The following is a 108516-nucleotide window of genomic DNA, read 5'->3' on the forward strand; positions in this document are numbered from 1 at the left end:
GGCAACGAAGGCCGCTCGGGTGGGCAGGGCCGGGGCCAGAGCCACGAAGGACAAGGCGGTCAGGGTCAGGGGACTGACGAACAGGGCAGCGGCAGCCAGCAAGGCCAGGGGTCACTTGCAGATCGCCAACAGGCCTTACGCGATGAGCTGAACCGCCAGCAGCAAGGATTGCCCGGTACCGGAACCCCCGAAGGTGACGCCGCGCGCGATGCGCTGGACCGTGCCGGGCGCGCGATGGAGGGTGCTGAAGAAGCCCTGCGCGGCGATGATCTGGCCGAAGCAATCGACCAACAGTCCGAAGCGATGGAAGCCCTGCGCGAGGGCATGCGATCCCTGGGCGAAGCGCTGGCACAAAACCAGCAGAACCAGCCGGGCCAAGGGTCGCAGGAAGGCGACATGCAAGCTGACAACCGTGATCCGCTGGGCCGTAGCCCGGGGGCCAATGGCACAATCTCAACCGATGAAAACCTGCTGCAGGGTGAAGATGTCTATCGCCGCGCCCGCGAATTGCTGGACGAAATCCGCCGCCGGACTGGGGAATCGGATCGCCCCCAGATCGAACTGGAATACCTCAAACGCCTGTTAGAGAGGTTCTGATCTAAGTCAGTTCTGAGAGGTGCCAGACCCGGTCTGTGCCTCAAGCCACAAACGCGCCTGGTCCACCAGAGAGACATAGCTGTTGAGAACCGGATCAGCCTGCGGCACCGCTTCGGAAATCTTCTGAGAATTGCTGTAGATCAGCAACAGGATCACGCCGACAATCAGAATCAGCAGGAACCCGCGCCGGAACCCGCCAGACTTGCGGGGTGGGGGCATGTCTTCGTCCAGCTTTGGCAGGGGGTCGTCGCTGCGCAGGCTGGAATTGATTGCTTCAACATCCGGCAGCGCGTCTTTCTGACCGAAATCCTTTGCGGTTTCTGTCGCGATCAGGTCCTTGGCGGCTTTTTCCACTTCGGGCGGCGCGTCGAGTGCCAAATCGGTCTGCGTCTCGAGGCTGCCGCCTTCGTGGGCGCGCAGGTCTGCTTCGCGGGCCGCTTCTTCCTTGAGGATGTTGGCAACCACAGGGTCGACATTGCCGGTCGGGGAAGCTGCGGCAGGTTCGGGTTCTGATTTGGGCTCCTCGACAGGTTTCGCGACAATCTCAGGCGTTTCCGCCTTTGCCGCGGGTTCGTCCGCGGGCGTTTCCGGCTTTACCGGTTCAGATGCAGTTTCGGGGTATTTGGCCTGAAACCAAGTCTTTTCGCAGTTGGAACACTGCACATCGCGGCCTTCCTCGGGAATGACCTCGTCTGGCACTTCGTACTGAGCACCACAATTCGGACAAGTAAGACGCATGCTGCCTCCCGGTCGGGGGCCCGACCTGATAATAGTTTTTTCAGGGATGTTATTCCGTTAAGACCTGACCGCAAAGGGTGTTTTCGGTTTCACACGGCAAGTGTCACCAATTCGACCCGGTGCAGGCATTGAAACCACAACCGCGCTCGGGCAAGAAGGGCGGCAACAATAATTGGGGGCCCTTGTGATCGAGCTGGAAAACGTCAGCTACACCTATGGTGATGGTGAGTTGCTGAGCGACGTATCGCTTCAGTTGCAGCCGGGGTCGTTCCATTTTCTGACCGGTCCGTCGGGTGCGGGCAAGACGACCTTGCTCAAGCTATGTTATGGCGCGTTGCTGGCCACATCAGGACGGATGACCGCATTTGAGCAGGACATTGCACGCCTGGACCGAGATCAGATGGCGCTGCTGCGTCGCCGGATCGGGGTCGTGCATCAGGATTGCCGATTTCTGGACCATATGACCTTGGCTGAAAACGTCGCTTTACCGTTGATGGTGTCCGGCAAAGGCGAGAATGCGCAGAAAGAAGACCTGCTGGAATTGCTGAACTGGGTCGGGCTGGGCACACGGCTCGATGCGCTTCCGCCGGAGCTTTCCGGGGGTGAGCGTCAGCGCGCAGCTTTGGCGCGGGCGGTTATCTTGTCGCCGGACGTTGTGCTGGCCGATGAGCCGACCGGCAATGTGGATTGGGAAATGTCCCAGCGATTGCTGCGCCTGCTGGTCGAGTTGAACAAGATGGGCAAGACCGTGCTGATCGCGACCCATGACCTGAGCCTGATCCGCGCGGCCAAAAGCCAGGTTCAGGCCCGTGTCCTTCGGATATCGCAGCGCCAGATTCAATTGGCGGGGGCGGATCTATGAACAAGGGCACCATCCGCAGCATGCTGGTGCGCGACAAACGCGCAGATCGGGTTGTTCCACCATCCGGCTACACGGCGCAGCTGACACTGTTCGTTTCTGGCGCGATGGCCTTTCTGGCCGTTTTCGCGCTTGCCTTGTCGCTGGCATCAGGCCGGCTGGCCGACCGTTGGGCATCGGAACTAGCAGGGGCTGCCACTTTGCGTATAAACGCGCCCGCCGAACAGCTTTCCGCCCAGACCGAGGCCGCGCTGACCGTGCTGGCCCAAACCCCAGGCGTTGCGTCGGCACGCGCCCTGACCGCAGAGGAACAGGTCGCGCTTTTGTCCCCATGGTTCGGCCCCGACCTGCCACTGGACACGCTCCCGGTGCCACAACTGATCGAAATCATTGAGGGCGAACCGGGTCTAGATACCGCTGGTTTGCGCTTGCGACTTGGTGCCGAAGTGCCCGGCGCCGTGCTGGACGACCATTCACGCTGGCGCGAGCCGCTGGTCGAGGCGGCAAACTCGCTTCGGCGATTGGGCTGGGTGTCTATTCTGCTGATCGGCGGCGCAACGGCGGCGATGATCACGCTTGCGGCCAATGCGTCACTGGCGGCCAATGCGCAGATCATCGAAGTCCTGCGTCTGGTCGGTGCCCGTGATCGTTTTATCGCCAGCGCATTTGTACGGCGGTTCACATATCGCGCTTTCTTCGGGGCCCTCGTCGGGGTGCTGTTCGGCATGACCGGTGTTCTGCTGTTGCCCGAAGCCTCGGTTGAGGGCGGGTTTCTGACCGGATTGGGTTTTCAGGGGGTTGGCTGGCTGTTGCCTGCGCTGATACCTCTGCTGGGGGCTGCGGTGGCGTTCTTGGCCACCTGGACAGCGGCCGTGCGCAAATTGAAGGAGCTTTCGTGATGGCTACAGCGATCCAATGGGTGCGCTCTTTGATCTTCATGATCGTGATTTACGCGTGGATGCTGATCCTTGGTATCGTTTTCGCGCCCTACGCGCTGTTTACCAAACGCGGGGCTTTGCAGGCATGTAAAACCTACGCGCGATCGACGATCTGGTTGGCCAGCTGGATGGTTGGCATCCGTTGTGAGGTTCGCGGAAACGTTCCAGTGGACGAGGTCGTGATCGGAGCCAAACACCAGTCCTTTCTAGACATCATCATGATCTTCAGCGCCATTCCGCACGGCAAGTTCATTATGAAAAGGGAACTGCTGTATACCCCGGTTATCGGTCTCTATGCCCGTCGCCTTGGGTGTATACCGGTTGATCGCGGCAGAAAGGGTGCTGCTGTCGCCAAGATGGTCAAAGACGTGGCTAAAGAGTTCTCTGAGCCCGGGCAGCTTGTGATTTACCCGCAGGGCACGCGCGTCGCACCGGGGGCGAAGAAACCCTACAAGGTCGGGACAGCCGTTCTCTATGAAGGACTGGGCTTTCCTTGTGTGCCGGTTGCGACGAATGCCGGTGTTTTCTGGCCGCGTACCGGGCTTATGCGCAAACCTGGTCTTGCAATTGTCGACTTTCTTGACCCGATCGAACCGGGTGTTGGACGGGATCAATTTCTTGGGCGTCTGGAAGACGTGATCGAAACACGATCCAATGCATTGATGCGAGAAGTGGGGTTTGAACCGGATGGAGCTCATTAAGGACATTAAAATGCTCGAGGCGCTCTACGGCACACCGGGCGCGCCTGCATTGCGCAAAGTGGCCAGACAGCTCACACCGCTTTATCGCAAATGGATCATGGCGTCGCGCCTGTGCATCCTCAGCACCGTTGGGCCCGAGGGTGTCGATGGCAGCCCGAGAGGTGACGACGGCCCGGTTGTACTGGAACTTGATCCGCACACACTGGCGATGCCTGACTGGCGTGGGAATAACCGGCTGGACAGCTTGCGTAATATCGTGCGCGACCCGCGAGTGTCGTTGATGTTCATGGTGCCGGGGTCCAACAGTGTCGTGCGATTGAATGGCACGGCGCATGTGACAGCTGATGAAAATTTGCGTGCGCAGTTCGAAAAGCAGGGCAAAAAACCAGCGACAGTAATCGTTATAGAAATCACTGAGATTTACACCCAATGCGCCCGTGCCTTGATGCGGGCCCGTACCTGGGTCAGTGGCGACGAGACCGCGCATGTGCCGACCGTCGGTGAAATCCTCGCCGAGGCGTCGGACGGCGAGGAAGGCGGCACGCAATATGATCAGGAATGGGGTGCGCGCGCCGCGAAGACGATGTGGTAGGCGCGGGATCATGCTGCCGCGGCACCGATCCGGGCTACCTTTGATATCCAGCGGTCCACGCTGCCGGGTTTAGGATAGCTGGCGCCCGCAAAATAAGTGAACCGGGTCGGTTTGAAACCGACAAATCCCAGAATCTGATCGCGGATCTGGCGGATCAGTGCTTGCCTGTAGATGAAACGCATGAACCAACCCGGCGTGTCAGAGGTAAGGATGACCCGCGCCGTGCGCCCTGTCAGCATAGGTGCTGGAAAGCCGATCCTTGTAGTATTTCGCGTGTCGAAGGTGCGTCCGGGGATGAATGCCCGGTCAATCAAACCTTTCAGCTTGGCCGGCAAGCCGCCCCACCACATCGGTGCCGTCAGGACAAGGTGTTCGCTCCACTCAAAATCCTGCAGCACTTGTTCCAATGCGGGTTCCAACGGTTTGAAGTCCTCATAGTTTCCCTGACCAAAGTCATGGTCGAACTGCAAATCGCTCAGATGAATTATGCGAACCTCGTGCCCCTGTCGTTGGGCCGCGTCGGCATAGGTTTCGGCAAATGTCCGGGACAGGCTGGTTTCGCCTGGGTGTCCATCGAGGATTAGGATTTTCTTAGGTTGCATCGCGAATCTCCAAAAATGACCGTGGTCAGTTTGTAGTGGTAAAAAATGACCACGGTCAATTACTAAATTTGACCAAGGTCAAAAAACATGCGAACAGGGCATATGCAAAAGACAGTTCAAAAGAGAACCCTTAAAACGCGCGCCCGATTAATCGAGGCCGCAGAGGACGTTATTGAAAGAAACGGCTATCAGGCTTTGCGGGTGGAAGACGTGGTTCAGGCAGCCGGGGTCGCAAAGGGAACCTTTTTTGCGCATTTCCGGGACAAAGACGCGCTAATGGAAATGCTGATTGGTGAGAGGTTGGTTGCCTGTTTCGATCAGGTCGAACAAGGTCCTGTCCCTCGCGCTGCCCCCGAAATCGCCGATGCCCTACAACCGATTCACGCCTTCATGACGTCCGAGCGTTATGTGTTCGATCTGATCATCCGATACTCAGGCGCTACAGCGATCACCGAGATCGGGCCCATAGCGCGCTGTTTCGAACGCTATGTCAGACTGGTTGCTGGCTGGTTGGAAACCGCGAAGGTCCGCAAAGACATATCCCCCGACCTGCTGGCCGAGGGGGTTCAGGCTTTTGCCATTCAGTCAATGTCGCTGAAGTTCTGCGCGCTGCATGAGGCAGAGAGCTTTTCAGATAGGTTAGAAATCTATCTGGACGCGTGGTTAACCCCGCCAAACTGACGGGTGCCGGGGTTGTTTTATCAGCTGTGGATTGGTCCGTCGCCACAGGCCAACGCAGCCTCACGCACGGCTTCCGAATAAGTTGGGTGGGCGTGGCAGGTCAGGGCCAGATCCTCGGCCGAGGCGCCGAACTCCATCGCCACACAGACTTCATGAATCAGATCGCCGGCACCGGGGCCGATGATGTGGCAGCCCAGAATGCGATCAGTTTCCTTGTCGGCCAGAATTTTGACAAACCCATCGGTCATCAAGTTCGCCTTGGCGCGTCCGTTGCCCATGAACATGAACTTGCCGACTTTATAGGCGCGGCCCTGTTCTTTCAGGGTCTCTTCGGTTTCGCCCACATTTGCGACCTCGGGCCATGTGTAGATCACACCCGGGATGACGCCGTAGTTCACGTGCCCATGCTTGCCCGCAACCTGCTCGGCTGCGGCCATACCTTCATCTTCTGCCTTATGCGCCAGCATGGGGCCTTCGGTCACGTCACCAATGGCGTAAATGCCCGGCACGTTGGTCTGCCAATCGGCCCCCACCTTGATCTGACCACGCGGTGTCATTTCAACGCCCAAAGCTTCCAGACCCAAACCATCCGAGTACGGTTTTCGTCCGGTGGCGACCAGAACTGTATCAGCCTCGATCACATGTTCGCTGTCATCCTTGCGCAGCTTGTAGGTCACCTTTGCCTTGGTCTTGGTGGCTTCGGTCTTTTGGACCGCCGCACCCATGACAAATTTAAGGCCCTGTTTCTTGAGGATGCGCTGGAAGGTTTTCTGAACTTCGGGGTCCATGCCGGGGGTGATCGCGTCGAGGAACTCGACCACAGTCACCTCCGCGCCCAGACGCTGATAGACCGAGCCCAGTTCCAGCCCGATCACGCCCGCGCCGATCACCACCAACTTCTTTGGCACCTTGTTCAGCGACAGAGCGCCGGTCGAAGTCACCACAACTTTTTCGTCAACGTCGACACCGGGCAGCGAGGACGGTTCGGACCCGGATGCGATAATTATGTTCTTGGCGGTGTGAACCTCGTCGCCCACTTTGACCTGACCCGCGGCAGGGATCGAGCCCCAGCCTTTCAACCAGTCGATCTTGTTTTTCTTGAACAGGAACTCGATACCCTTGGTATTGCCGTCGATCGTTTCCTGCTTGTAGCCCTGCATCTGTTTCCAATCGACCGAGGGGCTTTTGCCCTTCAGGCCCATCTTGGCAAAGTTATGCTCGGCCTCATGCAGTTGATGGCTGGCATGCAGCAGCGCCTTCGAGGGGATACAGCCGACGTTCAGGCAGGTTCCACCCAGAGTTTCACGCCCTTCGACGCAGGCAGTCTTCAGACCCAGCTGAGCGCAACGGATGGCGCAAACATAGCCGCCGGGGCCTGATCCGATTACGATAACGTCATAATTTGCCATGTGTCAGGTCCTTATCGTTTACGGGGATGGCGGCAATTTTCTGCACGCCGGGGCGTTTCCCCATTACATTATCCATGTCAGCGACTGAATCAAAAGACAGCCGCCAGCAACATTACAGTGTTGGCCGCCAAGCCAACGATCCAGATCACGGTTCGCCAAGGCGTCCAACCCAATGCGTAGGCGGGGACGTAGAGGATGCGGACGATCAAATAGATCCAGCTACAGGCCGCAGTGAGCCCGTTCGACTGGCCCGAAACCGTCACGACAAGCGCCGCAATTGCGAACAGAACCAACCCTTCAGTGTGATTGCTGAGCGCACGGTGTAGACGCCCCGAAACCCCCGGTTTGTCAAAGGGCATATCCCGCGGGCCAATCGCAAGGCCAAGGTCAATCTTTCCGTGTCCTGCAGCCAGATAGACCACGAATTGCGCGACCCAAAGTAATGCGGCAAGGGTCAGGACGGTTAGTTCCGTGGTCATCCAGTGGTTCCCTTTGAGCTGTCGAAAGTCATCGCGTTACCCGTTCGTGCCGCGCCCCCAATGGGGAGGCGCAGCTTCATGCTTTCAAACAGGGTCCAGAACCTTGGTCTGGATATGTGCCACGCCACCACGTTCGTGGTGCATGGCCAACTCTTCGGATTCAATGAAGCTCTGGGCCCGGTCGAGATCGGTGATCTCGAACAAGGCGACCGCGTGGTCCTTTCGATCAGGGTCTTTCCAGATATGGAGGTCGCGGATGCCCGCGGCCTCTCTCATTGGTTTGTCTTCTTCAAACACTTTCAGCCAGACATCAAAATCTGCCACGTCAGCTTGCCAGAGTACATGTGTTGCCATGATTACAGATCCATCAGCAGACGGCGCGGGTCTTCCAGCGCCTCTTTCACACGTACAAGGAACGTCACCGCGCCCTTGCCGTCAACAATCCGGTGGTCATAGGACAGTGCCAGATACATCATCGGGCGGATCTTGATCTCTCCATTGATGACCATTGGACGGTCCTGGATCTTGTGCATGCCAAGGATACCCGACTGCGGCGGGTTCAGGATCGGCGAGGACATCAGCGAGCCATAGACGCCACCGTTTGAGATGGTGAAGGTGCCGCCCTGCATCTCTGCCATGGACAACTTGCCGTCACGGGCGCGCTTGCCCTTTTCGGCGATGGCCTTCTCGATATCCGCGAAGGACATACTGTCAGCGTCGCGGATGACAGGAACAACCAGACCTTGCGGCGTACCGGCGGCGACGCCCATGTGAACGAAGTTCTTGTAGACAATGTCCGTGCCGTCAATCTCGGCGTTGACTTCGGGAACCTCTTTCAACGCGTGGCAGCACGCCTTGGTGAAGAACGACATAAAGCCCAGTTTCACGCCGTGTTTTTTCAGGAACAGCTCTTTGTATTCATTGCGCAGGCCCATCACCTCGGTCATGTCCACCTCGTTGAAGGTGGTCAGGATTGCCGCAGTGTTCTGCGCATCCTTCAAACGCTTGGCGATGGTCTGGCGCAGGCGGGTCATGCGCACGCGCTCTTCACGGGCGGCATCCTGCGCAGCAACCGGTGCCCGTGGCGCTTGTGCCGGTGCCGGAGCAGCCGCCGCAGGTGCCGGGGCTGCAGCCGTTGTCGCTGCGCGGGCAACATCTTCTTTCATGATCCGACCATCACGACCGGTGCCGGTGACCTGATCCGCGGACAAACCGGCCTCTGCCATAGCTTTTTCGGCGGATGGCGCGTTGGCGATGTCCTTGCCGGTGCTTGCTGCTGCAGCCGGAGCTGCTGCCGCAGCTGCCGGAGCAACGACGGACCCTGCCGCTGCGCCCGAAATCACCGCCAGTTTGGCCGACGCCTCAACTGTTGCGCCTTCGGGGGCAACGATTTCTGCCAAAACACCTGCAGCCGGGGCCGGAACCTCGACCGAGACCTTGTCGGTTTCCAGCTCACAAAGCATTTCGTCCTGCGCGACGCTGTCGCCGACCTGTTTGAACCATGTCGAAACGGTCGCTTCGGTCACGGATTCACCCAAGGTCGGCACCATGACGTCAACACTGCCGCCAGACGCCGCCGGAGTTGCCACAGCCGGGGCTGGCGCGGCTGCCGGGGCAGGGGCTGCGCCTTCACCTGCAACGATGGTGGCCAGCAACGCATCAACGCCAACGGTTTCACCTTCGGCGGCGACGATTTCGCCCATCACGCCAGCGGCAGGAGAGGGCACTTCGACGGTGACCTTGTCAGTCTCCAACTCACACAACATTTCATCAACCGCGACGGCGTCGCCGGGTTTCTTGAACCATGTCGCAACCGTGGCTTCGGTAACCGACTCGCCAAGCGTGGGAACTCGAACTTCAATGGACATCGATTATTTTCCTTCAATGCTCAGCGCTTCGTCGACCAGCGCTGCTTGTTGGGCTTTGTGTTGGCTGGCCAGACCCGTCGCGGGAGAAGCCGATGTGGAGCGGCCGACATAACGCGGCCGAGTGTGCTTGGCGCCGATGCGGGTCAGAACCCATTCGATATTCGGTTCGATAAAGGTCCAGGCACCCTGGTTCTTGGGTTCTTCCTGACACCAGATCATTTCGGCACCTTTAAAGCGCTCAAGCTCATTGATCAGCGAATGCGCCGGGAAGGGATAGAACTGCTCAATCCGCATCAGGTAGACGTCGTCGATGCCGCGCTCGTCGCGTTCTTCGAGCAGATCGTAGTAGACCTTGCCGGAACACATCACCACGCGTTTGACCTTGTCGTCCTTGACCAATTTGGTTTCCGAGTTTCCGTGTTGTGCATCGTCCCACAACACGCGGTGGAAGCTTGAACCGGTGGTGAACTCTTCTGCTGTGCTGACCGCCAGCTTGTGGCGCAGTAACGATTTGGGCGTCACCAGGATCAGCGGCTTGCGGAAGGTCCGGTGCAGCTGACGGCGCAGGATGTGGAAATAGTTCGCAGGGGTCGTGCAGTTGGCCACGATCCAGTTGTCCTGACCACACATCTGCAGGAACCGTTCCAGACGTGCTGACGAGTGTTCAGGCCCCTGACCTTCGAAGCCGTGTGGCAACAGGCAAACCAGACCGGACATACGTAGCCATTTGCTTTCGCCCGAGCTGATGAACTGGTCGAACATGATTTGTGCGCCGTTGGCAAAATCACCGAACTGCGCTTCCCACAGGGTTAGTGCATTTGGTTCCGCCAGTGAGAATCCATATTCAAAGCCCAGCACCGCATATTCGCTGAGCATCGAGTCGATCACATCGTATTTCGACTGGCCCTCACGAATGTTGTTCAGTGGGTAGTACCGTTCTTCAGTTTCCTGATGTATGAAACCCGAGTGACGCTGACTGAACGTCCCGCGCGTCGCATCCTGCCCTGACAGTCGCACCGGATAGCCTTCGGTCAGCAGAGAGCCAAAGGCCAGGGCCTCACCAGTCGCCCAGTCAAACCCTTTGCCGCTTTCGAACATCTGTTTCTTTTGATCCAAAAGACGTGAGACGGTACGGTGCACTGCGATATCTGCTGGTGTGTGGCTCAGCGCGTTGCCAATCTGCGCCAGCGTTTCCGGTTTAATTGCCGTGTCGCCGCGGACATATTCATCTTTGTTCTTGTCCAGATGCGACCAGCGCCCGTCCAGCCAGTCAGCCTTGTTGGGCTTATAGTCTTTGCCCGCCTCGAACTCATCATTCAGATGCGCCTGGAAGGCGGCCTTCATATCCTCGATTTCGCCTTCTGGGATCAGGCCGTCTTTGACCAGGCGCTCGGTATACAGCGACAGCGTGGTCTTATGCGTCTTGATCTTCTTGTACATGATCGGGTTGGTGAACATGGGCTCATCGCCCTCGTTATGTCCGAACCGGCGATAGCAGAAGATGTCGATAACCACGTCCTTGTGGAACTTCTGCCGGAATTCGGTCGCAACCTTGGCGGCATGCGTTACAGCCTCGGGATCGTCGCCATTCACGTGGAAGATCGGTGCTTCAACCATCAGGGCGATATCGGTGGGGTAGGGGCTGGAGCGGCTGAAATGCGGCGCGGTGGTAAAGCCAATCTGGTTGTTCACCACGATATGCATCGTGCCGCCGGTCTTATGACCCTTAAGGCCGGACAGGCCAAAGCCTTCGGCGACAACACCTTGACCCGCAAAGGCCGCATCGCCGTGCAGCAGGATGCCCATCACCTTGGTCCGGTCTTCGTCACCCAACTGATCCTGCTTGGCGCGAACCTTGCCCAGAACAACCGGGTTCACAGCCTCAAGGTGGGAGGGGTTTGCAGTCAGCGACAGATGGACACTGTTGCCATTGAATTCACGGTCGCTGGACGCGCCGAGGTGGTACTTCACATCGCCTGAACCATCCACATCTTCGGGTTTGAAGCTGCCGCCCTGGAACTCGTTGAAGATGGCGCGATAAGGCTTGCGCATCACGTTGGCCAGAATGTTCAGGCGGCCACGGTGGGGCATACCGATGACAATGTCGCTGACACCCAGCGCACCGCCGCGCTTGATGATCTGCTCCATCGCGGGGATCAAGGCTTCGCCGCCGTCCAAACCGAAACGCTTGGTGCCCATGTATTTTACATGCAGGAACTTCTCGAAGCCTTCGGCCTCAACCATCTTGTTCAGGATCGCCTTGCGGCCTTCCTTGGTGAACTGGATTTCCTTGCCGTACCCTTCAATCCGTTCCTTCAGCCACGCGGCTTCTTCCGGATTTGAGATATGCATGTACTGCAGCGCGAACGTGCCGCAATAGGTCCGTTTTACGATCTCGACAATCTGGCGCATGCTGGCCATCTGCAAACCCAGCACGTTGTCGATAAAGATCGGGCGATCCATGTCGGCTTCGGTGAAGCCATACGTCCTGGGGTCCAATTCCGGGTGGTTGCTGGCGGCGCGCATGCCCAACGGGTCCAGATCGGCGGCCAGATGACCCCGGATACGATAAGCCCGGATCAACATCAGCGCCCGCAGACTGTCCAGCACCGCGCGTTTGATCTGGTCCTCGCTGACCTGAACGCCCTTGGCCTCGGCCTTGTCCTTGATCTTGTCGCCTGCCGCCTTGGCATCGATTTCGGCCCATTCGCCCGTCAACGCTCCGGTCAGATCATCCGTCGGCATCGGAGGCCAGTCGGTCCGAGCCCAGGATGGCCCTTCGGCCTCGCGCTGGACGTCCGGCGTGGCGTCGCCCATCGCCCGGAAAAACTCGACCCAGGCCGCATCTACTGCGTTCGGGTCCTTGGCGTACTGGGCATAAAGCTGCTCCAGATATTCAGCATTATGCCCCTGCATAAAGCTTGAGGCATGAAAGGCAGAATTGGGCGTGTGTTCGGTCATTGGGCTACCTCTGTTGGGTTGGGACCGTATTGGTTGGTGCCTGGCTGGCTGGGGCGGGTCAGCCACCACAGAACCAGGAGGGGCGACACAAACAAAACAAGCAGTGTCGGAATGATGATTAGCAGAGTGGCGCGGGTGAACAGGATGTCCAGATTGCCGCCATGCTGGAAATGGGATGCGAGCCCGATGCCAAAGATCAGCACCGCAAACGCGCCGACAATCAACAGGATCGGAAGCAAGGCGAAAAGCCCGCTGCGCCCGGTGTCATGCATCCGTCGCCACGCGACGGCCAGATGCGGGATGAACACGATCAAGGCTACGATGCTTTGCACCGGCTGGTTGGATGTCGCGGTGACTTGTTTGACTTCATCGGTCTGCGTCGTGGCGACCTGTGTAAAGAACTGCCAGTCGATGATGCCGGCGATAAAACTCCAGATCACGATGAACAGGAAAAAGAACCAGTATTCGGGCCGCGAGGCACGACCCGAGAAAGTGAAGAACTTGGAGAAACAAGTGCGGATGGCGTCGGAGAAGGTCATGGTTTGCCTAACCCCGTTTTCCGTTTGATCTCCAGTGCAAATGCGGCCTTGGGTTTTCTCCCATAGTCGGCGCTAAACTGTACCTCATCATATCGATGAAACTGAGTTATCGCATCGCCAGCGGCAAGTTGAGGTTCCAGTACAGGCCGATCAACCAAAAAGCCGAGTTTCACAAGCAGGGCCATTGTGCCTTTAAACGGTTTATGTGGTGGATCATCGAAAGTGGATACAGTCACAACCCGAGAAGGACCAAATTCGGATTCGTGTGTTTCATCATCGAAATCCCAAATCGCGCCCTTGATCTTGGTTGCGTCGTCTTGCGAAGAACTAAAGTACCTACAACCTAGTACTTCTCCGGGGCTTCTACTTTGGTCGTAGATCATCAAAAAAGCTTGAGGTTCTTCCTTCCACAACAGCGCATCATAAACACCACGGTTTGAAACCTCAAAGATGGCGTCCATATGCTCGTGCATGTCGGGCAAAACGCCGGACCCCGTGTCTAAGCCCATCGTATTGTACCTTTGATCGAGCAGAGCGTGAAAAAGGTAACCGTCTGCAACAAGCTCTGGTATCAAATCAGGATAAGGCGCTCTGAACGCCGTCCATCCACGCTTGTGGAATTCTTCTGCAACGGATGCTCGATCACTTGATGCCCAAGTGCACAGATCAAAAACATCCCGAGTCGGTTTTGTAAATGCGGGATCAGATTTCGCAGTGCTTGAGGTTACCAAAAACAAGGCAAACATGGTAGACACCAAGAAAAGATCCAAGCGAGAGAATTTCTCCTCTCGCTGGATCCTACAGTATTCTTGGTGCGGCAGCATTGTTACCCAATCGCTTCCAGCACAGCCTCACCCAGCTGCGCAGGGCTTTCCGCCACGACGATACCGGCTGAGCGCATGGCCTCGATCTTGTCCTCGGCACCGCCTTTGCCACCGGCGACGATCGCGCCTGCGTGGCCCATGCGGCGGCCCGGAGGAGCCGTGCGGCCAGCGATGAAACCAGCAGTCGGTTTAGAACGGCCCTTCTTGGCCTCATCCGCCAGGAACTGCGCGGCTTCTTCCTCGGCCGAGCCACCGATCTCACCGATCATGATGATCGAGTGGGTTTCGTCATCGGCCAGGAACCATTCCAACACGTCGATATGCTCGGTGCCTTTGATCGGGTCGCCGCCGATGCCCACACAGGTGGACTGACCCAAGCCTACGTCTGTTGTCTGTTTCACAGCTTCATAAGTAAGCGTACCCGAGCGGGAAACGACACCCACGCTCCCGCGTTTGTGAATGTGGCCGGGCATGATGCCGATCTTGCAGGCGTCGGGCGTGATCACACCGGGGCAGTTCGGCCCGATCAGGCGTGATTTGCTGCCTTCCAGCGCGCGCTTCACCTTCATCATGTCCAGAACCGGGATGCCTTCGGTGATGCAGACGATCACTTCCATCTCGGCGTCAATCGCTTCCAGGATCGAGTCCGCTGCAAACGGCGGCGGTACATAGATCACGCTGGCATTGGCTTCGGTCACATGCTTGGCCTCGTGGACCGAGTTGAACACGGGCAGGTCAAGATGCGTCATCCCGCCTTTGCCGGGGGTCACGCCACCCACCATCTTGGTGCCATAAGCAATGGCCTGTTCGCTGTGGAATGTGCCCTGAGAGCCGGTAAAGCCCTGACAGATCACTTTGGTATTTTCGTCGATGAGGACTGCCATTCTAGGCCTCCATTTTGATTTGTGTAAGCGCGCCGGCGAGTGAATTCACCGGTGTCGCAATTCGCGTTGTCTTTGTTTCATGAGCCATTCTTCCGCCGATCCAATGCGTCAATAACCTGATCTCTGGACCAAATCCCCAACGAGCGTTGATCTCTGCCTTCGGTCGATTGAAGAAATTCAGGATCGAGGTTGATCTCACCAGTCTCTTCAATCGTTTCGATCGGATCGGAGAAATTGAATGGCGCGACGCAGGGGTTGAACCTTTTGAACCCAGCGTTGTTCTTCAGCCGTTCATTGATCGGGACGTAGTGCATGGTGGTCAGCAGGTATGGTGTCTCGCTTCTGACGAAGTTCTCAAAGAACACCCACCGCAGCCACCATTTCAGGTGAAAAAGGCAATCCCGGCACATCATCAGGTCAACCTGGGGCAGCGTGTCGGAAGTTACATCCAGATGGACAAACTCGCGACCCGGCGCTGCATGTTTTTCTTGAACGGACTGAACCACCTCGAGAGATATATCTCCGCCAATGTAACTCAGACCAGTCAAGTCAACTTCCTGCATCCACGTCCAGTCACCACAGGGCGCGTCAAGAAATGTCTTCACCTTGTACCGCTCAAAGATATCCGGAAGAGCCCGGCGAAGCGGCGCGGTTGCCTCAAGCGTTGAGCCATTGCCCGAGCGCGGGACATTCCGCCCCGCCCAACTCTTGCTCTCGAACGCATTTCTAACACCGCTACGCATCACACACTTTCTTCGGATCCCGAGAAATGAACCGGCTTATCTAACTCAGCCTTTAACCGCCTTCACGATCTTCTCGGCACCGTCTTTCAGGTTGTCCGCTGCGATCACGTCCAGGCCAGAGGTGTTGATGATCTCTTTGCCCTTCTCAACGTTCGTGCCTTCCAGACGCACGACCAGCGGAACCTTCAGGCCGACCTCTTTCACCGCGGCGACAACACCCTCGGCGATGACGTCACAGCGCATGATGCCGCCGAAGATGTTGACCAGAATGCCTTTGACCTGCGGGTCAGAGGTGATGATCTTGAACGCTTCGGTCACTTTCTCTTTGGTCGCGCCGCCGCCCACGTCGAGGAAGTTGGCAGGCTCAGCCCCATACAGCTTGATGATGTCCATGGTCGCCATCGCCAGGCCGGCACCGTTGACCATGCAGCCGATCTCACCGTCCAGTGCGATGTAGTTCAGGTCGTACTTAGAGGCTTCCAATTCCTTGGGGTCTTCCTCGGTCGTGTCGCGCAGCTCGGCAATATCCGGATGGCGGTAGACCGCGTTACCGTCAAAGCCGACTTTGGCGTCCAGCACTTTCAGGTCACCCTTGTCGGACACGATCAGCGGGTTGATTTCCAGCATCTCCATGTCCTTCTCGACGAAGGCGGCGTATAGCTGGCTCATCAGTTTGACGCACTGTTTGACCTGCGCGCCCTCCAGGCCCAGCGAGAAGGCGATGCGGCGGCCATGATAGGGCTGATAGCCTGTTGCCGGATCGACCGAGAAGGACAGGATTTTCTCGGGCGTTGCCGCGGCAACCTCTTCGATGTCCATGCCACCTTCGGTCGAACACACAAATGAGATGCGGCTGGTCTGGCGATCCACCAGCAGGGCCAGGTACAGTTCACGCTCGATGCCGGAACCGGCTTCGATGTAGATGCGGTTGACTTGCTTGCCGGCGGGGCCGGTTTGATGTGTGACCAGCGTACGGCCCAGCATCTTCTTGGCTTCCTCGGATGCTTCTTCCACCGACTTGGTCAGACGGACACCGCCTTTTTCACCGGCGTCAGCCTCTTTGAAGGAGCCCTTGCCGCGGCCACCCGCGTGGATCTGTGCTTTGACAACCCAGAGCGGGCCATCCAGTTCACCGGCTGCGGTTTTGGCTTCCTCAGCGCGCAGTACCGCGCGACCTTCGGAGACCGGAGCGCCATAGCTGCGAAGAAGCGCTTTGGCCTGATATTCGTGAATGTTCATCGAAACTGTCCTGTCTGACTGCGTTACACCGTTATAGGGGTGTCTAGGGGGTAAGTTTAAAGGGTTTTTTGACAGGGAAGCAGTTTTTCACGAAGATTTTCATTATTTGTGATCACGGTTTTTTTGGGTGTGATCACAAAAGGCAATGAAGGTCACCCCTTTGATTCGTCGTCGATGACGGCCTTTAGAATAAAGAGAGAATTCAGCTAGCGCTAAACCTAGCCAGTCCGCCGAGACGGCGGATTCAAACGTTTACATGGCAGCTGTGTCGGGGACATGTGGATTCAATGGCGCCGTAATCGTCCAAAGAAAGACCCGGCTCACCAAAGGTAAACCGGGTTCTGAATTACCGCTGAAGAGGGATCAGGCCAGCGAGCTGTCGATGCCCTTGCAAGCTTCGATCAGGCCTTTGACGGCGTTGACCGAATTGTCGAACCCGGCCTGTTCGTCTTCGTTCAGCTTGATGTCGACGATCCGTTCGACGCCACCGGCACCGATCACGGTAGGTACGCCTACATAGAGACCGTCAACTCCCAGCTCGCCGCTGCAGTATGCGGCGCAAGGCAGTACGCGCTTCTGGTCTTTCAGATAGGCTTCGGCCATTTCGATCGCCGAAGTGGCAGGTGCGTAGTAGGCCGAACCGGTTTTCAGCAGGCCAACGATCTCGGCGCCGCCGTCACGGGTACGCTGAACGATGGCGTCCAGCTTGTCCTGTGTGGTCCAGCCCATCTCGACCAGATCGGGTAGGGGGATGCCTGCTACGGTCGAATAACGCACCGACGGCACCATTGTGTCGCCGTGGCCGCCCAGAACAAACGCGGTGACGTCGCGCATCGAGACGTTGAACTCTTCCGACAGGAAGTGCGCGAAGCGGGCTGAGTCCAGAACGCCAGCCATGCCACAGACCTTGTTGTGCGGCAGGCCCGAGAACTCACGCAGAGCCCAGACCATCGCGTCCAGCGGGTTGGTGATGCAGATCACGAACGCGTCGGGTGCGTGGGCTGCAATGCCTTCACCGACCGACTTCATGACTTTCAGGTTGATGCCCAGCAGGTCATCGCGGCTCATGCCGGGTTTGCGGGCGACGCCAGCGGTGACGATGCAGACGTCTGCGCCTGCGATATCGGCATAGTCGCTGGTGCCAGACATGGCTGCGTCGAACCCTTCCGAAGGGCCGGATTCGGCGATGTCGAGCGCTTTGCCCTGCGGCAGCCCGTCTGCGATGTCGAACAGGACAACGTCACCCAGTTCTTTGACAGCTGCGAGGTGCGCAAGCGTGCCGCCGATGTTCCCAGCGCCGATAAGCGCAATCTTGGGTCTGGCCATTTGGAAAATCTCCGGTCGGAATTGAAATCGCGGCTGTGCTAGTCGCTAAATGGCTTTCGCGCAAGTGTTCAGCGGCGCGGCATGCAACCGCATACCGTTTGCACTGCCTGGGCTGATTGCGCTAAACGGCCAAGGATACAGGCCGAAACCGGGGCGCTGCATGTTCGAATTGAACCTGATGTTTTTTGTTGTAGCGATCCCGGCTGTGATCTTTGCGGGTATTTCGAAGGGTGGCTTTGGCTCGGGCGTGGCCTTTGCGTCCTCATCGATTCTGGCGTTGATATTGGAGCCGGGGCAGGCACTGGCCCTGATGTTGCCGATCCTTATGGTGATCGATGTTGCGACTCTTGGACCCTACTGGAAACGCTGGAGCTGGCCGGATTCGCGCCTGTTGATCCTTGGGGCGGTGCCCGGCGTGGCGTTGGGCGCATGGCTTTATCGCGCCACCGATGATGATCTGCTGCGCCTACTGATCGGGGGGATTTCCATTGGTTTTGTCGTTTGGCACGTCAGTCAATCCAAAGGCTGGGTGCGCGGCTTTACAAACAGACTGCCTGCCCCCGCCGGGCTGTTCGCTGGGCTGGTTGCTGGCTTCACCAGCTTTGTCAGCCATGCGGGCGGTCCGCCAGCCGCCGTTTATCTGCTGTCGCAACGCCTGTCGAAGACCGAGTTTCAGGCCAGTACTGTATTGGCCTTCTGGGTCATCAACATCACGAAATTTGTGCCTTACGCCTATCTCGGCCTTTTCACATGGCACACCGCTTGGGCCGACCTGTTGCTGACCCCGTTTGCGATTCTTGGGGCGTGGCTGGGGGTGCGGGCGCATTTCATGCTGTCCGAGCGCCTGTTTTTTGGCATTGCTTACGTTTTGCTGACGCTCACAGGCAGTAAGTTGATCTGGGACGCTTTGACCTGATCAGACGTTGGGCGGCAGGGCTTCGGCGGTCATTTCATAAGCCTGACCCGAGGCAACAAGGCAGGTCATGCCATCCGGCAGTGTCACGGTGATCGTCCAGCTGCCGCTTTGGTCCGACGCATAAAGCTCCATCACCGCGCCTTGACGCGCGATGCCGATCCCCTGGCGCGTTTCACCGTAAGTTTCGGTCAGCTGTTTGATCACCTCGTCACGTGGGGCGCAGTTGCGGGCGTGGGCCTGTTGTGCAGCCAGAACCATGATTCCGAGGCCCATCGTCATCTTCAGCAGTGTCTTGTGCATCTTCGACCCTTTTCGATTTCATTTGCCGGTCAGGATGCCGCCCTTGGACCGAAATCCGGTTAAAGAAACGCACGTTGCGTCGCGAATGCTGCGATGCGGCGATTTTGCGCTTGAACTTTCCGACAAAAAATGCCCCATTCCGCGCAACTTTATTTCCTCGGGAGAAGCCAATGGACCCGCGCCAGCGCCCCTATCGCTCTGTTCTTTACATCCCCGGTTCGAAAGACCGGGCGCTGGACAAGGCACGCACTTTGCCTGTGGACGCGATCATTTTTGATCTTGAAGACGCGGTTTCTGCCGATGAGAAGGGCAATGCACGCGAAACGCTTAAGGCGGCTCTGGCCGCGGGCGGCTATGGGGAACGGGTCAAGATCGTGCGCATCAACGGTCTGGATACCGAATGGGGCCGTGCTGACGCCGAGGCCGTGCGCGAGATGGATGCCGATGTGGTCCTGCTGCCCAAGGTGAATTCAGCTGCGGACGTGGACGCGCTGGCCGCGATTACCGGTGACCTGCCAATCTGGGCAATGATGGAAACCCCTCGCGGGATGCTCAACGCGGCCGAGATTGCCGCCCATCCGCTAATGGCGGGGTTTGTCATGGGTACAAATGATCTGGCCAAGGAGTTGCAAAGCCGCTTCCGCCCGGATCGCCTGCCCTTGATGACTTCTCTGGGCCTGTGTCTGCTAGCCGCCAGGGCCGAGGGGCTGATCGTTGTCGATGGTGTCTACAACGCATTCAAGGACGCCGAAGGTCTAGCCGCCGAATGTGCGCAAGGCCGCGACATGGGTTTTGACGGCAAAACCCTGATCCATCCCGCACAGGTCGATGTCACCAACGCAGCCTATGCCCCATCGGAGACCGAGATCGATCTGGCCCGTCGCCAAATTGCCGCTTTTGAAGAAGTTGAGGGGCAAGGGCAGGGCGTTGCCGTGGTCGACGGCAAGATCGTTGAAAATCTGCACGTTGTAACTGCCCGCGAAATTCTGGCAAAAGCGGAGGCGATTACAGCTTTGCAAGCGGGGTAAGCCAGCATGGGCTTTGTTCTTCTCATTCTCGGTGTGGCACTTTGGTGGGCCGCGCATTTGTTCAAACGTGTGATGCCAGAGCGTCGCGCTGCGATGGGCGACGCCGGCAAGGGCGCGGTCGCTTTGGCCTTGGTGGCGTCGATCTTGCTGATGATCTTCGGCTATCGCATGACCGACTTCATCTATGTCTGGGCCCCGCCTGCCTTCATGATTCACATCAACAACCTGCTGGTGTTGATCGCGATCTTCATGTTGAGCCCCGCCGGAACCAAGGGCCGTATTCTGAACAAGCTCCGCCATCCGATGCTGGGCGGGTTTAAATTGTGGGCTTTCGCCCATTTGCTGGTGAATGGAGATCTGGCCTCGATCATCCTGTTTGGCGGATTGTTGGCCTGGGCTGTGGTTGAGGTGATCGTAATCAACAAGTCTGAACCTGACTGGACGCCCGGTGAACCCGGCACCTATGGCAAAGACGCGATGTTCTTTGTGGCCTCGATCGTGCTGCTGGGTGTCATCGGTTACGTTCACGGGCTAGTCGGCCCGTCGCCGTTCCCCTCGTAAGGATCTGACATCATGGCAAAACTCTACCGTTTATTGACCGAAGAAGACACCTCGGCCTTCTGCCACAAAGTAACAGACGCATTGGCAAAAGGGTGGGAGCTATATGGCGACCCGTCCTATGCCTATGACGAAAACAGCCGCATGATGCGTTGCGCGCAAGCCGTGACCAAAGAGGTCGAGGCCAACTATTCACCTGACATGAAACTGGGACAGCAATAATGGCAAAAACCAATCCGGGCCGCTTTTTTGAGGACTATTCCATTGGTCAGGTGTTGCACCATGCCGTGCCGCGCACGGTGACCAATGGCGAGCGGGCGCTGTACCACGCGCTCTATCCGGCGCGGCATGCGCTGTATTCCTCGGACGAGTTCGCCCGGAATTGTGGTCTGCCGCAAAGCCCGATTGATGATCTTGCTGCATTCCACGTCGTGTTTGGCAAGACTGTCCCTGATGTGTCGCTGAATGCGGTCGCCAATCTGGGGTATGCTGAAGGGCGCTGGCTTAAGCCGGTCTATCCCGACGATACCTTGCGTTCGGAATCCGAGGTTATTGGTCTCAAACAGAACTCGAACGGCAAGACCGGTGTTGTCTGGGTGCGCACGCGCGGTCTGAACCAGCGCGATGAGGTTGTCATCGAATACGTGCGTTGGGTCATGGTGCGGAAATCGGATCTGGATGCGCCCGCGCCCGAGACTTTGGTGCCTGAACTGAAAAAGGCGCTGGACGCGAAGGATCTGATCGCGCCCGAGGGCCTTGATTTCTCTCAGTACGATTTTGCTCAGGCTGGTGAGGCGCATCGCTGGGGCGACTATGAGATTGGCGAGACCATTGATCACGTCGATGGCGTCACGGTCGAAGAGGCCGAGCATATGCTGGCCACCCGCCTGTGGCAGAACACCGCCAAGGTGCATTTCGATCTGACCTTCCGCCCTGAAGGGCGGCTGATCTATGGCGGTCACGTGATTTCCATGGCGCGGACCCTGTCGTTCAACGGGTTGGCTAACGCACAGATGATCGTTGGCCTGAACGGTGGCGCGCACGCGAACCCCTGCTTTGCAGGCGATACGATCAAAGCCTGGTCCGAAGTTCTGGATAAGGTGGAAACTGCCATTCCGGGTGTTGGTGCGGTTCGCCTGCGGTTGGTCGCCACAAAGGGCGGCGTGCCGTTTGAATTGAAAAACGAAGACGGTCGGTATCTGCCCAATGTCCTGCTTGATCTGGATTACTGGGCCCTGATGCCGATCTGACACTAGTGGTGACATTCATTTGATCGCAGCCAGCGCCAATCGTGTTAGGCTGTGGTCATGACCTTGCTTCGCACGATAGCTGCCTGCGCCTGTCTGACGCCACCCGCTTATGCCTGCGATCTGGCATTGGCCCTGGCCGTAGATGTCTCGGGTTCGGTGGATTCGACCGAGTATCGAATTCAGATGGATGGCCTTGCTGCGGGGTTGCGCGATCCAATTGTGTCCGAGGCGCTGGTGCGCGGGAAAGCCCGCGTGATGCTGGTGCAATGGACAGGGTCCTCTCGTCAGATGGTCACCGTCCCGTGGACACATATCGACAGTTTCGAGGCAATTGATCAGTTTGCTGCAAAAGTGGCCAACGATCCAAGGGTCTGGCGCAACTTTTCCACCGCAATTGGCGAGGCGCTGGAATCGACCATGTCTTATTTCGATACGGTGTCAGATTGCAAACGCCACCTGATCGATATCTCTGGCGATGGGGTGTCGAACGAGGGGGTTGAACCATCGGACGTCCACAGAATTCTGCGGACACGCGGTGTGACGGTGAACGCGATTGCAATCGAAGAAAGCGAACCGGATCTGACCGCATATTTCTTTGAAAATGTGATCGTAGGCGAGGGGGCGTTTGTCGTCTCAGCCTCAGGGTTTGCTGATTATCCCGAGCGGATTCGTAAGAAACTGCTGCGCGAGGTGACCCAGCAAACCGCTGATTTGAAATAGCCGCACAACAGAATCGAATCTGAAGGCGCTAACATCGTGATGGATGGAAAACATTTTGTGATCACGAGTTTATTTTGTGTGATCACATAATGCAAATATCCGTCATTTTGCGTCAATTGTGAACTTTTTTGCATCTGCAGCACGTGACAGAACCGCAAAAAACAGTAAAACCTTCGGAAGCCAACCGTAAAGGAGCCAACATGGCCGATGTAAATCGGGGCAACCGCCCTCTTTCACCTCACCTCACGATCTACCGCCCCCAACTGACTTCGATGACATCGATCCTTGTGCGCATCACGGGTATTGCGTCGCTAGCGATCGCATTCTTTGTCGTCTGGTGGTTTCTGGCGGCGGCAACGTCCGAAACGGCATTCAACTTCATCGATGGGCTGATGAGAAGCTGGCTGGGTGATCTGGTGATGTTCGCTGCGACTTGGGCGATCTTCTATCACATGCTGGGTCGTCTGCGTCACGTGATCTGGGATCTGGGCTATTGCGTGGACGTCGGTATCTCCGAAAAGATGGGGATCGGCATGCTGGTGCTGGCCACGATCCTCGCTTTCATCACAGCAATTGCGGTTTAAGGAGACTGGCCATGAATTACCTCACTGACCGCAAACGCGCGCAGGGTGCCGGTGCTGGCGGCGCGGGCACACATCATCACTGGCAGATGATGGTCAGCTCAACCGCTCTGGTCCTTTTGGTGCCCCTTTTTGTTTTCGTCTTCGCAAACGGCTTGGGCAGATCATACGAAGAGGTTCTGGCCTATTACAGCCGCCCATTCCCGGCGATTGTGACTGGCCTGACGATGGTCGTCGTCATCCTGCATCTGGTGCGTGAGACCCAAGTTGCGATCGAAGACTATGTCCACGGTGTTGCAGAAAAACTGAGCCTCATGGCCGTCGCGGCGTTTGGCTACACATTGATGGCTGCAGGGCTGCTTGCCCTGATCAAGCTGGCTCTGTGAAACGCGCGGTAAGGAAATAATCAAATGACAGCTGCATACGAATACGAAACACACGAATATGACGTGGTTGTTGTCGGCGCTGGCGGCGCTGGTCTGCGCGCCACACTGGGCATGGCAGAACAAGGTCTGCGCACGGCATGTGTCACGAAGGTGTTCCCGACACGCTCACACACAGTTGCCGCGCAGGGCGGTATCGCCGCATCTCTGTCCAACATGGGCCCGGACCACTGGCAGTGGCACATGTACGACACCGTCAAAGGCTCGGACTGGCTGGGTGACACCGACGCGATGGAATACCTTGCGCGTGAAGCGCCTAAGGCTGTGTACGAGCTGGAACACTATGGCGTGCCGTTCAGCCGGACTGAGGAAGGCAAGATCTATCAGCGTCCCTTCGGCGGTCACACGACCGAATTTGGTGAAGGCCCCGCCGTGCAGCGGACCTGTGCGGCTGCTGACCGGACCGGCCACGCGATCCTGCACACGCTGTACGGTCAGTCGCTGAAGAACAACGCCGAGTTTTATATCGAATACTTCGCCATCGACCTGATCATGTCCGACGACGGGCAGTGTCAGGGTGTCGTCTGCTGGAAGCTGGACGACGGCACGATGCATGTCTTCAACGCCAAAATGGTGGTGCTGGCAACCGGCGGTTACGGCCGCGCCTATTTCAGCGCAACATCGGCCCATACCTGCACCGGCGATGGTGGCGGCATGGTGGCCCGCGCGGGTCTGGCCCTGCAGGATATGGAATTCGTTCAATTCCACCCGACCGGCATTTACGGCTCTGGCTGTCTGATCACCGAAGGCGCGCGCGGTGAAGGCGGTTACCTGACCAACGCCGAAGGCGAACGGTTCATGGAGCGCTATGCGCCCCAGTACAAGGACCTCGCACCCCGCGATTATGTCTCGCGTTCGATGACAATGGAGATCCGCGAAGGCCGCGGCCATGGTGACGGTGGCGACCACATTCACCTGAACCTCAGCCACCTGCCGGCCGAGGCGCTGGCAGAGCGCCTGCCGGGGATTTCGGAATCGGCGCGGGTTTTTGCGGGCGTAGACGTCACCAAGGAACCGATCCCGGTTCTGCCGACCGTGCACTACAACATGGGCGGCATTCCGACCAACTACTGGGGTGAGGTTCTGAACCCGACCGCTGACAACCCGACGGGCGTTGTCCCCGGCCTGATGGCTGTCGGTGAAGCAGGCTGTGCTTCGGTCCACGGGGCGAACCGTCTGGGTTCGAACTCACTGATCGACCTCGTGGTGTTTGGCCGCGCTGCTGCAATCAAAGCGGGCAAGGTTGTGGATGCCGAGGCACCGAACCCGGTGCTGAACCAGGCGTCCGTCGATAAGGCGTTCGACCGCTTTGACGCGGTACGCAATGCCAGCGGTGCAATCGCGACCGCCGATCTGCGTCTTGAGATGCAGAAGACCATGCAGGAAGACGCAGCGGTCTTCCGGACAGCCAAAACCATGGCTGAGGGCGTCGACAAGATGAGGGCGATTGCCGCCAAGATGGACGACCTGAAAGTCAGCGACCGCTCGCTGGTCTGGAACAGTGATCTGATGGAAACGCTGGAGTTGACCAACCTGATGCCAAGTGCGTTGGCGACCATCGTCGGCGCTGAGGCGCGTAAGGAATCTCGCGGCGCGCACGCGCATGAGGACTTTATTGAGCGTGATGACGAAAACTGGCGCGTTCATACGGTTTCGCGTGTTGATGGCAAAAAGGTTGATCTCAGCTATCGTCCGGTCATTGCCGATCCGCTGACAACCGAAGACGAAGGCGGCATCAGCCTGAAGAAAATCGCCCCCAAAGCGCGGACGTTCTGACGCCACATAGCCTGAAGACGCGACAGAAACTGAGAGGCCGCGCAGTGAATAGTATAGTTGAGGGAAAAAGACTATACACACTCAAAGACCGTGGAACCTGTGTCTGCGACCCTGCCAGTGTTGATGTGCAAGCATGAGTGGTTTTTCCTCAAACGAATACTGGGTCAACCGTTACGTGCAGGGCAAAAACTCTGGCGCTGGCTCTTATGGCCGGTTGGCGGTTTACAAGGCCAATTTCGTCAACACCCTTGTCGAAGTTGAAGCCGTACAATCGGTTGTCGAATTGGGCAGTGGCGACGGCAACCAGGCAAGCCTTTTTGATATCCCTCAATTCACAGGCTTGGATATCTCGGAAGACTGCGTGCGCAAGTGCAATGCCCAATTCAGCGAGCGGTCAGGCTGGACGTTTCTTCCGGCAGATGCGGAGGTCGAGCCGCACGACGCTGCACTGTCCCTGGACGTCATTTATCATCTGGTCGAAGACGACGTCTTTGAGGCCTATATGAACCGGCTATTTTCTTTGGCAAAACGGTTTGTGGTGATTTATTCGTCTGATTTCGACTTTGACACAACAGACCAACATGTGCGCCATCGGGAGTATTCGACCTGGGTTGCGGACCAGTTCCCAAATTGGAAGATGTATTGCGGCGAGACAAACCCGTTCAATCGGGACGGCCACGGTAATTCCCGCAGATACAGTTTCGCTTCGTTCATAGTTTTCGAAAGGGTGCAGGATAGTGATTAGAGCGCATATGGCATCGTACCCAATACGTGAGAAAATGCTGCTGCAAGCGGTGCGCTCGATCCTTGATCAGGTCGACATGCTACACTTGTGCATGAACGAATGGAAAGAGGTTCCGCCGGAATATCGGAATCATCCCAAAGTGTCTGCATTTGTTCCCGAGGAAGATCAAAAAGATGTCGGCAAGTTTGTAACGACTCCGGATCCTGATGATATCGTATTTTTGGTCGACGACGATTTAAACTACAGTGATGAATATGTTCAGCGCATGGTCAAATGCTTGGAAAGCCACGACGCGGAAAAATTGGTCATTGGCACACATGGGTCCACTTATTCCTGTACGGCTCCGGAAAACGTTCATCAAAGAACGGCAATTAAGTTCGGCCAGCCATTGGAAAAAATGCAACGTGTGGACCAATTGGGAACAGGGGCATTGGTTGCCCTTGGCCGCAACGTTGCACCTTATGAATACATGAAAACTAGCCAGAAATTCGTGGATGTACGTTATGCGCGCTGGTTGTATGAAAACGGCATTGAAAGCTGGGTCATTGATCGTGAGGAATGGGGATTTGTCCGGCGTGTACCCACCGAAGGTGAGCACGAGACAATCTTCAAGACTTTTACTAAAAGGACGCCCCAAGCAGTTTTGGATGAAATCGCGGTTTTTGCCGGGCGTACGACGGGCGCAGTATGACGGGTGGCGCCATCTAAGCCAGTTCAGACAGCGCGCGTTTCAGTTCGCTGGATATCCGGTGTGGGCTGCGTTCAACCGCAAAGTCGAGACAGGCCTGCCGTTTTTCGGCCAGTTCTTTATCAGTCATGCTGAGCATGCGCATCATCATGCGGATCAAGCCCCTTGGGCTTTGCGCGGGATAAAGCAGATCATGACAGGCCTCTGGTGTTGTATGCTTGTGTGCATCAATGTCGGGGCCGACAATCGGCAGGCCAAAAGTCTGCGCCAGCATCGCTGTTCCCGAAGTAAAAGTGGTCGTCGACGGCAGCATATAGGCATGCGCATTTGAGAACACTTGGGCTATTTCGGAGTCGGGAATTCGTTCAGGTACAACCGTAGTATTGCGGTTTGACCGCAGGCGGCGCATCAGGCGGCGGCCGGACGGATACACCCGCCCGACGACTGATATCTGAAAGTCGTGCCCGCGATTGGTCAATTTTTTTGCGGCATCTTCCAAACGTTCCAATTCGCGGCTGCCTCGCATTGTCCCAAAGCTTAAAAAATGGGTGCGCTCGCGCAGCGGAAGGGGGCGTTTCAACGTTTGCTCTGCAGCCTCGTAAATGCCGAGATAGCTGGGGTGTGGAATGACGCGTAGTTTGTCAGGGTCAGTGTCATATTCATCGATCATATGTTGCCGGGCATGGGGCGTGTGAACGTGGATCAGATCGACAATATTCGCCAATTCCCGGCGGATATTGCGGAAATAGTCTGTCTCGCCACCTTCGGAATGCGCGAACTGATTGTGAATGGTCCAGATCACGCGCCCGCCATTGGCCTGGTATTGTCTTAGGCCGTCACAGCTGGAACGAAACTCAGATCCCTGCTCTTCCGTTTCTGGATTGGGGAATAGGCGATCGTCCCAATGGATATGAATGATGCTTTGATCGGGTTGAAAATCAGCCGTTGCAAAGGTGGACAAAGGAGCATTTTTCGAGGCGGCCAGGCAAAACTCTGGCTTGCAGGCCGAGTACATCAGGTTCTGGTACGGGTTTTTATTGCCGTAGGGGATGTTGACGACATTTATCGGCATTCGCTGTCCTGCACTCAACTGGTTTCTTCAGCGGCACGATCCTTGAACGCCGCGGGATTATTGTGGTGAACTTGCCCAATTTTCTTGGGTGTTTTCAAGGTGAAAAAGGTTGGCTTTCCGGTCTGCCGAGTATATCTATACGCAGGATTTTAGCGAGGTCGGAAATGGTACAACTCACCCTGCCAAAGAACTCTCGGATTACCACAGGAAAAACTTGGCCGAAGCCTGAAGGCGCGACCAATATTCGTAAGTTTCAGATCTATCGTTGGAACCCGGATGATGGGCAAAATCCACGCGTAGACACCTATTTTGTCGATATGGACAGCTGTGGTCCGATGGTTCTGGACGCGCTGATCAAGATCAAGAACGAAATCGACCCGACCCTGACCTTCCGCCGGTCCTGCCGCGAAGGTATCTGCGGTTCCTGCGCGATGAATATCGACGGGATCAACACGCTGGCCTGTATCTACGGCATGGATGAAATCAAGGGTGACGTTAAGATTTATCCGCTGCCGCATATGCCGGTTGTCAAGGACTTGATCCCCGATTTGACCCATTTCTACGCGCAACATGCCAGCATCATGCCGTGGCTGGAAACCAAGACCAACCGCCCGGCGAAAGAGTGGAAGCAATCCATTGAGGATCGCAAGAAACTGGATGGGCTGTATGAATGCGTGATGTGCGCCAGCTGCTCAACCTCATGCCCCAGCTATTGGTGGAACGGGGATCGCTACCTAGGCCCCGCTGCGCTTTTGCATGCGTATCGCTGGATCATCGATAGCCGTGACGAAGCCACTGGTGAACGTTTGGATGAGCTGGAAGACCCGTTCAAGCTGTATCGCTGCCACACGATCATGAATTGCGCCAAGACCTGTCCGAAGGGTCTGAACCCGGCCAAGGCGATTGCCGAAATCAAAAAGATGATGGTTGATCGCGCAGTTTAAAGCGTATGAAAATCATGCACTTGCCGCCTTGCGGTAAGTGCATGTCGCAGTTGCAGATTTGTGTAATGCGATGGCCCCTGATCCAGACTATCTTGGTGATCAGGGAGGAGTGATGAAACCGAAAACGGGACCGCTCCGATGCAAAATCAAAGACTACAATCCAAATCGAGCGCTGCTGAAGCTCTGGAGCTTCTAAATCAAGCGTGGGCCTACTACACGCCCGAGCGTGTAGAGGTGGAAGAAAAGCACGAACCTGAGCTTTTCGAATACGCAAACGCAGCCTAAGTCGACGTCAGACTTGCAGCCGGCACTCAAAATGGGTCATGCATTGGCATGCCCATTTTGCTTCTTATCTTGGCAGGCGGAGTGTTTGCCTATTTCCTGTGGCGCTCGCGCACCTCGTCTTTGAGCCGGGACTGCCGCTGGCGGCAGCACCGTAAGGAAGGCGTTTGGGTGTGTGCATTCTGTGGCGCGCAGCAGCAGGGCAGCAACGCGCCAACTCAATGTCTGAAGGGCCAATAGCGGCAAAAGCAGGGCGGCTTCCCACCCTGCATGTTTGCATTTACGCCGCCGGGAATGCCGCCTGAAGTGCGATTTCAACCATATCTCCAAAGCTGCTTTCGCGATCAGCTGAGGGCAAAGCTTCGCCGGTCAGCAAGTGGTCGGAAACAGTTAGAACAGACAATGCGCGGCATTTGTGACGCGCGGCCAGGATGTACAGCTCTGCAGCCTCCATCTCGACACCGAGAATACCGTGCCGCACCATCTGTTCGTTCAGATCTGGGCGTTCGTCATAGAAAACGTCCGACGAGTAGATGCCACCAACATGGGTTGGCGTGCCTTTGGCCGCTGCCGCCTGAGCCGCCGCCTGAAGCAGCCCCCAATCGGCGCAGGGTGCAAAGTTCAGCTCTTTCATGATGCCGCGCGACGGTGAGCTAAGCGTGGTTGAGGTCATCGCAAGGATCACATCGCGGACATTCACGCTGTCCTGCATTCCCCCGCAAGAGCCGATGCGGATCAGCGTTTTGGCCCCATAGTCCCGGATCAATTCGTTGACGTAAATCGACAAGGACGGCATTCCCATACCGCTGCCCTGAATGGTGACAGAGTTGCCTTTCCAGCTTCCGGTAAAGCCCAGCATGCCACGCACGTCATTGACTTGTTTCACATCGTCCAAAAACGTTTTGGCTGCCCATTTTGCACGATAAGGATCGCCGGGCAAAAGAACCGTTTCCGCGATGTCGCCTTTTTGGGCTCCAATATGAATTGTCATTTTGGGATAAGTTCCAATCAGATATTAGATTTCCAGATCCGAGATATTTGCACCGGATTTCAATGCGTCATGAATCCATTGCGGCTTTCGGCCGCGACCCGACCATGTTTGATTTGGATCTGCAGGGTTTTTGTATTTTGCTTTTGTAGTTTTTCCGGAAGTCGGATTACCTTTTGCCAATTCTGACAAAGAAAATCCAAATTCAGCAGCAGCTTTTTCAGCAGCTTTTAACGCCTCTTTTCGTTCGCGTTTTTCAGCGTCGATTAGCGCCTTTTCGACTTGATCGCGTAATTCAAGTAGTTCTTTACGCGACATTTTTTCAAGATTCGTCCCCGACATTCACCCTCTCCCTGGAATTAGTCATTACCGGCGTCCCCGATGGCACACCGTAATTCCAAAGAAATGAATTATCTATCCCCTTTCATTCCGGGGATAGAATAACGGTTGTCGAAAATGATCGGTATTACTCAGCAGCGAGGTTCTGCGGATCTACCAGGGTGACGATATCGCCCATGATTGCGTTCAGCTCAAAATTCTTGGGCGTATAGATCTTTGCAACACCCATTGCAGTGAGCTTTGCGGCATCGTCATCAGGGATGATGCCGCCGACAATCACCGGAATATGATCCAGTCCGGCCTCTCGCAGCCGGTTCATGACGTCCTGCACAAGCGGAATGTGGCTGCCGGACAGAATAGACAGACCGATCACATGCGCGTCGTCATCCGCAGCGGCGGTTACGATTTCCTCAGGCGTGAGGCGAATACCTTCGTAACTGATATCCATACCGCAATCCCGTGCGCGGAATGCGATCTGTTCCGCCCCGTTCGAATGACCGTCCAGGCCTGGTTTGCCGACCAGGAATTTCATACGGCGGCCAAGCTTGTCGCTGACCGCATCCACTGCGGCCCGCAGATCTTCCAAGCCTTCTGTCTTGTTCGAGACCGAGCCCGAAACGCCCGTGGGACCGCGATACGTACCGTAAACTTTGCGCATCTCTTCGGCCCACTCACCCGTTGTTACGCCAGCCTTGGCGGCTGCGATTGAGGGCTCCATAACGTTGGTTCCGTTTTGCGCCGCTTCGCGCAGCGCCGCCAGAGCCGCCGCGACAGCTGTTTCATCGCGATCTTGCCGCCATTCATTCAGGCGCGCGATTTGTTCTTGTTCGACCGCGGGGTCAACGACCATGATGCTGCCATCTTCGGTTTGCAGAGGCGAGGGTTCACCTTCGATCCACTTGTTCACACCGACAACGACAGTTTCGTTCCGTTCGATGCGGTTCAGGCGTTCAGCGTTTGAATCAACAAGCCGTGACTTCATGTATTCGATTGACGCTACTGCTCCGCCCATCGAATCCAGATTGGCCAGTTCGGCGCGTGCACCCTCTTTCAATTCTTCAACCTTCGCGTCCACGGCGGGGTTGCCGTCGAACAGGTCACCATATTCCAGAAGGTCGGTCTCATAGGCCAGAATCTGTTGCATCCGCATGGACCACTGCTGATCCCACGGGCGGGGCAGGCCCAGTGCCTCGTTCCATGCAGGCAGCTGAACTGCGCGGGCGCGGGCTTTTTTCGAAAGAGTCACGGCCAGCATCTCGATCAGGATGCGGTAGACGTTGTTTTCAGGCTGCTGCTCGGTCAAACCGAGCGAGTTGACCTGAACGCCATACCGGAATCGGCGGAATTTCGGGTTCTCTACGCCGTAGCGGTCGCGCAGGATTTCGTCCCAAAGATCGACGAAAGCGCGCATTTTGCACATTTCAGTGACAAAGCGGATACCTGCGTTAACAAAGAACGAAATCCGTCCGCAAAGTGCCGGGAAATCCTCGGCGGGAACACGAGGGCGCAGTTCGTCCAGTACGGCGATGGCGGTGGCCAGCGCATAAGACAGCTCTTGCTCCGGTGTCGCGCCGGCTTCTTGCAGGTGATAGGAACACACGTTCATCGGGTTCCATTTCGGCACGTTGGTATAACAGTACTCGGCCACGTCAGCGATCATCTTGAGCGACGGTTTGGGCGGGCAGACATAGGTGCCGCGGCTCAGGTATTCCTTGATCAGATCGTTCTGAACTGTGCCCTGAAGTTTGGAGATATCTGCGCCTTGTTCCTCGGCCACAGCGATGTAAAGCGCAAGCAGCCAAGGCGCTGTTGCGTTGATCGTCATCGAGGTGTTCATCTGTTCCAATGGAATCTGGTCGAACAGAACCCGCATATCGCCCAGGTGGCCGACGGGTACGCCAACCTTGCCCACTTCGCCGCGCGCGAGCGTATGATCGCTGTCATATCCGGTCTGCGTGGGCAGGTCAAAGGCCACTGAAAGCCCCGTCTGGCCTTTTGCCAGGTTCCCGCGATACAAGGCATTCGACGCTTTGGCGGTGGAATGACCGGCATAGGTTCGGATGAGCCAGGGGCGATCTTTCTGCGTCTGCGTCATAGCTGGACCTCGTGTTTCGGCTGGGCAAGAAAATTACGTTCTTGGCTTCTAAAGCGCAATTTTTGGGATATGTCAATTCGCTGCGTCGCGGCATATCAGGTTCTTCAGATTGTAGGCCGCCGCGTTTGGTGGCAGGGTGCGCGCATGACTCAGACCGTGGAACTTCCGCTTTGGCTTTTTTTGCTGATCCTGGTGTTTGCCGTGGTCACTTTGGCATCGCATTTTCTGTTCCCATCGGTGCGGTGGTTTTTTAGGCGTCGCCTCGAACGAGCGGTGAAGCGATTGAACATGCGCCTGAAGCGACCGATCCAGCCGTTCAAACTGGCACACCGTCACGATATGATTCAGCGCCTGATCTATGACCCGCAGGTTGGTCAGGCCGTTCAGGATCACGCACGCGAAACGGGTGTTCCCGACGCCGTGGCGTTCGAGCAAGCGCAGCGATACGCGCGTGAGATCGTTCCCTCGTTTTCAGCCGTTGCCTATTTCAGCATTGCGATCCGACTGGCTCGTCTGCTGAGCAATGCGTTTTATCACGTGCAGCTTAGCTATCAGGACGAAGACGCTGTCGAAAACATCGACCCCGACGCCACGGTGGTTTTCGTCATGAATCATCGCAGCAATATGGACTATGTGCTCGTTACCTACCTCGCAGCGCAACATTCGGCCCTTTCTTATGCGGTGGGCGAATGGGCCCGTGTCTGGCCCCTTAGCCGTCTGATCCGTGCGATGGGGGCTTATTTTATCCGGCGAAAGTCCGGCAATGATCTCTATCGTCAGGTGCTGTCCTGTTACGTGCGCCACGCGACCGAGGCAGGGGTGACGCAGGCCATGTTCCCCGAAGGTGGACTAAGTCTGACCGGTGCTCTGGGTCGTCCAAAGCTGGGTTTGCTCAAGTATATTATTGACGGGACCTCGCAAGAGGGGCGCGACGTTGTATTTGTCCCCGTAGCGCTGAACTATGATCGTGTGCTCGAAGACACTGTTCTGACGCGTGCCGCATTAGGCAATGAACGACGGTTTCGCGCGCGAATCGGTGTAATCACCAGATGGATCCTCAAACAGCTCTGGCGGCGGGTGATCGGGCGCTACAAACGATTTGGCCTAGCCTCGGTCCGGTATGGTCAGCCCGTTTCCTTGCGGGCGTTTCGGGCAGATCATCAGCGCGATCTGATGACCGATTTGGCGCGTGACCTGATGACGCGACTCCGCGCAGCCATCCCGCTGGTCCCTGTACCCGCCGCGTGTTGGCTCATGAAAAAGCATAAAGAGATGTCTGAGGCCGATGCCGTTCAGGTGATTGTCGAGCTCATGCGTCGTAATGGAATGACAGACCAAGAGAACCGGACCTCGGTTGAAGCCGCGATTGATCAGTTGGTTGAGCGGCGGATTCTCATCCGAAGTGGTGCGAAAATATGTCTGTCCGGTCAAAGGGTTGATCTTCTGGAGTATTATGCGGCCTCGGTTCCGATGGGGCCGATCGGAGATAATGCTGCGTTTGCGAAAGAAATTTCTGCACCCGCTGGGTCATAAAGTTACAAAACAGCGCCGATTTCGGTTGCATTATTTCCTAAAGGCCAATATTCCATCGGTTAATGTGCGCGATTCTGCATCGCGGCAAAGGTTTAGAACTGAAGGAGGCCAACATGGCTCTGGACACCGACAGCGGCATCGCGTCGTACGAGGCACCGGAAAAAGACCTCTATGAGATGGGTGAAATCCCTCCGATGGGTTTTGTGCCCAAGAAAATGTATGCATGGGCGATCCGCAAGGAGCGCCACGGCGACCCGGACACCGCGATGATTCAGGAAGTTGTAGACGTTCCCGTGCTGGACAGTCACGAAGTGCTGGTTCTGGTCATGGCTGCAGGCGTCAACTATAACGGCGTCTGGGCCTCGCTGGGCAAGCCGATCTCGCCTTTTGACGGCCATAAGGCACCTTACCACATTGCCGGTTCGGATGCGTCTGGCATCGTTTGGGCAGTTGGTTCAAAAGTCACCCGTTGGAAAGTTGGTGATGAGGTTGTCATTCACTGCAACCAGGATGACGGCGACGACGAACATTGTAATGGTGGCGACCCGATGTATTCGGACAGCCAACGGATTTGGGGCTATGAAACCCCCGATGGTTCGTTCGCACAGTTCACCAATGTTCAGGCTCAACAGCTGATGCCGCGTCCCAAGCACCTGACTTGGGAAGAAAGCGCCTGCTACACGCTGACACTGGCAACTGCTTACCGGATGCTGTTCGGCCACGAGCCGCATGACCTGAAACCGGGCCAGAACGTTCTGGTCTGGGGCGCATCGGGCGGTCTGGGCTCTTACGCGATCCAGCTGATCAACACCGCAGGTGCAAACGCGATCGGTGTGATCTCGGACGAAAGCAAGCGCGACTTTGTGATGGGTCTGGGTGCCAAGGGCGTTCTGAACCGCAAGGACTTCAATTGCTGGGGTCAGCTGCCCACAGTGAACACACCCGAATATGCCGAGTGGTTCAAAGAGGCCCGCAAGTTCGGCAAGGCCATTTGGGACATCACCGGTAAAGGCAACAACGTCGACATGGTGTTCGAACACCCGGGCGAAAGCACCTTCCCGGTTTCGACTTTCGTCGTGAAAAAAGGCGGTATGGTTGTAATCTGTGCCGGTACAACCGGCTATAACCTGACCTTCGACGTGCGCTACATGTGGATGCACCAGAAGCGTCTGCAGGGCTCGCACTTTGCCCATCTCAAGCAAGCAGCTGCGGCAAACCAGCTGATGGTTGAACGTCGTCTGGATCCTTGCATGTCCGAAGTGTTCACCTGGAATGATCTGCCCGAGGCGCACATGAAGATGCTGCGGAACGAGCATAAGCCGGGCAACATGTCGGTGCTGGTTCAGGCTCCTCAGACCGGAATGCGCACCTTGGAAGAGGTTCTGGCCGCGCGCGACTAAGTTCGTCTCAGACAAAATCCAAAACACCCGCGAATCGGTTTTCCGGCTCGCGGGTGTTTCTTTTTGGGCGGTGATGTGATGCTTTCCAAAGCCTTAATCGAAGTTACCCCGCTGTTTTTGGGGAGTAGAAATCAGTGAATAGGCTAAAAAAACTTCCTCATGCTATGGTTGTGTTAACCCTTCGTTAACCGTTTCGGAGAGACGCTGATGGCGCAAAATGAGTGGATACTGGACGTACTGTCGGACCTCAGCGCCTTTGCTGTTGAAAACGGTTTGACCGAGCTTGCCGAGCAGTTGGATGACACCAAGCTGATCGCCGCAGCCGAAATCTCGTCCAGAAAGAATGAGGTTCGGGCACCAGCGGATGGCAACAAAACTCGATATGAGCCAGGTTCTGGAGGACTTGGAAAACACCAGCTCGCTTGACGAACTGAGCGATGTCGCCATTCGCCTGCGGGACAGGCTGCAGATTGAAAACCTGATTTACCATTGGGTCGACGGGGCCGGCGATCAATACGGCTATACCACCTATCCCGACGTCTGGGCCGAACGATACCGCGAGCGTAACTATCACAGAATAGATCCGGTCATACTGGGCTGTTTCCAACGGTTTCATCCGGTGGATTGGAAGACGCTGGATTGGTCGGGCAAGGTTGCCAAGACGTTTTTGAAGGATGCATTAGAGCACGGCGTCGGCAATCAAGGTTATTCCATTCCGATCCGCGGACCGAATGGGCAATTCGCTTTGTTTACCGTTAATCATACCTGTGACGATGACACCTGGCAGAGGTTTATCAAAACGCATGGGCGTGAACTGATCCTGATCGCGCATTACTTCAACCGAAAGGCGCTGGAGTTTGAAAGTGACCGTCAGCCCGAATCCTCACGCGGATTGTCGCCGCGTGAAGTGGACGCCATGACCTTGCTCGCCTTGGGTTATAGCAGGGCACAGGTCGCTCATTCCTTGTCGATCTCGGAACACACGCTGAGGGTCTATATCGAAAGCGCACGCGCCAAGTTGGGTGCGCAAAACACAACTCATGCTATCGCAACGGCCTTGAGCCGAGGGTTAATAGTGGTTTAAGGCGCGCGCGCTCTCAAAACCGGAAATTAACCACGACTTTGTACCCCCTTCGTTCTTGCACAGGACGACAAGGGGAAAAGAGTCATGTTGCGCTATGTCTATGCTGACGAATTGCACAAATATCCAAAACTGGCAGAGGGGATGTTTCGGGACCGCGCCGATCAATTCAAAACCCGGCTGGGCTGGGATGTTCATGTCAACGACAAGGGGGAAGAGCGGGATCAGTACGACGATCTGAACCCGATCTATGTCATTTGGGAAGAGCCGGATGGCAGCCATGGTGGGTCCATGCGTGTTTTGCCGACGACCGGTTCGGTCATGGTGAACGAGGTGTTTGGGCACCTGACGGGCGGCAAACCAATCAGCAGCCCCCTGATCTGGGAGGTAACGCGCTTTTGCCTGTCACGCACGGCAAGCCCGCATACGGCCGGGGCCATCATGCTTAGCGGGGGCGAAATGATGGAAGGGTTTGGTTTGACCCATATCGCGGGCGTTTTCGATGCGCGCATGATTCGCATCTATCGCCTGATCGGATCATCCCCGATCGTGCTGGGCACGGAAGGTAAGGGGCGTGATCAAATCTCGGTCGGGATTTGGCCGTATTCGGCCGATGACTGCAACCGCGTGGCCAAGCGCGCAGGCATCCCGCGTGAATTGTCGCGGCTGTGGTTCAAGACGGCTTGCGGCGTTGGCAGGCAACACCGGTTTGCATTGTCAGCATGACAAGATGAAAACCGAATTCCACATCTGGTGATAGCTGGCGCGGGCTTGTAGGGTCGCGCCATGTCTTTGCCCTCTGTGACTTACTCTGACGACCAGGCCGCCGCGTATGACAGCATCTCTGAGATGCTGAAATCGGCAGGTGTTGACCTTGACGATGACGCGCTGCTGAAGCTTCCGGGATCGGGTAAGTCCGGTGTGATGGCCGTGATTGGCAAGGCGGGGTCCGGAAAAACTCTGCTGCTGGCTGAGCTTTACAAAGCCATTGCGGACACCGGCGTTCAGATTGTGTCCGGCGATTTCGAGAGCCGCAAAGCCCGTGAAAAACGCAGTCTTGCGATCCTGGCCCCGACGAACAAAGCGGCCAGCGTATTGCGTCTGCGCGGGGTGCCAGCCACCACGATCCACCGCATCCTCTATACGCCTGTCTACGACCCGGAATACGAGCGCATCGCCGAATGGCTGGCAGGCAATGACGAACGTCCCGAAATCGAGGGTCTGACCGACGAGGCTCTGGATCGTGCAGCGGCGTTTTACCAGAACAACAAGTCCATCCCGGGTGCTCTGGCCGCGGCAGGGTTACGGGGCTCCGATTTTATCACCGGCTGGAAACGCCGGGACGAGCCGTTGGACATCGGGTTTGTGGACGAAGCCTCGATGCTGGACGACCGGCAGTTCGAAGACCTGCAGGAAATCTTCCCAACACTTCTGCTGTTTGGTGACCCGGCACAGTTGGCTCCGGTCAACCAGTCGGGCAGCATGGTGTTCGAAGCATTGCCGGAGCCGCGCAAACAGATCCTTCACCGGGTTCACCGGCAGGATGCGGACAACCCGATATTGGACCTTGCCCACGCGCTGTCGGACCCTCAGATGGGGTTCGAAGATTTTGAGCGCATGGTCGAACAGACCGCCCGTCAGGACGACCGTGTGGTTTGGGGGCAGCGGGTCGAGGTCGATCTGATGGCCCGCAGTCCCGTTCTGGTCTGGCGCAATGCAACCCGCATTCGACTGATTCAGGCCTTTCGAAACGTTCATGGCGCGCCGGATACCGAATTGTTGGAAGGCGAACCGCTTATCTGCGACGGTATCGAATTACCTTTGAAACATCGCAAGAAACGGCTGGATCTTGAGGCGCGCGGCTTGATCAAGGGCGCTCAGGTCATCTATCTGGGTCCTGGCCGCAAACCGGGCTTTTCCAGGTTGCACGTGATGGGGGCCGAAGACCCTCAGGTCAGCGCCGCATCTATCGTCAAGATCGAAAAGCCGGACGAGGAAGAGCCGTTTATTCCCTTTGCCGCGCGCATGGGTGCCACTTTTCTTCATGGCGCAGCGGTCACCATTCACAAGGCGCAAGGGTCGCAGTGGAACACTGTTCAAGTGTTTGCTCCGGATATCTATGCCGCTGCCCGTATGGGCCGTACTGAAGCTGGACAGCCGCTGTGGAAACGTCTGGCCTATGTGGCTATCACACGCGCGCAGGAAAGGCTGATCTGGGTCGTGCGCAACCGGCTTGCCAAGCCGACCTATCCGCTGCGTGTGGACGACCTGCGCGCTGTCCCTGCGGCCTCGCTGACATTGGAGGCAGAAGAGACATGACATCCATTATTGTGACCGGCGCAAGTTCTGGCATAGGGCGCGCCACGGCTGAATTGTTTCTGGCCCAAGGATGGACGGTTGGTCTATTGGCGCGCAGTGCTGACAGGCTGAACCAAATGGCTGCAGAGCACGCAAACGCAATTCCACTGGTCGCGGATGTCACCGATGCACAAGCGGTCGAGGCCGCCTTTGGAGAGTTTCAGGGTAAGGCGGGCCATTTGGATGTTCTGTTCAACAACGCGGGAATTTTCGCGCCGGGGGGAACGATTGACGAGATCGCGTTGGACGATTGGTACCAAAGCGTCGCCGTCAACCTGAACGGCATGTTCCTGTGTGCCCGCGAAGCTTTTCGGATCATGCGCCACCAACCGCCGCAAGGCGGGCGCATCATCAATAACGGCTCAATTGCCGCCCATGTGCCGCGCCCCAACTCGGTGCATTACTCGGCGACAAAACACGCCATAACGGGCCTGACCCGCAGCCTGTCTTTGGATGGGCGGGGCTTCAATATCGCTTGTGGGCAGATCGATATCGGCAATGCGCGAACACAGATGGTGCAGGGCCTGGTCGAGGCGGCCATTGCCGACGGGCAGCAGCCCGACCCAACAATGGCCGTCGAAGATGCAGCGCGGTCCGTCTTGCACATGGCAAACCTGCCGCTTGAGGCAAACGTGCAGTTCATGACCGTGATGGCCACGACGATGCCCTACATCGGACGCGGGTAACGGTCAGTTACTCGCGCAATAGGCGGAACGCGGTTGACGCACCCCAACCCGCCGCTATGGCAATGACCAAAGACATCAAGCCGTACCAGACCGGTTGCTGACGGGACATGTTGTACAAAAACCGCTCCAACCCCACTTTGCGCACGTCGATGGTGGTTTCAAATTGTGAAACAACCTGGCCGCCGCGGGTTAGGAAGATGCGCGCAACATAGTCGCCTTCCGTCAAGTCCGCTGGCATTTCGATTGAGGTACGGAACAGGGTTTGTTCATCAACGGCCACTGTGTCTTCGCGAATGGAATACAGACTTTCGTGCTCGCGGATACGAATAACAGCGTCCGCGAATTCCTGCGCGCCGCGGATGTTCATCGCAGCACCAACAGACCGGATGGCACGTTCGATTGATACGCTGTACCGCAGGTCTTCGGTATCCGACAGAATCTCATTCAAGGGCGCGCTGGTCGCAACCGCATAAAAGCTGGGGGCTTCGTCTACGAGGACACTGTCAGTATTGACCCAGATTCCAAGCTTGCGCTCTTTACGCCGAACTGTGACAGGACTGGATGGGCCGGACACTGCGACAATCACTTCCAGCGGTGGTCCTGACGGAATGGGAGCCTCGCGTTTGACCGCGCCAAAGACCAGGATCTCAGACCCGTCGAAATTGGCGGTGATGGCCACGCGATCCTGGCTGAGGCCCAGAACGACCTCCTCATCAACAGCCAAGGCGGGGCTGGCGCAAAGAGCCAGCGCAACAAGCAAGCGTTTCAGCATGATCAGTGCCCTCCGCCGGTGCCAAGTGAATAGAGCTCGGATGGTTCAAGCAGCAGATCCAGCGCCAGTTTTCCACAAACCACAAGAACAAGGGCTGCGAGCAACACGCGCAACTGCTCGGCAGGCATGCGGGCGCCGATCACCGTGCCGATCTGTGCGCCGATGACGCCGCCAACCAGAAGCAATACGGCGAGAACGACATCAACTGTAAAGTTGGTGGTAGCATGCAGCATGGTCGTAAAGGCGGTGACAAAGATGATCTGGAACAGGGATGTTCCGACCACGACCTTGGTGGGCATTCCCAATAGGTAGATCATCGCAGGTACCATGATGAACCCGCCGCCGACGCCCATAATGGCCGACAGAACGCCAACGAACAGGCCAACCAGCGCAGGCGGAATGACCGAGATATACAGGCCCGAAGTCCGGAACCGCATTTTAAACGGCATCGCATGCACCCAGCCGCGTTGGCGACGCTTGGGGGGTGCGGACACGCCTTTCTTGGATTTACGGAGGGCGTTCAAGCTTTCGATGAACATCAAACCGCCCACGACGCCAAGGAACACGACGTAGCACAACGTCACAAGCAGATCGACCTGCCCGAGGCTTTTGAGGTAGTTGAATATCACCACCCCAAGTGCGGCACCCGTTAAGCCGCCCATCAATAGGACGGTCCCCATTCTTAGGTCGACTGTTTTTCGTCGAAAATGCGCCAGAACCCCAGAGAATGAAGAGGCAACAATCTGGTTGGCCTCGGTTGCAACTGCAACGGCGGGCGGAATGCCGATGAAGAACAGCAGGGGCGTCATGAGGAAGCCGCCGCCGACACCGAACATGCCCGAAAGAATGCCGACCATCCCCCCAAGCCCCAATAGAAGGAAGGCGTTGACAGAAACTTCGGCGATAGGAAGGTAAATTTGCATATCGAGCTACTGGATGAGGGTCGGCGGATCACAGAGGGTGATCAGGGTCGCCTCAAGGCAAAGTGGTGTAGGTTTAATGCGACGCGCGGCGGCAGTGCCCCGTGGCCACATGGCGGAAGTCGGATCGCTGGGCGTCATGCCAGCAGCCTGATACGGCTAAATGTCTGGTTTTCCTCAGTGCTGAGGCGTTCATGCGTTCCCAAATTCACGGTCCGGGTGGATTCCGAGTCGTGGGGTATGATTGGCGACACATGCATACCCCTTTAGAACGGTTGCGGCATGCAAAATCAACTCCGCATGCCGCTCTGCAGCGAACAGGACTGAACTGAGTCCGAAACTGGACTTATCAGCGCTCTTTCACGTAAGGCTCACCACCGGCACGCGGCGGAACCGCCTTGCCGACAAACCCGGCCAGAATGACCACGGTAAGGACGTAAGGCAGGGCGTCCATCGCTTGCACAGGGATGACCACGCCACCCAGATCGATGTTCTGGAACCGCAGCGCGATGGCCTGCAACAAACCGAATAACAGGCAGGCGCCCATTGCATGCCACGGCCGCCATTTCGCAAAGATCAGTGCAGCCAGCGCGATGAACCCACGGCCTGCAGTCATGTCCTTAACGAACCCGGCCTGCAACGCAGTGGCCAGATAAGCCCCGGCGATGCCACACAGAACGCCACAGATGGCAACAGCGGCATAGCGCAAGCCAACGACCGAGACACCGGCAGTGTCCACGGCAGCAGGGTTTTCCCCCACAGCGCGGAGGCGCAAGCCGAACCGTGTGCGATACAGAATCCACCATGTTGCCGGCACCATCAGGAACGCGACGTAAACCAGGATCGAATGGCCCGAGAGCAGCTCGGAGTAAATCGGCCCGATGATCGGCGCCCCGCTCAGTGATTCGGCAAAGGGGAAATTGATGGGTGTGAATCGACCGCCACCAAACAGCGAGGGCGTGCGCCCGCCCTGTTCGAACCAGCTTTGCGCGACAAGGACCGTCATACCTGCCGCAAGAAAGTTGATTGCGACCCCGGATATCAACTGGTTGCCCCGGAAGGTGATCGAGGCCAAACCGTGAAGCCCGGAAAGAACAAGAGAAGAGGCGATCCCCGCCAGCAGCCCCAACCAGACCGACCCGGTCACAGCCGCGACGGCTGCCGAGAAGAAGGCGGCCATCAGCATCTTGCCTTCAAGACCGATGTCGAAAATCCCTGCACGCTCGGAATAGAGGCCGGCCAGACAGGCCAGCAATAGCGGTGTGGCCAGGCGGATGGTCGAGTCCAGGACCTGGATGAAGGTAATGAAGAACTCCATCACTGCGCTCCCTTCCGCAGGCTCAGGAACAGCTTTTCAAGCGGCATCCGGACCATGTTGTCCAATGCTCCGGTGAACAGGATCACCAGGGCCTGAATGACAACGATCAGTTCGCGTGGGATCGATGTCCAGAAAGCCAATTCTGCACCGCCCTGATAGAGAAACCCGAACAGGATCGCCGCAAGGAATACACCAAACGGGTGCGACCGGCCCATCAGGGCAACAGCGATGCCGATGAATCCCGCGCCCTCAGTTGCGTTTAAAACCAGGCGTTCGGCCTCGCCCATCACGTTGTTGATGGCCATCAGCCCCGCCAACGCGCCCGAAATCAGCATCGCAATGATCGTGATCCGCACCGGCGAAATGCCTGCATAGACAGCGCCGGTTTCGGTCTTGCCGTAAGACCGGATTTCATAGCCCAACCGTGTCCGCCAGATCAGCGCCCAGACGACAAAACAGGCCAATACCGCGATGAAGAAGGTGATATTAACAGGGGTTCCTTTGAACACCACGTTTTCGGCGGTTGAGAACATCGACTGAAAAGTGGGTAGGTGAACGGCCTCGGGGAAACGCGCAGACGAGGGGTCTTGCGCGCCCGGTGGTCGCATAAGATTGACCAACACGTAGTTCAGGAATGCTGCCGCAATAAAGTTGAACATGATCGTAGTGATCACGATGTGACTGCCGCGCTTGGCCTGTAGATAGGCCGGAATGGCGGCCCAAGCCGCGCCAAACAGCATCGAACCTGCGCAGGCCGCCAAAAGCGCGATGCTCCAATGCGGCCAAGGGATGTAAAGGCATACCATGGCAACACCAAGCCCGCCCAGCATGGCCTGACCTTCACCCCCGATGTTAAACAGCCGGGCGTGGAAGGCGACAGCCACAGCCAACCCGGTGAACATGAAGTTGGTGGCGTAATACAGCGTATACCCCCAACCGTAGGTCGACCCGAGCGCGCCGGTCACCATCAGTTTCACCGCTTCGATCGGGTTTTCACCGATGGCCAGAATGACCAAGGCGGACAAGATTGCGGCCAATATCAGACTGATCAGCGGGATCAGCACCACATCGGCCCATTTGGGCATCTTTTCCATGTTACGCGGCCTCTCCCGCAACACCGGCCATCAACAGGCCAAGTTCTTTTTCATCTGTTTCATGGGGCAGTCGTTCGCCCATGACATGTCCGTCAAACATCACAGCGATGCGATCCGATAGCGAGAATATTTCTTCCAACTCAACCGAGACCAGCAAGATTGCTTTACCCTGATCGCGCAGCGCGACGATCTGCTTGTGAATGAACTCGATCGCGCCGATGTCGACGCCGCGCGTTGGTTGTCCGACCAATAGAAGATCAGGGTTCCGTTCAATTTCGCGCGCGACAACGATCTTTTGTTGGTTCCCGCCCGAGAAGCTTTTGGCCGGAAGCCACGCATCAGGTGGCCGGACGTCGAATTTCTCGATCTTGCGCTCGGTATCGGCGCGCAGGGCGGCGTTGTTCATGAAAATCCCGCTCTGATAGGCAGGATCACGGTGATAGCCAAAGGCCACGTTTTCCCAAGCGTGGAAGTCCATCACAAGACCTTCGCGCTGACGGTCTTCGGGAACATGCGCAATATGCTGGGCGCGACGGGCCTGACCGTCCGATCCCGGGCCGCTAAGCGCCAGCGGGGCACCGTTCAGTTTGATCGACCCCTGACCCGGACGCATGCCGCCCAGAACTTCCAGAAGCTCCGATTGGCCATTTCCGGCCACGCCAGCGATACCGACGATTTCTCCGGCCCGAACAGTCAGGTCGATACCCTTGACCCGTTCGACCCCGGCCGAATCGAAAACGCTGAGTTTTTCAATTTCCAGAACGGGCTTACCGGGTTGCGCAGGCACTTTGTCGACCTGCAGCAGCACCTTGCGGCCCACCATCAGCTCGGCCAGTTCCTCGGGGCTGGTGTCGGCTGTTTTCACCGTCGCCGTCATCTGACCGCGCCGCATGACCGAAACCGTATCGGTGTTTTCCATGATTTCGCGCAGCTTGTGCGTGATCACGATGATCGTCTTCCCTTCGGCCCGCAGGCGGTCAAGGATGCGGAACAGCTGGTCAGCCTCGGACGGGGTCAGAACCCCGGTGGGTTCGTCCAGAATCAGAATCTCGGCCTTGCGATACAGGGCTTTCAGGATCTCGACCCTTTGCTGCATTCCGACGCCAATCTCGTCGATGCGCTTGTCGGGATCGACGAACAGCTCGTATTCCTCTTCCAGCGCTTTCAGTTCTTTGCGCGCTTTGGACAAGGACGGGGCCAGCAGCCCGCCATCCTCGGCACCGAGAACGATGTTTTCCAGAACGGTGAAATTCTCAACCAGTTTGAAATGCTGGAACACCATCCCGATCCCGGCAGCAATGGCCGCCTGGCTGTCAGGGATGTCAGTCTTGTTGCCGTTAATCCAGATTTCACCTTTATCGGCTTTGTAAAAGCCGTAGAGGATGCTCATCAGCGTGGATTTGCCCGCACCGTTTTCACCGATGATCCCATGGATCGTGCCGGGGGCGACGCTGATGGAAATGTCTTTATTGGCCTGAACCGGCCCAAAGGCTTTGGATATCCTTTTGAGCTCAATGGCGGGGACGGTCATGTCTTGTCCTCAATTGCCGAAAGGGCCGCGGTGTCATACGCGGCAGAGTCGGGGGCAAGGCGGAGGTTGTACCCCCGCCTTGCGCGATATCAGAACTGCAGTGCCGGGCAGCTGTCGTTCTCATAATAGCTGACAACAGAGACGTTACCGTCGATGATGTCCTGACGCGCTTTGTCGACTGCGCCTTTCATCTCGTCCGAGACCAGAGGTGCGTTGTTGTCATCCATGGCGACGCCAACACCTTCTTCGGCCAGACCCATCTGGAACACGCCGGTTTCCAGGCCTTCGCCTGCAGACATCGCGTCATAAACGGCGACGTCAACACGCTTCAGCATCGAGGTCAGAACCTTACCCGGGTGCAGGTGGTTCTGGTTGCTGTCCACACCGATCGACAGGATGCCTTCGTCGGCCGCGGTCTGCAGAACGCCAACACCGGTGCCGCCAGCGGCCGCATAGATCACATCAGCGCCCTGGCTGATTTGTGCTTTGGTCAGTTCCGAACCCTTCACCGGATCGTTCCATGCTGCCGGGGTGGTGCCGGTCATGTTGGCAACAACATTGATGTCAGGGTTTACAGCCTTGGCACCCTGCGCATAACCGCAGCCAAAGTGTCGGATCAGCGGGATATCCATGCCACCGATAAAGCCGACGGTGCCGGATTCCGATGCCATCGCGGCCATCATGCCAACCAGATATGACCCTTCATGTTCGGCAAAACCGATTTGACGAATGTTGGGGATGTCCAGCCAGTTGACGTCAACCGCAACAAATTTGGTGTCCGGATAATCGGCAGCCACGGCCGACAGCGGATCGGCCATGCCGAAGCCCATCGTGATGATCGGGTTCGAACCGGACTCAGCGAAACGGCGCAGAGCTTGCTCGCGCTGTGCTTCGGACTGGATCTCGATCTCGTTATAGCTGCCGCCTGTTTCTTCGGCCCAACGCGAGGCGCCATTATGGGCGGCTTCGTTGAAGGATTTGTCAAACTTGCCACCAAGATCAAAGATCAGGGCAGGATCTGCCAGCGCAGCGCCAGCCGTAAGTGCGACTGCGGCGGTGGCACCCATCAAGGATTTCATCAGGGTCATTTTATACTCCCGTTTGTTATTATCGGTCGGGGCGAAGATAGCCCCGTTCACCCACTGTGAGCGAGCATAACTGTTGTGATGGCGGGAATTAAGGACGTTTGCAACCGCCGTGGTCAACAGATTTTTGACCATTTGGTCGAAAAAAAATATCTTAGGCGGTCAATCCAGCGCGGATTCCATCACGATAGCGTCGATTTTCTGATTGTTTTCGCGCAGGTAATACCCCTTGCGCACTCCACAGGCGCGATAACCACTGTGTTCATACAGCGCGATGGCCGGCAAGTTATCTGCAGCGACGTCCAGAACAGCGCGCGTTGCCCCCAAAGCCTTTGCTTTCGTGTGCCATTCATGCATGCAATTTCGGGCTAAGCCCTGTCGCTGAACGTCCGGATGCGTGGCGATCGTCAGCAATTCCGCTTCATCGCCGATAACCTGGAACAGCGCGAAAGATTGAGTATTTCCAACGGCATGGATGAATCGATTGTTCAGAAGATTCGAGAATTCGACCGCAGCCCACGACCGTGACCGGGTAAATGCCGCCGCGTGTGTTCTGGCAAAATCCTCGGGAGTCATCAGTCCAGCAAAACCGGGGGGGTGTCTTTGGAAGGGGCCGCATCCGCAGGCCGAACATAGAGTGGAGCCGGCTGCGCAGTTTCGGTCTGCCACCTTTGCCCGGCGATCCGGGCAATAGCGCGAACCTGTGCATCAGCGTCGTCATTCAGGATCAGGGGGCCAAGTGATTCTGCCTCAGTTTGAGGCATTAGCATCGGACTTTGGTCCGGCAACGCCACGTAAACCTGATCACGCGGGGCGCGGATCGCGGGCAGGGCGTCCGTGGACATTTCGGCCAAAGCGTCGAACCCGGATACGCCTACCGCTGGAACGCCAAGCCCCAAGGCTAGGCCCCGCGCCGCAGAAACCGAGATTCGGATGCCGGTAAAGTTTCCGGGCCCAACACCGACACCGATGGCAGACAGGTCTTTCCACCCATATCCAGCATCGGCCAGAACCTCTTCCAGCAACGGCATCAAACGTTCGGCCTGACCGCGCGACATGGCTTCGATGCGCGAAGTCACAATCCGGTCGCCGCACAACAAAGCGGCCGCGCAATGCGCGGCCGATGTATCAAACGCCAAAATAATGGGGTCAGACGGCAACAGGGCGAACCTCAGTCACTTCGGGGATGTAGTGGCGCAGCAGGTTTTCGATACCCATCTTCAACGTCAGGGTCGAAGACGGGCAGCCCGCGCAAGCACCCTGCATGTGCAGGTAGACAACGCCCCGGTCAAACCCGTGGAACGTGATGTCGCCACCATCCTGCGCAACCGCCGGACGGACACGGCTGTCCAGCAAGTCTTTGATTTGGTTAACAACTTCGGCATCTTCGCCAGTGTGCTCAGCATGGCCCGATGCGGCTGTTTCACCAGCTCCGATGACCGGTTGACCGGATTGATAATGCTCCATCACCGCACCCAGAATCGCTGGTTTGATGTGATCCCATTGGACGTCATCGGACTTGGTGACGGTCACGAAGTCATTGCCGAGGAATACACCCGTTACTCCGCTAACCGCAAAAATCCGTTTTGCCAAAGGTGATTTTTCACCGGCTTCAGCCGATGGGAAATCCGCAGTGCCCGCTTCCAGCACGGTCTGGCCGGGCAGAAACTTCAAGGTTGCAGGGTTCGGCGTGGATTCGGTCTGGATGAACATGTCACGGCTCCGTTTCAGTTGCTTCTGATATGCGGGTCCGAGCCGGATAAGTCAAGATTTGGAACGATTCTAAATGTTGGTTGCCAACCGGATCGCTTCATCCAACCGATCATCACCCCAGTATAGTTCGTCACCGACCAAAAAACTGGGCGCGCCAAACAGCCCCTTGGCCTGAGCGGTTTTGGTCTGCTCGATCAAAGCAGACTTGATTTGGGGGTCTTGGGTTCTGTCTAAAAGGTCTTCAGGCAGACCAGCGGATTTCAAGCAATCAATCAGAACCGCATCGTCCGACACGTTCTGACCTTGTGCGAATTCGGCTGTATAGACCGCCCGAACGAAACGCGCCCTGTGGGTCTGATCTTCAATAGCCAGCGTGAGACGCGCAGCCTTCAGGCCGTTCTGCGGAAACGGGTCCGGTTGCCGGAAGGGCAGGCCGCGCTGCGCTGTCAGACGCTCCATATCGCGCCACATATAACGCCCTTTGGCCGGGTAGATGTTGAACGGGGAATTGTCCCAGCCCTGCGCCGCGAAAACGGGTCCCAGAAGAAAGGGGCGCCATTCTATGACGACGTCATGCTGTGCCGCAGCCTGTTCGATTCGCATGGCGCTGAGGTAGGAGTAGGTCGATGCGAATTCGAACCAGAACTGGATGCGGCTTTGCATAGGGTGGCCTCAGGTGATGGCTTCCAGCTTTTCCTTGCTTAGGTCGCCGGGCACAATTGTGATCGGAATCGGCAAGCTGCCCGAGTTTTTGGTCAGCTGCGTCACCAGGGGGCCAGGCCCTTTCTTTTCGATGCCAGCACCCAGAACCAGAACGCCGATGTCCGGGTCTGACTGGACATGTTCGATGATCTGAGGGACAGGTTCGCCTTCGCGAATGGACAGCTCGGGATCGATCCCTTGTTTGTCGCGCATCCATTTGGCGAAAACTTCGTAATGCGCATGGATGCGTTCGCGTGCCTCTTCGCGCATGGTTTCGGCGACACCGATCCAGTGATTGAACTCATCGGGTGGGATGACGGACAGGATCGTTACCCCTCCACCGGTATGGGCTGCACGCATTGCAGCGAAACGCATCGCGTTAAGGCATTCGCGGCTGTCATCCAGAATGACTAGAAACTTACGCATGGGTGTCCTCGTGTATTTAGGGGGATCATGCCCGACCAGATGCGGGCTGGCAACACGGCGTGTGACTACCGAGTGCTTGCCGCCCAGTCCCAATAAAGCGCGCGCGCGCGGCGTGCAATCGGTCCGACCTGATATTGCGTGTCTTCCAATGTGGTGACCGGCGTTATCTTGTTCATGTTACCGGTCATAAACACCTCGTCCGCCTTGTGAAAATCTTCAAAGCTGAGGACAGATTCGTGGACCGTCACGCCATCGGCGCGCAGGTTTTTGATATGCCGCGCTCGGGTGATACCAGCCAGGAAAGTTCCATTGGGCGTAGGGGTGAATACCTCGCCGTCCCGGACCATGAAGATGTTTGCGGTGGCGGTTTCAGCCACATGACCCAAGGCATCCGCTACCAGCGCGTTCGAGAACCCTTTGGACTTGGCCTCTTTCAGCATGCGGGCGTTGTTGGGATACAGGCATCCGGCTTTGGCATTCACAACGGCTGATTCCAGAACCGGTCGGCGGAACCGCGTGGTGGTCAGCGTGACCGAAGCTGTTTCCGGTGCCATTGGGATTTCTTCCAGACAGATGGCAAATCCGGTGCTGTCCTGCTGAGGAACGATGGCTGTCGCATCGCCGTCGATGCCCCAATACATCGGCCGAATATAGACGGCGGAACCTTTGGCATAGCCATCCAGCCCTTCGCGGACGATCTCGACCATCTGTTCGGTCGTCACGGTCGGCGTCAGTAAAAGCGCCTCGGCCGAGCGGTTGACCCGTTCGCAATGGGCCACCAGATCCGGGGTCAGCCCGTCGAAGAATCGCGCGCCGTCAAAGACCGAAGACCCCAGCCAAGCGCCATGATCTGCCGCCCGCATGATCGGGGCGTCCCCGTTGTGCCACTGACCATCAAAATAGGTGCGGATATTTTTGCCGACTGCCATGACGCCCTCCTTTGCCCTTGGGGCAACCTAGGAAGGCGTCACAGGAAGGTCCAGCGCAATCAGCCTTGTTTTGCGCCAACCATACCCACGATGTCGTAGGTCTGTTGCAGGATCGGGGCCGCTATCGCCCGTGCCTTTTCCGCGCCGCGTGCGAGAATCCGGTCAATCTCGGCCTCTTCACCCATCAGACGGGCCATCTCGGTTGAGATCGGTGACAGTTCGGCGACCGCCAGCTCGGCCAGCATCGGTTTGAATTCACCAAATTGCTTGCCGCCGACTTCGGCCAAAACCTGTTCCGCCGTTTGATCGCTGAGCGCGGCGAAGATGTTCACCAGGTTGCGCGCCTCGGGGCGTTCGGACAGACCGTCGGTTTCTGAAGGCAGGGCATCCGGGTCGGTCTTGGCCTTGCGGATCTTTTTGGCGATCTCGTCGGCATCGTCCGTCATGTTGATCCGGGTCATATCGGACGGGTCCGAAGATGACATCTTCCGCGAGCCATCACGCAGGTTCATCACGCGCGGCGCGGGTCCACCGATTACCGGCTCGGTCACCGGAAAGAAATCCACGCCATAATCATGGTTGAACTTGATCGCGATGTCGCGTGTCAGCTCCAGATGCTGTTTCTGATCCTCGCCCACCGGCACATGTGTCGCGTGGTAGGTCAGGATGTCCGCTGCCATCAGCGCAGGATAGGCAAACAAACCCAGCGAGGCGTTCTGAGCATTCTTGCCCGCCTTATCCTTGAACTGCGTCATTCGCTGCATCCAACCCATGCGGGCGATACAATTGAAGATCCACGCCAGCTGCGTGTGCTCGGCCACCTGGCTTTGGTTGAACAGGATGGACTTTTCAGGGTCCAGACCGGCGGCGATGAAACCGGCGCAAACCTCGCGGGTCTTTTCGCGCAGACGGGCAGGGTCTTGCCAGACGGTGATCGCGTGCAGGTCGACCATGCAATAAATGGTCTCGAAATCTTCGCCCTGCATATCCACAAAACGCTTGAGCGCACCCAGGTAGTTGCCAAGGTGCAGGTTTCCCGAAGGCTGGATGCCGGAAAACACGCGCGGCGTGAACTTGGTTTCGGTCATCGAAGGGAACTCCCGTCTGGAAAAATCAGCCCCCGTCGCTTACCCATGAGGTCAAGGGACGTCAACAGCCGCGAAAGGCCAGCCCAATGAGCAGTGAGCATTATACACCCGCCGTAAACCCTCTGCCGCCCGTTGTGGTGGCGTTGGTCCTGTTCATCATGGGGATCGAATTGGCGTTTACACTGGGTGCACGCGGTCTTGTGGGTGGGCCATCAGCGGTAGGTTGGCGGTTGGATGCCCTGCAGAGTTACACCTTTTCCCCGGATATCTTTCACTGGATGATCGAGAATGGCCGTTGGCCGTTTGAACATGTGATCCGTTTCGTGACCTATCCGTTCGTATCGGGCAGTTTTACCCAGGCGGTTTTTGTCAGCGTCTTCGTTCTGGCCATGGGTAAAATGGTAGCCGAAGTGTTCGGCGGTTTTCAAATGCTGATCATTTTCGTTTTGTCCGGTATCGGTGGCGCGTTGGTCTATGGGTTGTTGCTAAATCCCGCCTATCCGCTGGTCGGAGGGTTCCCGCCGGTTTACGGTCTGATCGGCGCGTTCACATGGCTGCTGTGGCGCAAGTTGTCACTGGTCGGCGAAAACCAGTCCCGGGCCTTCAGCCTGATCGCGGTTTTGATGGGCATCCAGCTGGTGTTCGGACTTTTGTTTGGCGGCACGTCCGATTGGGTTGCCGATCTGGGCGGATTTGCCACCGGATTTGGTCTATCGTTTTTCCTGGTACCGGGCGGATGGGCGCGGATCGTGGGACGTATTCGCCGCGACTGATCAGGACCGACGCAGCGCTTTTCTGAATTCGGACAGCTCGAACGCTTTGAAGAGGTGACCGAGTAAGAAATAGGCGGCAGCTGCAACTATGATTAGGACAAGCAGCGCCAGATAACGCCATCCGGGTACCTGGAAGGTCCAGCCAAAAACATGAAGGGCGGCGAAAAGCACAACGCCCATACCCAGCGATGCCGCGACGACGCGCCAGGCACGTCGTTTGAACCGGTCGTCAAACCGTGCTTCATCGCCGAAACGGCGCGCTCCAATCGCCAACAAGGCAACCATCGCCCAACCGGCAGCCGAAGCCGCGATCGCCGGTGCGATCCACCCCACCAATGGGTAAAGACCAAAGGCCAGCCCGGCATTGATCACCATCGCAACTACGGCATAGCGAAACGGAGAGCGGGTGTCTTCGCGCGCGAAGAACAAGGGCTGCAGCAGCTTTTGCAGCATGAAAGCGGGCAGGCCGACGCCATAGATAGCTACGGCCAAGGCAGTGGCTGCCGTGTCCTCGGGGCTGAATTGGCCGCGTTCGAACAGGACCGACACCAGAGGTATTGGAATGATCAGAAAGGCAACGGTGGACGGCAGGGTCAGCAGCAGCGTGAACTCTCCGGCGCGGGAATAGGCATTGCGCGCCCCGTCCTTGTCCCCGGCCCGTAAGCGGCGCGACAGATCGGGCAGCAGGACGATCCCCACCGCAATACCGACCACGCCCAATGGCAATTGATACAGCCGATCCGCTGCGAACAGCCAACTGACCGCCTTTTCGGTTTTGGACGCGACCAGCTGGCCAACCACCAGATTGACCTGCGTGACGCCCATCGCCAAAGCGGCGGGCACTGCAATGCGAACCATGTGCCGCATTTCCGGGCTGAGTTTGGGCACGCCGGGACGGATGCGAATACCGGCGCGTTCTGTCGCCACCCAAACCAGCGCTAGTTGCGCGACCCCTGCCAGCGGAATGACCGTGATCAGCCACCAGATTACGTCGCCGCCAGAAAGCGCGCCTGCGATCAAAGCAGTACAGGCAAAAATATTGAGTAAGACAGGCGCGGCAGCGGCAGCGGCGAACCGACCGGTGGCGTTCAGAACGCCGGAAAACAGCGCGGCCAGCGACATGAACAGGATATAGGGAAAAACGACGTAACCGTAGTCGACGGCCATGTCGAAGCGTTCATCGCCATAGAACCCTTCGGCGGTCAGCCAGACAAGTCCAGGCATGAAAACCATCGCCAATCCAACCAGCGCCAATACTGCCGCCGCCAACAGATTGAAGGCATCCTGTGCAAATCCTTCGGCGTCTTCTTCGCCCTCCAGTCGTTTCGAGAACATTGGCACAAAGGCGGCGTTGAAGGCACCTTCGGCAAAAAACCGTCGGAACATGTTGGGCAGGCGGAAGGCGGCAACAAAAGCGTCCATCACCGGACCGGGCCCGATATAGGCGGTCAGCAAAATCTCTCGCAGAAATCCCAGAATCCGACTGGCCAGCGTCCAGAATCCGACCGTGAACAGGCCTGAAAACAACCGGATCTGTTTCATGAGATTGCGCGCTCCGCACCTTCGGTGATGGCTTTGCGCAGCTTGGTCTCAAGACCGCGTTGCTTGCTTTCGGAATGGTATTTCAGGCCGAACATGTCCTTGACGTAGAAGGTATCGACAACTTGTTCGCCATAGGTCGCGATCACGGCGTTGGCGATATAGACATTGGCGGCAGCCAGCGTTCTTGTCAGGTCATACAACAGGCCCGGACGGTCGCGGGTATCAACCTCGATGATGGTGTAGATCTCGGACCCGTCATTATCGAAGATGATATGGGTCGGCACATTGAAGGCGCGTTCGCGTTTCTTGATCTTGTCGCGCGATTTCAAGGCGTCACGCGCAACGACTTCGCCCTTGAGCGTCTTTTGGATCATCTGTGTTAGTCGCGGTAATCGGCTGGCCTCAAAAGGGTGGCCCTCGGCATCCTGAATCCAGAACGCATCGGTGACGTACCCGTCCTTGGTGGTATAGCTACGGGCGTCGACCACGTTAGCCCCAACCAGCGCGAGCGCCCCGGCGATGCGGGCGAAAATCCCCGGATGGTCCGCCATGGCAAAACACGCGCGGGTGGCGTCGCGATCGTCATCCGGATGCAGGTGAATTTCCATCGCGCCGGGGTCGCCGCTGTGTTCCAGAGCGCGTAGCATTTTCGCGAACTCAATATGTGTAGACAGGTTCAGGCCCTGCCAATAGGGCGCATAGTGTCGTCCTGTTTCGGCCTTCAGGTCAGCCTTCGACCAATCGTCAAGCGCCGAACGCAGCGCCTTTTTGGCTTCTGCGCCACGGTTGGCCCGGTTCAGGTCTTCCATACCGGTTTCAAGCGCCCGTTTGGTTTCAGCGTGCAAGGCGCGCAGCAGGGTGGCCTTCCAGTTGTTCCAGGTGTTGGGCCCAACGCCGCGAATGTCACACACGGTCAGAACCGTGAGCAGATCCAACCGTTTGACCGTCTTAACCGCCTTGGCAAAATCGCGCACTGTGCGCGGGTCCGAGATGTCGCGTTTCTGCGCCATGTCCGACATCAAAAGGTGATATCGTACCAACCATTCCACGGTTTCAGAGTCTGATTTGTTCAATCCCAACCGTGGAGCAACCTTGCGCGCGATCTGAGCGCCCAGAATGGAATGGTCCTCGGGTCGCCCTTTGGCGATATCGTGCAGCAGCAATGCTACGTAGAGGACCTTGCGATTAACCCCGCGTTTCAGGATCGATGAGGCCAGCGGTAGTGACTCGACCAATTCACCGCGTTCAATCTGGGCCAGGTTGACGATGGTCTGGATCGTGTGCTCGTCCACTGTATAGCTGTGATACATGTTGAACTGCATCATCGCCACGATGTGTTCGAACTCTGGCAAAAACGCCGACAATACTCCCAATTCGTTCATGCGGCGCAGGGCGCGTTCCGGGTTGCCGTGTTTCAGCATCAGGTCCAGAAAAATGCGCTGCGCCTCTTTGTTTTGGCGCATGTCGTCGTCGATGAGGTTCAGGTTGGCCGTCACCAGCCGCATCGCATCCGGGTGGATCAGCATGCCAGTGCGAAGACCTTCCTCGAACAGACGCAGAAGGTTCAGCTTGTCGGATAGAAACTTCTTGGCGTCCGCTACATCCAAGCGACCGTGAACGACCTTGTACCCTGCTTTGACACGTGGTTGGCGCCTAAAGATGCGTTCCAGTAGAGCGGCGCCTTTCACGTGTGACGCTTCGAGTTTGGTCAGGAAGATCCGGGTCAGTTCTCCGACGCGCGTTGCCTCGCGGAAATAGCGTTGCATGAACACTTCAACAGCCCGTCGCCCAGCCCTGTCTTCATAACCCATCCGGTCGGCAACCTCGACCTGCAGGTCGAAGGTCAGTTGTTCCGTCGCACGACCGGTCAGCAGATGCAGATGAGAGCGTACTGCCCACAGAAACTCTTCGGCCTCTACAAAGGTGCTGAATTCCTCGGGTTCAAACAGGCCCAGAGGGACCAGTTCAGCCACGTCCTGAACGCCATAGATGTACTTTGCAATCCAGTAGAGCGATTGAAGATCGCGCAGCCCGCCTTTGCCCTCTTTGACATTGGGCTCGACCATATAACGCTCGCCCTGCTTGTGGTGGCGCTCGTCACGTTCCTGCAGCTTAGCCTCGATGAATTGACGCTCGCTGCCCTTGAACAGCTCGGTTTTCAGGCGGTTATCAAGTTCTTCGGCAAGGGCTGCGTCCCCAGCCAGATAGCGTTGCTCGAGCATCGCGGTACGGATGGTGAAATCCTCGGTGCCCAGTCGCAGGCAATCCTTGATCGTTCGGGATGAATGGCCAACCTTCAGGCGCAGATCCCAAAGCATGTAGAGCATGGACTCGATGACGCTCTCGGCCCAGGCGGTGATCTTATAGGGCGTCAAAAAAAGCAGATCGACGTCCGAAGCCGGGGCCATTTCGCCGCGGCCATATCCACCAACAGCAAGAACCGCAATCTTTTCGCCCTGCGTCGGGGTTGCCAGCGGATGTAGATAGGTGCTGGCCACCTGCATCGCTGTGCAGACCAACCCGTCGGTCAAATAGGTATAGGACCGGGTCAAAGGTCTGGCGTCAAAGGGGCGTTTAGCGAAGGCATCCGCAATGGTCTTGCGCCCAGCCTTTTGGGCATCGCGCAGGATGCGCACGGTTTCATTCCGCCGCGCGGCATTGTCCTGAATATTTTCAAAGGCTTCCGACAGTTGCGCCAGGATGGCGGCACTGTCGAAAATTTCATCGGCCGGGCAGATCAGCTCACCCTTGGGGATGAGCGTCAGCATCGGCTGATCAGAAACCGGCGCCAGAGAAGCTTTGAGGGGCGGAGTCAATCACTACTACCTGTTTGTTCTGGATCGTGGCAACGGCCAGACCGCGTTCATTCGTGCCGTCTGATCGCAGGCGGAAGATGCCGCCAACGCCCTGGAAACCGGCATTTTGTGTCAGGGCAGATGCGGTCAGCGCGTCGGATTTGCCCTGGCTGACCAAAGCCGCAATTGCTGCAATGCCGTCATAGGCCAGACCACTGATCGGGTGCGGAGCCTCGCCATAGGTGCTGTTATACCGCTGGCGGTAAGCCTGCGCCTTTGACGGGTCGGGCAAGGCGAACCAGCCCCCTTGAACACCAGGCAGATCCAGCGTCTGAGACGGGATGTCCCAGCGTGTCAGGCCAACGAACTGGGTGGTGGCCGACGACACACCAGCTTCTGGCAACAGCTGCGAATACAGCGGCAGTGCACCTGCCGTCGTTGCCGTCAGAAACACCGAATCTGCGCCAGCAGCATCCACGGTTGCCTTGATCGTTGGAACTGAGTTGATGACGCCTTGCTGAGACCGGTCATAGCCAACCGTACCCGCGTTCGCTACGCGGCTGCTGGCAAGCGCAGTTGCAATCGCCGATTGACCAAGCTGCCCGGCTGCATCGTTGCTGTGGACGATGACCATGCTGGTTTTGCCTTGTGAACCGGCAAAGTTGACCAAACGGTTGGCCGTGTTCTGAAAGGTCGGGCCCAGAACAAAGACGTTGCCGCCTGCAATGCTGGTATTGTTCGAGAAGGACAGCACGTTGACCTTGTTGTTCAGCACGGCGAGACCCGCCGAGTTTGCCGCCTGCGCGTAAACCGGGCCAATGATGATCTTCGCCCCATCCGCGACGGCTTGTTGCGCCACTGTCGCGGCCGTGTTCGAGCTGCCCTGCGTGTCATAAACGCGCAGATCAATCTTAACATTCTGCAGATCGGCCATGGCCAGACGCGCCGCGTTCTCAAGGCTCCGCGCCAGTTGGGCGTCGCCGGAATTTCCTGATCCCGCCGGAACCAAAAGTGCGACCGGAACGGGTTTGGACGTGTTGATTGACGGGCCTCCGCCAAGGCCGCCGGGCTCACATGCAGCGAGGAAAGCGGCGGTTGCCAGGATCGCGGCGGATTTCGCCAGCTTGCGAACGGGCTTGCAAACGGTAAACATCTAAATGAAAACTCCCTGTCCCGGCGGCTTGGGGTACCACCAATCTGTTATGCCGCGATAATAAACGTCACGCTGTGAGGGTCCAGCTTTGAATTTTCAAAAAGTAAGATTGGGCGCGGGCCTGTATTTTGTTGCCACTCCGATCGGTGCGGCGCGCGACATCACGCTCAGAGCGCTGGATGTGCTGGCCTCGGCTGACGTCATTGCCGCCGAAGACACGCGCAGCTTGCGCCGGTTGATGGAGATTCACGGCGTACCGCTGGATGGGCGGCGAATCCTAGCCTATCACGATCACAGCGGCGCAGGCGCGCGCGGCAAACTCCTTGATGCATTGCAGGATGGGAAGTCTGTCGCTTATGCATCTGAGGCCGGAATGCCGCTGATTGCCGATCCGGGATACGATTTGGGGAAGCAGGCTGCCGAGGCCGGTCATACGGTGACCTGCGCACCGGGACCATCCGCAGCGCTGATGGCGCTGACGCTGGCCGGGCTGCCGACAGATGCGTTCTTTTTTGCGGGCTTCTTGCCGAACGCATCCGGCGCGCGCCGGTCGCGGATCGAGGCATTACGGGACGTGCCGGGCACATTGGTGTTTTACGAATCTCCGAAACGCGTGGTGGCGTGTTTGTCGGATCTTGCAACTGTGCTGGGCAATGACCGTCAGGCCGCAATGTGCCGCGAGCTGACGAAGAAATTCGAAGAAGTTCGTCGCGGGACGTTGGAAGAACTGGCAGCCGACCTGCAAGGGCAGACAGTCAAAGGTGAAATTGTTCTGCTCGTGGATCGCGGACATTCGGCAACTGTTAACGAATCTGACGTAGAAGAGGCGTTGAAACGAGCCTTGGAAACCCATTCGGTTCGCGACGCGGCCGATCTGGTATCAGAGATGTACAAGCTGCCGCGCCGCCCGATCTATCAGAAGGCTCTGAAATTGGGAAAGGGATGACATGGCCGCACGATCCGTTCGAAGTCCGGTGTCCTATCATGCTGGGCAGGCGGCGGAGCAGCAGGTTGCATCAAATTATGAACAACGCGGCTATACCATCCTGAATCGCCGCTGGCGCGGTGCCGGTGGCGAGATCGATCTTATTGCGCGCGACGCTCACGGGATCGTCTTTGTCGAGGTGAAGAAAAGCACCAGTTTCGATGCGGCCGCCGCCCGGATCAATCGCCGCCAGATGGATCGCATCTGCGCATCGGCGGCCCAATTCCTGGAAACAGAACCAAATGGGCAATTGACGGATGTGCGGTTTGACGCAGCTTTGGTGGATGCTTCGGGCGCCGTTCAAATTGTCGAAAACGCCTTCGGTTTAGCCTGATCCCCATTGAACCCCCAGCCCGGCTGGGCCATGTATCTGGCGTGAAACTGAGGGACACGCCATGAAAATCGCCTTCCAGATGGACCCGATCGGGGCCGTGGATATCAATGCCGACAGCTCATTCCGTCTGGCCGAAGAGGCGCAGGTGCGCGGACATACGCTGTTTTTCTACAGCCCGGACCAGCTGGCCTATCAAGAGGGGCGGATCACCGCGCGTGGTCAGGACATGAAAGTTCAGCGGGTGGCGGGCAATCCGGCGGAACTTGGGCCCGAACGTGAAGTGGACCTGGCAGAGTTCGACGTGATCTGGCTGCGCCAGGACCCGCCGTTTGACATGCATTACATCACATCAACCCACTTGCTGGACCGTCTAAAGGGGCAAGTCTTGGTTGTGAATGATCCGTTCTGGGTGCGGAACTACCCCGAGAAACTGCTGGTTCTGGATTTCCCGGACCTGACGCCGCCGACAACAATTGCGCGGGATCTGCAGACCATCAAGGCGTTCAAGGAAAAGCACGGCGACGTCATCCTAAAACCGCTTTATGGCAATGGCGGTGCAGGAGTTTTCCGGTTGGATGCGAATGACCGTAACCTGACTTCGCTGCACGAACTGTTCACCGGATTTTCGCGTGAGCCTTTGATTGTTCAGAAATTCCTGCCGGATGTCAGCAATGGCGACAAGCGTGTAATTTTGGTCGACGGTGACGCAGTCGGTGCGATCAACCGCGTACCGGCCGCGGGCGAAACGCGTTCCAATATGCATGTTGGCGGTCGCCCTGAGAAAATTGGCCTGTCCGAGCGCGATCTGGAAATTTGTGCCGCGATTGGTCCATTGCTGAAAGAAAAAGGTCAGGTCTTCGTCGGAATCGATGTGATCGGTGACTACCTGACAGAAATCAACGTGACCTCGCCGACCGGCATTCAGGAACTCGAACGATTTAACGGCGTGAACGTCGCCGAAAAGATTTGGCAGGCGATTGAAGCCAAGCTTTAAGATGCCGCCTTGGCGCTGATACGAAAGCTCAGCGCCTCGGCGATATGGGGACGCCGGACATCCGGTGCCCCGTCCAGATCAGCGATGGTACGCGCTACGCGCAGGATGCGGTGAAAAGCGCGGGCGGACAGGCCAAATCGCTCGGCTGCCTTCAGCAACAGGTCTTTGCCTTCAGCATCCGGGGCCGCGATTTCATCCAGCAATTTACCCTCGACATCGGCGTTCTGACGGGTGGACGGGGTATCGCGAAACCGCTTTGCCTGAATTGAACGGGCTTGTTCGACACGCGCGGCAACGGTGGCGGAACTGTCACCCGAGGGTGGTAAGTCCAGATCGGTGAATCCGACCGGGGGCACTTCAATACGCAAATCAAACCGGTCCATCAGCGGCCCGGAGATTCGGCTCAGATAGTCCTCTCCGCAAACAGGAGCGCGGGAACAAGCGCGCCCGGGATCGGTCAGGTAGCCGCATTTGCAAGGGTTGGCCGCCGCGATCAGCATGAAACGGCATGGGTATTTCACATGGGCATTTGCACGCGCGACCATGACCTCTCCAGTTTCGATCGGCTGGCGTAGTGTCTCCAGAACCGTGCGTGGAAATTCGGGGAACTCGTCCATGAACAGAACACCGTTGTGGGCTAGTGAAATCTCACCCGGTTTCGCGCCCCTGCCGCCACCAACGATCGCAGCCATGGACGCCGTGTGATGAGGTTCGCGAAACGGGCGGCTGCGACTGATCCCACCTTCGTCCAACAGCCCGCACAACGACTGAATCATCGAGGTTTCTAACGCTTCGGCCGGTGTCAGCGGCGGCAAAATCCCGGGCAGGCGTGCGGCCAGCATGGATTTGCCGGAACCGGGAGGCCCGGTCATGATCAGGTGGTGCCGACCTGCTGCGGCGATTTCCAGGGCGCGCTTTGCACGTTCTTGCCCTTTGACGTCGCGCAGGTCGCGCGCGCTGGGCTCAAGTGTGACTTCACCAGGCTGTGCGGCGGGTAGCGGAGACTGGCCCGAGAAATGCCGCACTACGTCCCCAAGAGACCCAGCCCCAATGACCTGCGTCGCATCGACCCAAGCAGCCTCGGCACTAGAGGCGCGGGGGCAGAGCAAGGCCCGATCCTCAGCCGCCGCAGTCATCGCAGCGGGTAGGGCACCGACCACAGGCACCAGTGAACCGTCCAAAGATAGCTCGCCCAGCGAAACCGAACCTTCGGCGGCGTCCCGCGGAATGATCTCTAACGCGGACAGCAATGCAACAGCTATGGGCAGGTCGAAATGGCTGCCTTCTTTGGGCAGGTCGGCAGGCGACAGGTTGATAGTGATCCGTTTTGACGGCAACGCGATGGCCATCGAGCTCAGCGCGCTGCGAACGCGGTCCCGCGCTTCGGACACGGCTTTGTCGGGCAGCCCGACGATGGAAAATGCGGGTAGGCCCGGCGAGACGGCGCACTGCACCTCGACCGGGCGGGCATCGACCCCTTGAAAAGCAACTGTGTGGGCGCGGGCAACCATGAATGACCTTTTTGGTTAACAGGTCCTTGCTGCCACGGCAGCGGTTTAAGAATCGTTAACGGCGCGGGTCATCTCGGTGAATTTTGGCCATGCACCGGGATCAGCGGCTGTTTTGTCACGGCAGAACCGGTTGCAGAACCCCCAGCGCAGGCCATTCACTTCGAGCACTGCGGTGACAGCTTTGCCGGAATAAGGGCAGGCGTCGTTGATCGACGTAGTACCATCTACCGCTTTTGCTTGCGAAGTACCGGCAATTGGCCAAGGCTCTGATGGCAGATCCATGGGGTAGGGAAAAGGGTCGTAGTTGACCGTCAGCCCCATCGCACGCCACCGGCGGACAGAAACATCCGACAGCAAATCAAGGCAGTAGTCGCGATTGGCATCAGCGATCGGCAGGCCATAGCCAATAATCCGTGCCGCGACCGGCGTATAGAACACGTCCGCAAGGGAATAGTGGCCGAACAAAGGACCGGAGTCCGCGCCAGACACATCACGGGCATGGGCCCACAAGGCCTCGATCCTTGCAAGATCGGCGCGTGTTTCGGTCGATGGAGCGAACCCCTGCCAGCACTGTTTGAGCTGCATCGGACACTGCCCGCGCAACGCGCCAAACCCGGCCACCATTTCGGCGCAAAGCCACCGCGCAGTAGCGCGCGCGGCGGGGTCTTTGGGCCAAAGCCCTGCTTCGGGATGTAACTCGGCAAGGGTTTCCGCCATCGCCAGGCTTTCCCCAACCACGGTGCCGTCGGGCAATCGCAGGGCCGGGACAAGGCGGGCGGGCGCGAGGGGTTTCATATCCTCGGCCATGGTGCCGGAATAGAGGCCGATCATGTGGGAACGATAGGGCAGGCCGAACTTTTCCAGCATCAGCCACCCGCGCATGGACCAGCTGGAAAACAGGCGGTCTCCGATAAACAAATCATAAGTCATGCGGCTAGGATGGCGTGGCCGATCCATTCCGTAAATCAGTGATTTGTGCGCGGTTGCATCACGGAAGATGATTGATTCGTCCGACAGACCAGCGGTCGCCGTGATGCGTGATTTCGGTAACCGAAAGGTTGTCGATGCGATGGCCAAAAGCCTCTTGCGCGTCAACGTCGAGAGCCCTTTGGACCTGGGTCAGGATCACGCCAAAATGCACCACGACCACAAGATCGCGCCCGGTGTGCTGTGCGATCAATTGGTCGACGGCTGCGTCGACACGCGCGCGGACCTCGTTCCAGCTTTCCCCGTTTGGTGGGCGCACATCGCCGGGGTTGTCCCAATATGCAAAGGCAAGTTCGGGGTCTTCAGCCTCAATCTCTTTGAAGGCGCGCAGCTCCCAAGTGCCGAAATTGATTTCGCGCAGCGCAGACTGATGTTGCAGCCGCCGCCGTGTGCCTTGAATGGCCGATGCAGTATCGGCGGCGCGGCTCAGGTCAGAGGAAACAAAGATAGCGTCCGCAGGCAGGTGGTCATGCAACCGGGTAACGGCAGCGTGATCGCTGAGGTCAGCAGGCAAGTCGGACCAGCCGACCATCGTTTTGGCATGAGTTGGGCCGTGGCGCACGAGATGCAGACGTGTCAATCCAGTCGCCCCTTCAATACCAACGGCAGGCCAGCCGTAACTTGCACCACCAGATCGGCCTCGGCGGCCAATGCGATGTTTAACCGTCCCTGCGCTTCGCGGAACCGGCGGGACAGCGCGTTGTCAGGGACGATCCCGTGTCCAACCTCGTTCGAGACGATGACGACCTGTGCGGAACACAAGCGTAGCGATTGTAAAAGCGCGCTTTGCGCCTGTTCCAGATCGTTTTCTGCAAGCAGGTGATTGGTCAGCCACATGGTGGCACAGTCGATCAGACAGACAGAGGTGGAGGGCAAATTCGCCAATGTCGGGCCAATGTCAAAAGGGGCCTCGACCGTCTCCCAACCCTCGCCACGTTGGGAAATGTGGCGCTGAACCTTATCTTGCATCTCGTCATCAAACACTTGTGATGTTGCAAGATAAACCTTCTTTTTTCCCGATGAAACAACGAGTTGTTCGGCGAAAACCGACTTGCCCGAGGCTGCGCCGCCCAACACAAAGGTTAAATCCGGACTCACGATAATTACCTTCCATGTGATCCACCCGGTTTTGTTTTGCGTATCGTTCATAGGTCGGCAAAGCAACCCCGGCCCGCGCCTGTGAAAAGGGGAGATTTCAATGGCACTGGACAATGCGAACGACTTCTCGATGTCCCGAAAGGCAATGAAAGCCGAGCTTCTGGACGCGGAAACTGAATTGAAATTGGCTTATGCTTGGCGGGACGACCGCGATGAACAGGCCCTTCACCGATTAATCACGGCCTACATGCGGCTGGCCATTTCGATGGCGGCCAAGTTCAAACGTTACGGCGCGCCCATGAATGATCTGATCCAGGAGGCCGGGTTAGGATTGATGAAGGCTGCCGACAAGTTCGACCCTGACCGGGGCGTGCGGTTTTCGACCTATGCGGTCTGGTGGATCAAGGCGAGCATTCAGGACTATGTGATGCGCAACTGGTCAATGGTACGTACCGGGTCCACGTCTTCGCAAAAATCACTGTTCTTCAACATGCGACGTGTGCAGGCCCGTCTAGAGCGTGAGGCCGCGACCGATGGCATGGATCTTGACCGTCATCAATTGCACCAGATGATTGCCGCAGAAATCGGCGTGCCGCTGCGGGACGTCGAAATGATGGAAGGCCGTTTGTCCGGCTCCGATTTCTCGCTGAATGCCGTTCAATCGGCAGATGAAGACGGCCGGGAATGGATCGATGCGCTGGAAGATGAGCGTGAACAAGCCGCCGAAGCCGTCGAAAACAGGCACGATACTCAGCAATTGCGCGAATGGCTGGTGACGGCAATGCAGGCTTTGAATGATCGTGAAAGGTTCATTGTGCGCGAACGCAAGTTGCGCGAACCCGCCCGAACGCTGGAAAGTCTTGGGCAGGAACTTAGCCTGTCCAAGGAACGCGTGCGTCAACTTGAGGCGGCAGCTTTTGTGAAAATGCGCAAGAACCTTGAAGCCCAATCGCGTGAGGTGCAACACTTCATCGCATGAAACATCTTGCGATTCTGCTTTGTGCACTTGTGGTTATGGCCTATCCTGGTCGTGCTGATGAATTGATACCTGACGACGTTGTGTCTGCGATGGCTTCAGCGGATGTCGTCATATTGGGCGAAATTCACGACAACCCGCAGCACCACATTGTACAGGCCGAGGCATTGAGGGCCATCAACCCCTCTGCCGTCGTCTGGGAGATGGTGACTGAAGAGGGCGCCCAGCGGCTGGCGGACAAGGCCATTTCCAATCCGGAAGAGCTTGCCAGAATTCTGAAGTGGCTCGAGTCCGGCTGGCCGCCGCTTAGCATGTACTACCCGGTCTTTCAGGCCTCAGACGCGCCGGTTTACGGTGCCATGGTTCCGCGTGCTGCGGCGCGCGCGGCTATGGAACGCGGCGCTGCGACGGCCCTAGGCGCAGATGCCGCGCGATATGGTCTGACCGTCCCCTTGCCACGGGATGAGCAGGCGGCGCGCGAAGCCGATCAGCTGGCCGCCCACTGCAATGCGATACCCGAGACCGCCTTGCCGCAACTAGTCGCAATCCAACGGTTGCGGGATGCGGTTCTGACAAGGGCCATATTGCGCGCGGCGGATGATACCGGCGGACCTGTTGCAGTGATCACTGGCAATGGTCATGCCCGTAAGGACAGAGGGATTCCAACCTTTCTGTCCCGGCTACGCCCCGGTTTGAAAGTTTTCGTGCTCGGTCAGTCCGAGGATGGCGTCATCGACGGTGAGTTCGACGCTGTGATCGACAGCCCCGGCATTGAGCGTGAAGACCCTTGCCTGGCGTTTGAGACACAGAATTAACCGCTGGAACTGTCCGTTGGCCTTGCCTAATGTCGGGCCGACCGGGACGGGAAGGGCACAATATGCTGGCATCGAAACGCATTCTTCTAATCATCGGCGCTGGAATCGCGGCCTATAAGTCGCTGGATCTGATCCGGCGGCTGAAAGAACGTGGTGCCTCGGTGACACCGGTTCTGACAGGCGCGGCCGAAGAGTTCGTGACCCCGCTGTCGGTCTCGGCACTGGCCGGAGAGAAGGTTTATCGCGATTTGTTCGACCTGACGGATGAGGCCGAGATGGGTCATATTCAGTTGTCACGGTCCGCCGATCTGATCGTGGTCGCACCGGCCACGGCGGACATGATGGGAAAGATGGCGGCTGGGCTGGCCAACGATCTGGCCTCGACCCTGCTGATGGCGACAGATACCCCTGTTTTGTGCGCGCCAGCCATGAACATCCGCATGTGGGATCATCCGTCAACACAGCGCAACCTCAAGCAACTGCAGGCAGATGGTATCCGGTTTGTTGGCCCAAATGAGGGTGACATGGCTTGTGGAGAATACGGCCCAGGCCGGATGTCGGAACCGCTTGAGATCGTGGCCGCGGTCGAGGCGCAATTTGGCAACGGTCCGCTGAAGGGCAAGCGCATTTTGGTCACCTCCGGCCCGACACATGAACCGATCGACCCTGTGCGCTACATCGCCAACCGGTCCTCGGGCGCGCAGGGCACCGCGGTGGCACGGGCGTTGTCTGCGCTGGGCGCTGATGTGGTTTTTGTTACCGGCCCTGCCGATGTTTCGCCGCCCGAAGGAGTGCAGGTTATCCGCGTGGAAACCGCGCAGCAGATGTCTGACGCGGTCGACGCCGCACTGCCGGTAGATGCGGGTGTGTTTGCTGCTGCGGTTGCGGATTGGCGCATGGCGGCGGCTTCAGACAAGAAGTTGAAGAAAAGCCGCGATGGTCTTCCGGTGCTGGAGTTTACTGAGAACCCGGACATCCTCAAGCGCGTGTCCAGGCTGGATGCGGGTCGGCCTGCGTTGGTGGTTGGCTTTGCCGCAGAGACTGACAACGTGCTTGAACACGCCACCGCCAAACGTGCGCGCAAGGGCTGTGACTGGATCGTTGCCAATGATGTCAGCCCTGCGACGGGCATCATGGGGGGGGCAGAAAACGCGGTCACCCTGATCTCGGACGATGGGGCCGAAGAATGGCCGCGCATGGGCAAGGATGCAGTGGCGCAACGTCTGGCGCAAAAGATCGCCGACGCTCTGACAAGCTGAACAAGAGGTACAGTGATGGTAGCAATTCGTGTAATCCGCGAAGACGGGGCCGATCCGGCCATCGCTTTGCCGTCTTATGAAACAACCGGAGCAGCGGGGGCGGATGTCCGGGCAAACCTGCCCGATGGCGCGCCTATCACGTTGGCGCCGGGACAACGCGCCTTGGTTCCTACAGGGTTACGGATCGAGATTCCAAATGGGTACGAGGTGCAGGTACGACCCCGATCCGGCCTTGCGCTGAAACACGGCATCACCCTGCCCAATACACCCGGTACGATCGACAGTGACTATCGCGGCCCGCTGGGGGTGATCCTGCTGAACGCCGGTCAGGAAAGTTTTGAGATTGCGCATGGTGAACGCATCGCGCAACTGGTCGTCGCGCCCGTCGTGCAGGCTGCGTTTGAACCTGTCGAGGCGCTCAGCGATACGGATCGCGGCGCTGGCGGTTTTGGCTCGACTGGGCGCGGTTGATGCTTCTGGTTCTGATCCTTGCCGGTGCTCTGTGGGGCATTGGATACGTTGCCGGGGTGTCCCGAACTGCTCGCTCCGTGTCGGTCAGCGTTTTGCTGGTCGGAGTACTTGTTATCCAACTGACGTTGCCGGGTGGGCACCCGCTGCGCGAGGCAACCGGCGGGTCTGCGGCATTGTGGTTGATCCTAGGTGGTGCCGCGGTTTTGGTGTTGAGCTATGGAAAGGTGCTCAAAACGCTGCGCAACCGTGCCGCGCCACAGCCAGCCGAGGAAACCGCGGTGCAGTCTGACAAGTTCTCTGAGACCGAGTTGGAGCGGTATGCCCGCCATATCGTTTTGCGCGAACTGGGCGGGCCGGGGCAGAAAAAGATGAAACAGGCCCGTGTGCTGGTTATCGGCGCGGGCGGTCTTGGTGCGCCCGCGTTGCAGTACCTTGCGGCGGCGGGTGTGGGCACCATCGGTGTGATCGACGACGATATTGTTGAAAACGCCAATCTGCAGCGGCAAGTGATCCACCGCGATGCCGATATCGGCATGCCCAAGGTTTTCTCGGCCCAGCAAGCCATGCAGGCGCAAAACCCGAACGTGATTGTTCTGCCCTACCATCGTCGTTTGACTGATGAGATTGCAGCAGACCTGTTCACCGATTTTGACCTGATCCTCGACGGCACCGACAATTTTGACACGCGATATTTGGCCAATCGTACCGCGGTCGCACTGGGCAAACCGCTTATTTCAGGTGCTCTGTCGCAATGGGAAGGTCAGCTAAGCGTCTTTGACCCCGCCAACGACGCGCCTTGTTATCAGTGTATCTTCCCCGAGGCACCGGCCCCCGGTCTGGCCCCGTCCTGTGCCGAAGCGGGGGTTGTTGGCCCGTTGCCCGGCGTTGTGGGGTCAATGATGGCGGTTGAGGCGATCAAGGTGATCACCGGGGCCGGGCAAGCCCTGCGCGCCGAAATGCTGATCTATGACGCGCTCTATGGCGAAAGCCGCAAGATCACCCTGACCCGACGCTCTGATTGCCCCATTTGCGGAGAAGTCGACGCGTAAGCCTACTGTCGCGCTAGATTGGCTAGAGATTTCGGCTGTATCGCGGGCACCCCCTCTGGACCATTCCGGCCCGCCTCCCTAGCTTGACCAGCAAAGGAGATCCGCATGACCAACCCGATCCTGTCCGCCTGGACCACTCCATTTGAAATCGCGCCATTTGCCGAGATTTCGGATGATGATTTTGCGCCTGCATTGGACAAGGCAATGGCCGCCCACAACGCGCAGATCGACGCGATTGCCAACAATTCCGACCCAGCCAGTTTTGCCAATACGATTGAGGCGCTTGAGGCGGCCGGAGAGCAGATGGACAAGGTTCTGTCTGTCTTTTTCACCGTTGCAGGTGCCGACAGCAATCCGGCGCGGGAAGAGCTGCAACGCGCATTCTCACCAAAACTCTCCGCGCATTTTTCGGGGATTTCGTCAAACAAGGCGCTGTTTCGGCGGATGGCGGACCTGTGGGCGCGCAAGGATCAGCTGGACCTGACCGATGAACAGGCCCGCGTTCTGATGCTGACCCATCGCGGTTTTATGCGCGCTGGTTCGGCTTTGGAAGGCCATGATGACACCCGCATGCAAGAGATCAAGTCGCGCCTTGCCACGCTGGGGACGTCCTTCACCCAAAACCTTTTGGCGGACGAGCGCGAATGGTTCATGAACTTGACCGAGAATGATCTGGAAGGATTGCCGGGTTTCGTCGTGGATGCAGCCCGCGCCGCCGGGGAAGAGAAGGGGGCTGATGGTCCTGTCGTCACTCTGTCGCGGTCGTTGATTGTTCCGTTTCTGCAATTCTCGCCGCGCCGCGATCTGCGTGAGAACGCGTATCGGGCCTGGACCGCGCGTGGTGCCAATGGTGGTGAAACGGACAACCGCGAGATTGCGGCTGAAATCCTGAACTTGCGCGAAGAACGGGCCAAGCTATTGGGATATTCCAGTTTCGCGGACTACAAGCTGGAAACTGAAATGGCCCGAACGCCGGACCGCGTTCGCGATCTGTTGATGCAGGTTTGGGAGCCGGCAAAGGCGCGGGCCGACTCCGACGCCGAAACCTTGACCGCGATGATGCAGGAAGATGGCATCAACGGTCCGCTCGAAGCGTGGGACTGGCGCTACTACGCCGAAAAGCGCCGCAAGGCTGAACATGATTTGGATGAAGCTGCGCTGAAGCCGTACTTGCAGTTGGATCGTATGATCGAGGCCGCCTTTTCCTGCGCCAACCGGCTGTTCGGGCTGGAGTTTGCCCCGCTGGATGTACCGCTTTATCACTCCGATTGCCGGGCTTGGGACGTAACGCGCGACGGGCAGCATATTGCTGTGTTCATCGGCGATTACTTCGCGCGGGGTTCCAAGCGCTCGGGCGCATGGTGCAGCGCAATGCGGAGCCAGGCAAAGTTCCCCAAGGTGCAAGCCCCCGTCGTGATCAACGTTTGCAACTTCGCCAAGGGCGACCCGGCGCTGCTATCTTATGACGATGCGCGCACGCTTTTCCATGAGTTCGGTCACGCATTGCATCAGATGTTGTCCAACGTGACCTATGAAAGCATCTCTGGCACCAGCGTCGCGCGTGACTTTGTAGAGCTTCCCAGCCAGCTTTATGAACATTGGCTGGAAGTGCCGGAAGTCTTGGTCGAATTTGCGACCCATGCCGAATCTGGTGAGCCGATGCCGCAAGATATGCTTAAGAAGGTTCTGAAGGCCGCGAATTTTGATCAGGGGTTCCAGACCGTGGAATACGTAGCCTCAGCCTTGGTCGATCTGGCGTTCCACGAAGGCGAAGCGCCAGCTGATCCGATGGCGAAACAGGCCGAGGTTCTTGATGGTATCGATATGCCGCATGCCATCGGTATGCGCCACGCGACACCGCATTTTGCCCATGTCTTCGCTGGCGATGGCTATAGCTCGGGCTATTACAGCTACATGTGGTCCGAGGTCATGGATGCCGACGCATTCGCGGCCTTCGAAGAAGCCGGGGGAGCCTTTGACACAGAGCGCGCCAAAGCACTGGAGGACAATATCCTGTCCACCGGCGGCTCGCGCGAAGCTGAGGAGCTGTATCTGGCGTTCCGCGGGCGTTTGCCAGGGGTCGAGGCGCTGTTGAAAGGTCGCGGGCTTATCGCGACCTGACCGGATCAGTAGCCCAGATTGCGGTCGACGAGGTGCAGGAAGGGTTTGCCTTCCACCCCTCGTATAATGTTCTGGCAGATCACCTGGGCCGCAGTTGTCGGACGGGTTTCCGACGCGATATGCGGCGTGACGGTCACATTGGCGTGCGCCCAATACGGATGTTCCGGCGGCAGGGGTTCCACGCGGAATACGTCTAACGTGGCGTGGGCAATGTGTCCGGAATCCAGTGCGGCTAGCAACGCGTCGTCGTCGATCAATGGACCGCGACCGGGATTGATGATCCGAGCGCCTTTGGGCAGCAAGGCCAAAGTGTCCGCATTCAGTGCGTTTTCCGTTGCGGGGGTGTCGGGCAGCAGCAGGACAACGATCTCGGCATTGGACAACGCGGCGCGTAGACCTTCAACGCCATGCAGGCACGTTACCCCAGGGTTGTCCTTTGCGGTTCTGCTCCAACCGGTCACTTTGAAATTCAGCGCGGCAAGCGCGGTTGCTGCGGCTTCTCCCAATGCACCAAGGCCCAGCACACACACATTCCGTTCGCTGGCAAGCGGCGGGGCGTCGGGCGTCCACACGCCGTCCTGCACGGTGATATAGCGGTCCATGCCCAGGTGATAGCGCAGCACGTGGCCGACGACCCACTCGGTCATGCCATGCATCAGCCCGTGGTCCACCATTCGGGCCAATGGCACGGTCAGCGTTTCGTTGCCCGCGATTTTTTCAACACCTGCCCAAAGACTCAGAACCGCCTTCAGTTGTGTATAGGGTGAAAAATCCAGCAGCCCGCTTGTTGGTGCATAGACAACGTAGTCGACCTGATCAGGCGAAAACTCGGTTGCCAGACGGAAATCCAAACCAGCTTGGGACAGCCCTTTTGTAAGCAGAGGTTCATACACCGGCCATTGTTCAGGGCGCGCGGAAAACAGGATGTTGACGGGCATGAAGGGCCTTTCAATTCAGCGGGGGCGGTGAATATGCGCGCTTTGAACAATGCCGAAGGCGGCCATCAGAACCAGCATGGCGGACCCGCCGTAGCTGACCATCGGCAGGGGCACGCCCACAACCGGTGCAAGGCCCATGACCATGGACATATTGACCGCAAAGAACAGGAAGAAGTTGAGCGCGACCCCCAAGGTGACCAGGGATGAGAACCGGTCCTTTGTCGCCAACGCCGTAACCATGCAGAAGATAATAATCAGGGCGTAAAGGGTCAGCAAAGTGATGCCTCCGACAAACCCGAATTCCTCGGCCAACGTGGTAAAGATGAAGTCCGTGTGCTTTTCGGGCAGAAAGTTCAGGCGCGACTGCGTCCCTTGCATGAACCCGCGCCCGTTCCAGCCGCCTGACCCCAACGCAATTTTCGACTGGGTAATGTGATAGCCTGCACCCAGCGGATCGGTGGAGGGATCAAGGAAAGTGTCTATTCGGCGGAACTGATAATCCTTGAGCAACTGCCACTCGGTGCCCCGGCTATTGAACACTGTCGCAATCAAGCCGACCACCGCCGCGATAACGGCGGCGAAATAAGCCCAGTGCACTCCAGCCAGGAACATCAGTCCCCCGCCCGCCGCCAACAACAGGATCGAAGTGCCCAGATCGGGTTGTTTCAGGACCATAGCTGTAGGGATCAGGATCAGGATGACCGGGATAAGCACCCAGAGCGGTCGCGATGTCTTATGAGAAGGCAACCAGTCGTAGTAGGCGGCCAGAACCATGACCAGCGCAATCTTCATGACTTCGGAAGGCTGGAGCCTCATGAACCCAAGGTCGATCCAACGCTGCGCACCCATGCCGATGGTGCCAAAGAGTTCCACAAAAATCAGCAGAACGATCGAGCCGAGATAGGCCAAAACGGACATGTTGCGCCAGAACCAGATCGGCACCAACGCGATGATGAACATAACGGTCAGTCCCAGTCCGAACCGCTCAATCTGGGGTTCGGCCCAGGGCATCCAGGACCCGCCCGCGACCGAGTACAGCATCAGGAATCCGGCGCTGGCGACGCTGATCAGCAACAAAGTCAGCGGCCAGTTCATGTAGAGGAACTTGCGAAACCCCGTTGGCGTGGATTTGACGGCGTACTCAAGATAGCTCATGCGCGGTCCTTTTCATCGGGTCGCGCTTTGGGGCGACGGTCGCCCTCAAGCCGTTTTTGTTGTTCCTTAATGCGGTCACGATCTGCAACCGGATAAGCCTCGAGCGGTGGGGTGCCGTTGTACAGAGCCTGCAGCATGATGTCTCGCGCGACCGGGGCCGCTGCCTTGGATCCGCCACCGCCGTGTTCCACCACAACTGCCACGGCGTATTTCGGATTGTCGTACGGCGCATAGCTGACGAACAGCGCGTGGTCGCGCCGTTCCCACGGCAGGTCTTCGTTGCGGATTACGCCAGCCGCGCGTTCGGCCTTGGTGATGTTGCGCACCTGGCTGGTCCCTGTCTTACCGGCCATGCGGAATTCATCATTGATGATGCGGCTGCGATAGGCGGTGCCAGCCCTGTCGTTTGAGACCGAGAACATCGCTTTGCGCACCTGATTCAGGTTGTACGGATTGACGTCCAGCGGCTCACCTGCTCCTGACGGTTCCTCGACGCCATTGACGGACCGCACCAGACGGGGCGTCACGGCCCGGCCCGTGGCGATCCTTGCCGTCATGACCGCAAGCTGTAGGGGCGAGGCCAGCATGAACCCTTGCCCGATTGAGGCATTCGCGGTGTCGCCTACCAGCCAGCCTTCGCCATGGACCCGCTCTTTCCATTCCTGATTGGGGGCCAATCCGGCAGCGACAGCTGACATCGGGATGTCGTGCTTGACGCCCAGTCCGAACTTGCGCGCCATTTCCGAGATTTTGTCGATGCCGGTACGCACCGCGACATCGTAATAGTAGACGTCGCAGCTGCGCTTTAGTGACAAGTTAAGATCCACTGTCCCATGCCCGCCGCGCTTCCAGCAGTGGAAGCGGCGGCTACCGACCTTCAGGTGCCCAGGGCAATAGACGGTGTTGCCGGGGCTAACCACTCCGGCCTCAAGCGCGGCAAGAGCGGTGATCATCTTGAAGGTCGAACCCGGCGGGTAGGTGCCCTGAACCGTCTTGTTGGCCAGCGGGCGGTAGTTATTTTCAGTCAATGCCCGGTAATCCGCGACCGATATCCCGCGCACGAACAGGTTCGGGTCGAAACTGGGGGCAGAACTGATGGCCCGGATATCCCCGGTTTCGCAGTCGATGACGACGGCAGCCGCGCTTTCACCGGCCAAGCGCGCCTGGGCGTATTGCTGCAGATCCGCATCAACGGACAATTGCAGATCGGCCCCTGCCTCGCCTTCTTGCCGGTCAAGCTCGCGCATGATGCGGCCTGTGGCGTTGACCTCGACACGTTTTGCGCCAGCTTTTCCGCGCAGGCTGATTTCCTGTTTGGACTCCAGACCGACCTTGCCGATCTGGAACCGGGGGATACGCAGCACTGGTTCGGGATCTTCGATCAGGCTGAGGTCATAGTCACTGACCGGCCCGACATAACCAACGACATGGGCGAAATCTTCATAGCGGGGATACTGACGGGCCATGCCCACTTCGGGCGTAACGCCGGGCAAAGCGGGCGCATTGACCGCGACCTTGGAGATATCCTCCCACGTGACCTGATCGGCCAGTGTGACTGGCAGGAACGGGGCAGAGCGACGCATCTCGGTCTTGGCGCGGTCAATCTCTTCCTGAGTCAGCGGGATAAGCTCTGAAAGTTTGGCGATGACTTTGTCGACGTCGCCCGCATCTTCGCGGACCATAACAATACGATAGGACTGCGTGTTTTGTCCGATGATCTGGCCGTTGCGGTCATAAATGCGCCCGCGCGTTGGCGGGATCAGGCGAATGTTGATCCGGTTTTCTTCGGCCAGCAGGCGGTACTCGTCAGCCTGATCCACTTGCATGAAGCGCATTCGCGCTGCCAGGCCACCGATAAACGCAGTCTGCAACCCACCCAGGATCAACGCGCGGCGCGGTAGGCGTTTGTAGGCCAGTCTTTGCGCTTTGGGATTGCGTTGTTTCATGCCCGGGCTCCTTTTGAGCCAGGGTCCGACACTGACACGCGCCGAACGCCAAGCACATTCTGGCTGAGAAGAACGACCAGAGGATAAACCGCAATTGTCAGAACCACTTGTATCACCACAGGACCCAACGCTGCTTGCTGTACCGATAGAATAGCAAGAATTACGCGGTTCAATATGAAAATCCCCGCGATCACCACAGCGGCCGTTGTCCATTCAGCCATAAACCCGGCGTCGCGCATTCCGGGCGCGGCCGAGCGCAGATACACCGATCCTAAAACCACAAGTGCTGCCAGCAGGCCCGGAGGTCGTTGCAGCAGCAAATCGGCCATCAGCATCACCGCAGCAACCAGAAAAATGGGAACGTATTCCGGTCGGCGAAGAACCCAGGCAAACGTTAACGCAATAAGCATGTCCGGAAACGGCCACCGGTCCGGTTGTGTATCCAGAGGCAGAAGATGCAGGAATATAATCAGTAACGCCAGAAACACGTACAAACAGCGTTTGAGCCAAAGATGCGAGGTTTGCCTATCCATCGCCAACCTCCGGCGGGGTCAGGGCGGCCTCGGGTTGCCGTGGACCCACGATGCCGCCAGGATTCGAGATCACCGGGGCCAAGTGGAAGCGCAGAACGCGGAGGAATTCCAGTCGTTCGAAATCTGCGGAGAGGCGCACCCGCAAACGCCCGCCTGGGTCTTCGGTGATCTGCCCGATCAGCAACCCTCCGGGGAACACGCCGCCATCACCCGAGGTTACAACGCGGTCGCCGGGACGTACCAGTTCGCGGTTTTCCAGAAACTCCACCGACGGGGATTGCGTGTTGTCGCCGGTGATCAGAGCGGTTTGGCCAGACGGTTGAATTGTGGCCGGTATAGCGCTGGATGCATCCGTCATCAGGATAACGCGCGCGGTGTCGGGGCCAACACCCGAGATACGGCCGACCACGCCAATCCCGTCCATGGTGGCCCAGCCGTCCCTGATCCCGTCTCTCTCACCCACGTTCAGCAGGACCGACTGGCGGAAGGGCGAGCCGCTATCGGCCATGACCACCCCGGTGATATAGGTCAGGCGCGGATCAAGGCGCACATTGTTTAAATCCAATAGCCGGGCATTTTCCTGCTCCAGCTGCAGTGCGGCTTCTTTCCAGGCGCGCATGATGCGCAATTCGCTGCGCAATTCCTGGTTCTGGTCGCTCAGCCGTTGATAACTTTGGAAATCGCGCACCAGATTGACGGCGGCGGTAACAGGAACCATGGCCCATTCCATCGACGGCACAACACTGTCCACGACCTGTGCGCGAAACCGTTCCACGCGCGGGCTGTCGATCCGCCAGATCAGAAAGATGCCTAGCAGACACAACACAACAATCCCCAGCAGCAGGCGGCGCAAGGGGGTTGTGTATTCATCGCGCTGTGATCGGTCTTTTGCCACAGGACTCCTTCCCGTGCTGCTCGTGCCGAATTTACCCTATGTGGTAAAGGGTGCGCGCCTTAGCTTTCGTAGTCAATCGCGTGGCGCAGTTGTTTTTCGTATTCCAGCGCCTTGCCGGTGCCCAAAGCCACACAATTCAGGCTTTCGTCGGCAATCGACACGGCCAAGCCAGTCTGTTCGCGCAGGGCAAGGTCCAGATCACCCAACAGCGCACCGCCGCCAGTCAGCATCACGCCCCGGTCCACGATATCAGCCGCCAGATCAGGCGGAGTGGTTTCCAGTGCGGTCATTACCGCCTCGCAAATCTGCTGGACGGGTTCGGACAGCGCCTCGGCCACTTGGGCCTGGCTGATTTCAATTTCCTTGGGCACACCATTCAGCAGGTCGCGTCCGCGAATGTGCATCGACTGGCCGCGGCCGTCGTCGGGCATGCGCGCAGTGCCGATGGTGGTCTTGATCCGCTCGGCCGTGGATTCACCGACCAGAAGGTTCTGCTGGCGGCGCAGGTACGAGATGATCGCCTCATCCATCCGGTCACCGCCGACGCGGACCGAGCGGGCGTATACGATGTCACCCAGCGACAGAACAGCAACCTCGGTGGTGCCGCCGCCGATATCGACAACCATGTTGCCGGTCGGGTCGGTGATGGGCATGCCGGCACCAATCGCGGCTGCAATAGGTTCGGCAATCAGACCGGCGCGGCGGGCGCCTGCGGACAGAACCGATTGCCGGATTGCGCGCTTTTCAACGGGGGTCGCGCCATGGGGGACGCAGACGATGATCTTGGGTTTCGAGAAAGTTGACCGCTTGTGCACTTTGCGGATGAAGTGCTTGATCATTTCCTCTGCAGTATCAAAGTCGGCAATCACGCCTTCGCGCATCGGGCGGATGGCTTCGATCGATCCGGGGGTCCGGCCCAGCATCAGCTTGGCGTCTTCGCCAACAGCCAGAACCTTTTTCACGCCGTCCTTGACGTGATACGCCACCACAGAGGGTTCAGACAGGATAACACCGCGGCCCTTGACGTAAACCAGCGTGTTCGCTGTACCAAGGTCGATAGCCATGTCCGCTGTGAACAGGCCGCCCAGATTGCCAAAGATCCCCATATTTTTCCCTGATCCTGTATGTCAGTTTTCTACTGCCCGCGACTCGACGGTTCCGGGACGGATGACTTATAGGGTGCCAACTCGCCCGGTAAAAGGGCTGATTCCGCGACAATCAGCACCTTTCCGCCTTAATTGCAGGGACTTTAGAAGGCATCATGCTCTCATATCAACATATTTACCACGCTGGTAACCTTGCGGACGTCCATAAGCACGCAATTTTGGCAGAAACGTTGGCCTATCTGACCCAAAAAGACAAACCGCTGAGCTACATCGAAACCCATTCGGGGCGGGGGCTGTACCAGTTGGACTCGGATCAAGCCGTTCAGACTGGTGAAGCAGCTGCGGGAATTGAACGTGCGTTGACCGAAGGCTGGTTTGACGCCGACCATCCCCTGAGCAGGGCCATTGCCGCTGTTCACGATCGGCATGGCAAAACGGCGTATCCGGGGTCGCCGCTGATCGCGGCGAACCTGCTGCGGCCGCAGGATAAGATGCATCTTGCTGAATTGCATCCGCAGGAATACCGCGCGCTGTCTGACGCCATGATCACGACCGGTGCCCGGACCTATCAGCAGGATGGCTTTGAACTGGCCCAGTCCCTGCTGCCGCCAACGCCGCGCCGTGGCGTTTTGCTGATTGATCCAAGTTATGAGGTCAAATCCGATTATGACAGGCTGCCCGGCATCATCGCTTCGCTGAATCGGAAATGGAACGTGGGTGTGATCGCGCTGTGGTATCCGATATTGGCCAATGGGCGGCATCAGGCCATGCGCGACGCTTTGGCGAAACGGGATTTCCCCAAGGTTCTGCACCACGAGGTCCACTTTCCGGCTGCGCGTGAAGGGCACGGAATGGTTGGATCGGGAATGTTTGTTGTGAACGCGCCCTATGGTCTGAACGAGTGCGCCAAATCGTTGGACGGCCTGTTCGGCAAACTGCGCGGATGAGCAATCAGTGATCAGATGGGGTTTTCCTAAAGTATGCCACGCAGGTGAAAAATCTGCTGTGACAGCAATGGATTTGCAGGAAAAACCGTTTTTTCAAAGCCGGGCCCTTGATTTCTGGCGGTGATCTCGTAAATAAGTTGTCACACATGACAACAAACGGGAATCGGATTGCTTCGATGGACTTCCTAAGCCGCCATATCAGTGACTTTCACCTGAGTTACTGGGAAACCTTGATCAACGACTGGTTCTTCGTCTTCGCCATGGCCTTTCTGGCCTTCGAATTGATCCGATACGCAGTCGTCAAAAAGCTGAACTGGCAGATGATGGGTGACACCGTCACCAATTTCATCACGCTCGTTTTCTTCATCGGTATCAGCTTTGTTCTGTTGGCTGGTTTCTATATCGGTGCCTATGTCTGGGCTTCGCAATTTGCCGTGTTCGACATTCCGACAACATGGGCTTCGTTCATCATCGTGCTGATCCTTGCAGACCTAGCCTATTACTGGGAGCATCGGATTCTGCACCGGATTAACTTCCTCTGGGCGACGCATTCGGTTCACCATAGCTCTCCCTTCTTCAATATATCGGTCGCCTATCGACATGGTCCGCTGGATGGTTTTTGGCCGCTGTTTTTCCACCTGCCGCTTGTGCTGTTGGGGTTCAACCCGTTCATGGTGCTGGTCGCGGAACTATTGGTGCAACTGTATCAGACGGCCCTGCATACCGAGGTTATCAAAAAACTGTGGCGCCCGATTGAATACATCTTCAACACGCCGTCGCATCACCGCGTTCACCATGGATCAAACCCGAAATACCTGGACAAGAACTATGCCGGGATTCTGATCATCTGGGACCGCATGTTCGGTACGTTCGAGGAAGAAAAGGAAGAGGTGGTCTATGGCCTCGTCAAACCGATCGACTCGATCAATCCCTTCGTCGCCTTCCTTCACGGCTTTGCCCGCCTGTTCAAGGATGTCCGGAACATGCCGGGGTTCGGCAACAAGTTGGGTGTATTCTTCGGACCTCCGGGCTGGCAGCCAAAGAACGGTCGTAAACAGAGTAAACCCGCTAAGTAAGGCGTAGGAGCGCAAAAGATGCCAAGCAACACACAACGCATCGTGGCGGCAATCGTGACGGCAGGTCTGTTTGTCGGAGGCGCCTGGGTCGCCTCGGGGTTCACCACAGATATTGACCAAGCAGCGGCTTCCACCACAGGGACCTCGCAAGACATGGGTCTAACTGTCAATCTGCATGGTGTGCGCAGCACCAAGGGCAACGTGATTGTCATGGCTTTTGACCAGGCGACGGCGTTCGACAACATGGATTACACCAAGGCCGCCGGATATCTTGAAGCGCCAGCGTCCCAGGACCCGCTCCGCTTCGACTTTCCCGACCTCGACAGCGGGTATTTTGCCGTTATCGCGTTTCACGACGAAAACGGGGATTATGATCTGAACTATGACGCGAACTACATGCCAACCGAAGGGTATGCGGTATCGGGGCTGAACGATCTCAACGATACGCCGGTGTATGACTACTCGTTGATCGGGACAGAAAAGCCGACAGATCTGACCTTGTTCTATTGGCCGTAATGAGGCTGGAGATAATAGAGAAGGGGCGGTCGACAGTCGACCGCCCCTTTTTTGTTCAAGTAAGATCTTTGTAGCTGATTTCCCGGGTGTCTGCGCCCGGACCCGCCTTTTGACGGCGCACGATCAGGCGGTTCAACGCGTGGATATACGCCTTGGCCGACGCCACGACGGTATCGGTGTTGGCGGATTGACCGGTTGCGATCATGCCGTCCTCTTCAAGACGCACCGATACCGTGGCCTGTGCGTCCGTGCCTTCGGTCACAGCGTGCACCTGATAAAGCTGCAGGTGCGCCGTATTCGGATGCACAACGCGAATGGCGCGGAAGGCAGCGTCGACCGGGCCGTCGCCTTGTTCCGTAGCGATGATTTCCTTGCCGCCCACTTCCATTTCGATGGTAGCTTCGGCCTTGCCGACGGTTCCACAGGTCACTTTCATTGAAACCAGTTGCAGGTGATCGTCGCCGTCGTCATCATCCAGTGTCATCAACGCGATCAGGTCGTCGTCGAACACTTCTTTCTTACGGTCGGCCAGTTCCTTGAACCGAACGAAAATGTCCTTGAGTTGGTTGTCACCAACCTCATAACCCAGCGTGTTCAGCTTATCACGCAGCGCCGCGCGGCCCGAGTGTTTGCCCAGCGGCAAGGACGTGCCGGACAGACCGATATCCTCGGGGCGCATGATCTCAAAGTTTTCGCGGTTCTTCAGCATGCCGTCCTGATGGATACCGCTTTCATGCGCGAAGGCGTTCTTGCCGACGATGGCTTTGTTGAACTGCACGTTGAACCCCGACACCGTCGCGACCCGTCGCGAAATATGCATGATCTTGGTCGTGTCGATGCCGGTGTTCCAAGGCATGATGTCATTGCGTGTGCGCAACGCCATCACCACCTCTTCCAGCGCGGTGTTACCGGCGCGTTCGCCAAGGCCGTTGATGGTACATTCAATCTGACGCGCACCACCCGCTACCGCAGCCAACGAGTTCGCGGTCGCCAGGCCGAGGTCGTTGTGGCAGTGGGTCGCGAAGACCACCTCATCCGCGCCCGGAACCGTTTCGATCAGACGTTTGATCAGGTCAGCAGACTCCATCGGTGCCGTGTAGCCGACCGTGTCAGGAATGTTGATCGTTGTCGCACCGGCCTTGATCGCAATCTCGATCACGCGGCAGAGGTAATCCCACTCGGTCCGCGTCGCATCCATCGGCGACCACTGCACGTTTTCGCACAGATTGCGCGCGTGACTGACCGTTTCGTGGATTTTGTCGGCCATTTCGTCCTGTGTCAGGTTCGGGATGGCACGATGCAGCGGCGAGGTGCCGATGAAGGTGTGGATGCGGCTTTTGCCAGCATGTTTCACAGCTTCCCAACAGCGGTCGATATCGGCGAAATTGGCGCGGGCCAAGCCGCAGATACGGCTGTTCTTTGACCGTTCGGCAATTTCGGATACGGCCTTGAAGTCACCTTCAGAGGCAATTGGGAACCCCGCCTCGATAATATCGACGCCCATATCGTCCAGCAGCTCGGCAATCTCCAGCTTTTCCGAATGGGTCATGGTTGCGCCGGGGCTTTGCTCGCCGTCGCGCAGGGTTGTGTCAAAGATCAAGACGCGGTCTTGGTCGGTCACATTGGTCATGGGAATCTCTTTCTTGTCTGTCCTAAAGCCTATGGCGCGCGGGCGTCCTCCTCTGAGCGGGCGCGCCGGATGGCACGCTCAGAGGCGGATTAGGATCAGTAGGCCACGCAGAGACGCACCGCGAAGGGCGGTGTCGGCAATCAGGATATCTGCGCGGTTGATCATGGGGTTGAGGTTATACATCGCGCGGCGGGAATGAAAAGAACGAATTTTCCTCCGGCATATGAAGAGATTTCTTTTTTCCCACATGTGTTGATCACGCATTGCAGACGGCTAGTTCAACCCGCATGGAAACAGCACTTATCATCGGCGCTTCGGGTGGGATCGGAGGTGCAATTGCCAACAGGCTTCGGCAACAGTCGGTCGACGTCACCACATTGTCCCGGTCACAGGACGGATTTGATTTCACCGACCCCGAGATCGTAGATCGGACGTTGGCGGGCGTTTCCGGTCCGTTCGACTTGATCCTGGTCGCTGCTGGCGCTCTTGAGGTAAATGGTGCCACCCCCGAGAAAACCATCAGACTGCTATCCGCGCCGGCGATGATGGATCAGTTTGCGCTGAATGCGGTCGGACCTGCGTTGGTTCTTGCGCATGCCTCGCGATTGCTGCCGCGTGACCGGCGCGCCGTCTTCGCCGTGTTGTCTGCACGCGTGGGGTCGATTGGTGACAACCGGCTTGGTGGATGGATCAGTTATCGGGCGTCCAAAGCGGCGCTGAACCAGATTGTCCGCACATCCGCGATCGAGCTTGCCCGGAGCCATAAACAGGCGATCTGCGTCGCCTTGCACCCCGGTACGGTCACGACAGCATTCACCCGGAAATATGTTGGGCGGCACCCTGCGGTTACGCCTCATGAGGCCGCCCGGAACCTGCTAGCCGTCGCAGCCGCCTTGGACCCTGTTGATACGGGTGGGTTTTTTGACTGGGCAGGAAAGCCAGTACCCTGGTAGCTTGATTACCCGTCAGAGGCGGATGTATCGGGCTCGGTTTTGGTATCCGTCGCGTCGGGCGCGCTCACGTTCTCACTGGGCAGGACGCCGTTTTCCCAAACGCCGGTTTCTTCCAGGCCATTGGCATAACGCATGGTGCCATTACCGTGGCGTTTATTATCCAGAAAGGTGCCTTCGTAAACGTCACCGGTCGCATAAGTTGCCACACCCTGACCGCTGATTTTGCCTTCGGCCCAGCCGCCGGTATAGCTGAATCCGCGTGGGGTTTTTATAGTTCCCTCGCCGTGACGCTGACCGTCTTGGAAATCGCCTTCATAGGACGTTCCGTCGGGAAATGTTGCCTTGCCTTTACCCTGACGCGCGCCATCTACCCAGTCGCCTTCGTACCGATACCCGTTCGCGAATGTCAGAATGCCCGTGCCATGGCTCAGGCCGTTCTTGAACTGTCCTTGGTAAACAACACCGTTGGGATACGTGGCCTTGCCGTTGCCCTCAAAAATGCCAGCCGTCCATTCGCCGTCATAGACGGTGCCATCCGGATAGGTCTGAACGCCTTTGCCGTGCGGCAAATCTGCGCTGAAATCACCGGTATAGGTCGCGCCATCAGGATAGGTGACCTCACCCAGTCCTTCGATCTGGCCGTCCACCCATTCGCCGGTGTAATCAAACCCGTCGGTCCCAAGAAAGCGTCCTTTTCCGTGGCGGCGGTCATCGGCATATTCGCCCTCATAGGTCGCACCGTTGGCATAGGTGGCCTTGCCATTGCCCTGACGGCGGCCATCAACCAGATCGCCCTCGTAAAGGTCGCCATTGGCCTGCAACAAGCGGCCCTTGCCGGTCATGCGGTCCTGAGACCAATCACCGGTATATGTCATGCCATCCGGAACGGTCAGAGTACCCTGGCCATCGCGCAAGCCGTTGTTGATTTGCCCTTCGTAGATGCTGCCTTGCGTCGAGGTGATTTTGCCCTCGCCGTGCTTAACGCCATCCTTCCAGTCGCCATCGTAGACGTAACCGCTGGGGTCGGTCAGGACGCCTTTGCCGTGATAGCGGGCGTCTTTGAAGCTGCCCTCGTATCGGACACCGTTGGTGTATTTTGCAACTCCGGTTCCGTTGATTGACCCTTCGGCCCAGTCCCCCTCATAGCTGCCGCCGTCGGGGTAGATGATCTTGCCCTGTCCCTCGGGTTGCCCCTTTGCGAACATCCCCTCATAGACCGAGCCGTTGACATAGCGCGCAATGCCTTTGCCCTGAATTTCGCCTTCGACCCATTCGCCGACATATTCGAACCCGTTCGGCAGGCGGTAAGTGCCTTCGCCGTGGCGCAGGCCGTTCAGGAATGTGCCCTCATACACGCCGCCAACATCATCATCCGCAACGATAACCTGCCCGTCCTGCGCAAAGGCGGATGTGGCCAGTAAAGCCATCGCCGTGGCGGCCAAAGAAATGCGGATAGCGTTCATGGTTTTTCCTGCCTTGCCCGGTTTGTCACGTTTTCAAGCAAAACTAAGATACCCGTGCGGACAGAGCAACGTGTTTTGCCGCATTTGACTTTTACTCGCGGTGCGATCTGCTAAATGGCATTAGGACTGACGAGGGCAAGAGGGCAGCATGGCCAACCGTTTCCGCATTACTCTGGCACAACTCAATCCCGTTGTTGGGGACATCCAAGGCAATTTGGACAAGGCGCTTGCGGCGTGGGAGCAGGGGCGCGAAGCTGGTGCCGACCTTGTGGCTTTCCCCGAAATGTTCATTACCGGTTACAACACCCAGGATCTTGTGATGAAGCCGGTATTCCACCAGGCGGCCATGGCAGCGGTTCAGTCGCTGGCTGCGAAATGTGCCGATGGACCCACCATAGCAATCGGTGGTCCGTGGACGGAAGACGGTAAGCTTTTCAACGCCTACCTGATCCTCAAAGGGGGTCGCATCGGCAGCAAGGTGCTGAAACATCACCTTCCGAATGAAACCGTGTTCGACGAGGTACGCCTGTACGACGCTGGCCCGTTGGGGGGCCCGTACTCGGTTGGCAACTCGCGGATTGGCAGCCCGATTTGCGAAGACAGCTGGCACCCGGATGTCTCGGAAACACTGGAAGAAACCGGGGCCGAGTTTCTGCTGATCCCCAATGGCTCTCCTTACTTCCGCAACAAATATGATGTGCGCCTCAATCACATGGTCGCCCGTGTGGTTGAGACCGGTCTGCCGCTGATCTACCTGAACATGGTGGGCGGGCAGGACGATCAGGTCTTTGATGGCGCGACTTTCGGTCTGAATCCGGGCGGAGAGCTGGCCTTTCGAATGCCGGTCTTTGATGAAGCCGTGACGCATGTCGATCTGGAGCGCGGTGATGAGGGCTGGCGTATTGTGCCTGCTGAAGTTGTGCCGCAGCCGGATGAGTGGGAGCAGGACTATCGTGCCATGGTCCAGTCTTTGCGCGATTACATGGGCAAGACCGGGTTCAAAAAGGCGTTGTTGGGGCTGTCGGGTGGAGTGGACTCGGCCTTGGTCGCGGCAATTGCTGTTGACGCAATCGGTGCGGAAAACGTCCGTTGCGTGATGCTGCCGTCGGAATACACCAGCCAGGCCTCGCTGGATGACGCCGAAGCCGTCGCCAAGGCGCTGGGCGTACATTACGACTATGTTCCGATCTCGGACAGTCGGGCGGCGGTAACAGACACTCTGGCCCCGTTGTTTGCAGGGCGCGAGGCGGATTTGACCGAGGAAAACGTCCAATCCCGCCTGCGTGGTTTGCTGTTGATGGCGATCTCGAACAAGTTTGGTGAAATGCTGCTGACCACGGGCAACAAGTCCGAGGTGGCCGTGGGTTACGCGACCATCTATGGCGACATGAATGGCGGCTATAACCCGATCAAGGATCTGTATAAAACGCGCGTGTTCGAAACATGCCGCTGGCGCAATGCCAATCACCGTGACTGGATGATGGGCCCCGAAGGTGAGGTGATCCGCCCGTCGGTCATCGATAAACCCCCCAGTGCTGAGCTGCGTGAAGACCAGAAAGACAGCGACAGCCTGCCGGACTACCCGGAACTGGACGCGATCCTGGAAATCCTGGTCGACCGCGATGGCTCGATCGCTGATTGCGAAGCGGCAGGATTCGAAGCAGATGTCGCCCGCCGCGTGGAGCATCTGATCTATATCAGCGAATACAAGCGGTTTCAGTCCGCACCGGGCACGCGATTGACCAATCGAGCCTTCTGGTTGGATCGCAGATACCCGATTGTGAATCGTTGGCGGGGTCGATCTTGAATCGAAGCCACGCACATTTTTTATGTCTCCGATAGTTTCCGAAAGAAGTGTCTGAGGGTGTACTTTTGTGTATTGTCCACGGATGTGAGACAGTGCATGTCTGGAATCGGCTTAGGCCGTTTAACACGCTTGAAATTAGGACATTTTTCTGACACATTTTAGCTTAATTGCCGCCTCATGTGGGGCAGATGCGGCGCATTCTTAATTGGCTCGGTGTTTATGATCGAGTTTTGTTTGTTACGCATCGTGAATTGCGTGTCTGTGTTAACGATTTGGTGTGAAAATGCGTGAGCAATACGATAGGCCACTCCACTCGCCACTTCCGTGGCGTTCGATGGAATCCAAGGGTCATGAACTAGACGAAGATCAGGTCGATTCTGCCATTGCCGACCTCTTGGGGGCTGAGATGCCGTCAGAGCAAAAATCGGAACCAGTGGAATCTGTGGCCTCTTCGGTTCTGCCTGAACTGCCTTCACAAGAAAGCATGGGCGAAGATTTGTCCAGCAACGATGCCGGACTGACAGCCACATTGCGTCAGAAGTGGGCTGAACTCTGCGGCGCTGCTTGACGGCCTGGATCTGTTGAATCCAACAGTGCCAGAGATCATTCTGGCACTATAACCACAGCTTGTGAAAATTGTGATCCGTGCATCAGGCGACATGTTGCCTATTGCCTGATACCGCGCATTCATTGCAGTCCGAGCAATGAAGTAAGAGCGGCGGATGCCCGGTCCAAAACCAACTCCTGTAGAACCTGATCTGCATCTGCCCAAGTCTGTTGACGTTGTGGTCATAGGCGGCGGAATCATCGGCGCATCAACAGCTTTAGAGCTGTCAGAGCGGGGCGCGTCAGTCTTGCTGTGCGAAAAAGGCCATATTGCGGGCGAACAAAGTTCGCGAAACTGGGGATGGGTGCGTTTGGGGCTGCGGGACCCTCGGGAAATCCCGCTCATGCTAGAAGCGCAGCAGATCTGGCAGGATCTGGATCAACGCACAGGGCGCCAAACCGGATTTGCGCGTTCCGGCATCCTTTTTGGCGCCTCGGGGAAGCGGGATCATGCAAATCTTGAACGCTGGATGCGCCATGTTGAAGGTCTGCACACTGGCGCTGAGATGGTTTCGGGTGCTGAACTGGATGGCTTGCTGCCCGACAATCAATCGGGGTTGAAAGTTGCCCTGCACATGCCACGGGATGGACGGGCTGAACCGCAATGGGCCGCCCCTGCGATCGCTGAAGCCGCACGAGACAAAGGGGCGTGCCTGATGACCAACTGCGCAGTGCGCAGCGTTGATGTCGAGAACGGTTATGTCTCAGGTGTGTTTACCGAACGTGGTCGGGTGGCTTGTGCACGGGTGGTTCTTGCCGGAGGCGCGTGGTCGCGGCTGTTTGCGGGCAATGCGGGGATTGACCTGCCACAGCTTAAGGTTCTCAACACGGTCCTACGCACTTCACTGGTGAATGGGCCGGAAACAGCAATATGGTCAGATGACTTCGCGATGCGAAAAAGGGCCGATGGCGGTTATACAATTGCATCCGGGCACGAGAATACGGTTGATATTGTCCCGGATAGTTTTCGGCTTGCGCTGCAGTTTGTTCCGGCGTTCCGACAGGAATGGCGATCCTTGCGTTTCAGGCTGTCCAAACGCTGGGCGGCAGAGGCCGGTGAGGACCGAACATGGTTGCACACCGACGTCACGCCATTCGAACATTGCCGTGTGCTGGATCCTGAGCCCTCAGCCAAGGTCCTTAGGCGGACATGGGCGCGCGCGCGCAAAGGGTTCCCGGCGCTGGAGCAGGCAGAGATTGTTCAAAGCTGGGCAGGTTTGATCGACGTCACCCCGGACGCCATTCCGGTAATATCCTCAGTCGATACCATGCCGGGGATGTTCATCGCCACGGGGTTTTCAGGTCATGGATTTGGGATCGGCCCCGGAGCGGGGCGTTTAATGGCCGATCTGGTTTGTAAAACCACGCCATGCGTTGATCCGGCCGCCTTTCGCCTGTCCCGATTTACGGATGGTTCAAAGGTGAGGCCGGACCCGGGATACTAGGGTACTATCCCATCATCTGATAGCTGACCGGCACAAAGCGGAACCCATCGCCACGGGGTTCAACGAAGCCAGCCGCCGGGAATGGCATGTGATAGCCGATCATCGGAACCTTGTCGGCGGCCAGCATGCCCAGCACGTCGCGGCGCGACGCCGTGGCTGCGGCCTTATCCATGTCAAAGCGAACTTCCCATTCCGGATGGGCAAAGGACCAGACATAGTGGTTTGCCAGATCGGCGGTCAGAACCAGACGCTGACCGTTGCTTTCCAGATGATACACCGTGTGGCCAGGCGTATGGCCATAAGCTGCAACAGCGGTGATACCCGATGAGACTTCGCCGCCATTTTCAACAAAGGTCATCTTCTCGGCCAAAGGTGTGACCTTGGCCGCAACCAGATCTCCGACACGATTGCCTGCGTCCTGCGCCGCCCAGAAGTCATATTCCGGAGAGGAGGTAACATAGCGCGCGTTCGGGAAAGTCGGCGCGTCATTGGTCGTCATGCCGCCGATATGGTCGGGATGCATATGGGTGATGACGACGACATTGATTTGATCCGGTGTCACACCTGCATCTGCCAATGCTGCCTGAATACCACCTTGCCCCAGCCCCGTGTCGAACAGGACCAGCTCAGACCCGGTGTTGACCAGAGTCGGGGTAAAGAAGAACTGCGCGACATCTGGTGAGATGAAATTGTCCGCTGAGACTTTCGCGAAGTCTTCATCCGACGCTCCGCCGCCAAAGATTTCCTGGGCGCTATCGCGCGGCAGGCTGCCATCCAGCAAAGTCGTGACGGTGAAATCGCCCAACGCAAAGGATTTGGCGATGGTCGAGTTTGCCTTGGCCTCGGCTCCGGCTGCCAGAACCGGCGCTGCGGCTGCGGCAAAGGGCAAAGCTGCCGCGGTTCCCAATGCTGCGCGGCGTGTCAATTTGATGGTCATATTGGTTCTCCCTGTCAGAACACCATTCGGTGAGTTTAGGTCTGCGCAAGTCTCTTGCCAGTCTATACACAATTCAAATGGGCTGCGTGGATGAACATTACGTGTTAATTTTTGTTTATGGCGCGATCTGAAAACAAAACCGTTCCCACAGGGCAAAGTGTCGAAAGCTTTTTGTCGTCTGTTCAACCGGCGAAGAAGGCAGATGATGCGCGGGTGTTGGATGCCCTCTTTCGGCACGCGACCGGGTTTGAACCTGTTATGTGGGGGGCGTCGATTGTGGGCTATGGTCGTTACCATTATCGCTACAAGTCCGGGCGCGAAGGAGAGTTTCTGGCAACCGGGTTTTCCCCGCGCAAAACGGCTTTGTCGATTTACATCATGCCCGGCTACGCAGATTTCGGGGATATTCTGTCCAGACTGGGTAAACACAAGCTGGGCAAGTCCTGTCTCTACGTGAACAAGCTGGCGGATATTGACACGAATGTTCTGTCTGAACTGATACGCGCTGGGCTAAAGGACTTGAATCGGCACTGGCCGGTCCAGCCGATCTGAACGCCTTTGCTGGACAATTGGCCAATCCTGTGACAAGAGCCGCGCCAACAGGAGACACCTATGACAACCACCCGTTTTGCCCCGTCGCCCACCGGTTACATCCACGTGGGCAACCTGCGCACCGCCTTGATGAACTATTTGATCGCCCGCAAGGCGGGCGGCACGTTCATCTTGCGGATCGACGACACCGACCCTGAGCGGTCGAAAGAAGAATATGTCGACGCCATCAAACAGGACATGGAGTGGCTGGGTCTGCATTGGGACCGGGTTGAGCGTCAATCGGATCGTCTGGACCGTTATGCCGAAGCCGCAGACAAGCTGCGCGAGATGGGCAGGTTCTATGAGGCGTTTGAGACGCCCACCGAGCTGGACCTCAAGCGCAAGAAGCAACTGAACATGGGCAAGCCGCCGGTTTATGACCGCGCCGCGCTGAACCTCTCGGATGCTGAGAAAGAGGCGCTGCGGGCCGAGCGTGGCAGCGGCGTCTGGCGCTTCAAGCTGGATCACGAGCGGATTGAGTGGAATGACGGCATTCTGGGCGACATCTCGATCGATGCGGCATCCGTGTCCGATCCGGTTCTAATCCGTGGCGACGGTCAGGTTCTCTATACGATTGCGTCTGTGGTGGATGACACCGAGATGGGCGTCACCAGTGTAGTACGCGGCTCGGACCATGTGACCAACACCGCGACCCAGATTCAGATCATCGAGGCGCTGGGCGGTACCTGCCCGCGCTTTGCGCATCACTCGTTGTTGACCGGTCCGCAAGGAGAGGCCCTGTCAAAACGTTTGGGCACGCTGGCCCTGCGTGATCTGCGTGAACAGGGCGTGCAGCCGATGGCCTTGCTGAGTCTGATGGCGCGTCTTGGATCGTCTGATCCGGTTGAGCTGCGCTCGGACATGGCGGAACTGATTGAAGGTTTCGATGTGAACCGTTTTGGGGCCGCGCCGACCAAGTTCGATGTGCAGGACCTGTTCCCGCTGACGGCAAAGCATCTGCAGTCCCTGCCTTTGGCCGACGTGGCCGAGGCCGTGGCTGATGCTGGTGTTCCTGCCGATCTGGCTGAGCCGTTCTGGGCGATGGCACGCGAGAACATCACCACTTTGGCTGATCTCAAGGGTTGGTGGGAGCTGTGTCGCGATGGGGCTGAGCCGCTGATCGCGGATGAGGACCGTGAGTTTATCGCCGAGGCTATGGCGCTGCTGCCTGAAGGTTCGTTCGATGGCGAAACCTGGGGCAAATGGACCAGCACAGTGAAAGATGCGACCGGCCGCAAGGGCAAAGGGCTGTTCATGCCGTTGCGTAAGGCGCTGACCGGCATGGAGCGGGGGCCTGAGATGGCCACTCTGTTGCCACTGCTGCAGGTGATCCGCGCAAAAGCTTGAACGTATTGCAGAGAATGAGGAAAGGCGGGGTCATTCGATCCCGCCTTTTTCTATGCGTTCTGCACAATCCGGGCTGAGAGACGGCTGAGACGATCATCCACGAATTCGGTCTCAACCGATTTCAACTGTTGATGGCGCGGGTATCGGGGCTCGGCCCGGTCGTTCAGGATTGGCGCATCCCATCCATCTGTGGTGGCGAAGAAACGATCCGCGCCGTCTTCACCAAATGCCCGCAGGTATCCCTGCACGACCACATCAATGTAACTCAGTAGCAATGGGTGGTGATTGCTTGGAGCGTTGTGCCGGTCAAGAGGCACAGCGTAGACTGCAATCTCGACCTCGTGCTTCAGGGGGTGCGTGACGGCGTGTGTGGCGGGGACGCGGTCATAGGCCCATTCCCGTTCGTCCAGTGCGACCCAATCGTTTTTCGGCACATGTGCAATCATGCCTTCGATCTCGGACGCGGGGTCCGAAACTGCCGTCAGAAAGGCGACCGGTCGCAGGTCAGTGTGTCTCCACGCGCGCCGCCAACCTTTTAGCCGGGCAGGATGCGGATCGGGAAAGTCATGGGTCGACAGGTTCACAAGGCTGCCGTAGCCAAAGAAATAGGGATCTGCCATTGGCCTGCGCGTCCTTTCCTGACGATTGATGTATGTCAAACCGCTTTTATGCCGGACATGCAATAAGTCTGCATCTTGAAACTTGGGAGGTCACGGTGCGGATAACCAAACGGACGAACATTGCGGTGCGGCTGCTGATGTATTGTGCAGCGCATCAGGAAAGGCTGGTCACCAAGTCTGAGATTGCCGAAGTGTGCAATATTTCCGAGAACCATCTGGCACAGGTCATCAATCAACTAAGCCAGTTGGGTTATCTTAGCACCCAACGCGGTCGTAACGGCGGTATGGTACTGGCCCGACCGGCCGAACAGATCCGTATCGGATCAGTCTTTCGCCATGTCGAAGGCAACTTGCCGCTGGCCGAGTGTTTTGCGGATGCCGACAACACCTGCCCGTTGACGGATGCATGTCGATTGCGGGTGGCACTACAGGACGCGGCTGAGGTTTTCTATGCCTCGCTGGACGAGATCACACTGGACGCCCTGATCTGCGACAACGATCCTTTACTGCAGATCCTGCAACCTGTTGCCTGCGCGCGCGCTGGTTAATCACTGGCACGCAAGATGCGGGCAGGGCGGACGGCCAGGGGTCGCAGGGCAAAGATCAGCCCTGCGCCGAGCGTCACGATGATGCCCGCCAGAACAATTCCGATTGCGGACGGCCAGATCACCGAGAATTTCGTGTCGAAAATATAGGTGGCAACGGCCCACCCCCCCAAAATGCCGGTCAGAAGGGCAACGCCACCAGCGGCCGCACCCAACAGCGCGGCGCGCAGGGCAAAGCTGAACAGGATGCGCCGCCGGTCCGCGCCGAGTGTCTTGAGGATCGCAGCTTCGTAACGGCGGGCGGGTTCCCCGGCCGCGGCAGCACCGATGAGGACCAAGAAACCGGTCAACAGAGAAATACCCGCGCCGTATGACGTGGCCGCTGCGATGCCCGCCAGCAGGCCCGAGACGCGGTCAATAGCGTCGCGCACCCGGATCGCCGTTATGTTGGGGAACTTCCCGGCCAAATCGCGCAGAATTTCCGTCTCGGCCTGTTTTTCGGCGTAGACCGTCGCGATAAAGCTGTGCGGGGCACCTGCAAGGGCCGATGGATTCATGGACATGATAAAGCCCATACCGGCGTTTGAGAAATCAACCTCGCGCGTTGATGTGAGTTCTGCGGTAATGTCCCGGCCCAAAATGTTCACTGTCAGTTGGTCGCCGAGCTTCAGGCCCATTTCTTCGGCTTCTTCAGCTGCGAAACTAACCTGCGGCGAACCGGTATAGTCTTCTGCCCACCATTCGCCCGAGGTTATGCGCGCGTTTTCGGGTTGCCGGGCAGAATAGGTGACGCCCCGGTCCCCATCCAGAACCCAATGATCGCCTGCCACTTCGCGGGCGGGTTTGCCGTTGATCTGTGTGATGATCCCGCGCAGCATCGGTGCGCTTTCGATCCGGCTGACGGCGGGGTCGGTGGTCAACCTGTCGTTAAATCCCGGCATCTGGTCCTTCTGAATGTCGACGAAGAAGTAAGACGGGGCAACGTCCGGCAAGTCGCCGGAAATTGCATTGCGCAAGGTGCCGTCGATCTGTCCAACGGCCGCCAGAACCGAAAGCCCAAGACCCAGAGACAGTACAACGGATGCAGCGCCCTCGCGTGGGTCGGAAATGGCCGACAAGGCCCATCGAAGGGCCGGGCGCCCACGCGCTGACGGAGCGCTGAGCCGGGCCAGCCGGCGCACCGCGTAGGCCGCAGCGGACAGCAGCAGCAACGCGCCCACCAACCCTCCGGCGGTCCAGAACGTCAGACGCGCCGAGCCGCTGAACCAAGCGGCTGATGCGATCAGCAGCGCGAGGCCGGAACCAGTTGCGATGAGGTATACCCCTCGTGGAACCGCACGCGCCGAGGTCAAAGCATCCCGAAACAGGGTCGCTGCGCGGACGTCTTCGGTGCGGGCAAGGGGCCAGAGCGTGAACAGAAAGGCCGTCAGTAAGCCGTACAACGCTGCTTCGGCAAGCGGCGCCGGATAAAATGAGAAAACCGCGGGTACAGGCAGCCGGGCTTCAATCAAGGGGGCCAGCAGCAGCGGCAGCAACCCGCCCAAGGCAAGGCCCAGCAAGATGCCGATCCCGGACAGGACACCGATCTGGATCATATAAGTTTGGAATATTGTCGCCTTGTCAGCGCCCAATGTGCGCAGTGTCGCGATGGTCTCGGTCTTTTGGGACAGATAGGCGCGCACGGCTGCGGAAACTCCGATGCCGCCGACTGCAAGGCCTGATAACCCGACCAGAACCAGAAATGCGCTGAGCCGCCCGACAAATTCCGCAATGCCGGGCGCACCGTTGCGAGCGTCAGTCCATCGCATACCGGTGCCCTCAAAATTCTGACGCGCTTCTACCGCTAGATCTTGCAGATCGGTTCCTGATGGCAGGGCCAGGCGGTATTTGGTGGAAAACAGAGTTCCCGGGGCCAACAGGCCGGATGCTTGCAAGTCTTCGGTCCGCACCAGCGTGCGAGGGCCCAGACCAAAGCCATCTGCCGCTCCGTCCGGTTCATGGATCAATGCGGCAGTCAGGATGAACTCTTGCGTCCCCAGTGCAAAGCGATCTCCGACGGAAAGACCCAACCGGTCAATCAGCGACGGATCCATTACTGCGCCGGGAAGTCCTCGATGTGTCCCTAAAGCTGCCGGCAGAGGCAGAGCAGGCTTCAAAACCGGAGATCCCAATAACGGGTAGGTGTCGTCGACCGATTTAACCTGTGTCAGCGCGCGTTGCGTTTCAGCGCCCTGCTCAGCAACAGCCATCGAGCGAAAATCGACCACCTCAGAGACAGCTATTCCGGTCTGGTCCATCCAGGCGCGTTCGTCATCTGTGGCAAACCGGTAGGTGAATTCCAGTTGCGCATCCCCGCCCAACAGGGCCGCGCCTTCTTCGGCCAGTCCAGCCTGGATCGCGTGGCGCACCGATCCAACTGCTGCGATTGCGGCGACACCCAGCGCAAGACACGCGAGGAAAACGCGAAACCCATGCAGCCCGCCCCGAAGTTCACGGCGTGCCAGCCGCCCGGCCAGCCGAAGGCTCATTCCGCGGCCTTTTGCTGGCTGTCTTCCGAAATCCGCCCGTCGCGCAAGCGCACAACCCGATCGCACCTGCGCGCCAGACTATGACTGTGGGTTACAAGCACCAGAGTGGCGCCGTGTTTGTCGCGCAGGCCGAACAATAGATCGACGATAGCCGCGCCGTTCGTTTCGTCCAGATTTCCTGTCGGCTCGTCCGCCAGCAAAATCTGCGGACGCGGTGCGGCAGCGCGGGCCAGCGCAACGCGTTGTTGTTCGCCGCCCGACAATTGCGCCGGATAATGATCGCGGCGATGCGACAGGCCAACCGCGTCAAGTTCTGCCGCGGCGCGTTGAAACGCATCCTTGTGTCCCGCCAATTCCAACGGCGTGGCCACATTTTCCAGGGCAGTCATGGTTGGGATCAGATGGAAGTTCTGAAAGACGACCCCCATCGCATTGCGTCTGAAACGGGCCAGAGAATCCTCATCCATGCCAGTCAGATCCTGGCCAAGAGCTGTGATCTTGCCCGCGCTTGCCTGTTCCAACCCGCCCATCAGCATCAACAGCGAGGATTTGCCAGACCCGGACGGCCCGACAAGCCCAAGCGTTTCGCCTTTTGCGACGGTCAGGGTAATATCGTGCAGGATATTGACCCGGCCGGCATTGCCATCCAGCGACAAAGCGGCATTTTGGAGCGAAAGAACAGGTGTCGTCATTGGTAGTTCCAAAAGGAGGCGGTCATTTTGGGATATGGAGTGGTTCAAAAAATGCGCAAGGCTCTGATGGCTTTACTGTTTGCGTGTTGCGGCTTTGCCGCCACAGCGGAACCGTTGGTCATCGCGGCCCTCGGGGACTCGCTGACACAAGGATACGGGCTGCCAGAACAGGACGGGTTCGTACCACAGTTGGATCAATGGCTGAAGGATCAGGGCGCAGACGTGCAATTGATCAATGCCGGAGTTTCAGGGGATACAACGGCCGGTGGCGCGGCGCGCGTCGATTGGACGCTGACGCCCGACGTGGACGCGATGATTGTGGCGCTGGGCGGGAACGATCTGTTGCGCGGAATCGACCCGGCTGTGTCGCGCGCGAACCTTGAGACAATCGTAACCTCTGCCCGGGCAGACGAGGTTGAGGTGTTGTTGATTGGAATGCAGGCACCGGGGAATTACGGGGTCGAATACAAGCAGGCATTTGATGCGATGTACCCGGATCTGGCCAAGGCATATCAACTTGTGTTTGCAGAAAGTTTTTTTGAAGGGTTGCAGCCAAACGGCGACCCGAACGCTGTCCGGCAGTTCATGCAACCGGATGGAATTCACCCCAACAAAGAAGGCGTGGCGCGGATCGTAGCTGCGCTTGGGCCTTACGTGTTGGAGTTGGTCGAAACCTCGGCCAAGCAGGATTGAGAAGATGCCCGGGCGATTTTTTCTGACACGGCCAATGTCTGAGATCGCCCAGGCACTGAACGTCCGATGTGATGTGGACCTGCAGCCGCTGCGAAGGAACATTCAACCGGGTCAGGAACTGATCGTTCTGACTGCCCACGGCCTGACACCCATGCGATGGGGCATGATCCCGGTTGGGCGCGTCAATGCGCGCGGTCGGCCTGTGATGGAAACTATAATCAACGCCCGGTCCGAAACCGTCTTTGACAAAACCGCCTTCGATGGCGTTGGCCGAGCCGTTGTTCCAGTCGACGGGTGGTACGAGTGGACAGGCGAAAAACGTCGAAAAACCGCATGGCGCATCGCCTCGGCGGATGGCTCACCTCTGTTCTTCGCCGCGATCACCGACAGTTGGCAGGCTCCGGGCGGTCTGCGGGTTGACCAGTTTGCAGCTGTGACCTGCCCACCTAATGCTGATCTGGAGCCGATACACCATCGAATGGGCGTCCTGCTGGTTCCTGCCGACATAAAGACATGGCTTACAGGAACTGAGGACGACGCCAAGGCGCTGGCGCAACCGTGGCCTGACGGGTTGTTGCAGATCGAAGAGGCGACGGACGTCGACTGGTCCGGGCCGTAACCGCCTCAGACCACCGTGACCACAGTTCCGACCGGTACACGCTCATACAAGTCGATGACGTGCGAGTTTAGCATCCGAATGCATCCGTTTGAGGCCGCGCGCCCGATGGTTTGCGGCTGCGTCGTGCCGTGGATACGGAAATAGGTGTCGACCCCATTCTGAAACAGGTAGAGTGCGCGTGCCCCCAGCGGGTTACCATCACCGCCCGGTTGAACATAATCATTGTCCTTGAACTTGGCGTAAGTCAGCGGTTCACGTTCGATCATCTCGTTCGTGGGGCGCCAGGTCGGCCACTCTTTCTTGACGTCGATCGTGGCTGTGCCGGTGAACTCCAGACCTGCCTTGCCAACGCCGCACCCATAGCGGATCGCCTTGCGCGGTTCTGTGATGAGATACAGGTAGAAGGACCGTGGCGCGACCAGAAGCTGCCCCGGCAGAAATTGTTTCTTGACCCGAACGAACTGGGGCGTGGGGTCGTATTCGACAGCTTTCTTCTTGGCCGAAGCAATGCCGGGTGTCAGGCCAGCGGCAGCAGATGCTGCAAGGAAAATGCGACGTGTGAACATATCGGTTCTCTTAAGGACAACAGGAAAATCGTAAACCAGTGTCGGAATGATAACCGATCTGGTCAATCATCTGCCAAGAGTAACCGTATTGTGATGTAATCGCAGAGACACACTTCTGTTGCAGTTTTGTCCCGCGTGATGTGAAAAGGGCAGAGGTGACCTCTGCCCTTTCATGGCCTTAGGCCAGTGCGATATCGTCGGCGCTTTCGCGGCCGTCACGACCAGCGCGCAGCTCGTACGTGACTTTCTGGTTGTCGGCCAGGCCGGTCAGGCCCGAACGCTCGACAGCCGAGATGTGAACGAAGATGTCTTTGCCGCCATCTTCAGGTGCGATAAAGCCAAAACCTTTGGTGGTGTTGAACCATTTTACGGTGCCTGTGGGCATATCCGTTGTCTCCTGTTTAGTGCTGCCCACGGAGTTGCGGCAGCCCGGCGTCGTTGTCTGTATCGATAGACTGAGCGCCGGAAACGGTGACAGTGGGTCGAAATAGAAAAACGTAAGCCCCATTGATATGGCATTGGGGTGGGCGTGTGACAAGGGATTTTGTACGTTTCGTACAAGGGTTTGAGGGCCAGTTTCCCGATTTGTACAAGAATCCGCCGATGGGTTTGGTTATTAGTTCAATGGCCTTTGATAAGGTGAAGCTATTCGGTCAGCGCGCTGTGTGAGCATTTAGAATCCTCTAACCAAGCCTGTGATCAGGTTGCGGCATGAGCAATTGCCGCGGCATCCGCATTCCCGGAGCTAAGTACTTTTTTGCCGTGTCTATGGCCGATCGATCATCGGATTTGTTGGTGCGCGAGGTGGCGCAATTGCGGGTGGCCATTGCGTTGACGCGTTTGTTGTGGTGCCGGATCATCGGCACGCGGTTTGGACCTTGCCACCGGGAGATGCGGATTTTTCGACACGGTGGCGGTTGATCAAAATTCGGTTTGTGCGTGGCGTCGGCGCGTTCGGTCCGCGGGGCGGGTCGAAAGTTGTCAAACAGGAACGTGGGATTTGGCAACGCAGGTTTTGGGAGCACTGGATCCGTGATGAACGAGATTATCGTAATCACATGGCATATTGCTGGGGTAACCCGGTCAAACACGGGTTCGTAGCGTACCCAACCCATTGGCCGTATTCGTCGATACACCGCGATATTCGTGCGGGTCGCGTTGATCCGGAATGGAGTTGTGGTGTCACCGTAGGGAAGTTCGGAGAACCGTAGGATGGGTGATTTCACCCATCACTCCTCTGAAGAACCTCAGTTTAGAACCCCGACAATCCGCAAAAAAAGCACCCAAAACTATCAGCCATAAATAGTGCCGTTACGTCACGATAGGGGCAGTGGCATGAGCTTTAGTTCGCAAAGCCGCATCACAAAATGACTTTTTGACAGGCTTTTCAAAAATGATGCAGAACGCGGTTTTCTTCCCCGTTGGCGCTTGATCTTTCTTTCATATGTACGCTGCACCGCTGCGGGTGGCCACTCACGGAAATACGGTCCTTGAGCCGACGTCCACCGCACGCTCGGATCGGCCCGCAGCGGAACATTGCAACGAATACTCAGTTTCAAACAATTTCGAGAAATCCAATACGCACGGTGAAAGATATGTTTTTCAAGTCGATCTTAGACCATATTTTCAAATCAGCGGAGCAGGCAAATTCGGTGCCCCAAAAGCTTGCCGGGAAAACGCAAATTGCAAATTCTGGAGCGGTCAACAAAAAAGAACTGACTGTGCTTTTTGGAGATGTTCTGAACGAGAAACAGGTTCGGAGTGGTGAAAACCAACAGCCAGTCGGCCAGTCGCAAAAGTAATTGATTTCCACAAGCTGTTGTAAGGCACAGATAGAGAATGCGCGGACAACCTGACTTATGTTGTGAGAGGCTGAACTCCGACCGGCTGCTTAGGGCTCACAAATGGTCTGGAGAAGCTGAGAAAAATAGCCGCACACACCAGTCAAACCGAATTACCGATATCTATGCTGGTACTCACTCCAAACAGGCTATTTGAGGCCCGGAATCATATTCGTTGGTTCCGGGCTTCAAACATAGTTTTTACCGCGCAAACTTTTTATGTTTCAACCGCTTGGGCTCCAGCGCGTCCGGTCCCAGGCGGCGTTTTTTGTCCTCTTCGTAGTCCTCGAAGTTGCCCTCGAACCATTCCACATGGGCATCGCCCTCGAACGCCAGAATATGCGTGCAGATCCGGTCGAGGAAAAAGCGGTCGTGGGAAATGACCACGGCGCAACCGGCGAAATCGACCAGCGCGTCTTCCAGCGCCCGCAGGGTTTCGACGTCCAGATCGTTGGTCGGTTCGTCAAGCAGCAGGACGTTGCCGCCCTCTTTCAGCAGGCGGGCCATGTGGACGCGGTTACGCTCACCACCTGACAGCAGCGAGACCTTCTTCTGCTGGTCACCGCCCTTGAAGTTGAAGGAGGAGCAATAGGCGCGGGAATTGACCTGCGCGTCACCCAGCTGAATGATCTCGGCACCGCCGGTGATCGCCTCCCACACAGTGTCGTTGTCTTTGAGGTCATCGCGGGACTGGTCGACATAAGACAGCTCGACCGTGTCGCCCAGCGTGATGGTGCCGTTGTCGGGCTGTTCCTGACCGGTGAGCATCTTGAACAGGGTCGATTTACCGGCACCGTTGGGGCCGATGACGCCGACAATTCCGCCGGGGGGCAGGGCGAAGTCCAGCCCTTCGATCAGTTGTTTGTCGCCCATGTGTTTGGACAGGCCTTCGACCTCGATCACCTTGCCGCCAAGGCGTTGGCCGTTGGGGATGACGATCTGGGCGCGGGTCAGTTTTTCGCGTTCGGACTGGTCTGCCAGCTCGTTATAGGCGTTGATCCGGGCCTTGGATTTGGCCTGACGGGCCTTTTGGCCCTGACGCATCCAATCCAGTTCGCGCTGCAGGGTCTTCTGCTTGGACTTGTCCTCACGCGCTTCTTGCTCCAGCCGTTTGGCCTTTTGTTCCAGCCATGCGGAGTAGTTGCCCTCGTAAGGCAGACCCCGACCACGGTCGAGTTCAAGGATCCAGCCGGTGATGCTGTCCAGGAAATAGCGGTCGTGGGTGACGATCAGGATGGTGCCCTTGTAGTCGATCAGGTGTTGCTGCAGCCAGGCGATGGTTTCGGCGTCCAGGTGGTTGGTCGGTTCATCGAGCAGCAGCATGTCGGGGGCCTGCAGCAGCAGTTTGCAGAGCGCGACACGGCGTTTCTCACCGCCCGAAAGGTTGGCGATGTTGGCGTCGTCGGCCGGGCAGCGCAATGCCTCCATCGAGACGTCGATCTGGCTGTCGAGGTCCCACAGGTTCTGGCTGTCGATCTCGTCCTGCAGCTTCGCCATCTCATCAGCGGTTTCGTCGCTGTAGTTCATCGCCAGTTCGTTATAGCGATCGAGGATCGCCTTCTTTTCTGCCACGCCCAGCATGACGTTTTCACGAACGCTGAGGGTTTCATCCAGTTTCGGTTCCTGCGGCAGATAGCCGACCTTGGCACCCTCGGCGGCCCAGGCCTCGCCGGTGAAGTCCTTGTCGAGGCCCGCCATGATCTTCATCAGCGTCGATTTACCGGCGCCGTTGACGCCGACAACACCGATTTTCACGCCGGGCAGAAAGCTCAGGTGGATGTTTTCAAAGCACTTCTTGCCACCGGGATAGGTCTTGGAGACACCCTGCATGTGGTAGACATATTGATAGGCGGCCATGTCGCGTCCTCTGGGTCGGGGAAATCAAGTTGGGCGGTGTGATAGCGGATGGTTGGGATGGGGGCAATCATGAACAATCAGGCCGGATGAAGCCGTCTGCGCAGTTTGCAGGGACGTAGTGCCCAGTGGTTAAAACCAGCGGGTTCCGGGTGCTGGGGATTTCCTCTGTAAGGATTGCTGTATACACACAACCCAAACGGGAGATTGGTAAATGAAGATGAGCAGTTATGTGATAATTTCGATGGCTTTTTTTGCTTTCGGCGCGATCAGTTCAATGGCGGCTCGTGCTGAAAATTTGCCGGACTGCAAGGCGTACAAAGACGCAACTTATTGCTCAACATACAATGTGGCGCAGATGTCGACGTCTCAAATCGAAGGGGGTGATTTTGCTTCTGCAGGTATTTTGACTATGCTTAGTGTTTCGAATACGTCAGATCACGATATCAGGTACTATGTTACCTTTAAGTTCATTCAATCACTTGCAAATATCGAGGAAAAGTTCGCACTGACCGAAGACTACCGACAGCTCAAAAAGTCACTTTTGCACCAGATGCTTAAATATGTAGCTTTGACTGGTGATGAGATCAGAGCTCAAGTCTATTTGGCATACTTGGAATTTTTCATCGAACCGAAGGTGGAATTGCCAAAGAGCGTTAATTATCCTCAGATTGAATGGAAGCAGCAGTCAGCGGATTCCAAGCTTCATATTAAATGTATTGTCGAAAGTGACGTTCCGTTTTTGCCGATGAAAGAGATTGCTGAATCCGCCGAATTCAAAACATGTATGAACGGATAAACCGGAGGTTATTTGTCCCTGAGTGTATTGATATCCAACTGGTGCAAACCTGGCCGTATTGGCTGGATCGGTCTGCGACCTGAGCGTCGTGCGGAGATGGGCGCGGTTGAGGAGGGCATGATCTCCACCAATGGGCTTGATGGCGACCGGGGCCGCGCAGGCAAGCGGGCGGTGACGCTGATACAGCAGGAGCATCTGGCGGCGATTGGGTCATATCTTGGGCTGGGGCCGGTTACTCCGGACATCCTGCGTCGCAATCTGGTGGTGTCAGGGATCAATCTGGCGGCGCTCAAGGGGCGTGAGGTGCAGGTAGGCGAGGCCGTTCTGCGTTTTACCGTTATCTGCGCGCCGTGCAGCCGGATGGAGGAGGCGCTGGGCAAGGGCGGCTATTCCGCCGTGCGGAGGCATGGTGGGTGGTGCGCCGAGGTGGTGCGGCCGGGGCGCATAAAGCTGGGCGATCCGGTTCAACCGGTTGATTGACAACGTTGTCCAGTTCTGAACATCAGCAAGGCATGGATCGTTTTAGCATTCCATACGCGCGGCCCGGGCAGGTCATCGGGCTGTTCGGTGGGTCGTTTGACCCGCCGCACCAGGGGCATGTGCATGTCACGCTTGAGGCGATGAAGGCGTTTGGACTGGATCGGGTGTGGTGGCTGGTGTCTCCGGGCAACCCCTTGAAGGCGCGGGCGCCTGCGCCGCTTGCGCAGCGAATGGCGGCGGCGCGGGCGCTGATGCAACACCCTGGGGTCGAGGTGACGGATATCGAGTCGCTGACAGGAACGCGGGCCACAGCGGATACGTTGGCCGAACTGCGGCGTCTTTATCCCAAAGTGCGGTTTGTCTGGATCATGGGCGCGGATAATCTAGCACAGTTCCATAAGTGGAAAGATTGGCGGTTGATCATGGACAGCGTGCCTGTGGGTGTGATTGCGCGCCCCGGCGACCGGATTTCTGCGCGAATGTCCCCTGCTGCGCGGCTTTATGCCAAGTACCGCATAGATGGGCAGGCGCGGCGTCTGCTGGGGCGCGCCGATGCGCCCGCGTGGTGTTTCGTGAACGTACCGATGGTCGATGTAAGTTCCAGCCAAATCCGGGAGCGCGGAGGTTGGGGCGCTGAGGTGTTGCCGGAATAGCCCCATGCGCGCATAATCCATATCTGTGGTTGTGCGTATTTAATCTGTGAGATTTTATTCGACTTATGACTGATCGATTTTCTCGACGAGGATTTTTAGCAGGGCTGGGGGCGGCTTTGATCCCCTCTGCTGTGCTGGCCGAGGCGCCTTTGGTCTCGTTGCGCCCTCAATTGCGCGGCGACGTGCCGACCGGGGTCGAGCGGCTTGTCCAAGCGGCCGGGTTGCGTGGTGAGGTGGTGTTCGCGGTGGCGGATGTAACAACGGGCACGCAGCTGGAAGAGTTCAGCGGCGATCAGGGGCTGCCGCCGGCAAGCGTGGCCAAGGCGCTGACAGCTCTTTATGCGTTGGATGTCTTGGGATCCGACTACCGGTTCGAGACCGCCCTGATGGCGGATGGACCGATCGAAAATGGTATCCTGAAAGGTGACTTGATCCTTGTGGGAGGTGGCGACCCGCTGCTGGACACCGATGCGTTGGCCAATATGGCGGCGAATTTGCGTGAGGCCGGGATTTCCGAGGTTCAGGGTGCGTTCAAGGTTTATGAGGGGGCGCTGCCTTATGTGTTCAGCATCGATCCGGGGCAGCCGGATCATCTGGGCTATAGCCCTTCCATCAGTGGCATATCGTTGAATTTCAACCGGGTGCACTTTGAGTGGAAACGTGATGGTACCCGTTATGACGTGTCCATGGATGCGCGCAGTGCGCGGTACAAACCGTCGGTCGATGTGGCCTCTATGCAGATTGAGAAACGAAAAGCGCCGATCTACACCTATGAATCCAGCGCACGGCAGGACCGCTGGACCGTGGCGCAAGGGGCGCTTGGGACTGGTGGGGCGCGGTGGTTGCCGGTGCGCAAGCCTGCGCTGTATGCGGGGGATGTGTTCAGGACGCTGGCGCGCGCGAATGGGATCCAGTTGGGTCGCGTACAGGTCATGCGCGAAGCACCGCATGGAACCCCGCTTGTGGTGCATCACAGTGATCCGCTGGACAGTATCTTGCGCGGCATGTTGAAGTATTCGACCAACCTGACGGCTGAGATGGTTGGTATGGCGGCCTCGCAAGCGCGCGGTGCAAATCTGCAAACCTTGGCGGATTCTGCGGCCGAGATGAACCGTTGGGCAACCGAGACATATGGCGCGACGGGGTTTGCGATGGTGGACCACTCGGGTCTAAGCGATGTGTCCCGAATGGCGCCGGGCGCTTTGGTGACAGCACTGGTCGCGGCGAAACAAGCGGGCGCATTGAAACCATTGCTGAAAAAATTCACCCTTGCGGACAGTCAGGGGCGGCCTGTCAAAGATCACCCGATCAAGGTCGATGCCAAGACCGGTACGCTGAATTTCGTTTCTGGTCTTGGCGGCTTCATCACAACTCCGGGCGGCTCGGAACTGGCCTTTGCCATTTTCACCGCTGATGTCGACCATCGGGCCACGATCCCGCGCGCGCAGCGCGAACGACCACAAGGTGCGCGAAGCTGGAACAATCGCTCGCGCAAACTCCAACGCGCACTGATCGAGCGCTGGGGGTCTATGGCCGGAAGCTAAGATCAGGTAGTGTGACGTGCCCGAGCGCCGCGTTCGATCGCGGCGGCATGCAGGCGATCAATGCTCAGCTCGTAACGAATTTCTTCAAGCAGGCGCAGCTCGGATTCCGCCAACGAGCCGTCGGCGGCGGCCACATCACAGGCCAGCGCATAGGCGGTTTCGTTCAGCCGTTCGGGCAGGTTGTCACGGATCAGGCCGAACAGGGCATCCAGCCCGTCTTCTTGTTCAAACAGGTCAAACACGGTTTGCGAAACGCGGCGGGTACGGTCGATGTCATACTCGGCAAAAACCGGCAGCATATTGACCGCGCCTTCGATCTTGACCAGCTCAGCGGTGCGGATGGTCTCATCAGACGCAGAGATTGCAACCATGATCGCTACAAGGCAATCCTGAGGGGACATTGGGTGGGGTACTTGTTCGGTCATGGTGTCGTCCTGATTAGACTTTCTGCGTCAGCACGATAGGAGGGCAAGCGGGCAGGTTCAACGGGTTTCGCTTCGACGAGGCTAGAGAATGGGCAAAGGACCGCGCGTTTTGGTTTGTCGCAATACAAAATTGCTGCGCGTGTCGCGCACAAGCCCGGATTTCAAAAGCCGCTGCATAATGAAGTGCTCAAGCTCTTCTGGCGTCTTGGCATAGACTTTCAGAATGAAATCGTGATCCCCGGTGATCGAGGCGCACTCGACGATCTGAGGTTCGGTTTCAATCAGGCGCAGGAACGCGTTGATGCTGTCCTCCTGATGCTCGCGCAAAGCTACGTGAACGTAGGCTATGGCGTTCAGCCCAACAGACTTGGCGCGTACCTGCGCGGTATAGCCGGAAATGATACCAGCGGCCTCAAGGTCACGCACACGCCGCCAGCACTGAGAAGCGGATAACCCCGTGCGATCCGCAAGGTCCTGCATGGATTGGCGGCCATCCTTCTGAAGCTCTTGCAATATGGCAATATCGGCGGGTTGAAGAGTTTGTCTCATAAATCACGACTCAATGATATATATCTGCCAAATTACTGGAGTTTAACCGATAGTCCAAATCAAATTCTTCAATCAGAGGGCGTATTCTTTTCGTAAGGGAGGAAAAGTGATGCCCAAGTCGACCAAATACGCCGCCAAGGTTGCCGATGCGCGCGGCCATATCGCGTATACGCCGGAAGAGGATGCTGTTTGGGCCGACCTCTACGCGGCCCAACAGGAAAACGTTCAGCGCTATATGGCGCGGGACTACCTGGACGGGCTGCAGCGGCTGGACCTGCCAAAAACCACCGTGCCGTCCTGCGCCGATATCTCTGAGCGGCTTTTGGACATGACCGGCTGGCGGGTCCAACCGGTGCCTGCGCTGATCGGGTTCAAGACTTTTTTCGGCATGCTGGCAGACAGGGTCTTTCCCGCCGCATCCTTTATCCGCTCACGCGAAGATTTCGACTATATCGAAGAGCCTGACATCTTTCATGAGATATTCGGTCATACGCCCTTGCTGAGCGATCCCCGCTTTGCGGCTTTCAGCCATGCTATTGGGAAGGCCGGGGTACAAGCCAGCGACAAGGATTACTCTTGGCTGATCCGACTGTACTGGTTCTCAATCGAATTTGGACTGCGCCGTCAGGATGGTGAGATCAGGGCGCTGGGCTCAGGGCTTGCGTCTTCGCCGACCGAGCTGGTCTATGCCGTCGAGAGCGATATCCCTGATCGGGACCCGTTCGACATTATGACAATCCTGCGCACCCCCTATCGGATCGACATGCACCAGATGGGCTATTTCGTGTTAAACTCACCTGAGGAGCTGTTTGCGGCCGCCGAACGTGATCTGTTGGCGGGTGTGCATAAGGCCCAATCCTTAGGATTGTTGCCCAATAAGTTCCCACCAAAAGCAACCGCAGCGGAGTAAACGGATCATGACCACATCAGGAGAAACCTGCAGTCTGTCGGACCGTACTTGTGTACCCTGTTCCGGCGGTGTCCCGGCTTTGACACGCGATGAGGCTAACACCCACATGGCCGAGCTTTCTGCTGATTGGCAGTTGGATGCAGATGCAATGATGCTGAGCAGGCATTTTAAGTTCAAGGGTTTTGCCAAGGCAACCTATCTAGCAAATCTCTGCGCGTGGTTGGCTGATCAGCAGGGGCATCATCCTGATGTCAGCTTCGGGTGGGGTTATGTGGATGTCAAACTGACGACCCATGAAATCGGTGGCCTGAGTGAGAATGACTTTATCTGGGCTGCCAAACTGGATCAGTTGACCGCTTAAATCGGCCAATCCATCAGGAAATACAGCGCGCTTTATTGACTCATGCTGCACCGGCACAATAGGAGGGGTCGGTCGGTTGCATGGGGCGACTGGTACTGTTTTTCCCGATGGAGCAAATCTGATGTCTGAACTGCGTGAAACCGCAATGTCGTCCAAGGCTTGGCCTTTTGAAGAGGCGCGCCGGTTGCTCAAACGCTATCAGAAAGGGGCTCCGGAAAAGGGATACGTGCTGTTTGAAACAGGCTACGGCCCGTCGGGTCTGCCCCATATCGGCACGTTTGGCGAAGTTGCGCGAACGACGATGGTCAAGCGCGCGTTTGAGGCGCTGTCGGATATTCCGACCAAGCTGATCTGTTTTTCGGACGATCTTGACGGCATGCGCAAGGTGCCCAGCAACGTACCGAACCCTGAGATTTTGGAACAGCACTTGCAGCGTCCGTTGACCTCGGTGCCTGATCCGTTCGGCACGCATGACAGCTTTGGCGAGCACAACAACGCGATGCTACGCCGTTTTCTGGACACATTTGGGTTCGAATATGAGTTCTACTCGGCCAAGGAATTCTACGAGTCCGGACGGTTTGACGAGATCCTGAAGCGTGCGGTTGAGCGTTATGACGAAATCATGGCGATCATGCTCAAAAGCCTACGTGACGAGCGTAAGCAGACCTATTCGATCTTCCTGCCGCTGCACCCCGAAAGCGGGCGGGTCATGTATGTGCCGATGAAAAAGGTCTGCGCAGAGACTTACACCGTGACCTTCGACGATGAGACCGGTAAAGAATGGACCGTTCCCGTCACGGGCGGCAACGTCAAGCTGCAGTGGAAGCCGGATTTCGGCGCGCGTTGGGCTGCGCTGGGCGTTGATTTTGAGATGTACGGCAAGGAACACGCCACGAACGAAAAGATATACGACGCGATCTGTCGTGCGCTGGGTGGCCGCGCGCCCGAGCATTTCTCGTATGAACTGTTCCTGGACGAAAACGGTCAGAAGATTTCCAAATCTTCGGGCAATGGCGTGTCGATCGACGAATGGCTGACCTATGCGCCGACCGAAAGCCTGACTTACTTCATGTATCAAAAGCCCAAGACGGCCAAGCGGATGCATTTTGATGTGATCCCGAAAGCTTATGACGAGTATCATCAGCAATTGCGAGCTTATCCTGGGCAGGATCTGAAGGCACAGCTGAACAATCCCGTCTGGCACATTCATGGCGGGAACGTTCCGGAATCCACCCTGATCGTGCCATTCGCGATGCTGCTGAACCTTGCGTCTGTGTCCGGGGCCGAGGACAAAGAGGCGCTTTGGGGCTTTATCCGTCGCTATGCGCCCGAGGCCACGCCCGACACCCATCCTGACCTGGATCAGGCTGCTGGCTTTGCCGTGCGCTACTTCAACGATTTCGTCAAGCCGACCCGCCAACACCGCGCGCCGACCGATCAGGAACGCGAAGCGCTGGAGGCTCTGAAAGCCGCGCTTGAGGCGTACGATGGCCCGGTCGAGGACGAAGCGCTGCAGTCGGTGGTTTATTCGGTCGGGCGGGAACGGTTCGACCCGATGCGTGGCTGGTTCACGGCGCTTTATGAGGTGCTGCTGGGGGCCTCGCAGGGTCCACGCTTTGGTGGTTTCATCGCCCTTTACGGCGTGCCCGAAACCATCGCACTGATCGACAAGGCTTTGACCGGGGATCTGGCCTGATTTGACCTGAAACCGCATGGGGCTACTCTTTCATCAGGAGGTGGCCCCATGCGTCGTTTACTACTTGCTGTATCACTCAGTGCCGGACTGGCCACGGGCGCGTTCGCCCAAAGTGCCGAGATCGAGGCAAATATTGCGGCGCAGATACAGGCATTCAAGGCAGATGATTTTGCCACTGCCTTTACCTTCGCAAGCCCCAACATCCAGAACTTTTTCGGAACGCCTGAGAACTTCGGAACGATGGTTCGCAATGGCTATCCCATGGTCTGGAGGCCTGCCGATGTTCGCTTTCTGGAACTGCGAGAGGTTGCTGGTGCATTGTGGCAGAAGGTCATGATCACGGATGGCAACGGGCAGGTGCACGTTCTGGACTATCAGATGGTCCAGCAAGAAAACGGCTGGAAGATCAATGGTGTGCAGCTTTTGGGAAATTCAGATCCGGCTGCATGATGCAACACCACCGTCACGGTGATATGAGCGGCGGTTAATCCCTATTCGGTACTCAGGCTTTTGCGTTCGGGCAGCCCCGGACACTGGGTTTGTGCGCGTGGTGACCTGCTGCGCGCGATTGGGAAAGGGATTTCTATGAACAAGGCAATCACCGACGGTATCGTCTTCATGCCACCTGCTTTTGCCAATGGTCTGAGCGTCTGGTCCAGAGGCGACGGGACACCAGGTTCGCCAACCTATAACGGGGCACCGAACGGGGCATTTGTTCCGGCGGATCCGGATTTTGGCGGTTGTCTTGAAATCCTGAAGGTGCAGGCAACCCAACAGCTGCGATATATGGGGCAGACGCCCCTGTTCCCAGGGTGCTATCTGCAGATCAAGGCGCGAGTCAAAGCTATCAGCGGCCCCTTGCCCCAGGTTCGTATTGCGGCCTGGGCTGGCGGGGCCGGCGACCAGCAAGTGGTTGGAGTTGTCGATCAGGGACCGGTCACGCAGCTATCGGGTTATGGCACCGTCCACGAAATCACAGCGATCGTAGGCAATGGTCAACGCTCGGGCGTCGATATGCCCTGGGGCGTTGCAGCGCTTTATGGGCA

Annotated in this window: 116 protein-coding genes (2 of these 116 running past the window's edge); 61 read left to right on the forward strand and 55 right to left on the reverse strand. The window is 57.6% G+C overall.

From position 1 onward, the window contains the following. Window positions 1–597 carry the 3' portion of a TIGR02302 family protein gene (locus tag AC2FIS_RS11485; protein WP_496773443.1) on the forward strand. The gene continues 1950 nt to the left of window position 1, outside the view, so the window shows 597 of its 2547 coding nt (coding positions 1951–2547); the start codon falls outside the window, past its left edge; it ends in the stop codon at window positions 595–597. A gap of 6 nt (window positions 598–603) precedes the next feature. On the opposite strand, the gene AC2FIS_RS11490 is transcribed toward AC2FIS_RS11485, so the two are convergent. Continuing rightward, complete coding sequence (locus AC2FIS_RS11490; protein WP_496773444.1) at window positions 604–1335, reverse strand: zinc-ribbon domain-containing protein; 732 nt, start codon at window positions 1333–1335, stop codon at window positions 604–606. A 184-nt stretch (window positions 1336–1519) separates the two neighbouring features. Here AC2FIS_RS11490 and AC2FIS_RS11495 point away from each other — a divergent pair, with 184 nt between their 5' ends. The 4 genes from AC2FIS_RS11495 to AC2FIS_RS11510 are packed head-to-tail and all read left to right on the forward strand — an operon-like array spanning window position 1520 to window position 4425. After that, window positions 1520–2197 carry a cell division ATP-binding protein FtsE gene (locus tag AC2FIS_RS11495; RefSeq protein ID WP_058273548.1) on the forward strand — a complete coding sequence of 226 codons (678 nt, stop codon included), beginning with the start codon at window positions 1520–1522 and terminating at the stop codon, window positions 2195–2197. Further along, complete coding sequence (locus AC2FIS_RS11500; RefSeq protein WP_496734330.1) at window positions 2194–3093, forward strand: cell division protein FtsX; 900 nt, start codon at window positions 2194–2196, stop codon at window positions 3091–3093. The genes AC2FIS_RS11495 and AC2FIS_RS11500 overlap by 4 nt, the downstream gene beginning before the upstream one ends. Then, window positions 3093–3833, forward strand: a complete 741-nt coding sequence (locus tag AC2FIS_RS11505) for a lysophospholipid acyltransferase family protein (protein ID WP_496773445.1) — start codon at window positions 3093–3095, stop codon at window positions 3831–3833. Before AC2FIS_RS11500 ends, AC2FIS_RS11505 begins: the two co-directional genes overlap by 1 nt. Then, window positions 3820–4425, forward strand: coding sequence for a pyridoxamine 5'-phosphate oxidase family protein (locus AC2FIS_RS11510; protein ID WP_496773447.1), 606 nt, complete (start codon window positions 3820–3822; stop codon window positions 4423–4425). Before AC2FIS_RS11505 ends, AC2FIS_RS11510 begins: the two co-directional genes overlap by 14 nt. Before the next feature lie 8 nt (window positions 4426–4433). Here the strand turns inward: AC2FIS_RS11510 and AC2FIS_RS11515 are convergent, their stop codons facing one another. Continuing rightward, on the reverse strand, window positions 4434–5027 hold the full coding sequence (locus tag AC2FIS_RS11515) for an NAD(P)H-dependent oxidoreductase (RefSeq protein ID WP_496773448.1): 594 nt from the start codon (window positions 5025–5027) through the stop codon (window positions 4434–4436). 102 nt (window positions 5028–5129) lie between these two features. Between AC2FIS_RS11515 and AC2FIS_RS11520 the strand changes: the two genes are divergently transcribed. Further along, window positions 5130–5708, forward strand: coding sequence for a TetR/AcrR family transcriptional regulator (locus AC2FIS_RS11520; RefSeq protein WP_496773449.1), 579 nt, complete (start codon window positions 5130–5132; stop codon window positions 5706–5708). Between the two features lie 20 nt (window positions 5709–5728). Here the strand turns inward: AC2FIS_RS11520 and lpdA are convergent, their stop codons facing one another. The 11 genes from lpdA to mdh all read right to left on the reverse strand — a co-directional run bounded on the left by lpdA (window position 5729) and on the right by mdh (window position 17980). After that, the gene (lpdA, locus tag AC2FIS_RS11525) at window positions 5729–7117 is read right to left on the reverse strand and encodes a dihydrolipoyl dehydrogenase (RefSeq protein WP_496698757.1); all 1389 of its coding nucleotides are present in this window, start codon (window positions 7115–7117) and stop codon (window positions 5729–5731) included. An 89-nt stretch (window positions 7118–7206) separates the two neighbouring features. Next, window positions 7207–7596: an MAPEG family protein gene (locus AC2FIS_RS11530; RefSeq protein ID WP_496773450.1), complete on the reverse strand. Its 390-nt coding sequence runs from the start codon at window positions 7594–7596 to the stop codon at window positions 7207–7209. Window positions 7597–7680: 84 nt separating this feature from the next. Continuing rightward, window positions 7681–7950, reverse strand: coding sequence for a hypothetical protein (locus AC2FIS_RS11535; protein ID WP_058273540.1), 270 nt, complete (start codon window positions 7948–7950; stop codon window positions 7681–7683). A gap of 2 nt (window positions 7951–7952) precedes the next feature. Next, window positions 7953–9464: a 2-oxoglutarate dehydrogenase complex dihydrolipoyllysine-residue succinyltransferase gene (gene odhB, locus AC2FIS_RS11540; protein WP_496773451.1), complete on the reverse strand. Its 1512-nt coding sequence runs from the start codon at window positions 9462–9464 to the stop codon at window positions 7953–7955. 3 nt (window positions 9465–9467) lie between these two features. Continuing rightward, on the reverse strand, window positions 9468–12425 hold the full coding sequence (locus AC2FIS_RS11545; RefSeq protein ID WP_496773452.1) for a 2-oxoglutarate dehydrogenase E1 component: 2958 nt from the start codon (window positions 12423–12425) through the stop codon (window positions 9468–9470). Continuing rightward, window positions 12422–12964 carry a DUF805 domain-containing protein gene (locus AC2FIS_RS11550; protein WP_496773453.1) on the reverse strand — a complete coding sequence of 181 codons (543 nt, stop codon included), beginning with the start codon at window positions 12962–12964 and terminating at the stop codon, window positions 12422–12424. The genes AC2FIS_RS11545 and AC2FIS_RS11550 overlap by 4 nt, the downstream gene beginning before the upstream one ends. Then, window positions 12961–13710: a hypothetical protein gene (locus tag AC2FIS_RS11555; protein WP_496773454.1), complete on the reverse strand. Its 750-nt coding sequence runs from the start codon at window positions 13708–13710 to the stop codon at window positions 12961–12963. The genes AC2FIS_RS11550 and AC2FIS_RS11555 overlap by 4 nt, the downstream gene beginning before the upstream one ends. 80 nt (window positions 13711–13790) lie before the next feature. After that, a complete protein-coding gene (gene sucD, locus AC2FIS_RS11560) occupies window positions 13791–14672 on the reverse strand; it encodes a succinate--CoA ligase subunit alpha (RefSeq protein WP_058273535.1) in 882 nt (293 codons plus the stop codon). 77 nt (window positions 14673–14749) lie between these two features. After that, window positions 14750–15415, reverse strand: a complete 666-nt coding sequence (locus AC2FIS_RS11565; RefSeq protein ID WP_496773455.1) for a class I SAM-dependent methyltransferase — start codon at window positions 15413–15415, stop codon at window positions 14750–14752. A 45-nt stretch (window positions 15416–15460) separates the two neighbouring features. Continuing rightward, window positions 15461–16654 (reverse strand): ADP-forming succinate--CoA ligase subunit beta, encoded by a 1194-nt coding sequence (gene sucC / locus AC2FIS_RS11570; protein WP_058278788.1) that lies wholly within the window; start codon window positions 16652–16654, stop codon window positions 15461–15463. Window positions 16655–17017: 363 nt separating this feature from the next. Continuing rightward, window positions 17018–17980 carry a malate dehydrogenase gene (mdh, locus tag AC2FIS_RS11575; protein ID WP_058273532.1) on the reverse strand — a complete coding sequence of 321 codons (963 nt, stop codon included), beginning with the start codon at window positions 17978–17980 and terminating at the stop codon, window positions 17018–17020. Window positions 17981–18140: 160 nt separating this feature from the next. Between mdh and AC2FIS_RS11580 the strand changes: the two genes are divergently transcribed. Continuing rightward, window positions 18141–18896 (forward strand): sulfite exporter TauE/SafE family protein, encoded by a 756-nt coding sequence (locus tag AC2FIS_RS11580; RefSeq protein WP_058273684.1) that lies wholly within the window; start codon window positions 18141–18143, stop codon window positions 18894–18896. Here AC2FIS_RS11580 and AC2FIS_RS11585 read toward each other — a convergent pair whose 3' ends face one another. Next, window positions 18897–19196, reverse strand: coding sequence for a hypothetical protein (locus tag AC2FIS_RS11585; protein WP_496773456.1), 300 nt, complete (start codon window positions 19194–19196; stop codon window positions 18897–18899). Between the two features lie 170 nt (window positions 19197–19366). Between AC2FIS_RS11585 and AC2FIS_RS11590 the strand changes: the two genes are divergently transcribed. The 10 genes from AC2FIS_RS11590 (at window position 19367) to AC2FIS_RS11635 (ending at window position 26988) form a co-directional block, all read left to right on the forward strand. Continuing rightward, window positions 19367–20224: an HpcH/HpaI aldolase/citrate lyase family protein gene (locus AC2FIS_RS11590; protein WP_496773457.1), complete on the forward strand. Its 858-nt coding sequence runs from the start codon at window positions 19367–19369 to the stop codon at window positions 20222–20224. A 6-nt stretch (window positions 20225–20230) separates the two neighbouring features. Next, window positions 20231–20785 (forward strand): NnrU family protein, encoded by a 555-nt coding sequence (locus AC2FIS_RS11595; RefSeq protein ID WP_282120111.1) that lies wholly within the window; start codon window positions 20231–20233, stop codon window positions 20783–20785. Window positions 20786–20797: 12 nt separating this feature from the next. Then, a complete protein-coding gene (locus AC2FIS_RS11600; protein ID WP_496698764.1) occupies window positions 20798–21004 on the forward strand; it encodes a DUF1737 domain-containing protein in 207 nt (68 codons plus the stop codon). Then, window positions 21004–22032 carry a MaoC family dehydratase gene (locus AC2FIS_RS11605; protein WP_496773459.1) on the forward strand — a complete coding sequence of 343 codons (1029 nt, stop codon included), beginning with the start codon at window positions 21004–21006 and terminating at the stop codon, window positions 22030–22032. The genes AC2FIS_RS11600 and AC2FIS_RS11605 overlap by 1 nt, the downstream gene beginning before the upstream one ends. A gap of 57 nt (window positions 22033–22089) precedes the next feature. Further along, the gene (locus tag AC2FIS_RS11610; protein WP_496773460.1) at window positions 22090–22752 is read left to right on the forward strand and encodes a DUF1194 domain-containing protein; all 663 of its coding nucleotides are present in this window, start codon (window positions 22090–22092) and stop codon (window positions 22750–22752) included. 200 nt (window positions 22753–22952) lie between these two features. Then, on the forward strand, window positions 22953–23336 hold the full coding sequence (sdhC, locus tag AC2FIS_RS11615; RefSeq protein WP_058278905.1) for a succinate dehydrogenase, cytochrome b556 subunit: 384 nt from the start codon (window positions 22953–22955) through the stop codon (window positions 23334–23336). 11 nt (window positions 23337–23347) lie between these two features. Continuing rightward, the gene (gene sdhD / locus AC2FIS_RS11620; RefSeq protein ID WP_496773461.1) at window positions 23348–23719 is read left to right on the forward strand and encodes a succinate dehydrogenase, hydrophobic membrane anchor protein; all 372 of its coding nucleotides are present in this window, start codon (window positions 23348–23350) and stop codon (window positions 23717–23719) included. A 24-nt stretch (window positions 23720–23743) separates the two neighbouring features. Beyond that, on the forward strand, window positions 23744–25552 hold the full coding sequence (sdhA, locus tag AC2FIS_RS11625; protein WP_496773462.1) for a succinate dehydrogenase flavoprotein subunit: 1809 nt from the start codon (window positions 23744–23746) through the stop codon (window positions 25550–25552). A 133-nt stretch (window positions 25553–25685) separates the two neighbouring features. Further along, window positions 25686–26297, forward strand: coding sequence for a class I SAM-dependent methyltransferase (locus tag AC2FIS_RS11630; RefSeq protein WP_496773463.1), 612 nt, complete (start codon window positions 25686–25688; stop codon window positions 26295–26297). A 7-nt stretch (window positions 26298–26304) separates the two neighbouring features. Next, window positions 26305–26988, forward strand: coding sequence for a hypothetical protein (locus AC2FIS_RS11635; protein ID WP_496773464.1), 684 nt, complete (start codon window positions 26305–26307; stop codon window positions 26986–26988). A 13-nt stretch (window positions 26989–27001) separates the two neighbouring features. Here the strand turns inward: AC2FIS_RS11635 and AC2FIS_RS11640 are convergent, their stop codons facing one another. Next, a complete protein-coding gene (locus AC2FIS_RS11640; protein ID WP_496773465.1) occupies window positions 27002–28057 on the reverse strand; it encodes a glycosyltransferase family 4 protein in 1056 nt (351 codons plus the stop codon). A 164-nt stretch (window positions 28058–28221) separates the two neighbouring features. Here AC2FIS_RS11640 and AC2FIS_RS11645 point away from each other — a divergent pair, with 164 nt between their 5' ends. The 3 genes from AC2FIS_RS11645 to AC2FIS_RS11655 all read left to right on the forward strand — a co-directional run bounded on the left by AC2FIS_RS11645 (window position 28222) and on the right by AC2FIS_RS11655 (window position 29523). Continuing rightward, complete coding sequence (locus AC2FIS_RS11645) at window positions 28222–29001, forward strand: succinate dehydrogenase iron-sulfur subunit (RefSeq protein WP_113792076.1); 780 nt, start codon at window positions 28222–28224, stop codon at window positions 28999–29001. 138 nt (window positions 29002–29139) lie between these two features. Next, complete coding sequence (locus AC2FIS_RS11650; protein WP_496773466.1) at window positions 29140–29286, forward strand: hypothetical protein; 147 nt, start codon at window positions 29140–29142, stop codon at window positions 29284–29286. 48 nt (window positions 29287–29334) lie between these two features. After that, the gene (locus AC2FIS_RS11655; RefSeq protein ID WP_113792077.1) at window positions 29335–29523 is read left to right on the forward strand and encodes a hypothetical protein; all 189 of its coding nucleotides are present in this window, start codon (window positions 29335–29337) and stop codon (window positions 29521–29523) included. A gap of 40 nt (window positions 29524–29563) precedes the next feature. Here the strand turns inward: AC2FIS_RS11655 and deoD are convergent, their stop codons facing one another. The 3 genes from deoD to AC2FIS_RS11670 all read right to left on the reverse strand — a co-directional run bounded on the left by deoD (window position 29564) and on the right by AC2FIS_RS11670 (window position 32705). After that, complete coding sequence (deoD, locus tag AC2FIS_RS11660) at window positions 29564–30274, reverse strand: purine-nucleoside phosphorylase (protein WP_496773467.1); 711 nt, start codon at window positions 30272–30274, stop codon at window positions 29564–29566. Between the two features lie 24 nt (window positions 30275–30298). Then, the gene (locus tag AC2FIS_RS11665; protein ID WP_496773468.1) at window positions 30299–30613 is read right to left on the reverse strand and encodes an H-NS histone family protein; all 315 of its coding nucleotides are present in this window, start codon (window positions 30611–30613) and stop codon (window positions 30299–30301) included. Window positions 30614–30737: 124 nt separating this feature from the next. Further along, window positions 30738–32705, reverse strand: coding sequence for a protein meaA (locus AC2FIS_RS11670; protein ID WP_496773470.1), 1968 nt, complete (start codon window positions 32703–32705; stop codon window positions 30738–30740). Window positions 32706–32849: 144 nt separating this feature from the next. Between AC2FIS_RS11670 and AC2FIS_RS11675 the strand changes: the two genes are divergently transcribed. The 7 genes from AC2FIS_RS11675 to AC2FIS_RS11705 all read left to right on the forward strand — a co-directional run bounded on the left by AC2FIS_RS11675 (window position 32850) and on the right by AC2FIS_RS11705 (window position 39763). Continuing rightward, window positions 32850–34238 carry a 1-acyl-sn-glycerol-3-phosphate acyltransferase gene (locus AC2FIS_RS11675; RefSeq protein WP_496773471.1) on the forward strand — a complete coding sequence of 463 codons (1389 nt, stop codon included), beginning with the start codon at window positions 32850–32852 and terminating at the stop codon, window positions 34236–34238. Between the two features lie 113 nt (window positions 34239–34351). Continuing rightward, window positions 34352–35638, forward strand: a complete 1287-nt coding sequence (gene ccrA / locus AC2FIS_RS11680; protein ID WP_058273680.1) for a crotonyl-CoA carboxylase/reductase — start codon at window positions 34352–34354, stop codon at window positions 35636–35638. A 207-nt stretch (window positions 35639–35845) separates the two neighbouring features. Continuing rightward, window positions 35846–36064 (forward strand): hypothetical protein, encoded by a 219-nt coding sequence (locus AC2FIS_RS11685; RefSeq protein ID WP_496773472.1) that lies wholly within the window; start codon window positions 35846–35848, stop codon window positions 36062–36064. Continuing rightward, on the forward strand, window positions 36003–36722 hold the full coding sequence (locus tag AC2FIS_RS11690) for a helix-turn-helix transcriptional regulator (RefSeq protein WP_496773473.1): 720 nt from the start codon (window positions 36003–36005) through the stop codon (window positions 36720–36722). The genes AC2FIS_RS11685 and AC2FIS_RS11690 overlap by 62 nt, the downstream gene beginning before the upstream one ends. A gap of 84 nt (window positions 36723–36806) precedes the next feature. Beyond that, window positions 36807–37445, forward strand: coding sequence for an acyl-homoserine-lactone synthase (locus AC2FIS_RS11695; protein ID WP_496773474.1), 639 nt, complete (start codon window positions 36807–36809; stop codon window positions 37443–37445). A gap of 60 nt (window positions 37446–37505) precedes the next feature. Beyond that, complete coding sequence (locus AC2FIS_RS11700) at window positions 37506–39038, forward strand: ATP-dependent DNA helicase (RefSeq protein WP_058278772.1); 1533 nt, start codon at window positions 37506–37508, stop codon at window positions 39036–39038. Then, window positions 39035–39763, forward strand: a complete 729-nt coding sequence (locus AC2FIS_RS11705) for an SDR family oxidoreductase (protein ID WP_282152458.1) — start codon at window positions 39035–39037, stop codon at window positions 39761–39763. Before AC2FIS_RS11700 ends, AC2FIS_RS11705 begins: the two co-directional genes overlap by 4 nt. Window positions 39764–39770: 7 nt before the next feature. Here the strand turns inward: AC2FIS_RS11705 and AC2FIS_RS11710 are convergent, their stop codons facing one another. The 13 genes from AC2FIS_RS11710 to trpS all read right to left on the reverse strand — a co-directional run bounded on the left by AC2FIS_RS11710 (window position 39771) and on the right by trpS (window position 51341). Further along, the gene (locus AC2FIS_RS11710) at window positions 39771–40535 is read right to left on the reverse strand and encodes a TIGR02186 family protein (protein WP_058278770.1); all 765 of its coding nucleotides are present in this window, start codon (window positions 40533–40535) and stop codon (window positions 39771–39773) included. Window positions 40536–40537: 2 nt separating this feature from the next. Continuing rightward, on the reverse strand, window positions 40538–41458 hold the full coding sequence (locus AC2FIS_RS11715) for a sulfite exporter TauE/SafE family protein (protein ID WP_058273512.1): 921 nt from the start codon (window positions 41456–41458) through the stop codon (window positions 40538–40540). Window positions 41459–41804: 346 nt separating this feature from the next. Beyond that, a complete protein-coding gene (locus AC2FIS_RS11720; RefSeq protein ID WP_496773476.1) occupies window positions 41805–42773 on the reverse strand; it encodes an ABC transporter permease in 969 nt (322 codons plus the stop codon). Beyond that, window positions 42773–43867 (reverse strand): ABC transporter permease, encoded by a 1095-nt coding sequence (locus AC2FIS_RS11725; RefSeq protein WP_108860780.1) that lies wholly within the window; start codon window positions 43865–43867, stop codon window positions 42773–42775. Before AC2FIS_RS11725 ends, AC2FIS_RS11720 begins: the two co-directional genes overlap by 1 nt. 1 nt (window position 43868) lies before the next feature. Then, window positions 43869–45398 (reverse strand): ABC transporter ATP-binding protein, encoded by a 1530-nt coding sequence (locus tag AC2FIS_RS11730; RefSeq protein WP_496773478.1) that lies wholly within the window; start codon window positions 45396–45398, stop codon window positions 43869–43871. Between the two features lie 89 nt (window positions 45399–45487). After that, the gene (locus AC2FIS_RS11735; RefSeq protein ID WP_496722979.1) at window positions 45488–46486 is read right to left on the reverse strand and encodes a BMP family lipoprotein; all 999 of its coding nucleotides are present in this window, start codon (window positions 46484–46486) and stop codon (window positions 45488–45490) included. A 159-nt stretch (window positions 46487–46645) separates the two neighbouring features. After that, window positions 46646–47059, reverse strand: coding sequence for a GNAT family N-acetyltransferase (locus AC2FIS_RS11740; protein WP_496773479.1), 414 nt, complete (start codon window positions 47057–47059; stop codon window positions 46646–46648). Beyond that, a complete protein-coding gene (gene tsaB / locus AC2FIS_RS11745; RefSeq protein WP_496773480.1) occupies window positions 47059–47643 on the reverse strand; it encodes a tRNA (adenosine(37)-N6)-threonylcarbamoyltransferase complex dimerization subunit type 1 TsaB in 585 nt (194 codons plus the stop codon). The genes AC2FIS_RS11740 and tsaB overlap by 1 nt, the downstream gene beginning before the upstream one ends. After that, window positions 47633–48196, reverse strand: a complete 564-nt coding sequence (locus tag AC2FIS_RS11750; protein ID WP_058273506.1) for a NifU family protein — start codon at window positions 48194–48196, stop codon at window positions 47633–47635. The genes tsaB and AC2FIS_RS11750 overlap by 11 nt, the downstream gene beginning before the upstream one ends. A gap of 69 nt (window positions 48197–48265) precedes the next feature. Then, entirely contained in the window at window positions 48266–48859 is a 594-nt protein-coding gene (locus AC2FIS_RS11755) for a 2-hydroxychromene-2-carboxylate isomerase (RefSeq protein ID WP_496773481.1), read from the reverse strand. 9 nt (window positions 48860–48868) lie between these two features. Next, entirely contained in the window at window positions 48869–49324 is a 456-nt protein-coding gene (locus AC2FIS_RS11760; protein WP_113792095.1) for a universal stress protein, read from the reverse strand. A gap of 65 nt (window positions 49325–49389) precedes the next feature. Continuing rightward, window positions 49390–50253: a branched-chain amino acid aminotransferase gene (locus tag AC2FIS_RS11765; RefSeq protein WP_496773483.1), complete on the reverse strand. Its 864-nt coding sequence runs from the start codon at window positions 50251–50253 to the stop codon at window positions 49390–49392. Window positions 50254–50312: 59 nt separating this feature from the next. Next, window positions 50313–51341 (reverse strand): tryptophan--tRNA ligase, encoded by a 1029-nt coding sequence (trpS, locus tag AC2FIS_RS11770; RefSeq protein WP_496773485.1) that lies wholly within the window; start codon window positions 51339–51341, stop codon window positions 50313–50315. Window positions 51342–51427: 86 nt separating this feature from the next. On the opposite strand from trpS, the gene AC2FIS_RS11775 reads away from it, so the two are divergent. Next, complete coding sequence (locus tag AC2FIS_RS11775) at window positions 51428–52114, forward strand: rhomboid family intramembrane serine protease (RefSeq protein ID WP_496773486.1); 687 nt, start codon at window positions 51428–51430, stop codon at window positions 52112–52114. On the opposite strand, the gene murJ is transcribed toward AC2FIS_RS11775, so the two are convergent. Genes murJ through AC2FIS_RS11790 form a run of 3 tightly spaced genes read right to left on the reverse strand, consistent with a single transcriptional unit; the run spans window position 52115 to window position 57604 of the window. Further along, a complete protein-coding gene (gene murJ / locus AC2FIS_RS11780; RefSeq protein ID WP_496773487.1) occupies window positions 52115–53656 on the reverse strand; it encodes a murein biosynthesis integral membrane protein MurJ in 1542 nt (513 codons plus the stop codon). After that, window positions 53653–56424: a [protein-PII] uridylyltransferase gene (locus tag AC2FIS_RS11785; protein WP_496773488.1), complete on the reverse strand. Its 2772-nt coding sequence runs from the start codon at window positions 56422–56424 to the stop codon at window positions 53653–53655. Before AC2FIS_RS11785 ends, murJ begins: the two co-directional genes overlap by 4 nt. 7 nt (window positions 56425–56431) lie before the next feature. Continuing rightward, window positions 56432–57604, reverse strand: coding sequence for a penicillin-binding protein activator (locus AC2FIS_RS11790; RefSeq protein ID WP_496722993.1), 1173 nt, complete (start codon window positions 57602–57604; stop codon window positions 56432–56434). 88 nt (window positions 57605–57692) lie between these two features. Here AC2FIS_RS11790 and rsmI point away from each other — a divergent pair, with 88 nt between their 5' ends. From rsmI to gshB, 3 genes are all read left to right on the forward strand, one after another. Further along, window positions 57693–58550 carry a 16S rRNA (cytidine(1402)-2'-O)-methyltransferase gene (rsmI, locus tag AC2FIS_RS11795; protein WP_496722995.1) on the forward strand — a complete coding sequence of 286 codons (858 nt, stop codon included), beginning with the start codon at window positions 57693–57695 and terminating at the stop codon, window positions 58548–58550. A 1-nt stretch (window position 58551) separates the two neighbouring features. Beyond that, on the forward strand, window positions 58552–58923 hold the full coding sequence (locus AC2FIS_RS11800) for a YraN family protein (RefSeq protein ID WP_496722997.1): 372 nt from the start codon (window positions 58552–58554) through the stop codon (window positions 58921–58923). Window positions 58924–58984: 61 nt separating this feature from the next. After that, entirely contained in the window at window positions 58985–59917 is a 933-nt protein-coding gene (gshB, locus tag AC2FIS_RS11805; protein WP_496722998.1) for a glutathione synthase, read from the forward strand. On the opposite strand, the gene AC2FIS_RS11810 is transcribed toward gshB, so the two are convergent. Genes AC2FIS_RS11810 through cobU form a run of 4 tightly spaced genes read right to left on the reverse strand, consistent with a single transcriptional unit; the run spans window position 59914 to window position 63564 of the window. Further along, on the reverse strand, window positions 59914–61428 hold the full coding sequence (locus tag AC2FIS_RS11810; RefSeq protein ID WP_496773489.1) for a YifB family Mg chelatase-like AAA ATPase: 1515 nt from the start codon (window positions 61426–61428) through the stop codon (window positions 59914–59916). The two genes, gshB and AC2FIS_RS11810, sit on opposite strands and share 4 nt — an antisense overlap. 45 nt (window positions 61429–61473) lie before the next feature. Continuing rightward, window positions 61474–62358 carry a glutathione S-transferase gene (locus tag AC2FIS_RS11815; RefSeq protein WP_496773490.1) on the reverse strand — a complete coding sequence of 295 codons (885 nt, stop codon included), beginning with the start codon at window positions 62356–62358 and terminating at the stop codon, window positions 61474–61476. Window positions 62359–62416: 58 nt separating this feature from the next. Continuing rightward, on the reverse strand, window positions 62417–62995 hold the full coding sequence (locus tag AC2FIS_RS11820; protein WP_496773491.1) for a histidine phosphatase family protein: 579 nt from the start codon (window positions 62993–62995) through the stop codon (window positions 62417–62419). Further along, window positions 62992–63564, reverse strand: a complete 573-nt coding sequence (gene cobU / locus AC2FIS_RS11825) for a bifunctional adenosylcobinamide kinase/adenosylcobinamide-phosphate guanylyltransferase (RefSeq protein ID WP_496773492.1) — start codon at window positions 63562–63564, stop codon at window positions 62992–62994. Before cobU ends, AC2FIS_RS11820 begins: the two co-directional genes overlap by 4 nt. Window positions 63565–63613: 49 nt before the next feature. On the opposite strand from cobU, the gene AC2FIS_RS11830 reads away from it, so the two are divergent. From AC2FIS_RS11830 to AC2FIS_RS11855, 6 genes are all read left to right on the forward strand, one after another. Further along, on the forward strand, window positions 63614–64492 hold the full coding sequence (locus AC2FIS_RS11830; RefSeq protein WP_496773493.1) for an RNA polymerase factor sigma-32: 879 nt from the start codon (window positions 63614–63616) through the stop codon (window positions 64490–64492). Continuing rightward, a complete protein-coding gene (locus AC2FIS_RS11835; protein WP_496773494.1) occupies window positions 64489–65304 on the forward strand; it encodes a ChaN family lipoprotein in 816 nt (271 codons plus the stop codon). Before AC2FIS_RS11830 ends, AC2FIS_RS11835 begins: the two co-directional genes overlap by 4 nt. A 62-nt stretch (window positions 65305–65366) precedes the next feature. Beyond that, window positions 65367–66563: a bifunctional phosphopantothenoylcysteine decarboxylase/phosphopantothenate--cysteine ligase CoaBC gene (gene coaBC / locus AC2FIS_RS11840; protein WP_496773495.1), complete on the forward strand. Its 1197-nt coding sequence runs from the start codon at window positions 65367–65369 to the stop codon at window positions 66561–66563. A 15-nt stretch (window positions 66564–66578) separates the two neighbouring features. Continuing rightward, window positions 66579–67034, forward strand: a complete 456-nt coding sequence (gene dut, locus AC2FIS_RS11845) for a dUTP diphosphatase (protein WP_496773496.1) — start codon at window positions 66579–66581, stop codon at window positions 67032–67034. Then, on the forward strand, window positions 67034–68083 hold the full coding sequence (locus AC2FIS_RS11850) for a HesA/MoeB/ThiF family protein (RefSeq protein WP_496773498.1): 1050 nt from the start codon (window positions 67034–67036) through the stop codon (window positions 68081–68083). The genes dut and AC2FIS_RS11850 overlap by 1 nt, the downstream gene beginning before the upstream one ends. Before the next feature lie 105 nt (window positions 68084–68188). Then, complete coding sequence (locus tag AC2FIS_RS11855; RefSeq protein ID WP_496773499.1) at window positions 68189–70204, forward strand: M3 family metallopeptidase; 2016 nt, start codon at window positions 68189–68191, stop codon at window positions 70202–70204. 5 nt (window positions 70205–70209) lie between these two features. On the opposite strand, the gene AC2FIS_RS11860 is transcribed toward AC2FIS_RS11855, so the two are convergent. The 6 genes from AC2FIS_RS11860 to AC2FIS_RS11885 are packed head-to-tail and all read right to left on the reverse strand — an operon-like array spanning window position 70210 to window position 76777. After that, on the reverse strand, window positions 70210–71142 hold the full coding sequence (locus tag AC2FIS_RS11860; RefSeq protein ID WP_496773501.1) for a 2-hydroxyacid dehydrogenase: 933 nt from the start codon (window positions 71140–71142) through the stop codon (window positions 70210–70212). A gap of 15 nt (window positions 71143–71157) precedes the next feature. Further along, window positions 71158–72297, reverse strand: a complete 1140-nt coding sequence (gene rodA, locus AC2FIS_RS11865; RefSeq protein ID WP_058273483.1) for a rod shape-determining protein RodA — start codon at window positions 72295–72297, stop codon at window positions 71158–71160. Next, window positions 72294–74243 (reverse strand): penicillin-binding protein 2, encoded by a 1950-nt coding sequence (gene mrdA, locus AC2FIS_RS11870; RefSeq protein ID WP_496773502.1) that lies wholly within the window; start codon window positions 74241–74243, stop codon window positions 72294–72296. Before mrdA ends, rodA begins: the two co-directional genes overlap by 4 nt. Next, the gene (locus AC2FIS_RS11875; protein WP_496773503.1) at window positions 74240–74776 is read right to left on the reverse strand and encodes a rod shape-determining protein MreD; all 537 of its coding nucleotides are present in this window, start codon (window positions 74774–74776) and stop codon (window positions 74240–74242) included. Before AC2FIS_RS11875 ends, mrdA begins: the two co-directional genes overlap by 4 nt. Beyond that, the gene (mreC, locus tag AC2FIS_RS11880) at window positions 74769–75671 is read right to left on the reverse strand and encodes a rod shape-determining protein MreC (RefSeq protein ID WP_496773504.1); all 903 of its coding nucleotides are present in this window, start codon (window positions 75669–75671) and stop codon (window positions 74769–74771) included. Before mreC ends, AC2FIS_RS11875 begins: the two co-directional genes overlap by 8 nt. Window positions 75672–75730: 59 nt before the next feature. Next, entirely contained in the window at window positions 75731–76777 is a 1047-nt protein-coding gene (locus AC2FIS_RS11885; RefSeq protein WP_039523195.1) for a rod shape-determining protein, read from the reverse strand. Window positions 76778–76932: 155 nt separating this feature from the next. Here AC2FIS_RS11885 and AC2FIS_RS11890 point away from each other — a divergent pair, with 155 nt between their 5' ends. The 3 genes from AC2FIS_RS11890 to AC2FIS_RS11900 all read left to right on the forward strand — a co-directional run bounded on the left by AC2FIS_RS11890 (window position 76933) and on the right by AC2FIS_RS11900 (window position 79316). Further along, on the forward strand, window positions 76933–77724 hold the full coding sequence (locus tag AC2FIS_RS11890; RefSeq protein WP_496723018.1) for a 23S rRNA (adenine(2030)-N(6))-methyltransferase RlmJ: 792 nt from the start codon (window positions 76933–76935) through the stop codon (window positions 77722–77724). A 146-nt stretch (window positions 77725–77870) separates the two neighbouring features. Next, complete coding sequence (locus AC2FIS_RS11895; RefSeq protein WP_496773505.1) at window positions 77871–78800, forward strand: sterol desaturase family protein; 930 nt, start codon at window positions 77871–77873, stop codon at window positions 78798–78800. An 18-nt stretch (window positions 78801–78818) separates the two neighbouring features. Beyond that, a complete protein-coding gene (locus AC2FIS_RS11900) occupies window positions 78819–79316 on the forward strand; it encodes a DUF2141 domain-containing protein (RefSeq protein ID WP_496773506.1) in 498 nt (165 codons plus the stop codon). 55 nt (window positions 79317–79371) lie between these two features. Here the strand turns inward: AC2FIS_RS11900 and AC2FIS_RS11905 are convergent, their stop codons facing one another. Next, the gene (locus AC2FIS_RS11905; RefSeq protein WP_113792119.1) at window positions 79372–80946 is read right to left on the reverse strand and encodes a 2-isopropylmalate synthase; all 1575 of its coding nucleotides are present in this window, start codon (window positions 80944–80946) and stop codon (window positions 79372–79374) included. A 287-nt stretch (window positions 80947–81233) separates the two neighbouring features. Here AC2FIS_RS11905 and AC2FIS_RS11910 point away from each other — a divergent pair, with 287 nt between their 5' ends. After that, window positions 81234–81899: an SDR family NAD(P)-dependent oxidoreductase gene (locus AC2FIS_RS11910; RefSeq protein WP_496773508.1), complete on the forward strand. Its 666-nt coding sequence runs from the start codon at window positions 81234–81236 to the stop codon at window positions 81897–81899. A 5-nt stretch (window positions 81900–81904) separates the two neighbouring features. On the opposite strand, the gene AC2FIS_RS11915 is transcribed toward AC2FIS_RS11910, so the two are convergent. After that, the gene (locus AC2FIS_RS11915; protein WP_496773510.1) at window positions 81905–83362 is read right to left on the reverse strand and encodes an MORN repeat-containing protein; all 1458 of its coding nucleotides are present in this window, start codon (window positions 83360–83362) and stop codon (window positions 81905–81907) included. Between the two features lie 148 nt (window positions 83363–83510). Between AC2FIS_RS11915 and AC2FIS_RS11920 the strand changes: the two genes are divergently transcribed. From AC2FIS_RS11920 to AC2FIS_RS11930, 3 genes are all read left to right on the forward strand, one after another. Continuing rightward, window positions 83511–85169 (forward strand): NAD+ synthase, encoded by a 1659-nt coding sequence (locus AC2FIS_RS11920; RefSeq protein ID WP_496773511.1) that lies wholly within the window; start codon window positions 83511–83513, stop codon window positions 85167–85169. Between the two features lie 283 nt (window positions 85170–85452). Continuing rightward, the gene (locus AC2FIS_RS11925) at window positions 85453–85737 is read left to right on the forward strand and encodes a hypothetical protein (protein ID WP_496773512.1); all 285 of its coding nucleotides are present in this window, start codon (window positions 85453–85455) and stop codon (window positions 85735–85737) included. A 154-nt stretch (window positions 85738–85891) separates the two neighbouring features. Beyond that, window positions 85892–87220 (forward strand): NAD(P)/FAD-dependent oxidoreductase, encoded by a 1329-nt coding sequence (locus tag AC2FIS_RS11930; protein WP_496773514.1) that lies wholly within the window; start codon window positions 85892–85894, stop codon window positions 87218–87220. Between the two features lie 4 nt (window positions 87221–87224). Here AC2FIS_RS11930 and AC2FIS_RS11935 read toward each other — a convergent pair whose 3' ends face one another. Further along, complete coding sequence (locus AC2FIS_RS11935; RefSeq protein ID WP_496773516.1) at window positions 87225–88157, reverse strand: MBL fold metallo-hydrolase; 933 nt, start codon at window positions 88155–88157, stop codon at window positions 87225–87227. Between the two features lie 117 nt (window positions 88158–88274). Between AC2FIS_RS11935 and AC2FIS_RS11940 the strand changes: the two genes are divergently transcribed. Both AC2FIS_RS11940 and gltX read left to right on the forward strand, forming a co-directional pair. Further along, entirely contained in the window at window positions 88275–88709 is a 435-nt protein-coding gene (locus AC2FIS_RS11940; protein WP_496773518.1) for a DUF1801 domain-containing protein, read from the forward strand. 60 nt (window positions 88710–88769) lie between these two features. Next, a complete protein-coding gene (gene gltX, locus AC2FIS_RS11945) occupies window positions 88770–90095 on the forward strand; it encodes a glutamate--tRNA ligase (RefSeq protein ID WP_496773520.1) in 1326 nt (441 codons plus the stop codon). A 50-nt stretch (window positions 90096–90145) separates the two neighbouring features. Here gltX and AC2FIS_RS11950 read toward each other — a convergent pair whose 3' ends face one another. After that, window positions 90146–90715 (reverse strand): gamma-glutamylcyclotransferase family protein, encoded by a 570-nt coding sequence (locus tag AC2FIS_RS11950; protein ID WP_496773522.1) that lies wholly within the window; start codon window positions 90713–90715, stop codon window positions 90146–90148. Between the two features lie 95 nt (window positions 90716–90810). Here AC2FIS_RS11950 and AC2FIS_RS11955 point away from each other — a divergent pair, with 95 nt between their 5' ends. After that, window positions 90811–91263 (forward strand): RrF2 family transcriptional regulator, encoded by a 453-nt coding sequence (locus AC2FIS_RS11955; protein ID WP_496723040.1) that lies wholly within the window; start codon window positions 90811–90813, stop codon window positions 91261–91263. Here the strand turns inward: AC2FIS_RS11955 and AC2FIS_RS11960 are convergent. Both AC2FIS_RS11960 and AC2FIS_RS11965 read right to left on the reverse strand, forming a co-directional pair. Further along, on the reverse strand, window positions 91260–93788 hold the full coding sequence (locus AC2FIS_RS11960; protein WP_496773525.1) for an ABC transporter permease: 2529 nt from the start codon (window positions 93786–93788) through the stop codon (window positions 91260–91262). The two genes, AC2FIS_RS11955 and AC2FIS_RS11960, sit on opposite strands and share 4 nt — an antisense overlap. Further along, window positions 93785–94480 carry an ABC transporter ATP-binding protein gene (locus tag AC2FIS_RS11965; protein ID WP_282120166.1) on the reverse strand — a complete coding sequence of 232 codons (696 nt, stop codon included), beginning with the start codon at window positions 94478–94480 and terminating at the stop codon, window positions 93785–93787. Before AC2FIS_RS11965 ends, AC2FIS_RS11960 begins: the two co-directional genes overlap by 4 nt. 51 nt (window positions 94481–94531) lie before the next feature. On the opposite strand from AC2FIS_RS11965, the gene AC2FIS_RS11970 reads away from it, so the two are divergent. Together AC2FIS_RS11970 and AC2FIS_RS11975 are read left to right on the forward strand one after the other, a co-directional pair. Beyond that, a complete protein-coding gene (locus AC2FIS_RS11970; RefSeq protein WP_496773526.1) occupies window positions 94532–95173 on the forward strand; it encodes an arylesterase in 642 nt (213 codons plus the stop codon). Window positions 95174–95177: 4 nt separating this feature from the next. Beyond that, a complete protein-coding gene (locus AC2FIS_RS11975) occupies window positions 95178–95792 on the forward strand; it encodes an SOS response-associated peptidase (protein WP_496773527.1) in 615 nt (204 codons plus the stop codon). A 5-nt stretch (window positions 95793–95797) separates the two neighbouring features. Here AC2FIS_RS11975 and AC2FIS_RS11980 read toward each other — a convergent pair whose 3' ends face one another. Together AC2FIS_RS11980 and AC2FIS_RS11985 are read right to left on the reverse strand one after the other, a co-directional pair. Continuing rightward, window positions 95798–96358 carry a L,D-transpeptidase gene (locus AC2FIS_RS11980; RefSeq protein WP_113792178.1) on the reverse strand — a complete coding sequence of 187 codons (561 nt, stop codon included), beginning with the start codon at window positions 96356–96358 and terminating at the stop codon, window positions 95798–95800. A 178-nt stretch (window positions 96359–96536) separates the two neighbouring features. Then, entirely contained in the window at window positions 96537–96743 is a 207-nt protein-coding gene (locus AC2FIS_RS11985) for a cold-shock protein (protein ID WP_058273677.1), read from the reverse strand. A 326-nt stretch (window positions 96744–97069) separates the two neighbouring features. Here AC2FIS_RS11985 and AC2FIS_RS11990 point away from each other — a divergent pair, with 326 nt between their 5' ends. From AC2FIS_RS11990 to AC2FIS_RS12000, 3 genes are all read left to right on the forward strand, one after another. Continuing rightward, window positions 97070–97279, forward strand: a complete 210-nt coding sequence (locus tag AC2FIS_RS11990) for a hypothetical protein (protein ID WP_369935626.1) — start codon at window positions 97070–97072, stop codon at window positions 97277–97279. Next, window positions 97207–97569, forward strand: a complete 363-nt coding sequence (locus tag AC2FIS_RS11995; protein WP_496773528.1) for an REP-associated tyrosine transposase — start codon at window positions 97207–97209, stop codon at window positions 97567–97569. The genes AC2FIS_RS11990 and AC2FIS_RS11995 overlap by 73 nt, the downstream gene beginning before the upstream one ends. 375 nt (window positions 97570–97944) lie before the next feature. Then, the gene (locus tag AC2FIS_RS12000) at window positions 97945–98160 is read left to right on the forward strand and encodes a hypothetical protein (protein WP_147235343.1); all 216 of its coding nucleotides are present in this window, start codon (window positions 97945–97947) and stop codon (window positions 98158–98160) included. Window positions 98161–98400: 240 nt separating this feature from the next. Here AC2FIS_RS12000 and ettA read toward each other — a convergent pair whose 3' ends face one another. Further along, entirely contained in the window at window positions 98401–100056 is a 1656-nt protein-coding gene (ettA, locus tag AC2FIS_RS12005; protein WP_496773530.1) for an energy-dependent translational throttle protein EttA, read from the reverse strand. A gap of 211 nt (window positions 100057–100267) precedes the next feature. On the opposite strand from ettA, the gene AC2FIS_RS12010 reads away from it, so the two are divergent. From AC2FIS_RS12010 to dacB, 4 genes are all read left to right on the forward strand, one after another. Further along, window positions 100268–100852, forward strand: coding sequence for a hypothetical protein (locus AC2FIS_RS12010; protein WP_496773531.1), 585 nt, complete (start codon window positions 100268–100270; stop codon window positions 100850–100852). 12 nt (window positions 100853–100864) lie between these two features. Then, a complete protein-coding gene (locus AC2FIS_RS12015) occupies window positions 100865–101332 on the forward strand; it encodes an MOSC domain-containing protein (protein ID WP_496773532.1) in 468 nt (155 codons plus the stop codon). 32 nt (window positions 101333–101364) lie between these two features. Continuing rightward, window positions 101365–101985 (forward strand): nicotinate-nucleotide adenylyltransferase, encoded by a 621-nt coding sequence (locus AC2FIS_RS12020; RefSeq protein WP_496773533.1) that lies wholly within the window; start codon window positions 101365–101367, stop codon window positions 101983–101985. Window positions 101986–102050: 65 nt separating this feature from the next. Beyond that, window positions 102051–103529 (forward strand): D-alanyl-D-alanine carboxypeptidase/D-alanyl-D-alanine endopeptidase, encoded by a 1479-nt coding sequence (gene dacB / locus AC2FIS_RS12025; RefSeq protein ID WP_496773534.1) that lies wholly within the window; start codon window positions 102051–102053, stop codon window positions 103527–103529. Window positions 103530–103531: 2 nt separating this feature from the next. Here dacB and AC2FIS_RS12030 read toward each other — a convergent pair whose 3' ends face one another. Together AC2FIS_RS12030 and AC2FIS_RS12035 are read right to left on the reverse strand one after the other, a co-directional pair. Then, entirely contained in the window at window positions 103532–103954 is a 423-nt protein-coding gene (locus tag AC2FIS_RS12030) for a tellurite resistance TerB family protein (protein ID WP_058273455.1), read from the reverse strand. An 81-nt stretch (window positions 103955–104035) separates the two neighbouring features. Beyond that, window positions 104036–104503, reverse strand: coding sequence for an Lrp/AsnC family transcriptional regulator (locus AC2FIS_RS12035; protein ID WP_496773535.1), 468 nt, complete (start codon window positions 104501–104503; stop codon window positions 104036–104038). 109 nt (window positions 104504–104612) lie between these two features. On the opposite strand from AC2FIS_RS12035, the gene phhA reads away from it, so the two are divergent. From phhA to AC2FIS_RS12060, 5 genes are all read left to right on the forward strand, one after another. After that, window positions 104613–105413, forward strand: a complete 801-nt coding sequence (phhA, locus tag AC2FIS_RS12040; RefSeq protein ID WP_496773536.1) for a phenylalanine 4-monooxygenase — start codon at window positions 104613–104615, stop codon at window positions 105411–105413. Between the two features lie 7 nt (window positions 105414–105420). Continuing rightward, window positions 105421–105774, forward strand: a complete 354-nt coding sequence (locus tag AC2FIS_RS12045) for a 4a-hydroxytetrahydrobiopterin dehydratase (RefSeq protein ID WP_496773537.1) — start codon at window positions 105421–105423, stop codon at window positions 105772–105774. Between the two features lie 121 nt (window positions 105775–105895). Further along, window positions 105896–107470, forward strand: a complete 1575-nt coding sequence (locus tag AC2FIS_RS12050; protein WP_496773538.1) for a lysine--tRNA ligase — start codon at window positions 105896–105898, stop codon at window positions 107468–107470. A gap of 48 nt (window positions 107471–107518) precedes the next feature. Then, complete coding sequence (locus tag AC2FIS_RS12055) at window positions 107519–107920, forward strand: DUF4864 domain-containing protein (protein WP_496724687.1); 402 nt, start codon at window positions 107519–107521, stop codon at window positions 107918–107920. A gap of 135 nt (window positions 107921–108055) precedes the next feature. Then, window positions 108056–108516, forward strand: the start of a protein-coding gene (locus AC2FIS_RS12060) for a glycosyl hydrolase family 28-related protein (RefSeq protein WP_496773539.1). Its footprint extends 1828 nt past the window's final position; the window shows 461 of its 2289 coding nt (coding positions 1–461); its start codon is at window positions 108056–108058; the stop codon falls past the right edge of the window.

This window comes from Ruegeria sp. CDSB113 (assembly GCF_059611045.1).

What these genes read in the sequence shown, in the direction of transcription:
- AC2FIS_RS11490 (WP_496773444.1), bottom strand. Translation starts at nt 1,335, where the DNA reads ATGCGTCTTACTTGTCCGAATTGTGGTGCTCAGTACGAAGTGCCAGAC.
- AC2FIS_RS11500 (WP_496734330.1), top strand. Translation starts at nt 2,194, where the DNA reads ATGAACAAGGGCACCATCCGCAGCATGCTGGTGCGCGACAAACGCGCA.
- AC2FIS_RS11505 (WP_496773445.1), top strand. Translation starts at nt 3,093, where the DNA reads ATGGCTACAGCGATCCAATGGGTGCGCTCTTTGATCTTCATGATCGTG.
- AC2FIS_RS11510 (WP_496773447.1), top strand. Translation starts at nt 3,820, where the DNA reads ATGGAGCTCATTAAGGACATTAAAATGCTCGAGGCGCTCTACGGCACA.
- AC2FIS_RS11515 (WP_496773448.1), bottom strand. Translation starts at nt 5,027, where the DNA reads ATGCAACCTAAGAAAATCCTAATCCTCGATGGACACCCAGGCGAAACC.
- AC2FIS_RS11520 (WP_496773449.1), top strand. Translation starts at nt 5,130, where the DNA reads ATGCAAAAGACAGTTCAAAAGAGAACCCTTAAAACGCGCGCCCGATTA.
- lpdA (WP_496698757.1), bottom strand. Translation starts at nt 7,117, where the DNA reads ATGGCAAATTATGACGTTATCGTAATCGGATCAGGCCCCGGCGGCTAT.
- AC2FIS_RS11530 (WP_496773450.1), bottom strand. Translation starts at nt 7,596, where the DNA reads ATGACCACGGAACTAACCGTCCTGACCCTTGCCGCATTACTTTGGGTC.
- AC2FIS_RS11535 (WP_058273540.1), bottom strand. Translation starts at nt 7,950, where the DNA reads ATGGCAACACATGTACTCTGGCAAGCTGACGTGGCAGATTTTGATGTC.
- odhB (WP_496773451.1), bottom strand. Translation starts at nt 9,464, where the DNA reads ATGTCCATTGAAGTTCGAGTTCCCACGCTTGGCGAGTCGGTTACCGAA.
- AC2FIS_RS11545 (WP_496773452.1), bottom strand. Translation starts at nt 12,425, where the DNA reads ATGACCGAACACACGCCCAATTCTGCCTTTCATGCCTCAAGCTTTATG.
- AC2FIS_RS11550 (WP_496773453.1), bottom strand. Translation starts at nt 12,964, where the DNA reads ATGACCTTCTCCGACGCCATCCGCACTTGTTTCTCCAAGTTCTTCACT.
- AC2FIS_RS11555 (WP_496773454.1), bottom strand. Translation starts at nt 13,710, where the DNA reads ATGTTTGCCTTGTTTTTGGTAACCTCAAGCACTGCGAAATCTGATCCC.
- sucD (WP_058273535.1), bottom strand. Translation starts at nt 14,672, where the DNA reads ATGGCAGTCCTCATCGACGAAAATACCAAAGTGATCTGTCAGGGCTTT.
- AC2FIS_RS11565 (WP_496773455.1), bottom strand. Translation starts at nt 15,415, where the DNA reads ATGCGTAGCGGTGTTAGAAATGCGTTCGAGAGCAAGAGTTGGGCGGGG.
- sucC (WP_058278788.1), bottom strand. Translation starts at nt 16,654, where the DNA reads ATGAACATTCACGAATATCAGGCCAAAGCGCTTCTTCGCAGCTATGGC.
- mdh (WP_058273532.1), bottom strand. Translation starts at nt 17,980, where the DNA reads ATGGCCAGACCCAAGATTGCGCTTATCGGCGCTGGGAACATCGGCGGC.
- AC2FIS_RS11580 (WP_058273684.1), top strand. Translation starts at nt 18,141, where the DNA reads ATGTTCGAATTGAACCTGATGTTTTTTGTTGTAGCGATCCCGGCTGTG.
- AC2FIS_RS11585 (WP_496773456.1), bottom strand. Translation starts at nt 19,196, where the DNA reads ATGCACAAGACACTGCTGAAGATGACGATGGGCCTCGGAATCATGGTT.
- AC2FIS_RS11590 (WP_496773457.1), top strand. Translation starts at nt 19,367, where the DNA reads ATGGACCCGCGCCAGCGCCCCTATCGCTCTGTTCTTTACATCCCCGGT.
- AC2FIS_RS11595 (WP_282120111.1), top strand. Translation starts at nt 20,231, where the DNA reads ATGGGCTTTGTTCTTCTCATTCTCGGTGTGGCACTTTGGTGGGCCGCG.
- AC2FIS_RS11600 (WP_496698764.1), top strand. Translation starts at nt 20,798, where the DNA reads ATGGCAAAACTCTACCGTTTATTGACCGAAGAAGACACCTCGGCCTTC.
- AC2FIS_RS11605 (WP_496773459.1), top strand. Translation starts at nt 21,004, where the DNA reads ATGGCAAAAACCAATCCGGGCCGCTTTTTTGAGGACTATTCCATTGGT.
- AC2FIS_RS11610 (WP_496773460.1), top strand. Translation starts at nt 22,090, where the DNA reads ATGACCTTGCTTCGCACGATAGCTGCCTGCGCCTGTCTGACGCCACCC.
- sdhC (WP_058278905.1), top strand. Translation starts at nt 22,953, where the DNA reads ATGGCCGATGTAAATCGGGGCAACCGCCCTCTTTCACCTCACCTCACG.
- sdhD (WP_496773461.1), top strand. Translation starts at nt 23,348, where the DNA reads ATGAATTACCTCACTGACCGCAAACGCGCGCAGGGTGCCGGTGCTGGC.
- sdhA (WP_496773462.1), top strand. Translation starts at nt 23,744, where the DNA reads ATGACAGCTGCATACGAATACGAAACACACGAATATGACGTGGTTGTT.
- AC2FIS_RS11630 (WP_496773463.1), top strand. Translation starts at nt 25,686, where the DNA reads ATGAGTGGTTTTTCCTCAAACGAATACTGGGTCAACCGTTACGTGCAG.
- AC2FIS_RS11635 (WP_496773464.1), top strand. Translation starts at nt 26,305, where the DNA reads ATGGCATCGTACCCAATACGTGAGAAAATGCTGCTGCAAGCGGTGCGC.
- AC2FIS_RS11640 (WP_496773465.1), bottom strand. Translation starts at nt 28,057, where the DNA reads ATGCCGATAAATGTCGTCAACATCCCCTACGGCAATAAAAACCCGTAC.
- AC2FIS_RS11645 (WP_113792076.1), top strand. Translation starts at nt 28,222, where the DNA reads ATGGTACAACTCACCCTGCCAAAGAACTCTCGGATTACCACAGGAAAA.
- AC2FIS_RS11650 (WP_496773466.1), top strand. Translation starts at nt 29,140, where the DNA reads ATGCAAAATCAAAGACTACAATCCAAATCGAGCGCTGCTGAAGCTCTG.
- AC2FIS_RS11655 (WP_113792077.1), top strand. Translation starts at nt 29,335, where the DNA reads ATGCCCATTTTGCTTCTTATCTTGGCAGGCGGAGTGTTTGCCTATTTC.
- deoD (WP_496773467.1), bottom strand. Translation starts at nt 30,274, where the DNA reads ATGACAATTCATATTGGAGCCCAAAAAGGCGACATCGCGGAAACGGTT.
- AC2FIS_RS11665 (WP_496773468.1), bottom strand. Translation starts at nt 30,613, where the DNA reads ATGTCGGGGACGAATCTTGAAAAAATGTCGCGTAAAGAACTACTTGAA.
- AC2FIS_RS11670 (WP_496773470.1), bottom strand. Translation starts at nt 32,705, where the DNA reads ATGACGCAGACGCAGAAAGATCGCCCCTGGCTCATCCGAACCTATGCC.
- AC2FIS_RS11675 (WP_496773471.1), top strand. Translation starts at nt 32,850, where the DNA reads ATGACTCAGACCGTGGAACTTCCGCTTTGGCTTTTTTTGCTGATCCTG.
- ccrA (WP_058273680.1), top strand. Translation starts at nt 34,352, where the DNA reads ATGGCTCTGGACACCGACAGCGGCATCGCGTCGTACGAGGCACCGGAA.
- AC2FIS_RS11685 (WP_496773472.1), top strand. Translation starts at nt 35,846, where the DNA reads ATGGCGCAAAATGAGTGGATACTGGACGTACTGTCGGACCTCAGCGCC.
- AC2FIS_RS11690 (WP_496773473.1), top strand. Translation starts at nt 36,003, where the DNA reads ATGGCAACAAAACTCGATATGAGCCAGGTTCTGGAGGACTTGGAAAAC.
- AC2FIS_RS11695 (WP_496773474.1), top strand. Translation starts at nt 36,807, where the DNA reads ATGTTGCGCTATGTCTATGCTGACGAATTGCACAAATATCCAAAACTG.
- AC2FIS_RS11700 (WP_058278772.1), top strand. Translation starts at nt 37,506, where the DNA reads ATGTCTTTGCCCTCTGTGACTTACTCTGACGACCAGGCCGCCGCGTAT.
- AC2FIS_RS11705 (WP_282152458.1), top strand. Translation starts at nt 39,035, where the DNA reads ATGACATCCATTATTGTGACCGGCGCAAGTTCTGGCATAGGGCGCGCC.
- AC2FIS_RS11710 (WP_058278770.1), bottom strand. Translation starts at nt 40,535, where the DNA reads ATGCTGAAACGCTTGCTTGTTGCGCTGGCTCTTTGCGCCAGCCCCGCC.
- AC2FIS_RS11715 (WP_058273512.1), bottom strand. Translation starts at nt 41,458, where the DNA reads ATGCAAATTTACCTTCCTATCGCCGAAGTTTCTGTCAACGCCTTCCTT.
- AC2FIS_RS11720 (WP_496773476.1), bottom strand. Translation starts at nt 42,773, where the DNA reads ATGGAGTTCTTCATTACCTTCATCCAGGTCCTGGACTCGACCATCCGC.
- AC2FIS_RS11725 (WP_108860780.1), bottom strand. Translation starts at nt 43,867, where the DNA reads ATGGAAAAGATGCCCAAATGGGCCGATGTGGTGCTGATCCCGCTGATC.
- AC2FIS_RS11730 (WP_496773478.1), bottom strand. Translation starts at nt 45,398, where the DNA reads ATGACCGTCCCCGCCATTGAGCTCAAAAGGATATCCAAAGCCTTTGGG.
- AC2FIS_RS11735 (WP_496722979.1), bottom strand. Translation starts at nt 46,486, where the DNA reads ATGACCCTGATGAAATCCTTGATGGGTGCCACCGCCGCAGTCGCACTT.
- AC2FIS_RS11740 (WP_496773479.1), bottom strand. Translation starts at nt 47,059, where the DNA reads ATGACTCCCGAGGATTTTGCCAGAACACACGCGGCGGCATTTACCCGG.
- AC2FIS_RS11750 (WP_058273506.1), bottom strand. Translation starts at nt 48,196, where the DNA reads ATGTTCATCCAGACCGAATCCACGCCGAACCCTGCAACCTTGAAGTTT.
- AC2FIS_RS11755 (WP_496773481.1), bottom strand. Translation starts at nt 48,859, where the DNA reads ATGCAAAGCCGCATCCAGTTCTGGTTCGAATTCGCATCGACCTACTCC.
- AC2FIS_RS11760 (WP_113792095.1), bottom strand. Translation starts at nt 49,324, where the DNA reads ATGCGTAAGTTTCTAGTCATTCTGGATGACAGCCGCGAATGCCTTAAC.
- AC2FIS_RS11765 (WP_496773483.1), bottom strand. Translation starts at nt 50,253, where the DNA reads ATGGCAGTCGGCAAAAATATCCGCACCTATTTTGATGGTCAGTGGCAC.
- trpS (WP_496773485.1), bottom strand. Translation starts at nt 51,341, where the DNA reads ATGACCGAAACCAAGTTCACGCCGCGCGTGTTTTCCGGCATCCAGCCT.
- AC2FIS_RS11775 (WP_496773486.1), top strand. Translation starts at nt 51,428, where the DNA reads ATGAGCAGTGAGCATTATACACCCGCCGTAAACCCTCTGCCGCCCGTT.
- murJ (WP_496773487.1), bottom strand. Translation starts at nt 53,656, where the DNA reads ATGAAACAGATCCGGTTGTTTTCAGGCCTGTTCACGGTCGGATTCTGG.
- AC2FIS_RS11785 (WP_496773488.1), bottom strand. Translation starts at nt 56,424, where the DNA reads ATGCTGACGCTCATCCCCAAGGGTGAGCTGATCTGCCCGGCCGATGAA.
- AC2FIS_RS11790 (WP_496722993.1), bottom strand. Translation starts at nt 57,604, where the DNA reads ATGTTTACCGTTTGCAAGCCCGTTCGCAAGCTGGCGAAATCCGCCGCG.
- AC2FIS_RS11800 (WP_496722997.1), top strand. Translation starts at nt 58,552, where the DNA reads ATGGCCGCACGATCCGTTCGAAGTCCGGTGTCCTATCATGCTGGGCAG.
- gshB (WP_496722998.1), top strand. Translation starts at nt 58,985, where the DNA reads ATGAAAATCGCCTTCCAGATGGACCCGATCGGGGCCGTGGATATCAAT.
- AC2FIS_RS11810 (WP_496773489.1), bottom strand. Translation starts at nt 61,428, where the DNA reads ATGGTTGCCCGCGCCCACACAGTTGCTTTTCAAGGGGTCGATGCCCGC.
- AC2FIS_RS11815 (WP_496773490.1), bottom strand. Translation starts at nt 62,358, where the DNA reads ATGACTTATGATTTGTTTATCGGAGACCGCCTGTTTTCCAGCTGGTCC.
- cobU (WP_496773492.1), bottom strand. Translation starts at nt 63,564, where the DNA reads ATGAACGATACGCAAAACAAAACCGGGTGGATCACATGGAAGGTAATT.
- AC2FIS_RS11830 (WP_496773493.1), top strand. Translation starts at nt 63,614, where the DNA reads ATGGCACTGGACAATGCGAACGACTTCTCGATGTCCCGAAAGGCAATG.
- AC2FIS_RS11835 (WP_496773494.1), top strand. Translation starts at nt 64,489, where the DNA reads ATGAAACATCTTGCGATTCTGCTTTGTGCACTTGTGGTTATGGCCTAT.
- coaBC (WP_496773495.1), top strand. Translation starts at nt 65,367, where the DNA reads ATGCTGGCATCGAAACGCATTCTTCTAATCATCGGCGCTGGAATCGCG.
- dut (WP_496773496.1), top strand. Translation starts at nt 66,579, where the DNA reads ATGGTAGCAATTCGTGTAATCCGCGAAGACGGGGCCGATCCGGCCATC.
- AC2FIS_RS11850 (WP_496773498.1), top strand. Translation starts at nt 67,034, where the DNA reads ATGCTTCTGGTTCTGATCCTTGCCGGTGCTCTGTGGGGCATTGGATAC.
- AC2FIS_RS11855 (WP_496773499.1), top strand. Translation starts at nt 68,189, where the DNA reads ATGACCAACCCGATCCTGTCCGCCTGGACCACTCCATTTGAAATCGCG.
- AC2FIS_RS11860 (WP_496773501.1), bottom strand. Translation starts at nt 71,142, where the DNA reads ATGCCCGTCAACATCCTGTTTTCCGCGCGCCCTGAACAATGGCCGGTG.
- rodA (WP_058273483.1), bottom strand. Translation starts at nt 72,297, where the DNA reads ATGAGCTATCTTGAGTACGCCGTCAAATCCACGCCAACGGGGTTTCGC.
- mrdA (WP_496773502.1), bottom strand. Translation starts at nt 74,243, where the DNA reads ATGAAACAACGCAATCCCAAAGCGCAAAGACTGGCCTACAAACGCCTA.
- AC2FIS_RS11875 (WP_496773503.1), bottom strand. Translation starts at nt 74,776, where the DNA reads ATGGATAGGCAAACCTCGCATCTTTGGCTCAAACGCTGTTTGTACGTG.
- AC2FIS_RS11885 (WP_039523195.1), bottom strand. Translation starts at nt 76,777, where the DNA reads ATGGGGATCTTTGGCAATCTGGGCGGCCTGTTCACAGCGGACATGGCT.
- AC2FIS_RS11890 (WP_496723018.1), top strand. Translation starts at nt 76,933, where the DNA reads ATGCTCTCATATCAACATATTTACCACGCTGGTAACCTTGCGGACGTC.
- AC2FIS_RS11895 (WP_496773505.1), top strand. Translation starts at nt 77,871, where the DNA reads ATGACAACAAACGGGAATCGGATTGCTTCGATGGACTTCCTAAGCCGC.
- AC2FIS_RS11900 (WP_496773506.1), top strand. Translation starts at nt 78,819, where the DNA reads ATGCCAAGCAACACACAACGCATCGTGGCGGCAATCGTGACGGCAGGT.
- AC2FIS_RS11905 (WP_113792119.1), bottom strand. Translation starts at nt 80,946, where the DNA reads ATGACCAATGTGACCGACCAAGACCGCGTCTTGATCTTTGACACAACC.
- AC2FIS_RS11910 (WP_496773508.1), top strand. Translation starts at nt 81,234, where the DNA reads ATGGAAACAGCACTTATCATCGGCGCTTCGGGTGGGATCGGAGGTGCA.
- AC2FIS_RS11915 (WP_496773510.1), bottom strand. Translation starts at nt 83,362, where the DNA reads ATGAACGCTATCCGCATTTCTTTGGCCGCCACGGCGATGGCTTTACTG.
- AC2FIS_RS11920 (WP_496773511.1), top strand. Translation starts at nt 83,511, where the DNA reads ATGGCCAACCGTTTCCGCATTACTCTGGCACAACTCAATCCCGTTGTT.
- AC2FIS_RS11925 (WP_496773512.1), top strand. Translation starts at nt 85,453, where the DNA reads ATGCGTGAGCAATACGATAGGCCACTCCACTCGCCACTTCCGTGGCGT.
- AC2FIS_RS11930 (WP_496773514.1), top strand. Translation starts at nt 85,892, where the DNA reads ATGCCCGGTCCAAAACCAACTCCTGTAGAACCTGATCTGCATCTGCCC.
- AC2FIS_RS11935 (WP_496773516.1), bottom strand. Translation starts at nt 88,157, where the DNA reads ATGACCATCAAATTGACACGCCGCGCAGCATTGGGAACCGCGGCAGCT.
- AC2FIS_RS11940 (WP_496773518.1), top strand. Translation starts at nt 88,275, where the DNA reads ATGGCGCGATCTGAAAACAAAACCGTTCCCACAGGGCAAAGTGTCGAA.
- gltX (WP_496773520.1), top strand. Translation starts at nt 88,770, where the DNA reads ATGACAACCACCCGTTTTGCCCCGTCGCCCACCGGTTACATCCACGTG.
- AC2FIS_RS11950 (WP_496773522.1), bottom strand. Translation starts at nt 90,715, where the DNA reads ATGGCAGATCCCTATTTCTTTGGCTACGGCAGCCTTGTGAACCTGTCG.
- AC2FIS_RS11960 (WP_496773525.1), bottom strand. Translation starts at nt 93,788, where the DNA reads ATGAGCCTTCGGCTGGCCGGGCGGCTGGCACGCCGTGAACTTCGGGGC.
- AC2FIS_RS11965 (WP_282120166.1), bottom strand. Translation starts at nt 94,480, where the DNA reads ATGACGACACCTGTTCTTTCGCTCCAAAATGCCGCTTTGTCGCTGGAT.
- AC2FIS_RS11970 (WP_496773526.1), top strand. Translation starts at nt 94,532, where the DNA reads ATGCGCAAGGCTCTGATGGCTTTACTGTTTGCGTGTTGCGGCTTTGCC.
- AC2FIS_RS11975 (WP_496773527.1), top strand. Translation starts at nt 95,178, where the DNA reads ATGCCCGGGCGATTTTTTCTGACACGGCCAATGTCTGAGATCGCCCAG.
- AC2FIS_RS11980 (WP_113792178.1), bottom strand. Translation starts at nt 96,358, where the DNA reads ATGTTCACACGTCGCATTTTCCTTGCAGCATCTGCTGCCGCTGGCCTG.
- AC2FIS_RS11985 (WP_058273677.1), bottom strand. Translation starts at nt 96,743, where the DNA reads ATGCCCACAGGCACCGTAAAATGGTTCAACACCACCAAAGGTTTTGGC.
- AC2FIS_RS11990 (WP_369935626.1), top strand. Translation starts at nt 97,070, where the DNA reads ATGAGCAATTGCCGCGGCATCCGCATTCCCGGAGCTAAGTACTTTTTT.
- ettA (WP_496773530.1), bottom strand. Translation starts at nt 100,056, where the DNA reads ATGGCCGCCTATCAATATGTCTACCACATGCAGGGTGTCTCCAAGACC.
- AC2FIS_RS12010 (WP_496773531.1), top strand. Translation starts at nt 100,268, where the DNA reads ATGAAGATGAGCAGTTATGTGATAATTTCGATGGCTTTTTTTGCTTTC.
- AC2FIS_RS12020 (WP_496773533.1), top strand. Translation starts at nt 101,365, where the DNA reads ATGGATCGTTTTAGCATTCCATACGCGCGGCCCGGGCAGGTCATCGGG.
- dacB (WP_496773534.1), top strand. Translation starts at nt 102,051, where the DNA reads ATGACTGATCGATTTTCTCGACGAGGATTTTTAGCAGGGCTGGGGGCG.
- AC2FIS_RS12030 (WP_058273455.1), bottom strand. Translation starts at nt 103,954, where the DNA reads ATGACCGAACAAGTACCCCACCCAATGTCCCCTCAGGATTGCCTTGTA.
- AC2FIS_RS12035 (WP_496773535.1), bottom strand. Translation starts at nt 104,503, where the DNA reads ATGAGACAAACTCTTCAACCCGCCGATATTGCCATATTGCAAGAGCTT.
- phhA (WP_496773536.1), top strand. Translation starts at nt 104,613, where the DNA reads ATGCCCAAGTCGACCAAATACGCCGCCAAGGTTGCCGATGCGCGCGGC.
- AC2FIS_RS12045 (WP_496773537.1), top strand. Translation starts at nt 105,421, where the DNA reads ATGACCACATCAGGAGAAACCTGCAGTCTGTCGGACCGTACTTGTGTA.
- AC2FIS_RS12050 (WP_496773538.1), top strand. Translation starts at nt 105,896, where the DNA reads ATGTCTGAACTGCGTGAAACCGCAATGTCGTCCAAGGCTTGGCCTTTT.
- AC2FIS_RS12055 (WP_496724687.1), top strand. Translation starts at nt 107,519, where the DNA reads ATGCGTCGTTTACTACTTGCTGTATCACTCAGTGCCGGACTGGCCACG.